The following is a 114,345-nucleotide window of genomic DNA, read 5'->3' as shown; positions in this document are numbered from 1 at the left end:
GCGGCGGCCGGCACCGTCAGGTTCACGAGGACGGCGGCCAGGGTGAACGCCAGGACCTTTCTCATGCCTGGTACGCCTTCCACTCGAGCACGCCGGTGGAGAGCCCGGTCCGCGACGTGATGGACAGTCGCAGCCGGGTGGTGCTGACCGGGCCGAACGTCGTCACGTTCTCGGTGTTGCCGGCCACCCCGCAGGACGACTGATTCGGTACGGGCACATAGGCGCTGCCGTTCCAGTACTGCACCTGACACGAGGCGGGCAGGTCGATGCCCTGGTCGTCGTCGAACCAGTAGGTGGCGGTCCGGCTGATCGACCGAGCCGTGGGCCACGTGTACTCGACCCACTGGGTGCCCTGCTGCGGCCAGTTGCCGTAGGCGAGGTTCGAGCGGTCGGCCGAGTTCGCCGGGACGCCCCCGTTGTTGATCGCGGCGAGGGATTCCCACGAGGAGACGTACGAGGTGGAGGCCGTCGCGGACGTCGCGAGGTTGCCGTCGCCACCGCCGGTCGTCGGGGTGACCCGCTGGATCGTCCCGTCGGCGTTGAAGAACAGCTTGTCCACGGCGACCGAGCGCCGGAAGGTGCCGCCGCCGGGGGCGTCCGCGGTGTGGTAGACGAGGTACGACTGGCCGTTGAAGTCGACGATGCCCGCGTGGTTCGTGGTCGACGACACCTGGCCGAGGACGATGCCGCGCTGGGTCCACGGCCCGAGCGGGTTCGTCGCGGTCGCGTAGCGCTGGCAGGCGTAGGCGGAATCGGTGACGCAGCCGTTCGTGTCGTTCGCGGCGTACATCAGGTAGTAGAGGCCGCTGCGCTTGAACATCCAGGGGGCCTCCCAGTAGTTCGTGAGGCCCTGCGGGGTGACGACCGCGCCGACGGTGTCGATCATGTTGGCGGCGAGCTTCACCGCGCGCGGTGACCAGTAACCGCCCCAGTACAGGTAGGCCTGGCCGTCGTCGTCGACGAACACGGTCGGGTCGATGTTGAGCCCCGCGGAGTTCGCGGTGCTGTCGCTGATCAGCGGCCCGCCCTTGGCGTCGGTGAACGGCCCGAGCGGGCTGTCGCCGACCGCGACGCCGATGTTCATCCAGCCGGGCCCGTTGCCGTTGACCGAGGTGTACCAGTAGTAGCGGCCGTTGCGGGGCTCGACCTCACCGGCCCACGCGTCCGCCCCCGCCCAGCCGAACGTCGCGATGGTCGCCTTGGCGCCGTTGTCGGTCCAGGTCGCCGCGTCGGTGGAAGACAGGACGTGCCACTCGCGCATCAGGAAGTTGCTGCTGCCGGTGGGGGCCTCGTCCCGCCCGGCGTAGATGTACATGGTGTTGCCGACGACCAGGGGAGCCGGGTCGGCGGTGTAGATGGCGGTGATGATCGGGTTGGCGGCGTGGGCCGGGGTGGCGAGCGCGGCGATCGCGGTCGTCACCACGGCCGCGGCGGCCAGCACCTTTCTTCCTGACATCCGTACCTCCATTGTGCAGTGACGAGGGTCACTCGATCGCCAGCGTTCCGTACGAAAACGTTTTCGGCAAGATGTTCGTCAGGTTACGGAAATGAGTCATGTGGACACTGCTCCGCTGCTGATACCGTCCGTTATCCCGGAAATCCGGCAACGAAAGGTTTTCGATGGGGCGTCGCAGATCGCAGGCGGTCACCCTCGCCGACGTGGCCAGGCTGGCCGGGGTCTCGGTCGCCACCGCGTCGAAGGCCATCAATGCCCGCGCCCAGGTGGCCGAGGCGACCCGCCAGCGCGTCCTGCTCGCCGCCAGTGAGCTGTCGTTCCGGCCGAACGCGCTCGCCCGCGGCCTGATCTCCGGCCGCACCCGGACCATCGGGCTGCTCACCGACGAGCTCGGCGGGCGCTTCTCCATCCCGGTCCTGCTCGGCGCCGAGAACGCGCTGGGCAACGAGCGGATGTCGGTGCTGCTCTGCGACGCCCGCGGCGACGCGATCCGGCGCCGGCACTACGTGAACACGCTGCTCGCCCAGCAGGTCGACGGGTTCATCGTGGTCGGCGACCGCAACGACGTGCGCCCGTCGCTGACCCGCGACATCCCGGTCCCGGTCGTCTACGTGTACGCCGAGTCCGACGACCCGGCCGACGTGTCGCTGGTCGCCGACGACGCGGGTGGGGCACGGCTGGCGGCCGAGCACCTGATCGCGCTCGGCCGGCGCCGCATCGCGCACGTCACCGGCCCGCACGGCTACCGCGCGGCCCGTGACCGGGTCACCGGGCTGCGCGCGGTGCTGGCCGAGCACGGCCTCGCCCTGTCCGGCGGCGAGCCGCTGTACGGCGAGTGGTCGCAGCGCTGGGGCCGGCACGCCGCGCACCTGCTGGTCGCCGCCGACCCGGGTCTCGACGCGATCTTCTGCGGCAACGACCAGATCGCCGCCGGGGTGGCCCAGAGCCTGCGCGACCTGGGTCGCTCCGTGCCCGGCGACGTCGCCGTCGTCGGTTACGACAACTGGCTGGAGCTCGCCGCCGACTGCCGGCCGCCGCTGACCACCATCGACCTCAACCTCGAACAGCTCGGCGCCGCCGCGGTCGCCCACCTGTCCGCGGCCCTCGACGGCCGGCCGTCGAGCGGACTTTTCCGGCAGCCGTGCCGCCTGATCGTCCGGGAATCGACAATAATCACTGGATGACCGTGCTGCGCAGTGACGAGTGGTACGCAGGACAGGACCGCAACGCCTACATCCACCGCGCCTGGATGCGCCGGGGCCTGCCCGACTCGGCGTTCGCCGGCCGGCCCCAGATCGCGATCGCGAACACCGCCTCCGACCTCACGCCCTGCAACAGCCACCTGGACGAGGTCGCCGAGCACGTCAAACGCGGCGTGTGGGAGGCCGGCGGGGTGCCGCTCAACCTGCCCGTGGTGTCGCTGGGCGAGACGCAGGTCCGGCCGACCGCGATGCTCTGGCGCAACATGGCCGCGATGGCGATCGAGGAGATGCTGCGCGCCAACCCGATCGACGGCGTCGTGCTGCTCGGCGGCTGCGACAAGACCATCCCGGCGCTGCTGATGGCCGCCGCCTCGGTGGACCTGCCCGCGGTGGTGCTGCCCGGCGGCCCGATGCTCACCGGCACGTTCCGGGGCACCCCGCTGGGCTGCGGCACCGACGTGTGGCGGCTCAGCGAGGAGGTTCGGGCGGGCACCCTCGGCGAGGCCGCGTTCCTCGACTCCGAGTCCTCGATGATCCGCAGCCGGGGCCACTGCAACACGATGGGCACCGCGTCCACGATGGGCCTGCTGGCCGAGGCGCTCGGCATGACCCTGCCGGGTACGGCCGGGATCCCGGCCGCGGACAGCCGTCTGCTGGCCCGCTCGCACGCCACCGGCCGGCTCGCCGTGGAGATGGTCGCCGCCGGCCGCCGGCCCAGCACGGTGCTCACCGCGGCGTCGTTCCACAACGCGATCGTCACCCTGGCGGCCCTCGGCGGCTCCACCAACGCCGTCGTGCACCTGCTGGCGATCGCCGGCCGGCTCGGCGTGCCGCTCACGCTGGACGACTTCGACCGGATCGGGGCCGGCGTGCCACTGCTGGTCAACCTGCAGCCGGCCGGGAAGTACCTCATGGAGGACCTGTACCGGGCCGGTGGCCTGCACGCGGTGCTGCGCGAGGTCGCGGACCTGCTCGACCCCACCGCGCCGACAGTGACCGGCACACCGCTGCTCGGGCACCTCGCGGACAGCCCGATCCTCGACACCGACGTGATCCGCCCGCGGACCGGCCCGCTGCTGCCGGACGCGGGTATCGCCGTGCTGCGCGGCAACCTGGCCCCGGCCGGCGCGATCATCAAACCGGCCGCGGCCAGCCCGCACCTGCTGCGGCACCGCGGCCGGGCGGTCGTGTTCGACTCGGTCGAGGACCTGCACGCCCGCCTCGACGACCCGGACCTCGACGTGGACGCCGACTCCGTCCTGGTCCTGCGCGGCTGCGGCCCCCGCGGCTACCCGGGCATGCCCGAGGTCGCGAACATGCCGCTCCCGGCCAAACTGCTCCAGCAGGGGGTACGCGACATGGTGCGCGTCTGCGACGGCCGGATGAGTGGCACGGCGTACGGAACGGTGGTCCTGCACGTCGCCCCGGAAGCCGCCGCGGGCGGTCCGCTCGACCGGATCCGCACCGGCGACATCATCGTCCTGGACGTCCCGGCCCGCACGATCTCGGTCGACGTCCCCGACGACGAGCTGGCGGCCCGGGCCCCGTCGGCGGTGCTGACCGACGCGTTCGCCCGCCCGGCCCGGGGCTGGACCAAGCTCTACGTCGACACCGTCCTCGGCGCGGACACCGGCGCCGACCTGGACTTCCTGCTCGGCTCCAGCGGCGACCGGGTGGCCCGCGAATCCCACTGAACCGCTGCGGGGGTACACGTTCCACCCCTACAAGCTCGGCCTGCCGGATCCGCTCCCGGACCGCTTGCATAGGGGCATGCGAGCAACCCTCATGTACGGCGCCGGCGACGTCCGCGTCGAGAACGTCCCCGACTCCGCCCTCGAACTGCCGACCGACGCCCTGGTCCGGGTCAGCGCCTCCTGCATCTGCGGGTCGGACCTGTGGCCGTACGCGTCCATGGCGCCCGGCGGCACCCCGGCGCGGATGGGCCACGAGTTCGTCGGGATCGTCGAGGAGACCGGGTCCGAGGTCACCTCGGTGCGCAAGGGCGACCTGGTCATCGCCCCGTGGCTGATCTCGGACGGCACCTGCGAGTTCTGCCGGGAGGGCCGGTACTCCTGCTGCGTGCACGTCGGGATGTGGGACCTCCTGCCCGGCGAGGGCGGCCAGGCCGAGGCGGTGCGGGTGCCGTTCGCCGATGGGACGCTGGTCAAGGTCCCGGGCGGGGCTGACCCGTCACTGCTGCCGTCACTGCTCACGCTCTCCGACGTGTTCGGCACCGGTCACCACGCCGCGGTGGCCGGCGGTGTCACGCCCGGCAGCACCGTCGCGGTGATCGGGGACGGGGCGGTCGGGCTGCTGGCGGCGCTGGCGGCCAAGCGGCTCGGCGCGGAGCGGATCGTGCTCATGGGCCGGCACCGGGCGCGTACCGATCTCGGCCGGGAGTTCGGCGTCACCGACGTGGTCGCCGCCCGCGGCCCGGACGGCATCGAGCAGGTGCGCGCCCTCACCGGTGGGCACGGCGCCCCGGTGGTCATCGAGGCGGTCGGCACCCGGGACGCGTACGACCAGGCCGTCGGCGTGGTCCGGGGCGGCGGCACGATCAGCCGGGTCGGCGTCCCGCAGTACGAGGACGCCCCGGTCGGCCTCGGCAGCCTGTTCTTCCGCAACATCACGCTCACCGGCGGGGCGGCACCCACCCGCGCCTACATCGGCGAGCTCCTGCCCGGGGTCCTGGACGGCACGCTGCAACCGGGGAAGGTGTTCGACGCCGTCACAGACCTGGACGGGGTGCCCGGCGGTTACCGGGACATGGCCGCCCGGACCAGCCTCAAGGTGCTCGTGACCTCGTAACAGGGGTAGAAACTCGACCCCCTCGGCCGGGATCCGGCGGCGTACCGTGGCGTCGTGAGCAACAGTGACAACCGGGCGGATGTGCGTGATTTCCTGGCCAGCCGCCGGGCCCGGCTGAGCCCGGCCCAGGTCGGGCTCCCGCCCGGCGGCCGGCGCCGGGTGCCCGGGCTGCGCCGCGAGGAGGTCGCGGTCCTGGCCGGGGTCAGCACCGAGTGGTACACCCGGCTGGAGAAGGGCCACATCGCCGGCGTCTCCGAGGACGTGCTGTACGCCGTCGCCCGCACGCTGCGGCTCGACGACGAGGAACGGACGTACCTGTTCGACCTGGCCCGGGCCGCGCGCCCGGCCGGGTGCGCCCCGGCCCGCCGGCGCGCGACGGAGCTGCCCCGCGAGGTCCAGTGGATGCTCGACGCGATGACGATGTCCGCCGCGATCGTCACGAACGGGCGCTGGGACGTGGTGGCGAGCAACGCGCTCGGCCGGGCGTTGTACTCGCCCGCGTTCACCGCCGGCAACCCCAACCTGGCCCGCTACCACTTCCTCGACCCCGGGGCCCGCGACTTCTACGCCGACTGGGACACCGCGGCCGGCATCGTGGTCGCCCTGCTGCGCACCGAGGCCGGCCGCCACCCCTGCGACCGGGACCTGCGCGACCTCGTCGGTGAGCTCTCCACCGTGAGCCCGGAGTTCCGCACCCGGTGGGCCACCCACGACATCCTGCTGCACAACCGGGGAGCCAAGACGTTCCAGCACCCGGACGCCGGCCCGATCGAGCTGGCCTACGCGTCGCTGGAGCTGCCCGGCCCGGCCGACGCGGGCCACCTGCTGACCGTCTACACCGCGGAGCCCGGCTCCCGGGCCCAGGAGAAACTGGCGTTCCTGGCCAGCTGGACGGCAGACGTTCTCAGTGCCCGGCCCCGGCGACATCGTGCACGTCGTGCAGGCCGACCCGGCGGTTGACCGCGGCGCCGGCCCGGGCCGCCCAGGTGCGCGGCACGAGACGGCCGATCCACGTGGTCACCCGGTTGAGGGGACGACCCGGGTACGAGGCCGCGCGGCCCCGGGCGAAGTCGTCGAGCGTCCGGGCGGCGACGCTGCGCGGGGTGTCGGTGAACCGCGGGTCCATCGTCGCCGTGGTGCCGTCGAAGAAACCGGTGGCGGTCGCGCCCGGGTGTGCCGCCATGACCCGGACCCCGGTGCCGCGCAACTCCTCGGCGAGGGCCTCGCTGAAGGAGAGCACGAACGCCTTCGTCGCGGCGTAACTCGCCTGATAGGCCAGCGGCTGGAACGCGGCGGTCGACGCGACGTTGATGACGCCGCCGGCTCCGCGGGCCACCATGTCCGCGCCCAGGAGATGGGTGAGCGCCATGAGACCGCTCACGTTCAGGTCGACCGACGCCTGCTGTGCGGCCAGCGGCCGGGTGAGGAACGAGCCGGCGGTGCCCATGCCCGCGTTGTTGAGCAGCACGTCGACGGTGATCCCGCGCTCGCGCAGCCGGGTGGTGACGTGCTCGGGTCCCTGGCGGCTGCCCAGGTCGGCGGCGATCACCTCGACCTCGGTCCGGTGCCGGTCGCGCAGCTCGGTGGCGAGGGCTTCGAGAGCCTCGGTGGACCGGGCGACGAGGACGAGGCGGGCTCCCCGGTGGGCGAGTTCGCGCGCGTACGCCGTACCGAGTCCCTTCGAAGCGCCGGTGACGAGGACGGTGGTGCCGCGGTATCCGTACATGCGGAACGCTCTTTTCTTTCGAGTCTCGAAGTTATTGGAGGCTAGCATAAACTTCGAGACTCGAAAGGTTTGTAGGCTGATGGCATGACAGCGTCACGGCTCACCGCGGTGGTCGCCGCCCATCACGAGATCTCAATGCTGGCCGGCGACCGGATCGCCCCCGTGCTGGCCGGGCACCGCTTGACGCCCGCGACCGCCCAGGCGCTGTGGGCGATCGACCCGGCCGAGGCGCCGCCGTCGATGAAGACGATGACCGAGCGGCTCTACTGCAACGCCCCGAACCTCACGTTCATCACCAACCAGCTCATCGACCGCGGCCTGGTGGAGCGCGGCGCGGATCCGTCCGACCGGCGGACCCGGGTGCTGATCCTGACCGAACGCGGTCGCAGGGTGCGCGCCGAGGTGCTCCACGCGATGCTCGAGCAGACCCCGTTCGCGGCACTGTCCGATGCGGATCTCAAGTTGCTGGAAGCGCTGCTGGCAAAGGCTCTGGGCGCCCGCCGATGACGGCGATCCGGGTGCCGCACGCCCGGGATGGCGCGGCCGTCATCGTCGTGCCGGCGCGGCCAGGCGGCGGGCGGCCTCGACGACGAAGGCCCGGCGCCGGGCCCGTTCGGCGAGGTCGTCTCCGCCGGCCCCGGTGATCATTTCGGCGAGCTGCGGGACGGTCTGCCACCAGGCCGCCAGCGCGATCAGGGCGAAGACCAGGTGGGCCGGGTCGAGGCCGCCGTCGAGCAGGCCGTCGCGCTGGGCCCGGGCGAAGCGTTCGACCTTGTCGCGGTAGCGCGCCGAGCGCTGGGCCGCCCGGGCCGCCGGGCCTCGGGTCAGGCCCTCCCACTGCAGCAGCCGGCCCAGCTCGGGGTGGGCCGCGTGGTAGTCGTAGGTCGCCCCGGCGAAGTCGCCGATGTCGTCGAGGCCGGTGCCGGTGACGGCCACCGCCGAGGCGAGCCGGTCGAGCTCGTCGGAGAGCACCACCTCCCAGAGCGCGTTCTTGTCGCCGTAGTAGCTGTAGAGGCGCTCCTTGTTGATGCCCGCGCGGGTGGCGATGCGCGTCATCGTCGTCCCGTCGAGGCCGCGCTCGGCGAACTCGGCCGTGGCGGCCTCCTTGAGGCGGCGCCGTGTTCCCTCGGTGTCCCAGGCCATCGGCCCACGATAGGCGATTCCAACGCGAGCGTTGCGGTTCCGCTATCTCCAACGCTACCGTTGGAGATGACGAAGGAGGCACCATGCACGTACTTGTCACCGGCGCGAACAGCGGTATCGGCAAGGAGATCACCCGGCAGCTCGTCACCGCGGGCCACACCGTCTGGGCCGCGGCCCGCGACCCGGAGCGCGGCCGGGCCGCGGCCGCCGAGACCGGGGCCCGGCCGCTCGTGCTCGACGTGACCGACGAGCGGTCCATCGCCGCGGCCGTCGAGCGGGTCGCCGAGCTGGACGTGCTCGTCAACAACGCGGGGATCGGCGACCGCGGTGAGCAGCCCGCCGACCTGGACACGGACACCCTGCGCCGGGTCTACGAGACGAACGTGTTCGGCGTCGTCGCGGTCACCAACGCGTTCCTGCCCACCCTGCGCCGGTCGGCCCGGCCCCGGATCGTCAACATCTCCAGCGGCACGGGCTCGCTGGGCTGGAGCACCGGCCCCAACCCGCAGTTCGACCATCGGACCGGGGGTGCCGCCGCGGCATACCGTTCCTCGAAGACGGCGTTGAACGCGCTCACCGTCCATTACGGTCAGATGCTCGCCGCCGAGGGTTTCAAGGTCAATGCGCTGGCGCCCGGCCTGCGCGCCACGAACCTGAACGCCCGCGCCGCCGAGCTCGGCGGAGTCCCCGGTGAGGCGGCCGCCGCAGCCGTACGGCTCGCGCAGCTCGCGCCGGACGGGCCGACCGCCGGTTTCTTCTCCTGGGACGGCACCGTCGCACCCTGGTGACCCGCGGGGCTGCGCCCGGTGGCCGGTCGGTGTCATGCTCGACCGAGGACACCGAGGCTCGGGAGGTCTCTCGTGACGGGCATGGAACTCCAGACGGTGATCGAGTCCGCGGCGCTCGCGCTGGCCGCCGCGGCCGGCACCAGCGCGTGGGCCGACGCCCGCAAAGGCGTGGTGGCGTTGTTCGGCCGGTTCGGCCGCGACCCGCAGCAGCAGCTCGACGCCGATGCCGGGATCATCGCCGAGGCGGTCGGGACGCAGGGCGAGGCGGCGGCCCGGGCGAAGGTGAGCCGGGCCTGGCAGGAGCGACTCACGGAGCTGGCGGCCGGGACGCCGGACGCGGCCGAGGGGATCCGGGCGCTGGGGGAGCGGATCACCGGGCCGAACGTCCAGCACATCACCGCCTCGGCGCCGAACGCCACCGCGCAGGGCGTGATGTTCGGCAGCATCGTCAACCACCAGGCGCCGCCCCCGCCGCGATGACGGAACAGCACGTCAGCGCGACCGGCGGATTCGCGTACGGCGTGGTCGGTGGCGATCTGCACACCGTGCCCGGAGGAGCGCCGCTCTACGTGCTGCGCGGATACACCGGCCCGGCGGCCGCCGACCCGGCCGGCCTGCGGGCAATGCCCAGCCGGATGCTGAACGCCGCCACGGAGGTGGTCACGTTCACCGGCCGGACCGACGAGCTCGAGGAGCTGCACACGTGGCTCACGACGGGCACCCGCTTCCGGGTCCGCTGGATGCACGCACCCGGCGGGCAGGGCAAGTCCCGGCTCGCCGCGCGTATCGCCGCGCAGGCCGCCGCCGCGGGCTGGAAGGTCCTGGTCGCCGACCAGGGCGCGGGCCCGGTCCTGGACCAGCCCGGCAGCCAGAACCTGGACGCCACGGGCAGCAGCGGCGTACTGCTGCTCGTGGACTACGCCGACCGCTGGCCGCAGACGACGCTGACCTGGATGTTCAGCAACGTGTTGCTGTACCGGCCCGGGGTGCCCACCCGGGTGCTGCTCGTCGCCCGTACGGACTGGGGCTGGCATGCCCTGCGCTCGTCGCTCGGCGACCCGGCGAAGGCGATCGACACGTCCGTACGCGAGTTGCCCCCGCTGGGTGACGGACGGGCCGAGCGGGAGCGCATGTTCGTGGCGGCCCGGGACAGTTTCGCCGCGGTGTACGGCGTCACCGACCCGGCCGGGATCGAGCCGCCGGCGGCGCTCGGGCACCCGGATTTTGCGTTGATCCTGACCCTGCACGTGGCGGCCCTGGTCGCGGTCGACGCCCGGGTGAACGGCCGGGCCGTCCCGGACGACCCGGCGGAACTGACCCGCTATCTGATCGACCGCGAGCGGGGCCACTGGGCGCAACTGTACGAGCGGGGCCGCCGGGACGGTCTCGACTTCCTGACCTCGCCGGGCGTGCTGGGCGGCGTGGTCTTCACCGCCGCCCTCACCGGCCCGCGGGACTGGGACGCCGGGGTCGCCGCGGTGCGGGCACCCGATCCGGAGCAGGTGCTGCGCGACCACACGAAGTGCTACCCACCGGCCGTCCCGGACCGCGCGACCGTGCTGGAGCCGCTGTATCCCGACCGGCTCGCCGAGGACTACCTGGCGCTCTGCCTCACCGGCGAGGGCACCGCCGAGCATCCGGCCCTGCTGGAGCGCGTGCTGTCGGCCGAGGACACCGTACGGGCGATGACGTTCCTCATCGCAGCGGCGGTGCGGTGGCCGGTTCTCGGGCCCCGGCACCTGTTCCCGCGGGTCCTCGCCCGGCCGCACCAGGTGCTGGACGCGGGCAGCGCGGCGGTTGCCACCCTGACCGCGGTCCCGGAGGTCGGCACGGACGTGCTCGAGGCGGTCGAGGCACTGCTGCCGCCCGGTCCGCACGTCGACCTCGACGTCGGCGCCGCGGCGCTGAGCACCACGCTCACCGCCCGGCGCCGGGAGACCGTCGCCGACCCGGTCGACCTGGCCCGCGTGCTGGTCGTGCACGCCGCGCGGCTCGCCAACGCCGGCCGGTTCGCCGAGAGCGCTGCGGTGGCCGACGAGGCCGGTCGGACCCTGTACCGGGCCGTCGAGGCCGGTGACCTCGATCAGGTGCCGCACCTGGCGAGCGCTCTGTCCGGGCTGTCGTTCTACCGGTCGCGGGGCGGCCGGCACGAGGAGGCGCTCGCCCCCGCCGAGGCCGCGGTCCGCCTGGGGCGGCAACTGGCCGGGGTCGCACCGGAGGTGTTCCAGCCGTTCCTCGCGGGCAGCCTGAGCATGCTCGGGACCGTCCTGTCGGACCTGGGCCGGCCGCAGGAGGCGGTCGCGCCGACCGGCGAGGCCGTCGTGATCTTCCACGGTCTCACCGGTGACCGGCACCGCCCCGATCTGGCCCGGGCGCTGACGAACCTGGGGAAGGTGCTGGCCGAGGTGGGCCGCCCCGTGGACGGGCGCGGGCCGGCGCAGGACGGCGTCCGGCTCAGCCGCGACCTGGCGGCCGCGGACCCGGCGGCCCACCTGCCCGATCTCGCCCTGGCACTGACGAACCTGGCCCGGCTGCTGCACCTGCTCGGCGACCACCCGGCGGCCCTCGCGGCGGCCGAGGAGGGCCGCGACCGCTACCGGGACCTGGCCGAGGGCAACCCCCGCACCTACCTGCCGCCCTACACCCGGGCGCTGCACAACGTCAGCGCCGTCCTCGCCGACCTGGGCCGCGACGAGGAAGGGCTGGCGCAGGCCGTCGAGGCGGTCGCGCTGCGGCGGGAGCTGGCCCGGGCGGACCCGGTCGCGCACCGGCCGGGCCTCGCGTCATCGCTGATCAGCGTGAGCGCGCTGCTCGCCGCGCTCGGCCGCCTCGAGGAGGCCCGGGCCCCGTCCGGTGAGGCCATGGACCTCATGAGCGAGCTCGCCGACACGAACACCGCCGCGTACGGCCCCCTGTACGCGCTGGCTCTGAACAACATGGGCTCGGTGCTGGCCCGGCTCGGCGACCAGGCGGCGGCCCTGGACCTCGCCACCCGGGCGCTGGAGCTGCGGCAGTGGCTGACCGAGCACGACACGGCCGCGTACCACCGGGCGGTCCTCGAGCTGGAGGCGTCCGGCCCGGCCGTTGCGATCGAGGCCGGACCCGGCGTGCCCCGCCCGCCGGCCGAGGCGGTGACCGCCCACCGGGCGAACCTGGGCATGTCGCTGTACAACGTCGGCTACCTGCTGTCGGAGACGGGCCGCCCCGAGGAGGCGCTGGTCAAGGTCGGCGACGCGCTCGACGCGTTCCGGCAGGCGGCCGTGCACAACCCCGGCGGGCAGGCGGCCCCACTGGCCCGGTCGTTGAACCTGGTCAGCATGCTGCTGTTCGACCAGGGCCGCCGCCCGGAGGCGATCGACCGGGCCCGGGAATGCGTCGCGGTGACCCGTGAGCTGGCCCTTGCCAACCCCGGGTCGTACCGGTCCCAGCTCGCCGTCGCACTGAACAACCTGAGCGGATGGTTGTGGAACGAGGGACAGCGCGACGAGGCCCTCGCTGCGGCGGAGGAGGCCCGCGACATCTACGCGGTGACACCCGAGCCGGACCCCGGTGATTACGCGATGCTGTGCGGCACGCTGGGCCGGATCCTCGCCGGACACGGCCGGGCACCGGAAGGTCTGCGGTATTCCGGCGAGGCGGTGGACCGCTTCCGGGTCCTCGCCGCGGACGACCCGCGGGAATACCGGGGGCAGTTCGCGATGTCCGTGAACAACCTCGCCAGCCAGGTCCACGACACCGACGTCCGCCGGGCTCGCGCCCTGGCCGACGAGGCCGTCACGGTGTACCGGCAGCTGGCCGATGAGGAACCCGGCCAGCTGCACCACCTCGCGATGGCACTGACCAACGCCGGCCGGGCGCGCTCCGGCCTGGGAGAGCACCGGACCGCCCTGCTGATCGCCCAGGAGGCGGCCACCATCATGCGGGGACTCGTCGCGGAGAACCCGGCGGCGCACCTGCCACAGTACGGCGTGACGCTGCACAACCTGGCCGGTGCGTTGAACAAGCTGGCCCGCTGGCCGGAAGCGTTCGCGGCGGTGTCCGAGGCGATCCGGGTCCGGCACGGCCTGACCGCCCAGAACCCGGAGGCCCACGCGCCGTCGCTGGCCAACTCCCTTTTCCTGTACGCGCTGACGGGAGCCGAGAGCCGCACCCGCCTGCCCGAGTCGAGAGCGGCCGCCCAGGAGTCCCTGCGCGTCTTCCGCCTCCTCGCCACCGCGTATCCGGCCGTGTTCGGCCCCCAGGTGGCCGAGGCGTCCCAGGTCGTCACCTACCTCGGTGGCCGTCCGTGACCAGGCTGCCGGCCGCGTTGCTACTGCTCGTCGTCCTCGTCGCCGGCTGCGCCCGGGCCGAGGACCGGGGCGGGCGCCCGATCGCCACCCCGCCGACGGCCTCGGTGTCGCCGCCGGTCACCTGCGGTCCGGCGGGACTCCGGATGGAACTCGGCGATGCCGACGCGGCGATGGGCCTGCGGGTGCTGGGCCTCACCCTGATCACCTGCGGCCATCGGCCGTACGAGGTGAACGGTCGCCCGTCCGTGCGAACGCTGGACGAGCACCGGTCCACCCTGGACATCACGATCCTGGACGGCGTCAGCGAGATCACCGGGGCGCTCGACACCATCGACGGCGCGCCCCGGCGTTTCACCCTGCGGCCGGGGGAGCAGGCCGTGGCGACGCTCGCCTGGCGTAACACCTACGACGACATCCGCGAGCCGCCGGTCACCGTCGCCACCATCGAGGTGGCACCGGCCGCGGGTGGGCCCGCCCAGCTGCTCACCCCGGACGGCGGCCTCGATCTCGGCAGCACCGGCAGACTCGGCGTCAGCGCCTGGCGCGTCACATCCGGGCGTACTGCTCAGCCAGGATCTTCTCGGTGACGTCGGCGCTCTGCGGCTCGGCGCTGTCGAGGAGCACGAACACCGTCACGTCGCCGGCGGGCGCCGCACTCGTGGTGGTGTTCGACCCTTCGACGGGCGTCCCGCCGACGAGGGACCGGGCCCCGGGGATCCCCGGCACCTCGTCGTCACGCAGGGCCTTGTCCCACATTTTGTTGAGGTCGAGGTTGTCCCTCATGTAGTGAGCGGCGTTCTCGTCGCCCTCGAACCTGATCAACCGGACGGTGATCTGCGACCCGTCCACCTGGAGCCAGCTGCGTTCGTAGCCCCTGGTGAACTTGTACCGGTTCAGGTAGTCCGACTCGCGTGGACGATGCCGCCGATGATCGCGGCGACCACCAGCACCCCGCCCGCCACGAGGGCGATCTTCCGGCGGCGCGTTCCGCGGAGTTCCTCCGGCGATGTCTGTTCCCGGTCCTGCGCCCAGAGGTAACCGCCGCGACCGTCGTTCTGATCAATACTCACTGCGGCCATTGTGCTGATCGGACCGCTGCTTCGCGACCCCGTTCGGCGGCCGGCCCGGGCTGGTCGGCGAGTTCGTCGAGGAGCAGGAGGTCGTGGCGGACCTGGCGGGCCCGGTAGCCGGCCCGGCCGACCATGTGCGCCGCCACCGGGGCGGTGCCCAGCTGGAAGACCGCGACCAGCAGCAGGGTGGTGATGTCGACGGTGTCGCGCAGGCGCAGGCCGCAGCCGAGCAGGACCAGTAGCAGGCCGAGGACCTGGGGTTTCGTCGCCGCGTGCATGCGCGACAGCAGGTCCGGGAAGCGGACGAGGGCGACCCCGGCCGCGAGGCTCAGCAGGGCCCCGGCGAGCAGGCAGACCGCCGCGGCGACGTCGAGCGCGGCGTTCACCGGGAGCCTTCCTCAAGGGAGTGGCCGGCCTCGGGAGCGGAATCGGCGGCGCCGGCCTGGCGGGTGGCGAAGCGGGCCACGCTGACCGAGCCGGTGAAGCCGAGGATGGACAGGACCGCGAGGATCGGCAGGGCGGTCGCGTCCCGGCTGAACGCCGCGACGCAGGCGACGGCCACGACGACGATGGCGAGCAGGACGTCCGTGGCGACGATGCGGTCCAGGACGGACGGTCCACGCAGGATCCTGATCATGGTCAGGGCCGTACCGGCCGCGAGCAGGACGGTGACGACGACAGCGACGACGGTCATGGGGAGACCTCCTCGGGGATCGGACGGCGGGTGGTGGACGCGGCGAGCAGGTCGCGGTCGGCGGTGGAGCCGAAGGCGTGCACGATGCGGGCTTCGAGGTCGAGCACGCTCTGCCGGAAACCGGCCGCCTCGGCCGGGTCGTGCAGGCCGAGGACGTGGACGTACAGGACGCCCTCGGCCCGGTCGACCTCGACGATGAGGCTGCCCGGCACCAGTGACAGCGCCTGCGCGGTCAGGGTGATGCCGAGGTCGGACGGCGCCCGCAGCCGTACGGCGATGACCGCGCTGCGCGGCACGTGGCCGAAGCGGAACGCCAGCAGTGCGATCTGGACGCTGGCCACGACGAGGTCGATCAGGAAGCGCCCGGCCAGGCGCAGCAGCCCGGGCAGGTTGACCCGCCCGGCGAGGGTGACCGGGGGCAGCGGGAAGACGGTCAGGATCGCGCCGGAGACGAGCAGCCCGCCGACGATGTTGACGGCGGTCGGCCGGCCCCAGAGCAGGACCCAGATGACGGTCAGCCCGGTCGCGGCGATCAGTTTGCGGATCATGGGGTCTCCTCGCCGAGGACGGCGTCGACGTAGCCGCTGCGTTCCATGAGGAAGCCGGCGGCCTGGTCGCTGATCTCGAACAGCGGGCCGGCCACCAGCGTGAGGCCCATGCCCAGGACGACGAGCGCCAGCGTCGGCGCCACCATCAGCTTGGGCAGCAGGGCACCGGACCGGTCGGGCATGGCCGGGTCGGGGGCGCGCCAGAACGCCAGGTTCCACACCCGGGCGATCGCGTACAGCGTGAGCAGGCTGGTCAGCACCCCGCCCCCGACCAGTGCCCAGGCCAGCACGCCGCCGTCGCCGGCGCCGGCCTGCAGCAGGCCGACCTTGCCGATGAAGCCGGAGAACGGCGGGATCCCGGCGAGGTTCAGCGCGGGGATGAGGAACAGCCCGGCGAGCACCGGGGACAGCCGGGCCAGGCCACCGAGTTTGTCCAGGCCGGTGCTGCCCCCGCGGCGTTCGATCAGCCCGGCGGCCAGGAACAGCGTGGTCTGGATCGTGATGTGGTGCACGACGTAGAAGATCGCGCTGGACAGGCCCAGCCGGGTGGCGAGCCCGACGCCGAACAGCAGATAGCCGATGTGGCTGATCAGGGTGAACGACAGCAACCGCTTGATGTCGGACTGCGCCACCGCGCCGAGGATGCCGACCACCATCGTGAGCAGGGCGACGACCAGCAACAGCGCGGCCGCCCGGCCACCGGGGAACAGCAGCGTCTCGGTGCGGATGATCGCGTACACGCCGACCTTGGTCAGCAGGCCGGCGAAGACGGCCGTGACCGGCGCCGGTGCGGTGGGATAGCTGTCCGGCAGCCAGGCCGAGAGCGGGAAGACGGCCGCCTTGATGCCGAACGCGAGCAGCAGCATGCCCTGCAGGATCAGGCGCAGGTCGTCGGGCAGCGCGTCGAGCCGTTCGGCGAGCTGGGCCAGGTTGAGCGTGCCGGTGGCGGCATAGACCAGCCCCAGCGCGGTCAGGAAGATCAACGACGAGACCAGGCTGACCACCACGTACGTCGTACCGGCGCGGATCCTGTTCTCCGTGCCGCCGAGCGTGAGCAGGACGTAGCTCGCGACCAGCAGGATCTCGAAGCCGACGTACAGGTTGAACAGGTCGCCGGACAGGAACGCGTTGGTGACACCGGCGGTGAGGATGAGGTACGTCGGGTGGTAGATGGACAGCGGTGTCTCCTCGTCGCCGTCGGCCATGCCCTGGCCGATGGAGTACACGAGGACGCACAGCGTGACCGCGGAGGACACCACCAGCATGAGCGCGGCGAGCTGGTCGGCGACGAGCGCGATGCCCACCGGCGCCAGCCACCCGCCGACGGCCACGACCAGCGGGCCGTCCGTGGTGGACAGGATGAGCAGCGCGATCGAGACGAGCAGTGTGCTGGTCAGCACGCTGAGGCTGACGGTGCGCTGGGCCCGGGGCTTGCCGGCCATCATCAGCGTGAGGGCGGCGCCGAGCAGCGGCATCACCACGGGCAGGGGGACGAGGAAGGTCATCGTACGGTCCCGGTGTCGTCGTGGTCGGCGGTGCCGGGACCCTCGTCCAGCTCGGCGAGCTGCATGATCCGGCGGTCCTCGACGTCGTCCTGCACCTCGTCGTGGCCGGACAGGGCCCAGCTGCGGTAGGCGAGGGCGAGCAGGAACGCGGTCATGCCCAGCGTGATGACGATGGCGGTGAGGATCATGATCTGCGGCAGCGGGTCGCTCATCGCGGCCTCGTCGGTGGTGCCCACGATCGGGGCGCCACCGGCCGTGCCGCCGAGCAGGATCAGCAGGTTGGCGCCGTTGCCGAGCAGGATCACGCCCATCACGATCCGGGTGAGGCTGCGTTCGAGCAGCATCGAGATCCCGGTCGCGAACAGCACACCCACGACGATCACGTACAGCAGGTTCGGGGTCATGAGGACACCTCGCTCTCGTACTGACGGTCCAGCTCCGCGCCGAGACTGCGGAGGATCTCCAGCACCAGGGCCACCACGATCAGGTAGACGCCGATGTCGAAGAACGTCGACGTGGCGAAGTGGACGTGCCCCAGCAGGGGCAGATGGAAGTCGAGCAGGGCGCTCTGCAGGATCTGGCCGCCGAACATCATCGAGACGGCGCCGCTGCCGACCGAGACGAGCAGGCCGGTGCCGAGCACCAGGCCGGCGTCGACCGGCGCGGCGGCGTTCAGTTCGAGGCGGCCGCCCGCGAGGTAGCGCACGGTCAGGGCGAGCCCGGCGACCAGGCCGCCGGCGAATCCGCCACCGATCGCGTTGTGCCCGGAGAACAGCAGGTAGATCGAGAACAGCACGATGGTGTGGAACATCATCCGGGCCACCACCTGCAGGATGATCGACTGCCGGCGGGCCTCGGGGTTGCCGGCCGCGGCGAGCCAGCCGTCCGTACCCGTCATGGTGGTCCGGCCGTTGCCCTGTTCGGCGCTGCGCCGGCGCAGGTTGCCGGAGCGGCGGAAGATCAGGCTGGCCACGCCGGTCGCGGCGACCACCAGCACGGAGATCTCGCCCATCGTGTCCCAGGCGCGGATGTCGACCAGGGCGACGTTGACGATGTTGTGCCCGCCGCCGTAGGAGACCGCGAGGTCCGCGAACTCCGTGGAGATCGGGATCGCCTGCCGCCCGCTGACCGCCGCGTACGCCATCGCCGCGGTGACGCCCCCGACCGCGACGGCGAGCACGTTGCGGATGCGCCGGCTGGCGGCCAGCGGGCGTGCGGAGAAATGCTCGGGCAGCCGGCGCAGGACCAGCACGAACATGACGATGGTGACGGTCTCGACGAGGAACTGGGTCAGTGCCAGGTCGGGGGCGCCGTGCAGGATGAACAGCACCGCGATGCCATAGCCGGAGACGCCGACCAGGATCATCGCGGTCATCCGGCGGCGGGCCCGGGCGGCGCACAGCGCGGCCACGACGATCGCGATCCCGGGTACGAGCTGGGTGGGCTCGTCCCACCACCGGATCCCGGCGGGCCATGGCGCGCCGGCCACCAGCACGGTGCCGCCGATGGCCACCAGCACCGCGAGGATCACCCCGACGTAGAACGGCAATGAACCCCGCTGGGTCGCACCGGTGACCTCCACCGCGAGCCGGTCGACACCGGTCATGACCGCCGAGTACGCGGACCGGCGCGCTTTTCTCTCCTTCGGCGCGCGGGGGAGCAGCCAGAACAGCAGCACCCCGCCGCCGACCGCCACCGCGGACAGCAGCAACGGCAGGCCGAACCCGTGCCACAACGCGAGGTGGTACGGGTGTTCCACGGCCGGATAGCCGTCGGCGTAGGAGCTGAGGACGGGGTCGAACAACGGCGCGGTGAATCCGGCCACCGCCAACAGAGCGGCGGGAACGACGAAAGCCCAACCCGGTCGCTTGAACGAGGTGCCTTCAACGCCGCGTTTAACCCAGAACGCGCCCCAGACGAAGCGCAGGCTGTAGGCGACGGTCAGGGCGGAGCCGGCCACGACCGCGACCAGGACGAACGGGTTGTCGAGCGACGCGAAGATCGCTTCCTTGCCGACGAAACCGGCCAGCGGCGGCAGCCCGGCCATCGACGCGGCGGCCAGCGTGCCGATCACCGCCACCGCCGGCGTCCGGGTGCCCAGCCCGCTGAGCTCGCGCAGGTCCCGGGTGCCGGTGGTGTGGTCGATGATGCCGACGACGAGGAACAGCGTGGCCTTGAACAGCGCGTGCGCGAGCAGCATCGCCGTCCCGGCCAGTGCCGTGTTGCGGGTGCCCGACCCGAGCACCACCGCGAGCAGGCCGAGCTGGCTCACCGTGCCGTACGCGAGCAGCAGCTTCAGATCGTGCTGGCGCAACGCCGCCCACGCGCCGGACAGCAGCGTGATCAGGCCGCCGACGACCAGCACCGGCTGCCACGGCAGCACGGTCGCGAACGCCGGGCCGAGCATCGCGACGAGGAAGATCCCGGCCTTCACCATCGACGCGGCGTGCAGGTAGGCCGACACCGGGGTCGGCGCGGTCATCGCGGCCGGCAGCCAGAAGCTGAACGGGAAGATGGCCGACTTGGACAGCGCGCCGAGCAGGATCAGTGCCACCGCCGTACCCAGATAGCCCGCGGACGGCGCCTCCATGGCGGCGATCTCCGACCAGCGGTACGTGCCGGCGTGCCGGCCGAGCATCACGAAGCCGACCAGCATGGCCAGCCCGCCCAGTGTGGTGACCAGCAGCGCCTGCATGGCGGCGCGGCGGCTCGGGCCGCTCTCCGGGTCGTTGCCGATCAGCAGGTACGAGAAGACGGTGGTGAGCTCCCAGAACACGTACAGCAGCAGCAGGTCGTCGCTGACCACGAGGCCGAACATGGCCCCGGCGAACGCGAGGAACACCGCGGCGAACCGGCCCAGCCCGCGGCTGCCCTCGGCGAAGTAGCGGGCGCTGTAGGCCAGCACGACCGCGCCGATGCCACCGACGATGACGACCATCAGCCAGCCCAGCGCGGACAGCCGCAGGGCCAGTTCGGCGCCGAGTTGCGGCACCCACGGGTACGTCTCGGCGGGCGGGCGCCCGTCGAGCACGCGCGGGGTCTGGGCGATGGCCCACGCGCAGCCGGCGGCGGGCACCAGCGCGAGGGCGTACAGGGCACGCCGCCCCCACGCGCGGACCAGCCCCGGTGCGAGCACCGCGGCCAGGGCATGGGTCATCAGTACGACAAGCAAAAGCGTGGGACCTTCCGGTGGATCAGGGCTCGATGAGCCCGGCGCGGATCGCGTATCGGGTGAGCTCCAGCCGGTCCCGCAGGCCCAGTTTCTGGAGGATGTTCGAGCGATGCCGTTCGACGGTCTTGTGGCTGATGTACAGCAGTTCGGCGATCTCCCGGGTGGAGTGGCCCTCGGCGACGAGCTTGAGGACCTCCTCCTCCCGGTCGGTGACCGCGCGGGCCGGGATGTCGGCGCCGTCGCGGGCCCGGGCCAGGTAGTCGCGCACCAGCGTGGTGACCGCCCCCGGGTACAGGAACGGTTCGTCGCGCATCGCCGCGTGGCAGGCCTCGACGAGGTCGCGGTCGGCGGCCGACTTGAGCACGTACCCGGCGGCGCCGACGCGCAGCGCCTCGAAGAAGTACTGCTCGTTGTCGTACATGGTCAGGAACAGGATGCGCAGGTCCGGGTGGCGGCGCGACAGTTCCCGGGCGGCCTGCAGGCCGGTCATCCGGGGCATGGCGATGTCGAGGATGGCGAGGTCGGGCGGGTCCACCCGGGCCAGCTGGACCGCCTCGGCGCCGTCGGCGGCCTCGGCGATCACGCTCAGGTCGGGCTCGTTGTCGAGGATCAGCCGTACGCCGCGGCGCACCAGGGCGTGATCGTCGGCGAGCAGGATGCGGGTGGTCATACGGCCCTCCCCGGGGACGTCACGCGCAGGTGGACCTGGGTCCCACCCTGGGGGCCAGGCCCGACCGTGAGGGTGGCGCCGACCAGCAGTGCGCGTTCGCGCATGCCGCGCAGTCCGGCACCGTCGGCGGCGCCGCCGATCCCGCGGCCGTCGTCGCGGATGAACAGCTCCACCGCGTCGCCGTCGCGGCGCAGCTCCAGCTCGGCGTTGCGCGCACCGGAGTGCCGCGCGACGTTGGTCAGGCCCTCCTGGGCGACCCGGTACAGCACCAGCTCGACGTCCACGTGGATGTCCGGCAGGTCCGGGGCGAGCTGCTTGCGCACGGCCAGGCCGGCGGTGGAGAACTCGCTGGTCAGCGCGCGCAGGGCACTGGCCAGCCCGAGCTCCTCGAGGACCCCGGGACGCAGCCGCCGGGCGATCCGCCGGATCTCGTCGAGGCTGTTGCGGGTGGTCTCCTGCACCTGGCGCAACTCGTCGCGTACCGGATCGGGGGCCTTGTCGGCGACGCGCTTGAGTTCCAGCAGCACCGCGGTGAGCGTCTGCCCGATCTCGTCGTGCAGCTCCTGGGCGACCCGGCGGCGTTCGGCCTCCTGCGCGGACAGCGCCCGGCCGGCGCTGGTGGCGCGCTCGGCCTCGAGCCGGTCCAGCATCGCGTTGAACGTGCTGATCAGCTCCGCGATCCCGGCCCGGCCGGTGACCTGCAGCCGGGTGCCGGGCCGCAGCAGATCGACGGTCGCCATGGTACGGGTGACCCGGGCCAGCGGGGCGAGCCCGAAGCGCAGCAGGGCGGCGTTGGCCACCAGCATCGCGATCAGCCCGGAACCCAGCACGAGGGCCTCGGTCAGGACGAAGTTCGTGGACACGGTCACCGGGCCGAGCAGCAGCCCCGCGGTCGCCACCAGCAGCACCGCGGCGTTCAGCGAGAAGATCCGCCAGAACAGCGTCACCCGTTGTCCCCTTTCGTCGGCCCGTCTGTCGTCGCCTACGAGCCTGCCCGGCCGGTGGACGAACGTCCATCCGTGCTGACCCCCATGTTGACGTGCCGTTATGGGGGTCGGCACGGATGGTGACCGGCGCCGCGCCGGGCCAACCTGGAAACATGACCATCGAGCGCACGGCCCTGCCGGGGGTCGGTATCAGCCATCTTGTCCGCACCCAGGCCCAGGAACGCATCGGGGTGATCAGTCACCTGACCGGGCACCGCGACCTGGTCGTCTACGACCCGGAGGACCCCGACCGGGCGCTGCGCACCATCGCTCTGGCCGACGACGAGGCCCGCGAGCTGGCCACCCTGCTGCGCGGCACCGGCACCGAGCTGATCGCGGACTGACCATGCTGCTCGTGACGCTGCTCAAGATCCTCGCCATCGGCCTGACCGTGGGCGCGGCCGGCCATCTGTTCGTCGCCCGCCACCAGCAGGTCCCCTGGTGGTCCACCGCGTTGTTCGGCATCGGCGCCGCGTTCCTCGGCACGGTCGTCGCCTCCGCGCTCGGGGTCCCCGACGACCACCCGTTCCACGGGGTCCGGGTAGCCCTCCAGGCGGTCTGCGCCGTGCTGGGCGTGGCGCTGGCGATCCTGCTCAGCCGGCGAGGGGGCCGAGCACGACCAGGGGGTCTCCGGGGGCGACCTGGGCGCCGGGCCGGCCGGGCACCGCGGTGACCACGCCGGCGGCCGGGGCGACGAGGCTGGTCTCCATCTTCATGGCTTCCAGGGCGACCAGCGGCTGACCGGCCTCGACCCGGTCGCCGACCGCGACCTCGACCTTCCAGACGTTGGCCACGAACGGGGCGTCGACGCGGACGCCGCCGTCGGGGACCTCGACCTCGACGGTCCCGGTGATGACGGTGGAGGCCGCCGCCTCGGCCCGGTCGAACTCGCCGGCGGCCTCCCAGCGGGACCGTTCGGCCTGGAACGCCTCGGCCTGGGTGTGCCGGAACGCCGCGATCGAGTCGGCGTTCGTGGCGAGGAACGCCTCGTGCTCGGCCAGCGCGAACGTGCCCTCGGTGATGTCGAGCGTGGTGCGGCCGGCGGCCAGGTCGGCGCGCAGGTCGAGGAGTTCCTCGGGGGAGACCGGGTACCAGCTGATCCGGTCGAAGAAGTCCAGCAGCCAGGGGTTCTGGCCGGGCGCCGGGTAGGGGCGCCAGACCTGGGTGGTGCGGCCGACGAACTGGTAGCCGCCGGGGCCCTCCATGCCGTACACGCACAGGTACGCGCCGCCGATGCCGACCGAGTTCTCCGCCGTCCACGTACGGGCCGGGTTGTACTTGGTGGTCACCAGGCGGTGGCGCGGGTCGAGCGGGGTGGCGACCGGGGCGCCGAGGTAGACGTCACCGAGGCCGAGGACGAGGTATTCCGCGTCGAACACCGTGCGGTACACGTCGTCGACGCCGGGCAGGCCGTTGATCCGGCGGATGAACTCGATGTTCCACGGGCACCAGGGGGCGTCGTCGCGGACCCCGGCCATGTAGCGCTCGATCGCCTCGCGGGTGGCGGGGTCGTCCCAGCTCAGCGGCAGCCGTACCCGCCGGCTCGGCACGGTCAGGGCGGACACCGCCGGCAGTTCGTCCTCGATCTCGGTGAGCAGGCCGAGCAACCGGGGGACCGGCAGGGCCCGCGGGTCGACGTGCACCTGCAGGCTGCGGATGCCGGGGGTGAGGTCGATGACGCCGGGGGTGTCGCGGTCGGTCAGCGCCTGGTGCAGGGCGTGGACCCGGGCGCGCAGGCCGAGGTCGAGCACGATGTCGCCGTACTCGATGAGCACGTTGTCGTCGCCGCTGCGGCGGTAGGTCACCGAGGGACGGCCGTCGCCGGGGTCGCGGCGCAGCAGCACGCCGTCCTCGTCCGGCGCGGACCAGCCACGCGGAGGGACCGGACGAACAACCGCGACGGGTACGAACGACAGCGTGTCCCCGGGCCGCAACTGCCCCAGCTTCCACCGGTCGCCGGTGACCACCGTGACCGGGCAGACGAACCCGCCCAGCGACGGTCCGTCCGGCCCGAGCAGGATCGGGGTGTCGCCGGTGAAGTCCAGCGCGCCGATCGAGTACGCGTTGTCGTGGATGTTCGACGGGTGCAGGCCGGCCTCGCCGCCGTCGCGCCGCGCCCACACCGGTTTCGGGCCGATCAGGCGCACCCCGGTCCGCGCCGAGTTGAAGTGCACCTCGAAGCGGGCGGCCAGGATCTCCTTCATGTCGGCGGGCGTGAAGAAGTCCGGCGCGCCGTGCGGCCCGATCGCGACCGTCAGCTCCCAGTGCGTCCCGAACTCCGGCGCCGCGATGGGCGCCGCGATGGGCGCCGCGATGAGCGCCGCCCCGGAGGCCTCGGAGACCCCGGTCCGCAGCACGTCGCCGGGCCGCAGCGCCCGCCCGCCGTGCCCGCCGAAGCCGCCGAGCGTGAACGTCGCCGCCGAGCCCAGGTACAACGGCACGTCCAGACCACCCGCGAACGTCACGTACGTGCGCAGCCCGGCACTGGCCGCACCGATGTCCAGCGTCGATCCGGCCGGCACCGTCAGGCGGGTCCACATAGGTACCTCGACGCCGGCGACGGTCACCGGGGCGGGCGCGCCGGTGACGCAGACGACCGTGTCGTGGGTGACGGTCAGGGCCGGGCCGGTGGCCGTACATTCCAATCCGGGTGCGTTGTCGTCGTTGCCCAGCAACCGGTTGCCGGCGCGCAGCGACCGGTCGTCCATTGCCCCGCTCGGCGGCACGCCGACCTGCCACAGCCCGAGCCGCCCGTCGGCGTCCTGCACGGTCGTCATCAGGCCGGGCCGGGTCACCGTGATGCGCGGTGACGGGTCGCCGACCTCGTCGAGCGTGGTCGTGTGGTGGGTGACGGCGGCGAACGACGGCAGCGCGGTGACCGCCCGCAGCAGGCCGAGGTTCACCTCGATGCCGTCGAACCGGGTGTCGCCGAGCGCGGTGCCGAGCCGGGCGATCGCGGCGTCCCGGTCCGCGGCGTGCACGACCACCTTGGCCAGCAGCGGGTCGTAGTGCGTGGAGACCTCGGTGCCGGTCTCCACCCAGCCGTCGACCCGCACGTCCGGGCCGGACGGCAGCTGGACCCGGGTGAGCCGGCCGGCGCTGGGCCGGAACCCGGCGGCGGGGTCCTCCGCGTACACCCGGGCCTCGATCGCGTGACCGCGCACCGGGATCGCGCCCGCCTCGAACAGGCCCGTTTCACCGGCGGCCAGCCGCAGCATCCAGGCGACCAGGTCGACGGCGGTGACCGCCTCGGTGACCGGGTGCTCGACCTGCAACCGCGCGTTGACCTCCAGGAACGACGCCTCCTCGCGGGCCGCGTCGTAGACGAACTCGACGGTGCCGGCCGAGCGGTACGACACCGACGCCGCCAGGTCCCGGGCCGCCGCGTGCAGCCGCTCGCGGACGCCGTCGGGCAGGCCGGGGGCGGGGGCCTCCTCGACGACCTTCTGGTGCCGCCGTTGCAGGGAACAGTCGCGGTCGCCGAGCGAGACCACGGTGCCCGCACCGTCGCCGAAGACCTGGACCTCGATGTGCCGGGCGTGCTCGACGTAGCGCTCGGCGAACACGCCGGTGGCGCCGAAACTCCGGGCGGCGAGGCGGGTGACCCGGTCGTACCCGGCGCGCAGTTCGCTCTCGTCGCGGCAGACGGTCATGCCGATACCGCCGCCCCCGCCGGTGGCCTTGAGCATCACCGGGTAACCGATCGCGGCGACCTCGGCCACCGCGTCGTCGGCGCAGGCGAGCAGGCCGGTGCCGGGGAACACCGGGACACCCGCCGCGAGCGCCGCCGCGCGGGCGGTGTGCTTCTGGCCGAAGACGCGCAGCTGCTCCGGGGTGGGCCCGGCGAACGCGAGCCCGGCGGCCTCGACCGCCGCGGCGAACGCGGCGTCCTCGGACAGGAATCCGTAACCCGGGTGCACCGCGTCGGCGCCGGTGCGGCGCGCGGCCTCGAGCACCGCGGGCACCGACAGGTAGCTCGCGGACGGGGCCGCCGGGCCGATCAGCACCGCCTCGTCGGCCAGGCGGGTGTGCGCGGCGCCGCGGTCGGCCTCGGCGAAGACCGCGACCGTGCGCAGGCCGAGCTCGCGCGCGGATCGGATGATCCGGCAGGCGATCTCGCCACGGTTGGCGACGAGCAATGTTCTCATCAGGCCCCGACTTTCGATTGACTGATAGAAAGTCAATGAGCTGGGCGTTGACGTCGCGTCTCCGGGGCGTTAAGTCGGTGTAACGCGAGTGCGGTAGTTTCCCGGGCATGGCAACACTGGGACGGCCGCGCGCCAAGGGGCCGTCGAGGTCGGGGCTGAGCACCGAGCAGGACATCCTCGTCGCCGCCGCCCGGCTGTTCTGCGAGGCCGGCTACAGCGGTGCCAGTACCCACCGGATCGCCGCCGAGGCCGGCATCAGCCAGGCGACGATGTACCACTACTTCGCCGGTAAGCAGGACATCCTGCTCCGGTTGCTGCTCGCCACGGTGCGGCCCTCCGTCACGTACGCGCTCGGGCTGGCCGGCCGCGACGAGCCCGCCGACGCGCGGTTGTGGGCCCTGTGCGCGTACGACGTACGCCTGCTGCTCGCCGGCCGCGACAACATCGGGTCGCTGTACCTGATCCCCGAGGTCGCCGGCGACGCGTTCGCGGAGTTCCGCGCCGAGCACGCGCGGCTCTACGCGGTGTACCACGATCTGGTCGCCGCGGTCCTCGGGGTGCCCGACGCCGCCGCCACCGGTCTCGTCTTCGGGCTCGTCGAGTCGGTCATCCTGCGCCGCCGGGCCGAGGGTGAGATGGACGCCGATGTGGTCGCCCCCGCCATCGCCGACGCGGTGCTGCGCGTGCTGCGGGTCGCTGACCAGCGGCTCGCTGCCATTCGAGCTTTTTAACATGATCGGCCCCGGGGCCGTAGTAAACCTGTAACAAGCCGGGCGCTCAATGGGCCGACCGAATATCTGTCGGTCGATCGAAAGTAACGTCCACCCGGACGAGGAGCCCACATGACAGGTCCCCGTACAGCCGATAAGAATCCCCGGTCCCGTCGGCGCGTCCTCGCTGCCGGGCTCCTCGCCGCCGCCTTCACGCTCGCCGCCTGCGGCAGCGGCGAGGGCAAGGCCGCCACCACCGGACCCACCGACCAGCTGCGCCTCGCGGTCTCCAGCGACCTGCCCACGCTCGACCCGTCGACGGTGTACCAGTACGAGGGCAACCAGGTCCTCACCGCCGTGTACGAGGGCCTGCTCAGCTACTCGCCGACCTCCAGCGAGGAGATCGTGCCGCAGCTGGCCGCGAAGTACACGGTGTCGCCGGACGGGCTGACCTATACGTTCACGCTGCGCGACGACGTCACGTTCACCGGCGGCCGGACGATGACCTCGAAGGACGCGAAGGCCAGCTTCGAACGGCTCGCCGACGAGAAGGTCGCGTCGCAGATGTCGTACATGGTCATGGGGGTCAAGAGTTACGCGACGCCCGACGACCAGACGTTCGTGGTCACGCTCTCCGCGCCGAGCAGCTCGTTCCTGTCGCTGGTCGCCAGCCCGTTCGGCCCGAAGATCATCGACTCGGACGTGCTGACGAAGAACGCCGCCGACAGCGCCACCACGTACCTCAAGGACCACACCGCCGGCACCGGGCCGTACGAGCTGGCCGGTATGACCAAGGGGCAGGGCTACGAGCTCACCGCCCGCGCCGGCTACTGGGGTGGCACACCCGGCTTCGCCAAGGTCTCGGTGAAGGTCATCGGCGACGCCGCCACCCAGCTGCTCCAGCTGCAGGGCGGTGACCTCGACATCGTCACCGGCCAGCCGGTCGCCACGCTCGACCAGTTCGCCAGGAACGACGCCTACCAGGTCGTGGAGTACCCGACGCTGCAGAAGGCCCAGCTGCACCTCAAGGTCACCGGCTCCCTGGCCGACGTCAAGCTGCGCGAGGCCCTGCGCGCCGCGATCGACCGCGCCGCCTTCACCAAGCAGATCTTCGGTACGCACGCCACGGTGTCGACGCAGATGTACCCGGTCAAGAACGTCCCGGCGGAGACCGCCACCGACGCGTGGACCACCGACCCGAGCGCCCTGTCCGCCCTCGCCGCGGGCAAGACACTCACCCTCGGCTACGTCTCCGGGCACGCCCGCGACAAGCAGGCCTCGGAAGCGCTCCAGGCCACCTGGGCGGCGGCCGGTGCCAAGGTGGAACTCGTCGCGGTCCAGGGCAGTGACATCTACGGACTGAGCAGCAACCTCGGCTCCGCACCGGACATGATCTACGAGACGGCGTACCCGGACTCCACGCACCCGGACACCTGGTCGCGGCTCTTCTGGTACTCCGACACGGCAAAGGGCAACGGCGCGCTGAACTACCTGGTCGGCGGCACCCCGGAAGCCGACACGGCGATCGACGCGGGGGCCGCGGCGACCGAACAGGCCACCATCGACAGCGACTACGCCAAGGCCGGTGACCTCGTGCACGCCCAGGCGTCGTACATCACGCTCGCCGACATGAACGACTCGTTCATCATGCGCGCCGACCTGACCGGTGGCGGGCACTGGCTGCCCGCGCCACTGGCACTCGACCTGCGCACGCTCAAGCGGGCCACCAACTGATGACGCCGGGAGCGATGGCGGGACCACCCACGCGGCGGTGGCGGGTCGTACCCATGCGGGTCCGCGGCGGAACTGCCGAGCAGGTCTGTCTCTGGGTGGTGGTGGCCCTGACGGTGCTGCTGCCGATCGCGAGCCGGCTCATGCCGGCCGGCGAGACCGAGATCGTGGGCGTCCCGTTCACCGCTCCCGGCGCCGGGCACCTGCTCGGCACCGACGACCAGGGCCGCGACGTGCTGTCCCGGGTCGTCATCGGCCTCTCCACCAGCTGGTGGGGAGCGATCGCGGTCATCGCCAGCGGCGTGCTGATCGGGGCGGTGGTCGGCACGGTCGCCGGGATGTCCGGCCGCGTCGTCGACACCGTGCTCATGCGGCTCACCGACGCGTTCCTGGCGCTGCCCGGCCCGCTGGTCGCGCTGCTGGTGGTGGCGGCACTGGGCCCGAGCTTCCGCAACGTGCTCATCGCGGTCATCGTCACCTGGTGGCCCTGGTACGCCCGGATTGTCCGCGGCCAGGTGCGCGTGCTGCGCCGCCTCCCGCACGTCGACGCGGCCCGCTCCGCCGGGTTCTCCCCGCTGCGGGTGGTCACCCGGCACGTCTTCCCCGGCGTGCTGCGCTCGGTGGTCGTGGTCGCCTCGATGGACGTCGGCGCGGTGCTGCTGGTCCTCGCCGGACTGTCGTTCGTCGGGCTGGGCGCACCGCCGCCGGCCGCCGAGATCGGCAGCATGGCGTCGGCCGGGTTCACGTACGTGTTCAGCGCCCCCTGGGTGGCCCTGGCCCCGGCCGGCGTGCTGTTCGCGGTGGCCATGATCTCCAACTTCGCCGGTGACGCCGTCCAGGAACGGATGGGCTGATGGCTTTCCTGCGACAACTCGCGGCCCGGGTCGCCTCCATGCTCGGCGTCCTCGTCGTGCTCACGTTCGCGGTCTACTTCATCCAGCGCCAGCTGCCGTCCGACCCGGCCCGGGTGCTCGCCGGCCGGACCGCCTCCCCGGAGGCCCTGGCCGCGGCCCGCGAACAGCTCGGCCTGGACCGGCCGTTCCTCATCGAGTACGTCCACTACCTCGGCCGCCTGCTGCACGGCGACCTGGGCATCTCGGTCACCTCCCGCAACGCGGTGAGCAGCGACATCGCGGCATACCTGCCGGCGACGCTGGAACTGGTGTTCGTGGCCGGTGTGCTGGCGCTGCTCGGCGGCCTGCTGCTGGGCGTCGTCGGCGCCCGCGACGGCTGGCTCTCCGGTGCCGTCCGGGTGATCAGCGTGGCCGGCGCGTCGGCCCCCACGTTCCTCGTCGCGATCCTGCTGCTGCTCGTGTTCTACCGCGATCTCGGCTGGCTGCCCGCCGGCGGCCGCGGCGACACCCTCGTGGTGAGCGAACCGACCGGGCTGCGCTTGATCGACGCGTTCGTGCACGTCGACACCGCCGCGCTCGCCGACACCGTCAACCACCTCGTGCTGCCCGCCTTCGTGCTGGCGCTGTCGCCCGCGATGGCGATCGGGCGGGTGCTGCGCAGCTCGCTGCGGGCGACGCTGGCCACCGACTTCGTCCGTTCCGCGAGCGCCAAGGGCGGCAGCTGGCCCGCCGTCGTGTGGCGCCACGGGCTGCGCAACGCGCTCGGCCCGGCCCTGTCCATCGCCGGCGTGCAGGTCAGCGTCATGCTCGGTGGCTCGGTGATCATCGAGATGCTGTTCTCCTGGCCCGGCCTGGGCAACTACCTGTCCGACGCCATCGCCAACTCCGACCTGTCGGCCATCGCCGGCGTCGTCATCGTGCTCGGCGTCGCGTACGTGCTCATCACGTTCGTCGTGGACACGCTGCAGATCCTGATCGACCCGAGGCTGAGGGAGCCGGCATGAGCGTCGCCCGCGTCGAAGACCTGGTCGTCGAGTTCGACCGGTCCGGCACGCCGTTCCAGGCGCTCAAGGGCGTCAGCCTCGAGATCGCACCCGGCGAGATCGTCGCGCTGGTCGGCGAGTCCGGGTCCGGCAAGACCGTGCTCGGCAACTGCCTGCTCGGCCTCGTGCCCGGCGGGCACCGGACCCGGATCACCGGTCGGGTCGAGGTCGGCGGGACCGACATGGTGGGCGGTCCGGAGAAGGACAAGCGCCGGGTACGCCGCCACGAGCTCGGTGCCGTCTTCCAGGACCCGCTCACCTCGCTGGACCCGACCATGCGGGTCGGCCGGCAGATCCGTGAACGGGGTGCCTCCGCGGCCCGCGCGCTGGAGGCGCTGACCGAGTGCGGCGTGCCCGAACCCGAGCAGCGCATCGGTTACTGGCCGCACCAGCTCTCCGGCGGCCTGCGGCAACGGGTCAGCATCGCCGGTGCCATCACCGCGGCCGAACCCGGTGGCGTCCCCGCGCTCATCGTCGCCGACGAGCCGACCACCGCGCTCGACGTGCGGGTGCAGGACCAGATCATCAAGTTGTTCGCCCGCCTGCGCGACGACCACGGCTGCTCGATCCTGCTCATCACCCATGACCTCGGGGTCGCCGCGCAGATCGCCGACCGCATCGTGGTGATGAGCGAGGGCGAGATCCGCGAGCACGGTCCGGCCGCCCGGGTGCTGACCGCGCCCGAACACGCGTACACCAAGAAGTTGCTTGCCTCCCGGCTCGATATCGCCGGTCCGCTGCCGCCGGCCTCGGTCATCGCCGAGGGTGAGCCGGTCCTGACGCTTTCCGGCGTGGTCAAGGACTTCCCGGCCCCGCACAAGCGCGGCGCGAAGCGGCGGGTGCTGCACGGTGTCGACGTGCGCCTCGACGCCGGCGAATCGCTGGTGCTGGTGGGGGAGAGCGGCTGCGGCAAGTCGACCCTGCTGCGGATCGCCGCCGGGCTGGAGACCCCGACGAGCGGCCGCGCCGACGTCCCACCGGCGGCCGGACGACCACAACTGATCTTCCAGGACGCCCGGTCGTCGCTGACCCCGTGGCTGAGCGTCAGCAGCCAGCTCTCCGAACGCCTCGCCGCGTCCGGTGTGCCTCGTGGGGACCGGGCCGCCCGGGTCGCCGAGCTGCTCGGCCAGGTCGGCCTCGACGCCCGGATGGCGGCGTCGAAACCCCGGCAGCTCTCCGGCGGGCAGTGCCAGCGCGCCGCGATCGCCCGGGCGCTCGCATCGTCGCCGGGCATCCTGCTCTGCGACGAGCCGGTCAGCGCGCTCGACGCCACGCTCGCCGCGCAGGTCGTCGACCTGCTCGACGACCTGCGCCGGTCCACCGGGGTGTCCCTGCTGCTGGTCACCCACGACCTTGCCGTCGCCAAACGCATCGCCACCCGGATCGCCGTCATGACCGACGGCCGGATCGTCGAGGAAGGTCCCGTGGAACGCATCTTCGCCGCACCCGAGCACCCGTACACGAAACAGCTGCTCGCCGCCTCGCCCAGCCTCGCGGCGGTGACCCCGTGACGTTCGCCGTCACCGGCCGCCCGCTGCGGCTGCACCCGATGGTCGTGGGTTACGAGCCGATCGCCGAGTCCATCTCGGTGCTCGGCGGCGACCCGGCCCGCTTCCTGCTCGAACCGGTCACCGTCGCCGCGGTGGTCTACGCGGACGGCTGGGTGCTGCTGGACACCGGTTTCAACGTCGAGATCGTCCGCGACCCGGCCCGGCGCGGCCACCACTTCAACTACGACAGCTACACCGCCGTGGTGCCGCCCGGCGACCCGCTCGCCGACCAGCTCGGCGCGCTCGGTCTGCCGTGGTCGTCGCTGCGCGGTTGCGCCATCTCGCACACCCACGTGGACCACACCGGCGGGTTGCGGCACGTCCCGGCCGGGGTGCCGGTCGTGTTCCAGCGCGCCGAGTACGAGTACGCGGCCGCGCTCACCCCGGCCGAGGCATTCGCCCGGACCGTCGTGCAGAGCGATTTCCTGCGCACCGGCCTCGCCATCGAGCTGCTCGACGGCGACACCGAACTGGCCCCCGGCCTGACCGCACTGGACACCTCCGGCCACACCCCGGGCCACCAGTCGTTCGCGGTCGAGCTGCCCACCAGGACCATCGTGCTGGCGTGCGACGCGGCGGACCTGCGGATCCAGATCGTCGACGCGATCGCGTGCGGCACCACCATGCGACCGTCGGACGCCCCTGCTGCCGAGGCTGCCGCACGCCGGTTGCGGGACCTGGATCGCGTCGCGGGAACCGAGGTCTGGCCCGGTCACGACCCCGACTGGTCCTACACCGTCCGCGAAGGAGAAGACCATGGCCACTGACTCGGTGCTCTCGGCGCGCGACGACGCCCGCGCCCGGGCCGGCGAGACCGCCGAGGCGATGCCCTACGTCCCGGCGTCCAGCAGCCCCTTCTGCCCGCCCGGTGTCGCACCGGAGGACCTGCTGTGGGCCGAGACGGTGGCCGGCGGCGGATACACCCACCGGTTACTGCCCCGCGGCGCCCGGATCCGTTTCGAGGACCCGCTCGGTGACGCGTGCGCCCACGTACTGCTCTACAACGCCCGTGAGCCCGCTGAACGCCTCAACGTCGCCGACACCCAGAAGATCCCCTGGCAGGCGTACCTGGGTCCGGGCCACCCGCTGCTCAGCGGCGACGGCCGGGTCCTGGCGACCGTGACCGAGGACGACTCCGCCCAGCACGACGCGTTCTGCGGCACCAGCAGCCCGGAACTCGCCAAGGAGAAATACGGGACCTGGCTTCCCGAATCGGCCACCCCGGCCGGCCGGGAGCTGTTCCTGCTGGCGGCCCTCAAGCACGGCCTGTCCGAACGGGACCTGCCGCCGAGCGTCTCGTTCTTCCAGGGCGTACGCGTGGAGGCGGACGGGGCACTCACGTTCCAGGGCTCCGCGGGCCCCGGCAAGCACGTGGACCTGGTCGCCGAGATGCCGCTGCTCGTGCTCGTCGCCAACGTGCCGCACCCGCTCGACCCCCGTCTCGGTTACCCCGTCACCCCGTTGCGGGTGCACGCGTGGAGATCCGACGGCGCCCACCCGTTCCGCGACGCCTCCCCGGAACGTGAGCGCGCCTACCTGAACACCCTCGACTACCTCACCTCGATGGGACAGATGTGACGAACGATCTGGTCGCCGAACGCGCCGCCTGGTCCGGTGTGATCCGGGCGGGCGAGGTCCTGACCATCGTGGACGTCGGCGGGAACCAGTCCGCCGACACGCTCATCTACGACGCCGCCGACACGTCCGAGCGCTACGACGCCCAGCAGACCATCCTGTTCCAGGCCAACGCGTACGTGCGCACGGGCACGGTGCTGCGCGCCGGGTCCGGCCGCCCGCTGATGACCGTGGTGGAGAACGAGGTCGACCGGCAGGACACCATCGGCGGGGCGTGCAGCAAGGAGAGCAACACCCTGCGCTACGGCCACCACACCCACCACCAGCACGCCTGCCGGGAGAACTTCCTGCGCGAGGGCGCCCGGCACGGTCTCGGCGCCCGGGACCTGGTCTCCAACCTCAACTTCTTCATGAACGTCCCGGTCGAGGCGGACGGCGCCCTCGGCATCGTCGACGGCATGAGCGCCCCCGGCAAGCGGGTGGCCCTGCGCGCCGACCGTGACGTCCTCGTGGTGGTCTCCAACTGCCCGCAGATGAACAACCCCTGCAACGACTTCAACCCCACCCCGCTGCGCATGATCGTCACCGCCCCGGTGCCCGCGTGAGCGCCCACGACCGGGTCGCCGCCGCCCACGACCGGGTCGCCGCCGCCCACGACCGGGTCGCCGCCGCCCACGACCGGGTCCTCGCCGCCCTGGCCGCGATCGAGGCCGCGGACCGCCCGGAGATCTGGATCAGCCTGCGCCCGCCCGCGGACCTGCTCGCCGAGGCCGCCACGATCGACAGCGCCGCTGTCAGGGGCGGCCTGCCGCTAGCCGGGATCCTGCTCGCGGTGAAGGACAACATCGACGTGGCCGGCCTGCCGACCACCGCCGGTGCACCCGGTTACGCCTACCTCCCCACGGCCGACGCCCCGGCGGTCGCCCGGCTGCGCGCCGCCGGGGCGATCGTGCTCGGCAAGACCAACCTCGACCAGTTCGCCACCGGCCTCGTCGGGACCCGCAGTCCGTACGGTGCGGTGCGCAACGCCTGGGATCCCACCCGCATCTCCGGCGGCTCCAGCTCGGGCTCGGCCGTCGCGGTCGCCCTGGGCCTCGCCGACCTGGCCCTGGGCACGGACACCGCGGGCAGCGGCCGGGTCCCCGCCGCGCTGAACGGCATCTGGGGTTTCAAGCCCACCCGCGGCCGCGTCCCGGCGACCGGCGTCGTCCCGGCCTGCCGCAGCATCGACTGCGTCACCGTCTTCAGCCGCGAACCGGAACTCGGCCGCCACGCCGTGGCCCTGATGTCCGGCCCGGACACCGGCGACTCCCTGAGCCGAGAGTTCGCCCCCCTGCCGAAACCGCCGGTGCGCCGCGTCGCCGTGCCGCCGCCGGCCGAGCTCGGCCCCCTCGCACCGGGCTGGTCGCAGGCTTTCCAGGCGGCACTCACCACGCTGGCCGGTCTCGGCGTCACCGTCGAGGAGGTCAGCATCGCCCCGCTGCTCGACGCGGCGAAGCTGTTGTACGGCGGCGCGTTCGTCGCCGAGCGGTACGCCGCCGTGGGCGAGTACATCGCGGCCCACCCCGGCCTCGTCGGCGGCGACCTCGACCCGACCGTAGCGGGCATCATCCTGGCCGGCCGCGACCCGTCGGCGGCGGCGCTCTTCGACGACCTCGAACGTCTCGACGCCGCCCGTGTGGCCGCCCGTGACCTGCTCGCCGGTTACGACGCCGTCCTCACCCCGACCACCACCGGCCACCCCACCCTCGCCGAGGTGGCCGCCGACCCGATCGGCGCCAACGCGGCACTCGGCCGGTTCACCAATTACGCCAACCTGCTCGACATGAGCGCGGTCGCGCTGCCCGCCGGTCACGTCGCCGGCCTGCCGTTCGGCCTCATGCTCACCGGCGCGGCCTTCGACGACGAACGCCTGGCCGACGTCGCCACCCTGATCTCCACCGCCCTGCGCCACCCCCCGGTCGACCTGGCCGTCTTCGGTGCCCACCTCACCGGCCAGCCCCTCAACCACCAGCTGACCGGAGCCGGCGGCCGGTTGGTGCGCCCGGTGCGTACGTCCGATCGGTATCGCATGTTCGCCCTGCCCACCACGCCGCCCAAACCCGGTCTGGTCCGCGTCGCCGACGACGGCGCCTCCCTGGCGGGGGAGCTGTGGCGCCTGCCGGCCGCGGCCTTCGGCGCGTTCGTCGCCGCCCTGCCGTCCCCCATGGCCATCGGCACGGTGGAACTCGCCGACGGCACCCCCGTCACCGGTTTTCTCTGCGAGGCGATCGCCACCGAAGGCGCCACCGACATCACCTCCTGGGGGAGCTGGCCTGCGTACCTCGAAAGGTAACGACGCGGGCCACCGAGATGCTGGCGGAAATCAGACGTCGTTATCGTGGAGCATCTCCATCCCCGAGGACGGTGCCAGTGCCGACCGCCGGTCTGATCGTGAGCGCGACACTTCTCGTGGCCGCGTTGTTCCTCCTGATGAGTCCCCGGTCCAGGACCGCCGCCGCGGTGTGCCGCAAGGCCTTCGTCGAACCGTGGTTGGTGGCCGGTCCGTCGGCCCTGCTCGGGATCACGGGGCTGGTCAACACCGCCGACCTCGAGTGGTTCCCCAGCCGGCCCGCGCTGTCGGCCCTGGCCGTCGGGCTGCTCATCGTCTCGACGGTCGTCGTCGGCATCCTGGTCGCGGTGGCGATGAGCCGCAAGGCCGCCGCCGGCCGCGCGGATGCCGCCGGAACCCCGGTGGACGACCTGCTCCGCTGACCAGCCGCCGCCGGCCCGGTTCAACCTGTCGGTGGCCTGGCCGGTTCAACCCGGCCGGTGGTCCGGCCGGCTTGAACCGGTGATGGTCCTGCCGGCGTCAAGCGGTGGTGGTCCGATCGGCTCATCGGTCGCGGTCCAGGCGGCGGCCGAGGACGGTGGCCAGGGTCGCGGTGGCGACCACGGCCAGCGCCGGGGCGAGCACCAGGTGCGGGGAGCCGAACAGATACGGGCGGCCCTCCGCCACCATCGCGCCCCATTCCGGGGTGGGCGGCTGGACGCCGAGGCCCAGGAACGACAGGCCGGAGACGGTCAGCAGCGTGCCCGCGAAGCGTACGCACGCGTGGGCGACCAGCGGCCCGGCGATGGTGGGGACGATGTGCCGGGCGAGCACCCGGGCCGGCCGCGCACCCAGCGCCCGGGCCGCGTCGACGTGGTCCTGGGCTGATTCGCGCACGGTCAGGTGGTAGGCCTGCCGGGCGAACGGCGTCCACCCCACCAGGCAGACCGCGATGAGTACGGACGTCAGCCCCGGCCCCAGGATGACGGTGGCGAGCAGTCCCAGCAGAATCGTGGGCAGCGACGCGACCAGGTCGGCGAGCCGGGGCAGCGCACGGGCGACCCGCCCGGCCCGGTATCCCGCGATCAGCCCGACCACGGTGCCGGCGATCCCGGTCAGCAGCACCGTGACAATGGTGACCCCGAGCGTGAGCCGGGCCCCGGCCAGCAGCCGCGCGGCGACGTCCCGGCCGAGCTGGTCGGTGCCGAGCGGATGCCCCCACGACGGTGGCACGAGAATCGACCCGAAGTCCGCCGCGACCGGGTCGGGCAGCAGCAGCGGCAACCCGCCCAGCAGCACCCCACCGGCCACGGCCGCCGCCATCAGCCGCCACCGGACCCGCCGCATGGTGCTCATCGGGGGCCGGCCGGTCGGCGGGTCTGCGGGTCCAGGGCGAGTTGCAGCAGCTCGGCGGCGATGCCGGCCAGCAGCGCGACCGCCACCACCGACAGCGTCGCCGCCTGGACCATCGGCAGGTCCTGGGCCAGCACGGCGTCGTAGAGCAGGCGGCCCAGTCCCGGGATGCCGAACACGACCTCGACCACCACCGATCCGCCCAGCAGACCGGTCACGAACATGCCGGACAGCGACAGCACCGACGTGGTCGCGTTGCGGGCCGCGTGCCGCCACAGCACCCGGCCGGGCGACAGGCCCTTGGCCCGGGCCGTGCGCACGTAGGGCCGGGCCAGCACCGCGACCGTCTCCGCGCGGACCAGCTGGGCGGCGAGCGCGGCCGGGTAGGTGGCGAGGGTGAGGACCGGCAGGACCAGGTGCCGCGGCCCGCCCCAGCCCACGGCCGGGAGCACCCCGGCCCAGACCGCGAACACCAGCATCAGGACGGGGGCCAGCACGTATTCCGGCACCGAGACGCCCACGACGCCGGCGGCGGTCAGGGCCCGGTCGAGCGGGCCGCCGGGGCGCCGGGCGGCGTACACCCCGGCGCTGCCGCCCGCCACCGCGGCCAGGGTGAGGGCGAGGACCGCGAGCAGACCGGAGACCAGCAGGGCGTCGCCGACCGCCGCCGCGACCGGGGTGCGGGTGACGAACGACAGGCCCAGGTCGCCGCGCAGGGCGGCGGTCAGCCAGTGCCAGTACTGCCCGGCCGCCGAGCCGTGCAGCCCGAACTCGGCGGCGACCCGGGCCTCGGTGGCCGGGTCGGGGACCTCCGCGGCGACCCGGGTCCGCAGCACCGCGCGGACGGTGTCGATGCCGGTCAGCCGGGGCAGCGTGAAGACCAGCACCGATGCTGCCAGCAGCACCGGCGGCACCGCCAGCAGCCGCCGCGGCAGCGGGTTCACCCGGCCGGTGTGAGCTGCGGCAGGACCGGTCGGACGCTGAGCGGGTCGGGGACGAAGCCCCGCGTGCCGTTCTCGCCGGCGGTGTTGTGCGGGTGCACGATCATCACGCCGACCGCGTCGTCGGTGAGCATCGTGGCGGCCCGGGTGAAGACTTTCTGCCGTTCGGTGACGTCGCTGATACCGGCGAGGGTGCCGACCAGCTCGTCGAACTCCGCCGAGCAGTAGTGGTCGATGTTGTAGCTGCCCTTGCACGTGTAGTCCGAGGTCAGCACGCTCGTCGCGTCCGCGAAGTCGGAGAGGTAGCTGCGCGAGTTGAGGAACATGTCGAACTCGCCCGCGAGGACCTTGGGCTCCTGCGCGGAGTACTCACCGACGGTGATCTTCACGGTGATCCCGGCCTGGGCCAGCATCGCCTGGATCGCGGTAGCCAGCAGCGGCATCTCCGGCCGGTTCGGGAACGTCCAGAGCCGTACGGTCAGCGGGCTCGACGGTCCGTACCCGGCGGCGGTCAGCAGTTGCCTGGCCCGGTCCGGGTCGGCACCGGCCGCAGCGGTGGCCGAGCCCCACGGCACCGCTGAGCCGAACAGGTCGGCGGCCGGGGTGGCGGCACCGCCGAGGACCCGCGCGGCGAGGGCGGGCCGGTCGATCGCCGCGGTCACCGCCTGGCGCACCCGCAGGTCGGAGAACGGTTTCGCGGCCTGGTTGAGCAGCAGCTCGACGGTACGCGCGGCGGGGTAACCGGTCACCCGCGCACCCGCCGACCGCAGTTGCGCCACCGACGCGTCCGGCAGGCCCTCGGCGAACTGCACGTCACCGGACTGCAGCGCGAGGGCCCGGCTCTGCGGGTCGGTCACATAACGGATCGTCACCGTACGGGCGCCGGGTCGCGTGCCCCAGTAGGTGTCGTTGCGTTCGAGGACGGCCGAGTCGGCGCCGTTGACGGTGGTCAGCGCGTAGGGCCCGGTGCCGGTCCGGACCACGTTCGGCTGCCCGCCGCCGGCGTACGCGGCCGGGGCGAGGATGCCCAGGTTGCCGCTGCTCATCCTCAACGGCAGCACCGGATCGGGAGCGGACGTGCCGATGAGTACGGCGAGCGGGCCGTCCGCCACCGCCGTGAACCCGATGTCGCGGACCGCCCGGGGCGGGGCGCTGACCGACGAGATGTAGCTCAGCGCGGTGACCACGGCGTCGGCCGTCAGCGGCGTACCGTCATGGAACGTCACGCCGTCGCGCAGCGTGAACCGCCAGGTCCGGGCGTCCGGGGTCTGTTCCCACGCGGTGGCGAGCGACGGCGCGGGCCGTGCCTCGGCGTCCACCGTGGTCAGTGTCTCGGCGACGCCGAGGGTCATCAGCAGGGCACCGTCGTCGGCGTCGAACGCGTACGCGGACCGCGGCGGGAACTGCATCGCGACGCTGAGCGTGTCGCCGGTGGCCGCACCCCCGGAGCCACCGCAGCCGGCGAGGGCGAGCAGCAGGGCGGGCACGAGCAGCAGACGTGCGGAAACCGTCACGAGAAAACCTTCCTGGGAACATCGCGTCCCGCGGTCAGGTGTGTCGTGACAGCGCCGGGTCTGACTCCCACCCGGGTGCGGGTGGTAACAGTGGCGCGACCGTGCCGGGCTTGCACCGGCTTCCGTCGCTGTCACCTTGCGCGTGGAGCCTAAACGCAAGCCCGCCCCGCGGGTGCGGCGCTGGGACGTTGATCACTCGGTACGCTCAGCGGATGGCCAGGAGCGAAAACATGATCAACCGGACCGCGGACGTCGACGCTTTCATGGCCACGCTCGAGCACCCTTTCAAGGACGGGGTGGAGCTGATCCGGGCGGGCATCAAGGCGAGCAATGCCGAGATCGTGGAGCAGGTGAAATGGAAAGCGCCGTCGTTCTCCTACCGCGGCCATTATCTGACCACGTTCAATCTTTTCTCCCGGCCGCGGGTTTTCCTCGTGTTCCACCACGCACATGTGGTGACCATCGATGATGCTCGGCTCGAAGGCGATTATCCGACCCGCCGGCTGCTGTTCTTCGACGATCTCGCGGACGCCGAGGCGAAGAAACCGTTCGTGCGTGACGTGCTCACCGAGCTCATCAGGGTCAGCGATAACTGATCGGCGGGCCGCGTGGTGACTGTCAAATAGCGGACGCTTTCACGCAGCGCTCACGACGCCGGTGGCACCGCCGGGACCGGCAACTCCCTGTCATTTCTCCGTTACAGTTCGGGGCACGCGGGTCCGTATCCGGGAGGCTGCCTTGTACTGCACGATCATTGTCTGGGACCTGTCCCGCTCCGATCGCACCGTTGCCGCACTGCGCGAACGAACCGCCGGCGCGGGCGCATCGATTCCGGGGCTGAGACAGCAGATGTGGATCTCGTCGGCCGGTGCCTGGGGCGCGATCTGCCTGTGGGACGACGAGGAGGCGGCCGGTTCCCATCCCTCGGTCGCCGGACAGGTCGGACCGCTGATCGGCTACGGGCCGACCAGCATCCAGCAGTTCGCGGTGGAGACGCCCACCACGGAGATCGACGACCTCGGCGCGATCATGGCGGGTCTCGGCATGGCACGCCGCAGCCCGGGCCGGGACGGCGCCGCGCTCATTCCCCTCGCTCGCCTGAGCCCCGAGGGCTGAGGCTGCGACGTCCCGAGGGGCGGGCTGCGACACTGGGCCGATGAGTGATCGACAAGTTGCCCTGGTGACCGGCACGTCCGGCGGCATCGGCCTGCACACCGCGGTCGGGCTCGCCGCGGCCGGCCTGCGGGTGGTGGCGACCATGCGCGACCCGGGCCGGGCGGACGAGCTGCGGGCCGCGGCCGGCGAGGCGGGCGTGACCCTCGAGGTACGGGCCCTGGACGTCACCGACGAGGCGCAGGCCACCGCGCTCGTGGGTGAGCTGGGCCGGGTGGACGTGCTGGTGAACAACGCCGGCCGGGGCTCGGTCGCGACCCTGGAACAGCTCAGCACCGACGACCTGCGGGCGCAGCTGGAGGTGAACTACGTCGGCGTCGCCGTGCTGACCCGGCTCGTGCTGCCCGGCATGCGTGCCGCCGGCCGTGGCCGGATCGTCACGGTCACCAGCGTCGGCGGGGCGGTCGGGCAGCCGTTCGCCGACGCCTACTGCGGGGCGAAGTTCGCCGTCGAGGGCCTGATGCAGTCCCTGGCCCCGGTGGTGGCGCGCTTCGGCATCGACGTCAGCATCGTCGAACCCGGCGCGGTGGCCAGCGAGTTCGTCAGCAACGTGGCGGGCGACCCGGCCGGCCGCGGCCCGGACGATCCCTACGCCGAGCTGCTGGCCGCGTACCTGCGCCGGGCCGCGGGCAGCTTCGCGAACGCCCAGCCGGCACCGGACGCCGCCCGTACCGTGGTCGAAGCGGCGGTGACCGCGACCCCGCGCTTCCGCTGGCAGACCTCGGACGGCGCCCAGGCCTTCGCCGGTCTGTCACTGGCCGATCTGGACGGTTCGCGCGTCCTCGGCGCGACCACCACCTGGCTCGCGTGAGGGCTTAGCATCGGCATGTGACGCACATCGCGATCCTGGGAGCGGGGCCCACCGGGCTGTTCATGGCGATCGCGCTGGCCCGGCGGGGGCACCGGGTCACGGTCGTGGACCGGGATCCCGGGCCGGCGCCGGACGGCGGCTGGGACCGTCGTGGGGTGCCGCAGTTCCACCACCCGCACGGGCTGCGCCAGCCGATCATGGCCGTGCTCGACGACGTCCTGCCCGACTTCCCGGCCGCGTTGTTCGCGGCCGGCGCCGAGGCCATCGACGTGAAAGGTCATCCGGCCGGGATCCGGTCCCGCCGACTCACGTTCGAACGGGTGCTGCGGGCGACGGCGGTCACCGAGCCCGGCGTCACGATGGTGACCGGGCACGCCGGCGACGTGCTGCGCCGTGGTGGCCGGGCCGCCGGGCTGCTGGTCGACGGCGCCGAGCTGGCGGCGGACCTGGTCGTCGACGCGTCCGGGCGGGCCGGGCGGCTCGGCGACGACCTGCGGGCCCCCGAGTCCGGTGGGGACTGCGGGGTGTCCTACGTGTCCCGGCAGTACCGGCTCCGGCCCGGCGCGGCGCCCGGGCCGGTCAGTTCGGCGGTCGGCCTGATCAGCCGCTTCGACGGCTATCTCGGGGTGGTCTTCGTGCAGGACGCCGGCACCGTGTCGGTGTCGCTCACCCATCGCAGCACCGACGACGCGTTCGCCGCCCTGCGCTTCCCGGCGGTCTTCGAGGCGGTGACCCGGGTGGTGCCGGGGCTCGCGGAGTGGACCGAGCCCGGGCGCAGCGAGCCGATCACCCGGGTCCTGCCCGGCGTCCACCTGCGCAACACGTACCGGGGCCAGCTCGACGAGCGGGGCCGGGTCGCGTTGCCCGGGCTCGTGCACGCCGGTGACGCGGTGTGCACCACCAACCCGACCGCGGGCCGGGGCATCGCCACCTCGCTGGCGCAGGCGCGGGCCCTGGTGCGGTTGCTCGGCGAGCACCCCGGCGACGTCGAGGCGGCGACCCTGGCGTTCGACGACCACTGCACCCGGTGGATCAGGCCGTGGTTCGAGGACCACCTTGCCGGGGACCCGGAGGTCGTACGCCAGCTGGCGGGGGAGGACCTCGACCTGAGCCGGCCGCTGGCGTCCGTGCACATCACCGCCGCGGCCGACGCGGACCCGGCGCTCAAGCCGCTGGTCGGCCCGTACCTGGGGATGCTCGCCCTGCCGTCCTCGCTCGCGGCGGCCGAGCCCGGCGCCCGCCGGCTGTACGAGAGCGGCTGGCGACCGTCCCCGGTCCCGGGCCCGTCCCGGGCCGCTCTCGTGGAACTCATCGGTCGAACAGGATCTGCCGCAGCACGCGGGTGAGATGGCCGGTCAGCTCGTCCGGTGACATCCGCGCCAGGGGGCCGGTCGCCGCGATGTAGCGGGTGAACGTCACGCCGACGAGCTGGGCGCCGAGCAGGGCGACCCGGGCCGGGGCGTCGTCGCCGTCGAGCATCCCGGAATACGCCGCGACGCTGTTGGTCTCCATGGCGTCGAACAGTGCGGCGGCGGCCTTCTCGTTGGACGCCGCGCCGCGCAGCACGGCCACGAGCGGGTCCCCGGCGGCACCGGTCTCCATCCGTTCGACGAATCCCCGGGCGACGCGTTCCGGCAGCCCGGCCCGGTCGCCGGCGAGCACCTCGCCGAGGTCGCGGTGGCCCGGCACGGCCGCGAGGAACAGCTGCTCCTTGGACGTGAACTGGTGCAGCACCAGACCGTGGGTGACGCCGGCCCGGGCGGCGATGCCGCGGACGGTGGTGCGCGTGTAGCCGAGTTCGCCGAAACAGGCCTGCGCCGCCTCGAGGATGGCCTGCCGGTGGCCCTCGGGATCACGGCGGCGGGGCCGGCGGGCGGGGGAGGTGGTCACGACCCGACTGTACGGGCTACAGTCGCTATTGACCACTTGGCCAATAGCGAGAGGGGCCGTCATGGGCAGCACTGTGATCATCGGGGGCACCGGCGGGCTGGGGCGCTTCATCGCCGGGCGCGCGGCCGCCCGGGGCGAGCACGTCGTCATCGCCGGGCGCGACGCCGGCCGGGCCGCCGCGGTGGCCGGGGAGATCGGCGACGAGGCGGTCGGGCTGGGCGTCGACCTCGCCCGACCGCGGACCATCGAGGCGGCGCTGGCCGGGGTGGGACCGGTCGACCACCTCGTCATCACCGCCAGCCACCAGCGGCCCAACACGCTCGACGCGTTCGACCTGGACGACGCGATCGTCGCGGTCACCACGAAGCTCGTCGGGTATGCCGAGGCCGTCCGGGTGCTGCGGGGCCGGTTCACCCCGGAGGCGTCCGTGGTGCTGTTCGGCGGGCTCGCCAAGGAGCGCCCGCACCCCGGGTCCACCGTCATCACCACCCACAACAGCGCGCTCACCGGCCTGGTCAAGACGCTCGCGCTGGAGATCGCCCCGCACCGGGTGAACGCGGTGCACCCGGCCATGGTCGGGGACAGCCCGCGGTGGCGCGACGCCGACCTCGGCGCCCACGTGACCCGTACCCCCATCGGGCGGCTCGTGACCATGGACGAGATCGCCGGCGCCGTGGAGTTCCTGCTGGACAACGGCGCGATGAACGCCTCCGAACTGTTCGTCGACGGGGGCTTCCTCGCCCAGTAGTCCGAGGTCATGGCACCATGGATCTTGATGACGTCGCGGATGGACCCGCTCCGGCCTTCGGATCCCCTGTCGCTGGGCCCGTACACGCTGGTGGGACTGCTGGGCCAGGGCGGGATGGGCACTGTCTATCTGGCCGAGCGCGACGGACGCTACGTGGCCGTCAAGATGCTGCGCGTCGACATAAGCGCCGACCCGGAATTCCGGGGGCGGTTCCGCTCCGAGGTCAACCGGGCCCGTGAGGTGCCCTCGTCGTGCACCGCCGAGGTCCTCGACGCCGACCCCGACCACGAGAACCCCTACCTGGTCACCGAGTACGTCGACGGGCCCAGCGTCGCCGACGTGGTGTTCTTCGAGGGCCCGATGGACGGCCCCGCGCTGCACGGGCTGGCCGCCGGGGTCGCGACGGCGCTGGTCGCGATCCACGGCGCCGGGGTGATCCACCGGGATCTCAAGCCGGAGAACGTGCTGCTGCCCGACGGCGGCATCAAGGTCATCGACTTCGGTATCGCCCGGGCGATGGAGCCCACCAGCCGGCACACCCGTACCGATCAGTTGGTCGGCACCGTCGACTACATGGCGCCGGAACGCTTCGACGACTCGGTCGGCGAGATCAGCACGGCGGCGGACGTCTTCGCGTGGGGTGCCGTCGTCGCGTTCGCCGGGCTCGGCCGCACCCCGTTCGCCGCGGACTCGCCGGGGGCCACCGCCGCGCGGATCCTCACCCAGCCGCCGCGGATCGACGACCTGCCGCTCCCGCTGCGCGACGTCGTGGCCCGGTCGCTGGCCAAGAACCCGGCCGACCGGCCCACCGCCGCCGAGCTGCTCGCCATGGTGAACGGCGAGACACCGGTCCCGCCGGCCGCGCGGCAGACCCGGCCGCGCCGGTTGGTCCCGTTGCTCGCCGCCGTGGCGGTGCTCCTGCTGATCGCGGGGGGCCTCGCGGCGGTCTTCTTCGACCGGGGCGCCGGAGCCGCGGGGAGCGCGCTGACCGGCTGGGGGTACGACGGGCGGCCGTACATCACCCCGCACCAGGTCGGCACCGCGACGGACTGGGACCCGGCGACGGTGGCCACCGGCAGCGCGCACGTCTGTGCCGTCCGTGCCGACCGCGGCCTGTGGTGCTGGGGCACGAGCTCCCGCGGCGAGCTCGGCATGGACCAGCGGGGCGACGAGATGTACGCGCCGCGCCGGATCGGCGACGCGTCCTGGGCGAGCGTGGCCGCGGGCCGCAACACCACCTGCGGCATCCGGTCGGACGGCTCGCTGTGGTGCTGGGGCGTGTCCCTCGCCGGGGACCTCGACCTTCCGGTACGGGTCGGCGGCGACACCGACTGGGCGTCCGTGTCCACCGGCGCAGGGTCGACGTGCGGGATCCGTACCGATCAGAGCCTCTGGTGCTGGGGCCGCAACGAGGCCGGTCAGCTCGGCCAGGGTGACCAGCAGACCCGCCCCGGCCCGGTACGGGTGGGCACGGAGCAGTGGCGCTCGGTCTCGATCCGGACCACCAGCACCTGCGGCGTACGCACCTCCGGCAGCCTGTGGTGCTGGGGTCTCAGCGACAAGGGCCAGACCGGGCAGGGCGTGGTGCCCGACGTGCTGAGCCCGGCCCGGGTCGGCGACGCCACGTCATGGACCGACGTGCGAGCCGGTGACCGGTACTCGTGCGGCCTGCAGGACACCGGATCGCTGTGGTGCTGGGGCTTCAACCGGTCCGGCCGGCTCGGCACCGGCGACACCACGGACCGGCTCGAACCCACCCGGGCCGGCGACCAGGACGGCTGGCGGGCGCTGTCCACCGGCACCGACCTCGCGTGCGGCGTCCGCGCGGACACCACGCTGCTGTGCTGGGGTGAGAACACCCGTGGTGACCTCGGCAGCGGCGACCGGGCCAGCCGCTCCACCCCGACGCCGGTCAGCGGGCCGCCGGGCTGGGCCGGGGTCTCCACCGGCGACGTCAGCACCTGCGGGGTCCGCACCGACGGCACGCTGTGGTGCTGGGGTTACAACATCGACCAGCAGCTCGGGGCGGTCCTGCTCACGCCCGCGGCACTGGACCCGGGCACGTCCTGGACCGGGGTGGGCGTGGGCCGGATGAGCGTCTGCGCGGTCCGTGACGACGCGACCCTGTGGTGCGGCTTCGCCAACGGGCAGGGCCAGCTCGGCCTCGGCGACGTGGAGCCGCGTGCCACCCTGACCCGGGTCGGCTCGGCCTCCGACTGGGCCACGGTCACGCTCGGGCGCTACAACGCGTGCGGGCTGCGTACCCGGGGAAGTCTGTGGTGCTGGGGTGACAACGACTCCGGGGTGCTGGGCCTGGGGGACACCCGCGACCGGGCCGAACCCGCCCGGGTGGGGGCCGGCACCACCTGGACACAGGTCAGCACCGCGACCGGTCACACCTGCGCGGTCCGCACCGACGCCACGCTGTGGTGCTGGGGGATCAACGACGCGGGCCAGCTCGGCACCGGCACCACCACCGGCACGTCGACCCCGCAACAGGTGGCCGGCGCGGGCGGCTGGGCGAGCGTCTCGGTCAAGGGCGACCGCTCGTGCGGGGTCCGCACCGACGCGACGCTCTGGTGCTGGGGCGAGGGCGGGCCGGACCGCCCCGAACAGGTCGGCGCGGACGCCAACTGGCGCTCCGTCGCGCTCGGCTCCCAGTACGCGTGCGGGATCCGGACCGCCGGCACGCTGTGGTGCTGGGGCGAGAACGGTCACGGCCAGCTGGGCCTGGGCGACCGGGACAGCCGGGCGCTGCCGCAGCGGGTCGGCACCGGGACCGGCTGGACGTCGGTGACCTCCGGGTCGGCGCACAGCTGTGGCACCCGTACCGATGGATCGGTGTTCTGCTGGGGTTTCAACGGCGACGGCCAGCTCGGCGTCGGCGACACCGAGGACCGCGCCACCCCGGCCGAGGTGCCGGGGGTGCGCGGCCGGCAGGTGACCGCGGGCTGGTTCACCACGGTCACCCTCGGCTGACGCTCAGAACAGCGTCGAGTACGCGTTCAGGGCCGGCTGCCCACCCAGATGCGCATACAGCACGGTGGCGTCGCGGGGGATCTCGGCCCGCGCGACCAGGTCGATGAGGCCGGCCATCGACTTGCCCTCGTACACCGGGTCGGTGATCATGCCCTCGGTGCGGGCCGCCAGGCGCATCGCGTCGAGGGTGGACTCGTCCGGGACGCCATAGATCCCGGCGTGGTACCGCTCGTCCAGGATGATCTCGTCGTCGGTCAGCTCGCGGGCGCCGATCAGCGCGGCCGTGTTCCGGGCGATCCGGGCCACCTGCGCGTGGGTCTCCGCGGGCTTGGCGGAACCGTCGATGCCGATCACCCGGCGCGGGCGCCCACCGGCCGCGGCGAACCCGGCGATCATGCCGGCCTGGGTGCTGCCGGTGACCGAGCAGACCACGATGGTGTCGAAGAAGACCCCCAGCTCGCGCTCCTGGTCGATGACCTCCTGCGCCCAGGTGGCAAAACCGAGACCGCCCAGGCGGTGGTCCGAGGCGCCGGCCGGGATCGGGTACGGCGTCCCGCCGCCCGCCACCACGTCCGCGACCGCCTGGTCCCAGCTCTGCTTGAACCCGATCCCGAACCCGGCCCGCACCAGCCGCACGTCGGCTCCGGCGAGCCGGCTGAGCTGGATGTTGCCTACCTTGTCGTATCCGGGGTCGGTCCAGTCCACCCAGCTCTCCTGGATCAGTACGGCCTTGAGCCCCACGTGCGCGGCGACCGCGGCGACCTGCCGGGTGTGGTTGGACTGCACGCCACCGATGGAGACGAGCGTGTCGGCGCCGGTCGCGAGCGCGTCGGCGACCAGATACTCCAGCTTGCGGGTCTTGTTCCCGCCGTACGCGATGCCGGAGTTGACGTCCTCGCGCTTGGCCCAGACCGCCGCGCCGCCGAGGTGGGCGGTGAGCCGGTCGAGGCGGTGCACGGGGGAGCGGCCGAACAGCAGCGGGTGGCGGGGAAAGTCGGCAAGCGGCATGGTGGAGCTCCTACTCGAGGTCGACGCTGTGATGCAGGTGCCCCCAGATGGCCGAGTTGATCTCGGTGGCGCGGGCCTCGTCGCGCGCGGCCAGGGCGGTGATCAGGTCGTCGTGCAGCCGCACCGAGCGCGCGGCCTGCGGTGACGTGAAGAGCAGTCGTTCGGCCCGGCGCACCAGCGGGGTGTACCGCTCGACCGTGCCGGTCGCGGCGGCGTTGCCGTAGGCGGCCAGCGGCACCGCGTGCAGGTCGTCGTCGGCGGTCAGCGCGGCGTCGACGTCCCCGGCGGCCACGGCGGCGGCGAAGCGGACGTTCGCCTCGCGCATCCGAGCGATGAGCGCGGCGGAGAGCCCGCCACCGGCTGCGGCGCCCGCTGAGGTGGGCCCGCCCGCCACCGCGGCGACGGCGAGTGCGTGCATGGCCCCGAGCACGGCGGCGGCGTCCTCGACGTCCTTCGTGACCACCGGCGTGACCCGGGTGTAGCTCTGCGGCTTCGTCTCGACCAGGCCCTCGCCGGTCAGCCGCGCGATCGCGTCGCGGATCGGCGCCCTGGACAACCCGAGGCGTTCGGCCAGGTCGTCGGCGCGCAACGCGGCACCGGGCGCGAGCGTGCCGTCGATGATCGCGTCACGCAGCCGGCCGTACGCCGCGTCGCGCAGCAGGTGCCGTCCGATGCTTTCCACAACTGAAATGTTAGATGTCAACCAGCCTCGGCGCAAGGAATCGAGCCGTCGCACTGCCCTTGACCTGCGCCACCTCGGCGGGCGTACCGGCCGCGACGACCGTGCCACCCGCGTCCCCGCCACCCGGCCCGAGGTCGATCACCCAGTCCGCGGTGGCGATCGTGTCCAGGTCGTGCTCGACCAGCACCACCGTGTTGCCCGCGTCGACCAGCCGGTGCAACTGTCGTAGCAACAGTGCGATGTCCGCCGGATGCAGCCCCGCGGTCGGCTCGTCCAGCAGGTACAGGGCATGCCCGCGCCGGATCCGCTGCAACTCGGTGGCCAGCTTGATGCGCTGGGCCTCACCACCGCTGAGCTCCGTCGCCGGCTGACCCAGCCGCAGGTACCCCAGCCCCACCTCACGCAGCGTCGCCAGGCCGCGCGCCGCGGCCGGGACATCGGTGAGGAACCCGGCGGCCTCGTCGACGCTCATCGCCAGGACGTCCGCGATGCTCCGCCCCCGGTACCTCACATCCAGCGTCTCGGGGTTGTAGCGCGAGCCGTGGCAGGCCGGGCACGGCGCGTACATCCCGGGCAGGAACAACAGCTCGACCGCGACGAACCCCTCGCCCTGACAGGTCTCGCACCGGCCCTCGGCGACGTTGAACGAGAACCGTCCGGCGCTGTACCCGGACTCCGCCGCGTACACCTTGCGCACCGCGTCGAACATCCCGGTGTACGTGGCAAGGTTCGACCGTGGCGTCCGCCCGATAGGTTGCTGGTCGACGACCACCAGCCGGTCGAACTCCCCCGACAGCGCGGCGATCTCCGTGAGCAGCGTCGACTTCCCGGAGCCGGACACCCCGGTCACCGCGGTCAGCACACCGCGCGGGAGGTCCACGGAGACGTCCCGCAGATTGTGCCGGGAGACGCCGCCCAGATGCAGCCACCCCTGCGGGGCCCGGGTGGCATGCTCGAACCGCGCCGCCCGCCCGAACAGGTGGTGCCCCGTCGCCGACTCCGCCACCTGCTCGAGGCCCGCGACCGGACCGCTGTACACCACCCGGCCACCGGCCTCACCCGCGCCGGGGCCGATGTCGACGATCCAGTCCGCACGGCGTACCACGTCCATGTCATGCTCCACCACGAACAGCGAGTTGCCCGCCGCCTTGAGCCGGTCCAGCACCTCCAGCAGCGGTTCCGCGTCGGCCGGGTGCAGCCCCGCGGACGGTTCGTCGAGCACGTAGACGACACCGAACAGCCCCGAGCGCAGCTGCGTCGCGATCCGCAGCCGCTGCGCCTCACCGGGCGACAACGTCGTCGAGCTCCGGCCCGTGCTCAGATACCCCAGACCGAGCTCGAGCAGCACCTCGATCCGCGCGACCAGGTCGGCGCACAGGCGTACCGCTGCCTCGGAAGCACCGGCAACCGGTTGCAGCAGCGTGACCAGCTCGGTGAACGACATGCTGTTGACCTCGGCCAGCGACCGCCCGTTGAACGTGACCGCGAGCGCCTCCGGGCGCAGGCCACTGCCCCGGCAATCGGGACACGGCACGCTGCGCACGAACCGCAGCGCCCGGTCCCGCATCCGCTCGCTCTTCGAGTCGGCGAGCGTGTGCATGACATGCTTGCGGGCGCTCCAGAACATGCCCATGTACCCGTAGTCGATCCGGTCCCGCTCCGGCTTGATCAGCACCGACGGCTGCTCATCGGTGTACAGCAGCCAGTCCCGCTTCTTGCGCGACAGCTTGTGCCACGGTTTGTCGATGTCGATACCCAGGCCGGTCACGATGCTGCGCAGGTTCGCGCCCTGCCACGCTCCCGGCCACGCCGCGATCGCCCCGTCCCGGATACTCAGCGACGGATCCGGCACGAGCAGGTCCTCGGCGACGTCGTGCACCACCCCCAGGCCGTGACAGTGCGGGCAGGCCCCGGCCGGTGTGTTGGGTGAGAACGCCTCGGCCTCCAGCCGCTGCGCCCCCGGCGGATACGTCCCGGCCCGCGAATACAACATCCGCATCAGGTTCGACAGCGTGGTCAGGGTCCCGACGGTCGAGCGCGAGCTGGGCGCGCCCCGGCGTTGCTGCAGCGCCACCGCGGGCGGCAGGCCGGAGATCTCCCGTACGCGCGGAGCGCCGACCTGCTGCAGCAACCGCCGGGCATACGGCGCCACCGACTCGAAGTACCGTCGCTGCGCCTCGGCATACAGTGTGCCGAACGCGAGCGACGACTTCCCCGACCCGGAAACCCCGGTGAACGCGACCATCGCGTCCCGGGGCAGGTCCACGTCGACGTCCCGCAGGTTGTGCTCACCCGCGCCACGCACGCGCACGAAGTTGTCCATCCGCCCTGCATACCCGCAACCGGCCCGGTTATGGCAGGCGCGGGGGCCCGCCCACCATGACCTGGAACCCACCATCGACCGGGATGAGCGCCCCGGTGAGCGCGGCGGTGCGCTCATCGAGCAGCAACCCGATCACGGCAGCCACATCCTCCGGCTCGACCATCCGCCCCAGCACCGAATGCCCGGCCAGATGCTCACCCATCGCCGCCGGCATGAACGCCGCACCGGCCTCGGTCCGCACCGCCCCCGGAGCAACGGTGTTGACACTGATCCCGTACGCCCCGACATCGGCCGCCACCTGCTCAGCGAAAGAGTTCAACGCAGCCTTGGAGACAGCGTGGGCAAGCTGCTGCTTACCGGTCCACCCGGCCGACATGCTGGACACGTACACAATCCGCCCCCGGCCCGCCGCCCGCATGATCGGCAGGACCGCGCGGGTGATGTGGAAAGCCCCACCGAGCTCGTCGGCAACCTTACCGGCAAGCTCGTCCCAGCTGGTCTGCTCCAACGAGGCCCGAACCGGCTGCCGGACATTGGCGTTGCAGACAAGAGCATCAACGCGGTCCAGCCCGCCGACCAGCTCCCCGATCTGCCCCGGCTCCCGAACATCAGCCCGGGCGGCGACCGCGGACCCACCCGCACGCTCGATGCGGGCAACCACAGCGGCTGCGGTGTCCACATCCTGAAGATAATTGACAACCACGTGATACCCCCGCTGCCCGAGCAGCAATGCGGTCGCGGCCCCGATGCCCCGCCCCGCACCCGTCACCACGGCAACCGGTCTCTCCGCCATCCTGAAAATCTACAGTGGACCCCACGTTCCCGGGCCGCCCACCACCCCGCCACCGCTCCGCACCAACGTCGATCGGCCCCGCACCCAAGCCGGCCCGGCCACCCACCGGGTCGCCCACTCACCCCGCCCAGCTCCCCGCCGAGACTTCCCCACCACCCTGGGTCCGTGCTCAGCCTGGGTCCGTGCTCAGCCTGGGTCCGTGCTCAGCCTGGGTCCGTGCTCAGCCTGGGTCCGTGCTCAGCCTGAGTCCGCGCCCACCCTGAGTCCCTACCAGCCCGACCCTCTGCCCACCGTCTTGCCGGCCACGTTCCCTGTCGGCCACGTTCCCTGTCGGCCCAGCCTCCTGCCTGCCCAGCCTCGCCGCCCGGCCCAGGTCCCTGCCGGCCCAAGCTCCCCGCCCAGGTTCCCGTCGGTTCGACTCTCCCGCGGCGCAACTTGTTGCCGGTCCAGCCTGCGCTGCCCCGACTGCTCTCCTGCTCAGCTCCCGGTGGCCCAGCTTCCTGTCGTTCCAGTGTTCCGGCGACCCAGCTTTCCCGGGGTCCCGGCGGTCCGTCATGGAATTCGGAGCGAGCATGACGGAATCCGACCGCGGTGGGCCGGTGCTCTTACTTCTGCCGGCGCCCATTCCTTTGTCGACTATCTGCTCAGGTCACATCACGGAACGTCGCGAACGCCGGGGGTGTAGGTAATGTTCCCGGGCTCGATATTGCGCCGCGGCCTGTCCAGGCGACCAGAAGTTGCTAAATCCCGGCGCAATGTCCGTCCAGTGCGGAGTTCGGCTCTGCCCTTGCGAAACCCTGACCTGCGGCGGAGCAATCCGCAGGAGGGCGGTCTAGCCCCGGACTTCGCACATGGGTGTGGACTGTGGTTAGAGCCAGCGGGGTCGGGTGGGGTCGACGTTGAGTAGGGCGAGGAGTTGGGCTTGTAGCCAGCCTGGGGTGGGGATTTTGGGTGGTTGGTGGTCGTGGGCGGGGATGAGTCGTAGGTCGTTCAGGGCGTGCAGGATGAGTCGGGCGGTGGGTCTGACGGCTCGGTTGTCGAAGGCGTAGAACCCGGTCATGTCGTGGCGGTGTTGTTCGGCGAGGCGCTGGCGGACTTCGCGTTCGATGAGGCTGAAGATGAGTAGGGCCAGGCAGATCACGGTGATCAGGGCGGTGATCCGGCGGTTGGTTTGCAGGAATATTGGTGCGACGGCGAGGGGTCCTTTGACCGTTGCGTAGCGTTGTTCGACGGCGGTTTGGCCTTTGTAGCGGCGTAGGACTTCGGCGGGGTCGGCGTCGGCGGGATCGAGGTTGGTCAGTAGGGCGTACCAGCCGTCGGTAGCGGTTTCGGCGTCGATCGCGTCCTGGTCGAAGTGCCAGGCGAAGACGGGCTTGCCGGTGTCCGGGTCCGTGGTGATGGTGGTGCGCAGGTAGGCGCCGACACGCCGTTTTTTGCTGATCTGGTCGGCTTTCGCGGTCACGGCGGCGGTGTCGGGGTGATACCGGGTGCCGGCAGTCCGTGCGAGGGTGTCCAGGTCGGTGCGGGCTTTGCCGAGTTTCAGCTGCCGGGCGGTGTGGGCGGCGTTCTGGTTGGCGCTGGAGTGGACCAGGATCCGGCGGACCGCGTGCACCCGGTCGGTTTTGCGGGGCCCGGGAAGGTGCATGACGTCTTCGGTGACCCGGTAGACGCAACGTTGTTCGGCGGATTTTGCGGCGTCTCGCTGGGCGATGTAATCCACCGCCACGGTCGCGGCGGGGTCGATACCGGCGAACAGGCCGGCCGGGACCCGGGATGCTGCGAGGGGGGCGAGGAACCAGACTGCGGTATCGGTCATCGCGCTGAGGTTGCCATACGAGATCAGTTTCGAGTCCCCGACCATCAAGAATCCGGGCGTGTCGGCCAGATCTTGCAGGGCGTGCATGGCGTCGACGACCTGCGCGATCTCGCCCGCGCCGCCGTCGTAGACCTGATGGAACACCGGGACCGCCCCGTCAGCGGACACCGCGATCCCGGCCTGGATCTGTTTCAAGTCCGGGCGCCGGTCTTTCGGATGCCCCCACCCGGGCTGCGGATAGTCCGGATCGTTCTGCGAGTAGGCGCCGAACAGCGAGATCGAGGTCATGTCCCAGTGCAGCCGGGTCACGTTGATGCCGAACACCTCGATCGCCGAAGCGCCGACCGTCCCGACGATGGTGTCGACGTTGTCGGCTACCGCGTCCAGGGCCCTGCCGAGCCGGTCGTCGCCCAACGACGAGGCGGCGATCCCATAGACCTCACCGACCGCCCACGCCCGCGCCCAGTCGCAGATCCCGGTCATCGCGGACGGCTGCGTCAACCGGTTCGCGATCAGGATCTCGATGACCTGGCCATGCGTGGCCAGGGCGACGTCGCGGATCGGGCACAACCTGTCGATGATCCCGGCGATATCGATCCGTCGGCAGAAATCCGCGATCACCGGCAGCGATCCGAGACGTTTCTCCAGCACAACACCCTCGACCAACTCGGCCCGAGGACGCACAGCACTACGACGAGGCACACCCATACTCGACCAACACATCGATCTTGATCAGAGTGACGGGCATTCACTCCAAAGCATGTGCGAAGTCCGGGTCTAGCGCAAAGGGCCATGATGTGCCGGACCTCAAGCTCCGCAGGCACGGTCCGACGGATTGCCGGCGACCCGGTCCCCGCGCGGCGGCCTTTCCTCGACCGCCGCGCAATTCACGTGGCGTGAAGGGACGGTCTACCCGCCTCCGGGATCGAGCAAGGATGAAGTCCGATTTCCGCCAGCACCCCGCGGTCGTCCGGTGAGACGCTGGGTTTCGAAGCAAGCTGGCCGGTGTGCGATCGGCTGGCGCGTGACCGGGCTGGGCGGGGCCAGTTCGGGTGGGACTGCTTGAGCGCGACCGGGTGGGGTGGGGGTGGGGCTGGCTCGGATGTGGGTGGGCTTGGCGGGTTTGCGATGGCTCGGCGGACGACTGGGGGGATCAGGGCTCCGGTCAGGGCGGAGGCGATGCCCAGGATGATCCAGCCAGTGGCGGCGGCCCGCACCCGGATCGGTTCCGGTTCCGGTTCCGATAGGAGAGGCAAGCCGACATCTGAACAGTGCGCACGTCCTGTTTGCAAAGGAGTTTGACGGGTATCACCGGGTCCTGTTCGCCCGAGACCCCGGCGGCGGTTCTTGTATCCGTCGGTGTTCGGTTGGAGCAGATCGTGCAGACTTTGCGAGGCAGTGAGTACGCCGAACTGTCCCGGCAGATCAAGGCGTCCGGCCTGCTGGACGCGCGTCCGGGCTACTACGCGCTGCAGATCTCGGTCGTCCTTGCCCTCTGCGCGGGTGGTGCGGTCGTCTTCCTGCTGGCCGGCGACTCGTGGTGGCAGCTCCTGGTGGCGGTCGCCTTCGCGGTGCTCTCCACCCAGGTCGGTTTCCTCAGCCATGACGCCGGGCACCGGCAGATCTTCCGGACCGCGCGGGCGAACCGGCTGGCCGGGCTCGTGTTCACGAACCTCGGCGTCGGGTTCAGCTACGGCTGGTGGGTGGACAAGCACAGCCGCCACCACGCCCACCCGAACGACGAGGACAAGGACCCGGACGTCGAAGCCGGTGCGCTCGTGTTCACCAGCGGGCAGGCCCGGGCGGCGCGTGGACCCGCCCGGATGTTCTACCGCTACCAGGCGTGGGCGTTCTTCCCGTTGCTGACGCTGGAAGCACTCAACCTGCGGGTGTCCAGTGTGCGGTATCTGCTCGGGGACCGGACCCGGCCGCGGGTCCGGGAGGGTCTGCTGATCCTCGCGCACGTGGTCGCGTACCTGACGGCGGTCTTCCTGGTTCTGTCACCCGGCAAGGCGGTGCTGTTCGTCGTGGTCCACCAGGGGTTGTTCGGGGTCTACCTGGGGTGCTCGTTCGCGCCGAACCACAAGGGCATGCCCCCGCTCAGCGCCGCCGACGACGCGAACTATCTGCGCCGGCAGGTGCTCACCTCGCGCAACATTCGCGGGCACTGGCTCACCGATCTCACCCTCGGCGGCCTCAACTACCAGATCGAGCATCACCTGTTCCCGTCGATGCCCCGGGTCAACCTGCGCCACGCGCAGCCCCTTGTGCGGGCCTTCTGCGCCGGGCGGGGCGTGTCCTATCTGGAGACCGGACTGATTCCCTCGTACGCGATGGTGCTGCGCCACCTCGACACCGTCGGCAACCTTCAACCCGCTGGGAGCACCACTCGATGACCAACACCTGGACCGACCTCGACCGCCGGGCGGTCGATACCGCCCGGCTGCTGGCCGCCGATGCCGTGCAGAAAGTCGGCAACGGCCATCCCGGCACCGCGATGAGCCTGGCACCGCTGGCGTACCTGCTGTTCCAGGACGTGATGCGGCACGACCCGAACGACGACCAGTGGCTCGGCCGGGACCGGTTCGTGCTGTCCTGCGGGCATGCCAGCCTCACCCTGTACGTGCAGCTTTACCTCGCCGGGTACGGCCTGGAGCTCGACGACCTGAAAGCGTTGCGGACGTGGGGTTCCGCGACGCCCGGGCATCCGGAGTACCGGCACACCCGCGGCGTGGAGATCACCACCGGGCCGCTCGGGCAGGGGCTGGCCAGCGCGGTCGGGATGGCGATGGCCGCCCGCCGGGAGCGGGGGCTGCTGGACCCGGACGCCGCGCCGGGGCAGAGCCCGTTCGACCACCATGTGTACGTGGTGGCGTCCGACGGCGACCTGATGGAGGGTGTCACCGCGGAGGCGAGTTCGCTGGCCGGGCACCAGGAGCTCGGCAACCTCGTGGTGTTCTACGACGCGAACCACATCAGCATCGAGGACGACACCGACATCTCGTTCAGCGAGGATGTCGCCGCCCGGTACGCCGCGTACGGCTGGCACGTGCAGACCGTCGACTGGACCCGGACCGGCGAGTACGTCGAGGATGTCGACGCGTTGCGGGACGCCACCGAGGCCGCCCGGGAGGAGACCGGGCGTCCGTCGATCATCGTGCTGCGGACGGTCATCGGCTGGCCCGCGCCGACGAAGCGGAACACCGGCAAGGCGCACGGTTCGGCGCTGGGCGACGAGGAGATCGCCGCCACCAAGGTGCTGCTCGGGTTCGATCCCGCGGAGACGTTCGCGGTGTCCGGGGAGGTGCTCGCGCACACCCGGGCCGCCGGCGACCGTGGTGCCCGCGTACACCGTCAGTGGTTGCCGGGTTTCGAGGCCTGGCGTGCCGCGAACCCGCAGCGGGCCGGCCTGCTGGACCGGCTGATGAAGCGCGAGTTGCCGGTCGGCTGGACCGACGCGCTGCCGGTGTTCGCCCCCGATCCGAACGGGATGGCCACCCGCAAGGCGTCCGGGGAGGTGCTGAGCGCGCTCGCGCCGGTGCTGCCGGAGTTGTGGGGCGGCTCGGCCGATCTCGCGGAGAGCAACAACACGACCATGGCGGGCGAGCCGTCGTTCATCCCGGTGGGAAAACAGACCGCGAACTGGAGCGGCGGACCGTACGGCCGGACCCTGCACTTCGGGATCCGGGAGCACGCCATGGGCTCGATCCTGAACGGCATGACGCTGCAGAGCCTGACCCGCCCGTACGGTGGCACGTTCCTGGTGTTCAGTGACTACATGCGGCCGGCCGTGCGGCTGGCCGCCCTGATGCGCCTGCCGGCCACGTACGTCTGGACCCACGACTCGATCGGGCTGGGCGAGGACGGGCCGACGCACCAGCCGGTCGAGCACCTCGCCGCGCTGCGGGCCATCCCCGGGCTCGACGTCGTGCGGCCGGGGGACGCGAACGAGACGTCGGTGTGCTGGCGAACCGTGCTGGAGCACACCGACCGGCCGGCCGGGATGATCCTGACCCGGCAGAACCTGCCGGTGCTGGACCGGGGCCCGGACGGGTACGCGGCGGCGGACGGCGCGGCCCGCGGTGGTTACGTGCTGGCCGGTGGTGCCGAGGTGCCGGACGTCATCCTGGTCGCGACCGGCTCCGAGGTGCAGATCGCGCTGGATGCCCGGACGTCTCTGGTCGCGGAGGGCCTGGCGGTACGGGTGGTCTCCATGCCGTGCCGGGAGTGGTTCACGACGCAGCCGCTGTCCTACCGGGACGAGGTGCTGCCGCCGTCGGTCCGCGCCCGGGTCAGTGTGGAGGCCGGGATCGGTCAGGGCTGGCGGGAGATCGTCGGCGACGCCGGTCAGATCGTCAGCCTCGAGCATTTCGGTGCCTCGGCCGACTACGAGCGGCTGTATGAGGAGTTCGGCATCACGGCCGGGCACGTGGCGGACGCGGCCCGGCTCAGCGTGCACGACGCCGCGGGGCAGTCCCGTCCCGGCGGCACCCAGCAGACCGCGACCCCGGCGACCGGCGGCACGGGCCGTTAGAACAGCGGACCGGGACGGCGGCCGAGGGGGACGCCGTCCCGGTCCACGAGGGCCTACGCGTACGGGTCGAAGGGGATCGCCGCGGGCTTGCTCGCGTTGAGCAGGTACTCGAACGCGCCATCCTTGATCTTCAGCGAGGCGGAGCCGAAGTTCGCGGCCATCAGGGTGTCCCGCAGGGCGGTGCTGGGGTATCCGTTCCAGTCGACCAGGGGCGGGTAGCGCCAGTTGTGGTAGTGGTTCTCCGGGGGTTCGTCGCCGGTGCCGGCCAGCCGGAAGAAGTGCGTGGACAGGCCGTCCTTGTGGTACACGGTCTTGGGGTGGGTGCCGTCGAAGCGGACCTGCGACCGGGGGTACGTCACCTGGCTGCTGTGCTGGGTCGTGGTCACGTAGTCGACCTGGTTGCTGCTCTGGTTGACCCACGAGATGACGTGTTCCCAGTCGTGCCGGTGACCGCCGAGGCTGCTGCCCGCGACTGCCTGGTCCTTCTCGAAGTAGCTGGCGTACACCACGGCGCACCAGCCGTTGTTGCACTTCGAGCGGGCGTACGTCTGGGAGTTGTCGAGATCGGACTGGTCCCGGCAGTTGCCGTTGACCGCGCCGGTGGGGTTCAGCCCACCGTTGAGGGTGCCGTCCGGGCCGATGGCCGGGGTGGCGTAGCAGCCGTCGGTGTCGTAGTCGTACGCCGGGGAGAACGTGGATTCGTAGCCACCCGCGTTCTGCGGCAGGCCGGCCGGCGGGGCGGCGAACGCGGGTGATGCGGCCAGGGCGAGCAGGAGGGTGGCGAGCCCTGCTGTCACGCCGGTGCGGCCCAGGGTGCGAGGCGCTGTCATGCGGCGAATCCTGACTTGCTGAATAGATATCAGTCAATAGTCAGTTTCGGTAACTCAGGGTGAACAACATTGCGGGCCCGTTACGGACGATCGTGGCCGATGAACTCCTGGTAACAACACCGGGAGCGCTTCCATTGCCCGGACGGTCGCCACCACGTACCGCTAAATGGGTCTTGAACAGTGCTAATGCTGTCAGCACTTTTCTACAGAGGACCTTTACTTTCGTCGATGCGATGCATAAGTTGCTGTCATCCGACAAAAGTTCGCGATAACCCTGCGCAACCGTGAACGGAGACGCATGGACGCTGACAACGTTGACAACCCGCGCCCGGGGTTCTCCCGGCGCTCCCTGATCGCCACCGGCGCGCTCGGGCTGGCTGTGCCCATTGCCGCTACCCAAGCCTGGACCGACGGTCGGCGGAGCGGTGTAGCCGCCGCCGCGCTGACCGGCGGGCAGCCCGCCCGGGCCGACGGCGCGATCAAGAAGGTCACCATCTACGCCGAGGCGCTGCCCGGCGGGCTCTACGGGTACGGCTACGCGCCGGGCACCGCCACCGTGCCCGGGCCCACGCTCGAGATGTACGAGGGCGACACCCTCGAGATCACCCTCGTCAACGCCACCGACCAGCGGCTGTCGATCCACCCGCACGGCGTGGACTACAGCACCGATTCCGACGGCGCGCCGTTCAACAACTCGTTCAACGCGCCCGGGCAGACCCGCACCTATGTCTGGCGTTCGCACGAGATGACCGCCGTCGCGGGCCGTCGTTTCATGCCTGGCAGCGCCGGCTACTGGCACTACCACGACCACGCGATGGGCACCGACCACGGTTCTCTGGGGGTCGCCCGCGGACTGTACGGCGCGCTGATCGTGCGCCGCCGCGGCGACATCCTGCCGGAGAAGCGGTTCGTCGCGGTCTTCCACGACATGTCGATCAACAACAGGGCGGCGCCGAACACCCCGATGTTCGAGGCGAACCTGGGCCAGCGCGTCGAGTGGGTCGCGGTCGGCCACGGCAACTCGCTGCACACGTTCCACCTGCACGCGCACCGGTGGGTGGACAACCGTACCGGGATGCTCGAGGGTCCGGCCGATCCGAGCGCGTCGGTCGACAACAAGGATCTGAACCCGGGCAGCTCGTTCGGGTTCCAGGTGCTCGCCGGCGAGGGTGTGGGCCCCGGCGCCTGGATGTACCACTGCCACGTGCAGAGCCACTCCGACGGCGGCATGGCCGGCATCTTCCTGGTCCGTAACGCCGACGGCAGCATGCCGCCCGGCGCGCAGGAGGCCATCGACCGCTTCCAGGGCCACGTCCACACCACCTCTCATGAAGGGCATGTGGAATGAGACGAATGTCCGCAGTGGTAACACTGTCGCTGGTGCTGAGCCTGATATCGGCGCCGGCGCCGACGCTCGCCGACGAAGCAGAAGGTCCAGGAGTACTGGTCTTCCACGGCGCGGCCGCCCAGCAGGAGGACCCGGTCGCGGTCGCCGCCGACACCGTCGAGGAGCTCGGCGCGGCGGCCGGCGTCACGGTCACCACGTCCAGTGACCCGGCGGTGTTCACGCCCGCGACGCTGGCTGCGTACCGTGCGGTGGTCTTCCTCTCCTCGGCCGGCACCGCGCTCAGCCGTGAGCAGGAGGCGGCGCTGCAGAGTTATGTGAAGGCCGGCAACGGTTTTGTCGGCATCGGCGACGCCGCGAAGGCGCAGCTCGACTCGGCGTGGTTCACCGGCCTGATCGGCACCCGGCCGGTCGGTGCGATCCCGAACTCGGAGCCGGTCGCCCGGGTCACCGCGAGCGGCGAGAACCCGCCGAACGAGATCGCGACGAAGCTGACCGACGGCGATCCGGGCACCAAGTGGCTGGTCCGTACGACGACCGGCTGGGTCACCTACGAGCTGGCCGCCGCGAAGGCCATCACCGCGTACGCGCTCACCTCGGCCAACGACTTCGTCGGGCGCGACCCGAGAGACTGGACCCTGCAGGGGTCCGCGGACGGGCAGAGCTGGACCGATCTCGACCGGCGCACCGCGCAGACGTTCCCGGAACGGCTGCAGACCCGGCGCTTCGACCTGGCCGCGGCCGCCACCTGGAAGTTCTTCCGGCTGACCATCACCGCGAACAGCGGCGAGCCGCTCATCCAGCTCGCCGACCTGCGGCTGTTCACCGGCGCCACCACCACACCGCCGTCGCCGGGCGTCAACCGGGCCGTCGTCGACGTGCTCGACCGGCAGCACCCGGCGACCGAGGACCTGCCGCTGACCGTCACCCGGTCGGACCGCTGGTACAACTGGGACCCGAACCCGATCGGTACGGTGCACACCGTCGCGCAGGTCGAGGAGCGCCACTACAACCCGGGGCTCGGCGCGAACGGGCCGTTCCACCCGGTGTCCTGGTGCCGGGACTACGACGGCGGGCGGTCCTTCTACACCGGCATGGGCCACACCGCCGGCAGCTACGCCGAGGACGCGTTCCGCAAGCACCTGTCCGGTGCCCTGGGCTGGGCCGCCGGCCTGGTCCGCGGGGACTGCCAGGCCACCATCGCGGCCAACTACACCACCGAGCGGCTGACCGCGGCCAACCAGACCGGGCAGCTCGACCAGATCGGCGAGCCGCACGGGCTGACCGTGGCACCGGGCGGCACGATCTTCTACGTCGGCAAGGCGGCGTGCCCGGGTGGCCCGATCGTCGAGTGGTCGGATCCGAACGTGGGCAAGGGCTGCGGCACCATCCACTCGTACGATCCGGCGACCAAGCGGGTGAAGCTGCTGACCACGCTCGAGGTGATGGGCAACCGGGGCAGCGGTTCCGAGCTGGTCAAGAACGAGGAGGGCCTGCTCGGCATCGTCGCGGACCCGGCGTTCACCACGAACGGCTGGATCTACGTGTACTGGATGCCGCACAACTCCATCGACCGGGAGAAGCGGATCGGTCAGCGCACGATCAGCCGGTTCACGTATGCCGGCGGCACCATCGATCAGGGCACACGCAAGGATCTGCTGCGGTTCCCGGTGCAGATCCACAGCTGCTGCCACGCCGGCGGTGGCATGGCGTTCGACGACGACGGCAACCTGTACGTGGGTTCCGGCGACAACAACTCCTCCGAGGGCTCCTCGGGATACTCCGGCAACAACTGGACCGCCGAGTACGCGGGCATCTCGTTCCAGGACGCGCGGCGCACGTCCGGCAACACCAACGACCTCGCGGGCAAGATCATCAGGATCCACCCCGAGGCTGACGGTACGTACTCCGTCCCGCCGGGCAACCTCTTCCCGCCGGGCACCGCGAAGACCCGGCCGGAGATCTACGTGATGGGCGTGCGCAACATCGCCCGGCTGCAGATCGACGAGGAACGCCAGTGGCTGACCGCCGGCTGGGTCGGCCCGGACGCCACCTCACCGAGCCCGACGCTCGGCCCGGCCAAGTACGAGACGGCCACCATCCTCACCTCCGCCGGCAACCAGGGCTGGCCGTACTGCATGGGCAACCGGCAGCCGTACCGCGACCGCAGCAGCACCGACGCGACCGTGCTGACCGGCTGGTACCAGTGCGGCAACCTGAAGAACGAATCCCCGCGCAACACCGGCCTGACCGACATCCCGCCGGCCCGCGACAACATGATCTGGTACGCGCCGGACGGCGGCGGCCCGGTCTTCCCGCCGCGCGCCGACGGCAGTGGCGTCCCGACGTACGTCGCGGCCGACGCCACGTACACGCAGCCCTATCTCAAGGGTGGTGGTCAGGCGGTCATGTCCGGCCCGACCTACCACCGCGACCGGGCGGACACCACCAGCGGGGTGGCCTGGCCGCAGTACTGGGACGACAAGTGGTTCCTCGGTGACCAGTCCAACGCCGCCAACCGGGTGGCCGTCACCGTCGACCCGGCCGGCGTCGCGGCGCAGTCCCCGCCGCCGTTCGCCGAGTCGCTGCGCGCCATCCTCCCGGGCGGTACCGGCGACACCCGCCTGCAGTCCTGGATGGACGCCAAGTTCGGCGCCGACGGAGCGCTGTACCTGCTCGACTACGGCGGCGGTTTCTTCAGCCTCAGCCCGGCCCAGAAGCTGCTCAAGGTCAGCTACAAGGGCGGCCCGGCCACCCCGGCACCGGCCGCGACCTCGGTCGCGGTCCAGAACAAGCCGTTGACGTACGCGTTCACCGGCTCCCGCTCCGGCGGCGTCAGCTACCGCTGGGACCTCGGTGACGGTGCGACCTCGACCGAGGCGAACCCCCGCCACACGTACGCCCGGACCGGCACCTACACCGCGAAGCTGACCGTGACCTACGCCGACGGCGAGCAGGTCACCGTGACGACGACGGTGGCCGTCGGCTGTGCCGTCCCGGACTCCCGGGCGACCGTCCACCTCGGCGACACCGACACCGGGGTGCCCAACCCGGCCACCGGTGGGGGCTGCACGCTCAACGACCTCATCGACGACGAGAGCACCTGGCCCGACCACGACAGCTTCGTCCGGCACGTCACCAAGGTCGCTTCCTCTTCCGCCCTGACCCCGCGGCAGATCGGCACCCTGACCCGGGCGGCGGCGGCGTCCCCGATCGGGACGGCCGGATATCAGGGCTACGAGCCGCTGTACGACGGCACCGACGCCTCGCTGCTCGGCTGGGAGCAGGCCCCCTCGGGATCGTTCAGCATCCAGCCCGACGGTTCCCTGCGCTCCGCCGGCGGCCTGGGCATGCTCTGGCACACCCGGGAGCTCGCGGACTTCTCCCTGAAGCTGCAGTTCCGCGACATCGCCCCGGGCACCGGCCGGGCCAACACCGGGGTGTTCATCCGCTTCCCGGACCCCCGGACCCCGCTGGAGCAGCGCCCGCCGGACAGCTGCGGCACGGTCGGCTCGGCCCGCACGTCGCAGGCCTGGGTGGCCATCTACTGCGGCCACGAGATCCAGATCTACGACGGGGACACCGGTGAGCCCCAGAAGACCGGCTCGGTCTACAACTTCGACCCGCAACCGCTGTCCGCGGCCGGGGTCACCCCGAAGAACGTGTGGAACGACTACGAGATCAAGGCCGTCGGCCAGCACTACACGATCATCCGCAACGGCGTCGTGATCAACGAGTTCGACAACACCCCGGGCAAGCAGTCGTCGCGGGCCGGCGATCCGCCGACCGACCTGCGGCAGTTCCTGCGCGGGCACATCGGGCTGCAGAACCACGGCGACGCCGACCTGGCCGAGTTCCGCAACGTCCGGGCCCGGGAGCTGTCATGAGATCACTTCGCGCCGCGCTCGGTGTGGTCCTGCTGGTGCTCCTGTTCGCCGTGACGCCCTCCCCGGCGTCCGCCGCGCAGACGCTGACCTGGACCGCCGACGACGACATCACCCGCTACAAGTCCGTGCCCGGCACGGCGGTCGCGGGCGAGACCACCATCGTCTGGGAGAACAGCGCGGCCACCGGCAACACCACCGGGATGCCGCACACACTCACCTTCGACACCACCACGGCCGGATACAACCACGACGTCACCGTCAACATCCTGGCCAGCCCGTTCGACACGAACAACGGCCGGCACACGGCGACCGTCACGCTCAGCCCGGGGACGTACCGCTACTACTGCACCATCCCCGGGCACAGCGGCATGGTCGGCGAGCTGGTCGTGACCGGCGGGGAGCCGGCCCCGGACACCACCGCGCCCACGGTCTCGGCCACGGTGGCCGGGGGAGTCGGCTCGGCCACCGTCACGGTCACCGCCACCGACGCCGGGTCGGGGGTCGACACCGTCGAGTACCAGGTGGACGACACGAGCTGGAGTCCGTACACGGCACCGGTCGTGGTGACGGCGATCGGCTCGCACGCGGTGCAGTTCCGGGCCACGGACCGGGCCGGCAACGTCTCGCAGACCGGCTCGGTGCAGTTCACGGTCACCGAGCCCGATGACGAGGACAGCACGCCACCCACGGTCACCTCCGCGGTGACCGGTGGCGTGGGTTCGGCGACCGTCACGCTCACCGCCACCGACGACGACTCCGGGGTGGCCCGCATCGAGTACCAGGTGGACGGCGGGGCCTGGACGGCGTACACCCAGCCGATCGTGCTGACCACGGCCGGCATGCACATGGTCCACTTCCGGGCCACCGACAACGCCGGCAACACGTCGGCCGAGCAGATGGCCCACGTGACCGTGGAACCCGCGCCGAACCCGGACACCACCCCGCCCACGGTCACCGCGGCCGTGACCGGCGGCGTGGGCTCGGCGACCGTCACCCTCACCGCCACCGACGCGGACTCCGGCGTCGCGACCGTGGAGTACGCCCTCGACGCCGGAGCCTGGACCCGTTACACCGCACCGGTCGTGGTCACCGCACCCGGCGCGCACACCGTCCGCTTCCGGGCGACCGACAACGCCGGGAACGCCTCCACCGCCCAGTCCTCGGCCTTCACGGTCACCGCGGACGGCACCGACGACTGTCCCGCCTCCGACACCCGGCCCACGGTGGTGATCGGCGCCGACGACACCGGCGTCGCCAACACCGACACCGGCAACGGTTGCACGATCAACGACCTGATCGACGAGCACGCCGACTACCCGACCCACGCCGCGTTCGTCCGGCACGTCCAGGGCGTCACCGACGGCCTGGTTGCGGCCGGCACCCTCACCTCCCGGCAGGCCGGGACGATCGTCCGGGCCGCGGCCCGGCACTCTTCTTCTGGACAGGAGCACGCATGAGACGTTCAGTCGCCCTCGCCGTCGCCACCACCGCGGCCGTCACCTCCGCCGTGCTGGGCAACGCGCCCAGCGCCAGCGCCGACCTGGTCACCTACTGCATCGGTACGGGCGGAGCGGTGACCGTCCCCAACGACCTGTACGTCCCGGCCGGCGAGTCCTGCGCGCTCACCGGCACCATCATCACCGGCAACGTCAGCGTGGCCGCCGGCGCCAACCTCGTCGTCACCGGCGGCCGCGTCGACGGCCAGGTCAGCATCGCGTCCAACGGTTACCTCGACGCCAAGCGGAGCACGGTCCGCGGCGAGATCACCGTCGCCTCCGGCGGTTACGGCGTCTACCTGCAGACCGCGGAGAGCGGGTCCGTCACGGTACGGGCGAAGGGCTCGGCCACCATCGACAGTTTCCTGTTCGCCGAGGACGCGAGCATCACCGGCTCGGTCAACGCGCAGGCCGGTGAGGTCCGCCTGGACGCCGGCACCGAGCTGACCGGCTCGCTGTCCACCACCGGCACCTATTACACCGACCTGCACGACTCGTTCGTGGACGGCACCCTGTCGGTGCTCAACAGCTCGACCGGCAGCGTGATCTGCGGCAGCGCGGTCCGCGGCCGGTCCACGTTCGCCGGCAACCTCGGCGGCGTCCAGCTCGGCCCGGACGGCGCCCTCGACACCTGCGCCTCGGGCGGCTATTTCGGCGCGGACGTCAGCATCACCAACACCACCGGCACGGTGACGGTCGGCGACAGCATCATCGACGGCAAACTGACCGTGCAGCGCAACACGCCGGTGGCCCGGGTGGCGGCCACCAACCGCATCCGCGGCGGCGTGGTCGGCGATCCCGCCCCGGCCGCGGCCCGCTCTTCCGCTCCGGCCGCGGCCCCGCGCGGGGAACGCGGCGAGGACCGGGCCGAGGACCGCCGCGCCTCGGCGGTCTCCGAAGCGGTCGCCGCGGGGGACGCCGGCTTGTGAGTTCGGCGGGTGGTGGGCTGGGCCTCGTCGGCCGGCTCACCACCCGGACGTCACCACGACCTTCCTGCCGGCTGCCTTCACCGGGTAGCACCTGGTCTCATGGGTCCACGGATTGGTGACGTAGACGCGTACCCCGCCCCTGATGTCCTTGATCTTGACGATCGTCATCCCGATGCCGGCGTTGTACCGCCTGGCCGTGGTGCGAAGCTGCGTGCGGAGGCGGGGCACCTTGATCGCTCTGCCCTTGGCGGCCTCGCGGGTCGCGGCCGCCCCGGTGTCGGCCACGACCTTGGCGTGCTCGGCGGTGCGTGACATCTTCAGGTACGCGTTGCCGAGCCAGTACTCGGCCCGGGTGATCGCCTGTGCCGCGGGCGGCGGCGTGACGCTCTGCCTGCCGTACGTGTAGGTGGTCGATGTGCTGACCTCCGGGGAAACCCCGTCAATGCCGGTCAGCACGCCCGCGGCCGAGACGTGGAAGGTGAACGTCATGCTGTGCTCGGCGACGGCGACCCGGTAGTCGGTCGTGCCGTCCGGCCGGGTGATCCTGGTGCCCGCCTCGTGCGCGTTCGCGCCGGCTCTGCCGGGGGCGGGGACCGGGGTCTCCTCCAGGAACGACGCGACGGTGAGCGTCCTGCCGGGCGTGAACAGGTAACCGGTCCCGGTGCGGCCGGTCATCCGCACGATGGCCCGGGACCTCCGGTCGAAAAGACCCTCGTACAGTCCCGTGCCCGCACGGGCATACGTGACAGCGGTGGTGGTCCCGTTGGTGGAACGGTCGACGACAGTGCCGGTGCCGGTGTCGACCAGGATCTCCTCGGTGAAACCGCTCGGGCCGGCGGTGAAGGCGTAGGTGCCCCGCCATCCGTGATCGGCCGCGGCGGCGGAGTCAGCCGCCACCTGCGTCAGGGCCACCGCCATCTCGGCCCTGGTCAGAGCCGTCGCCGGGTCGGCGGCGAGGGCGGGGGCACACGTGCCGGGAACCGCGAGCGAGAGGGTCACCAGCAGCAGGGCGGGCCGGTACGCACGACGCATGCCCGGCTCATCGACGCCGAGGTCAGCGACGTGAGGGTTTCCGGTGCCGTACGAAAGCGTCACCGCTGAGGCTGAGCCCGAGGCTCCCGCCATGAGATTGAGACGGTGTCAGGTGCAGGCCACCAGCGGCGAGAGGAAGAAACAGGAGCCGGTGAGGCACAGCAGGACCGCGGCACCCGCGCGGATGGCGCCGGCCAGTTTGCCGCGGCCCCGCCACGTGATGGACAGGACTTGTTCCATGACGACGAGCAGGAGCCAGCCGAGGACCAGCAGCGGCACGATCACATCCCAGGACGGATCCCGGAAGCTGCTGTGGCTGCCGCTGCCACTGCTGCCGCAGGGCCCGGACGGCGGTTCCACCACCCACATGCTGAGCAACGTCAGCAGCAACCCGCCGGCGAGTACGGCCCACAGCCCGCTGAGCAGCACGGGTCGCTCGTTGTCGTCGGTCACCGGCGCAGCGTAGGAGCCGGGCGCCACCCCAGCTGACGGTCATGGTGACCGTCACCTATGTGTGCGTGACCCTGTGCACCATCGCGTGCATCTATAGTGCCGTCATGGTTTCTCCCGCGCGGATCAGACCGCCGGCGTTGCGTTCAGGTGACCTGGTGGCGTTGGTCGCGACGTCCGCGTGGGTGACAACGCCCTGCGCCGCCATTTCCCTCTGGCCGGCTGTGGTGCGAGGCGGGCTGGCGACGGTCCACGGTCCCGCGGCGCCGTATGCGGTCCAGGACGCCGCCGGTTCGACGGCTGACGGCGTTCGGCGGGCGTTGATGACAAGCGACCCGGTGCTCGGCGGTCTGCCGTACGGCCACGGTGACCTCGACGCCGGCGCCGGAACCTTGACGATCCAGCCGGTCGGCCGGTGAACCGACGAGATGGGGCAGCCGATGGACGATCCGATGACCCGGCCGGAAACGGTGGCCCGCCGACTGGGCCGCCGGGCCGCTGAGATCCAGGAAACGCTGAACGCCTCCGGGGCCGGCGACCCTCCCCCGGGGCCCGAGCGTGCGACCGTCGACGTGCTCACCGACGCGTTCCGGGCGTGGGATCCCGAGGGCAGCCGGCTGGAGACGGTCGACCCGTCGGAGCCGGCCCTCGGGCTGCCGATCGGCGGTGATCTCGACCGGCATCGCTACTCGGGCGGGATATGGTTCGTGGCCGGAACCCTGCCCTCCCCGGCCGCGGCCCAGATGCTTCTGGTCCGGCCGAACGAGACGATGGTGGCGCTGTCGCGCCGGGCATCACCCGAGCACATCGCCGAGGCTGTAATCCAGCTCCGCGATCCCGTCGCAGCGTGGACCCAACCCGGCAGCGGTGCCGCTTTCCCGGCCGGGTGGAGCGGGCATCGCTTCGCCGAGCGGTCCGACTACCTCCGGCACCCGCCGCGGTGGAACGTGACACCGACCGGCCCGCCGCTCATCGACATGTCGATGGCAACCGTGCTCACCCTGCACGAGCCGGTCGTCAATCCCTTCGTCTTCGAGGAGTGGATGACCTTCCTGGGCACCGTTCCCGAACAGGCCACGCCCGCGTCGCTGCGGAACACGTTCACCCTGCGGCTCACCGAGGCGTGGGCCTGGGCGGCCGTGGACGCACTCATCGACAGCATCGGTGCCATGGCGGCCCGGTTCGAGGAGGAGCCCGGGATCGGCGGGCAGATCCACGAGCGGCATCGCACCGCATCCGCGCGATGGGGTTCCCCGCGGGAACGGGCGCTGCGCCCGCTCCGGGAACGCCTCGACGTCCTCGTGGCCGGCGTCGAGGAACAGGACACCCTGCTCATCGACACCGACCCGCGCCTGAGGGTGGAACTCCTCCCCGCCTACCATCCCGTCGGGGGCCCGCCCGCGCGGTCCCGGGTCACCCGCCATCGGAACGGGATCCAGATGGAGATCGAGGTCGACGTGACCGCCGGCCCGGCCGAGATCGAGGCGGAGGTGCGGAACTGCTTCGCCCTGGCTCGCGCCGATACGTCGCCCTTCCAGTTCCGGAGCCCCAGCGATCTGCTGCGCCTGGCCGCACCGGCGGACGATCACGCGGCGCTGACCCGCCTCGCCGGCCTCGACAACCGCCTGACGCAGGTGGCCGCGTTCGCGGACTGGGTCCTGGCCGTCCGTAACGGCCAGGACCCGGGGCTGTGACACGATCTGCTCGGTGACCGATCGCGAGTTCCGGCCGGCCGGCGTCCGCACCGGAGATGTCCTGGGCAGCTGCACCGGCAGCTGAAGGGTCAGCCGGTCAGGAGGGCAGCAGGAGGTGCGGGATCGGCCATTGCGTGGGTGGCCATCCGGGCACCGGGAGCTTGTGCCCGACCGCGGCGACCGACGTCTCGCTTCCACTGTGGCCGGCCGCGCTGTGGCGGACCAGGAAGCGGAATTCCGCCTTCGACTGCCCGGCCACGGTCACCATCTCCAGGTACGCACCGACGGGCCGCGCCGCGACGACCGCCCCGGTGTGCACGAGCGGCAGGTGCTCGTCGCGCCAGGCCTGACACTGCCGGTCCACCATGTAGCGGAAACCGTTCTCCTCCGAGGCGGGAGCGGACAGCCGGGCCGCGTGCTCGTCGTCGTTCTCGCGCCCGATCGAGATGAGATAGTGCTGCGCGACGGTCAGCCGGAATTCGCCGGTGAGAGCCGCCCACAATGCGTCGTTACCGGTGCCGAGGTGCAGCACCCGGATCCAGCGCATAATCGTGTCCGGTGCGTTTCCCGGACTTGAGATGACCACCCGGTTCATCGGTGATACCCGCCTCGGAGTGCATTCGCCACGGGCGCCGCCGGGGCGGTGAATCGGAATCGCTGGGCGTTCGCGGCCGGCACCCGCCGCAGGCCGATGAGGCCGCCGTCCGCGATCAGGTAATGATCCGGGAAGTTCGCCGACCGCAGCACCGTCGTGCCACCGGTGTCCTGCCGGCAGAATGTCGCGTCGGCCGCGAACGTGGCACCCCGGTCCGGTCGGCGCAGCACCAGGGCGAAATTCTGGTGCCGGACGAACAGGCCGGGATAGTTCACCGCCTCGAGGGACAGGCACCGGCTGTCGGCGAGGCCGCGCCGCAGCACGAACGTCGCGTCGGCCCGGCTCAGGTCGTCGCCGACGGGGTCGAGGCGGAGCCGGAAGTCGCGGTGCCGCAGCAGCAGGCCCGCGGTGCCGTCGGCGACCAGGCTGACCCGGTCGCCCGGGGAGGGCGCCGGGGTCCGGGACGGGGTGGGGGCGGGCGGTGCGGGGGAGGAGGGCGGTGCGACGGTGGCCCGGCGCGACGTCCGTGCGGCCGCCGTCGTGGTCAGGGTCGCGACCGGCTCCCTCGACGGGGCCTCGTCGGTGAAGATCGGCACCGGGACCGCCGGGGTGCCCGGGGTCCACGGTGCCGCCCACGAACCGGCGGAATCGTCACCGGCCGGTCGCTTGTCGTCCGTTGTCGCGGAGACCAGGCCGGCCATCGTCAGAATCGCGGCGAACAATCCACCCGCGATGATGGCCGCACTACCGAGATGCGGCCGGATCTCTGCGCGTAAGACGCCGAGACGGGACATAAACTTTCCCATTCCCCCACACCGAGAGCCGCCGCCACGACTGCACCCAACGTGCTGCCCGGCAATATTCGAGGAAATGTCGACGGAAAGCAAGGGGGTGGTGACGGATCGACCAGACATTCACTTGCGACGATGTGTCTGATGTGGAGCCCGGGTTCACGTACCCGGAAGTTTCAGTAGTGGCCGTTGTTCTGGAAGTAGGACCACGCGCCGCACGGCGTCTTGTAACGGCCCTTGATGTAGCCGAGGCCCCACTTGATCTGGGTGGCGGCATTCGTCTTCCAGTCGCTGGCGACCGTGCCCATCTTGCTGCCCGGCAGTGCCTGGGGGATGCCGTACGCGCCGCTGCTGCGGTTCTCGGCGCGGGCGTTCCAGCCGCTTTCCTTGTTCCACAGATTCTTCAGGCACGGGAACTGGTCGATCCCGAAACCGGCTTCGAGCATCAGCGCGCAGCCGGTGGCCTGGTTGCCGGAGAACTCCTTGCAGGAGGACGGGATCGGCCCGTCGTACGGCACCAGCGCGTTGGCCTTGCGGGCCTTCTCGGCCTTCTCCTCGGCCTTGCGGGTGATGCGCGACTTCTCCAGGTCGCGGGCCTTGGTCGCGGCGGTCTTGGCGTCGGCGGACGCCCGCTCGGCGGCCACACCCTCGGCCGCCCGCTGCCACGACCGGGCCGCGGCGTGCTGGTTCTGCCGGGCCTTGAGCAGCATGATCTCGTTCGCGTCGGCCTGGGCGACGAGCTGGGTCTCGACGCCGGCCACCTGGACATCTCGGACTTGTCCGACATAGACGCCGCCGATCGCACCGACGACGAGGAGTCCGACAGAGGTGGTGCGAACGCCCACCCGTTTCCAGAGCCCGGCCACGAAACATCCCTCCGTAGGGTGTGCTGACGCAGCACCCTAACCGGTCCGGCCCCGATCACCGAACTCGGACGTGCTGGAAAACAGCGGAACCACGGAAAGAATCAAGACCGAACATTCCCGACGGGTACGCGTCGCCGGTCGCGCGGTCCTTTTCGGGGGCGGCGTCCTGCGGCGCCGCCCCCGGCCGGGTCACTTGTACGTGATGCTGCTGGTGGAGTACTTGCAGTAGGTGCCGTCCGGGCCGGTGCCGGTCTTCGGCGGCTCCGCGCCGGTGCTGTTGCCGGTGAAGCGGTCGCAGATCGCCATCTTCTTCGAGCTGTCGCCCACGATGGTGATGCCGCTCAGCGTGGCGGTGTCGCCGTAGTTGGTGTTGATACCGACCACGGACTTGCCCGGCGCGGTGAGCACGACGTTCTGCACCACGACCGCGCGCTTGTTCTGCTTGGAGCAGTTGCCGCACGAGCGGTACAGCTTGCCGAAGTCGGAGACCTGGAAGTTCTTGATGGTCAGCGTGCCGCCGCCGTTGTGCTGGAACACCTTGTCGGAGGCCAGTTTCGCGCCGCCGCCGTCGACGGTGTAGGTCGCCGACGTGCCGCCGAGGAACGTCGCGGCGTCCTCGCCCACGTCGAGCCACCACACGTTGCGCAGGGTGCAGGAGCCCAGGCAGTGCACGCCGTCGGCGGCCGGGGCGCCGATGATGACGTTGGCGAGCGTCGCGCCGTCGGCGAGTTCGAAGATCGGGTCCTGGCCCTCCTCCTGGCCGCCGCCGGAGGCGTAGTAGCGCTTGTTGCCGCCGTCGAGGCCGGCCTTCGGGACGCTGATGACGGAGCTGACCTTCTGGCTGCCGGTCTCCTTCGGCCACGCCGCGGTCGGGCTGGTGCCGGTGCTGCCACCGCTGCCCGTACCCGTGTCACCGCTGCCGACCTTGACCAGCTGCCACTGCTGGCTGGCGACCTTGCTGTCACCGGTGACCTGCACGACGGCCGCGCCGTCCGACGTCGAGGCGCCGGCCACGTTCACCACCTTGCCGCTGTTGCGGTTCTTGAGGCGGTAATACCCGCTGCCCATGTCCAGCAGCTCGAACTGCTGGCTGGTGGCCTTGCTGTCGCCGGTCGACTGGACCAGTCCGGCGTTCTCGGCCTTCGACGCGCTCGCCACGTTGAGGACCCGGCCGCTGTGCTTGGCCTTGAGCCGGTAGTAGCCGCTGCCCATGTCGAGGAACTGGAACTGCTGCCAGTCGCCGTTGTTCTGGGACCACTGGTCGATCTTCGCGCCGTCGGCCTTCGAGTACTCGTACACGTCGAGGACCTTGCCGCTGTTGCGGTTCTTGAGCACGTAGTAGGCGCTCGTGTCGACGGTGGCGGCGCTCGCCTGCTGGGTGAGCGCGAGACCGGCCGTGCCGAGCACGGCCGCTGCCACGGCGGAGGCGGTCAGGGCGATCAGTCGCCGCTTTCTGCTGGCCATCGCGGGGCGTTCCCTTCGCTGCGGGGTGGGGTGGGCGGAACTCACCTCCAGGTGTGCGTCGATGCATTCTCCGTTGCGCGATGTGACCGCCTTCACTCCCTGGGGGCCTAATTCCCGGCATAGACCAACAAATCGCCCGGGTGGCCGCTAACGTCGGCCGCGGAGGTGGGGGAATGACGAGCCAGAAGCTGGGTTCGCTGCCGGTGGTCCTGATCGTCGAGGACGACCCGGACGTACGCGACGTCATGACCTTCTCGCTGCAGAAGCGCGGCTTCGAGGTGCTGTCCGCGGCCGACAAGGACACCGCCGTGGAGATCTTCAAGGAGCGGCGGGGCAAGATCGACGTGCTGCTCGCCGACCTGTCGCTGCCCGGCGACACCAGCGGTGGCCTGGCCCGCTGGGTCGCCTCGGTCTACCCGGCGGTCAAGACGGTGTACGTGAGCGGCATCCCGCGGCACGTGGCGCTGAGCTCCGGCATCGTGCGCTCCGAGGTGCCGTACCTCGAGAAGCCGGTCAACCCGGACGTGCTGGCCAGCACCATTCAGAGCCTGCTGCCCCGGCTCGACTCCAGCGGCGAGGCATGGTAGGCGTTCGCGACGGCATCCAGGCCCGCCTCGACGAGATCTGCGATCCGGAGCCGTCCGAACCGGAGCGCCGGCTGCTGGTGCGGCTGCTGACCTCGTACGTGACGAAGACCCCGCCGGCGATCGACCGGCTGGCCGAGGCGCTGGCGTCCGGTGCCGCCGACGAGGTCCGCGACCAGGCCCACGCGCTCAAGGGCTCGGCCACCAACCTCGGCGTCACCGTGCTCAGCGAGCTGTTCGGCGCGCTCGAGGACAGCGCCCGGGCCGGCGTCCTGCCCGACCCGGAGCCCACCCTGGCCCGGATCCGCGAGACCTACCGCGACGTCGAACCGGTCTGCACCGCGCTCGCCGGAGAGCTGGACGTCACAGGGACTGACTAGTATCGATCTCCTCTACCCGGGACAGTGGGGGAAGTCGATGAAGAAGACCTCGTTAGTGCTCGCGTCAGCGCTGATCACCGGCCTGGCCGTGGCGGCCGCCGGGCCCGCAGGGGCCGCCCCGCCCAGCGACCTGCTCCCGGTGCGGACCCGGCAGTCGCTGCTCGGCACCCACGTCTGGTATCAGCAGACCTACCAGGGGATCCCCGTGTTCGGCGGCTACTACGCCACCCACACCGACGCCGCCGGGACCCGGGAGGTCGCCGACGGCCGCAAGAAGATCACCGGGTTCGACGGGGCCGCCGCCGAGGTCAGCGAGCAGCGCGCCCGGTCCACGGTGGCCGGCCGCCTCGGCGCGCAGCCGGACGGTTCACGGCTGGTCATCGTGCCGGGGGAGACCGCCACGCTCGCCTGGGAGACGCTGACCGGCACCCCGGCCGGCACGATCCGGTCCCTGCTCGACGCGGACAGCGGCGCCGTGCTGAGCGAGGAGAACACCGTCCGCGAGGCCACCGGCACCGGGCAGGTGTTCGACCCCAACCCGGTCGTCGCGCTGCAGGACGAGTCGCTCACCGACCAGGACGACGCCGATCACCCGGCGCTCGGCGCGGCGTACCGTACGGTCCGGCTGCGCCAGCTCGACGCCGGCACGGACACGTTGCAGGGGAAGTATGCGAACAACCGCAGCGAGCCGGCCGTCACCTCCGCCACCCGCGACTACTCGTTCCGGCGCGACGAGGCCGGCTTCGAGCAGGTCATGGCGTATCACAGCATGACCTCGGCGGAGGAGTACATCCACCGGCTCGGGTTCACCGACGTCAACAACGAGCCGCAGGACTACTACACGACCGGCTTCGAGGACGACAACTCGTACTACGACCCCTCGGTGGACGCGATCACGTTCGGCACCGGCGGCGTCGACGACGCCGAGGACAACGAGGTCATCTGGCACGAGTACGGTCACGCGATCCAGGACGACCAGGTCCCCGGCTTCGGCGTGACCGACGAGTCCGGCGCGATCGGCGAGGGCTTCGGCGACTACTGGGCGGTGACCATGTCCCAGGCCACCAGCCCGGACACCGCGGTCACCCCGTGGGCCTGCGTCATGGACTGGGACTCCACGTCGTACACCGACGAGGTCCCGCACTGCCTGCGCCGCACCGACACCGCCAAGGTCTACCCCGACGACCTGACCGGCTCGGTGCACGGCGACGGCGAGATCTGGTCGCACGCCCTCTGGGACGTCAACAAGGCGCTCGGCCGCCGGGTGGCCAACCGCGTGATCCTCGAGGCCCAGTTCCGCTTCACCCCGGACGTGACCATGCCCCGGGCCGCCGAGGCGACCGTCGCCACCGCCGGCCTCCTGCACGGCCGCCGGGCCGCCACCGCGACCCGCAAGGCGTTCCAGGACCGCGGCATCCTGCGATAGACGATCCGTACAACCTCTAGGAACCGATCACCTGCCAGTCCTGCACGTCGATCTGGCTGCCGCCGTAACGCGGGGCGAAAATGCTCAGCACCCCGAGCGTACGGAGACGCTCGTGATCGATCAGCGGGTCGGAATAGTAGACGGCGCCGGACGTGTAACGGATGGTCCAGTCGGTCCACCCGGACGCTTTCGACGCCGTTTCGATGTGCAACTTCCTCGTGGACGAGTCACCACTCGCGACGTACAGATTGTCGTTCGCGTCCACCGCGATGTCGCCCCGCGCCGACCGTTCCAGGAACGGTGTGTACGTCTGATGCCACACCTTGGAAGCCTTGTCCCGCCAATAGTGGACGAGAACCGCCTGCTCCCGGGCCGCGGTGAAGTTCGTGGTGTCCGCGGCCGCCGCGGGCAGGTGCGAGGCGAGGACGTGCACGATCCCGGCCTTGTCGACGACCTGCGACTCCTGGTTGATCAGCCCCCGGTTCTGCCCGATGCCCCACACCCGCAACCCGGCCGAGTCCGCGGCCAGCGGGGAACTGCCCGTGGTGGCCACGACGGTGCCCGCATTGTTGCGCCAGGTCCGCCCCTTGTCCCTGCTGTACGCGTAGTAGAGGTCATGATTGGTGCTGGCGTCCGGCGTCTCCCGCACCGTCCACGTGGCGTGCAACAGACTCGTCGAGTCGTACTCGATACCGAACAGGTACGCGTTGTCGTCCCCGGTCGTGCCGTTGATGAACTCGCCGACGTAGGTCCACGCGCTGTTCGCGTACTCATAGAGCACTTCGTTCCCGGCCCCGCTCAACCCGGTCCGGAGCGCGAGCTGCAGCGTCTTGTCCGGAGCGCTCAGGAACTGCGGGTACGTCATCTGGCTCATCGTCGTCCCGGCCAGGCCGGTGACCACCCCGGCGAAACTCGACGCCGCCCACGTCGCACTCCCCGGCGAGGTGGCGACCCCGACCACCGACCGCCGGTACCGCAACTGACTCGAATGCATGTCGAACGCCAGATGGATCGACCCGTCCTGGGCGCTGATGCCGATGCTGATCGTGTTGTGCGAGTCGGTCGAGGTGGTCTGATAATCGGTCAGGCGGACGTTCTGCCAGGATCCGCCGGGCAGTTGCCGCCGGGAAAGATTGACGTATCCGCTCTGGTCCCAGAAAGCGGAATACTGCCACCCGCCGAACGTGACGATCCCGTCCTGCTGAAACGACTCCCCGTTCATGTACCCGGTGTACGTCAGCGCGGTCCGGCCGGTCGTGGTGAGAACCGTGGTCGAGAGCTGGCTGACCGTCGGAGCGGCGGCCAGTGCCGGCTCGGGGATCAGTAGCAGGACAAGCGTCGCGGCAAGCGCGGTGAACCGTTTCATCCCCGTATCGTATCGATGAACATCAGTCTCAGGTCAGTGGTGGCGCTGTTCTCGAAGCAGGTCGAGCTGGTGCCGGGTGGCTCGGACGTGGGGGTGTTCCGGGCCCAGCACGCGGAGCTGGTCGGCGAGGAGGTCCTCGGTGGCCGTGGCGGCGCCGGCAGGATCCCCGGCGACTCCCTGCCACCAGGCAATGTCGGTCCGGGTTCTGAGCGTGTGCGGATGCTCGCGGCCCAGTATCCGAAGTGGGACAGCAGCAGTCGCGGGGTGGTGTGGTTGGCGGCGGCCAGCCGCCGGGCGTAGGAGAACAAGAACTCGCGCGGTAGTGGTGACAGGGGTGTGGGCAGCGCTCGGGCGGGTTGCTGCCAGGGACCGGAGAGGCTTTGAGCGTCCGGGCGGATCATGCGGGTCGGGCGGCCGACTGGCGGCGGCGTGGCCGTGGTGGGGTTTGGTGCTCGGCGGTGTGGTCGAGAGTGACCTGGTCGAGGCTGGTCTGGGTGAAGCGCTCGGTGCCGTCGTAGATGGTCTCGATTGCAGCTTCGCGCAGCAGATGGGAGAGGCTGCCGATCATGCCGTTGGTGCGTTCGTAGAGGTAGGTGGCTAGCCGGGGCAGGCTGCCGGGGTGGTGCCGGTGTAGTCGCAGGGCGGTTTCGAATGCGGCGATCGAGGCCGCCCACTGGTCACGTTGGCTACGGCTGCCGTAGGTGAAGGGTGTGCTGGCGATGCTGATGAAGCGGCCGGCGATCTGGCGGCCACGGACACCGGTGAACAGGCCGACGTGTTCGACGTCGATTCCGGCGTAGACGAAGGTGGCCGGGATGCGTTCGGCGAGGTATTTGAGCTGGTCGGAGCTTTCGGCGCCGCCGCGGGTGGCGAGGTTGAGGTTATGGATCTCGTCAACGAGCACGAGGTCAGTGCGTAGCTGGAAGAGCAGGTCGCAGACGGCGTTGGTGATGTTGACCTGGTTGAGGTGCCGCGGTAGCGGCAGGCCGAGGAACCGGGCGAACTCGGCGGCGAGGACCTTCGGGGTCGCTGCGGGTGGGACGGTGACGTAGACGACCGGCAGGAACGGGCCAGGGGCGGTGCGGCGGCGCCGGGCGAGCAGTTCGTGGTGTTTGCCCAGTTGTTTAATCGCGGTGGTCTTGCCGGTGCTGGATTCGCCGGTAACAACCAGTCCCCGGCGGGCGGTGTCTTGGCCGCGGTTGAGCACGACGGGTGCAGGCTGGTGGTTGACGAAGGCCGCCCAGCCCTCCTTGGTGGTGGCCGGGCTTTCGAGCTCGGCCTCCGGGTCAGCCTTCTGGCTGGTCATCGGGAGCGTCGCTCATCTCCTGCCTCGAAGGCGCGCAGCGGAATCACCTTTGCGGTAGGGACCTCATCGTCCTCGTCTGCCAGGCTGTCGGTGCGCGTCGCGGGAAGGTCCGGCCGGGGAGCGGGTGGGGCTGCTGCCGTGCGAGCGCGGGCCCGGCGCGCGTGGGCGTCTGGTGCGGCGGGTGGTCCGGCGGCGCGGTTGAGCAGGTCATGCAGGGCGCGTGCCACCTCGCTCTGCTGCGAGGTGTCGCCGCCTTGGCTGGCCACGATCTGTTGGGCGGCGCGCCAGGTGAAGTCGGCGAATGGCGCTGCCACCATGGGCTGGTGGGTCCAGGTAGCGGTGATCCACCGCTGTCCGCGCAGGTCGCGGACGAAGACCTGGGACAGATCGTAGGGGTCGTAGTGAATCTCCCAGCGCCGATTCTTGCCGGCCACGCCGGACGCGGAGTGCCGGCAGGCGTTGAGCTGCGGGCTGTCGTAATGCCGGTGACCGATTTGAATGCCGTGGTCGCCGATGGTGCGCCAGCAGACCGGCAGCAGCTCAAGGTAGTCGTCGCCGGTCAGCGGCAGGCTCAGATAGCCCGCTGCGGTGATCGCCGCTGCGAACATCTCGTTGGGCGACAGGGGCCGCATCCCGCAAGCCGGTGAGCGCAGACCTTCGTGCGGGCGCGGCTGCCAGCCGGCGACGATCCATTCGTCGAGCAGCTCCTGCAGCTGCGGGACCAACCAGTGGGCCGCGGTGGCCTCCGTGCCTCCGCGGCGGGTGACATCGGAGCCGAGGTAGCCCGCAACGTGCTGGCTGAACAAAGTGTTGATCGAGCGGAATGACCGCTCGACGATGCCCTTGTCGGTTGGCGTACGCGGCCGCGCTGTCTGGATCGAGATCCCGAGCCGGGCGCACGCGTTGACGAAGGTCTGGGAAAGGAACACCGAGCCGCGGTCGGTCACGACGGTCTCGGGCACGATCACCGGCCGCGCTGCGGCGTGCTCGAGTCGCTCATCCAGCGCTAGCAGCCGGCTGTGCGGGATGCTGGAGCGAGCCATGCGCAGCGCCTCGGGCCAGCCGGGCCGCGTTGGTTCGGGCACCAGCATTCGGGCCGGCAGCAGCGCCGCATCCACCGCTTTAGTGCCGCTCGGGCGTATGACAGCGGCGCAGATCGAGCGGGTCGCGACGTCCAGCACGATGGTCAGCTCGACCCGTCCGGGCACGCCGTCGTCGAGCAGAGCGACAACGTCCAGCGGTGTCGTGTCGATCTGCACCAGCTCACCCGGCCGCTGGGCGAGTGTCGGGGTGAACGGGCGTTCCGGCCGGTTCGCCTGGGTGCGGCGGGTGGTCGCCTGTCCGAAGGTGTGCCGGCTTCCGTCCATGGCCGCGCAAAGCCGGTAGAACGTCGCCCGTGACGGCATGTGCAGGTCTTGGTCGCCGTATTCGGTTGCGATCTGCTGCTCGACGCGCCCGTGCCGGGCGACCGGCCGGGTGCCACGGTGGTCGACCAGAGCCCAGAGGCCGCCGGCGCGGTGGCGCAGGCGCATCCGTTTGTACGGTTGCGGCGCTGACGTGCTCGCCGGCGGCGCTCAGTTCGGCGGCTTTCGCGGCATCACGCTGGGCCAGGGTGTGCGTGGCGGGGTCGAACGAGACGCGGGCAGGTGTGCCGGCCGGGGCGTCGGGCGGTAGCCCTGTCTCGACCTCGACGACATGCCGCTCCCAGCTGCATGCCCGCTGCACCGCTGAAGGGGGCAAGGCGTCCAGCAGCCCGATCGGGTCGAGACTCGGGCCGCAGGACTTGCTCCGAGGAGCCGGAAGCCCGGGCTGGCCAGCAGATAGCCGACCAGTAACAATTGCGCGCGGCCGGTGTGGCCGGACAGCCGCACGCGGGTGCCGTCGAGCCCGGTGACAACCCACTCGTCGTCCTCGAAACGCACCCGATCGCCGACGCGTAGCACCTGGTTGCGGCTCACGGTCATCGGCGGGCCGTTGTGACGGGCGAGGTGGCGGACAGGGCGATGGTCAGGTCGGTGCGTAACCGGCCGCACCAGAGCAGGTGGTAGATCACCGGCAGGCTCGCCAGTGGATCATCGAGCAGCGTCGCGATCTCCATCAAGGGCATCGGCGTTGCAGCCATACTTTCCGCCGCAAGCTGCAGGTCGTGCGGCGCGCAGCGGGGGTGCCGGTAGCCGGCTAGCCAGCGCACGTTCGTGGTCATGGTCGCATCGGGCTCGTGCAGCAGCCGATACGGCCAGCCCACCAGTGCGCAGGCGCGGCCGGTCGCGGCGAACGCCGCCGCGTCGGCCGGTTTCACGCGGGCGACAGGCCGCACGTCGATGACCACACCGGTGCCGTCGGTGAGCCGGGCGAAAAAGTCCGGCACATGCCGGCGTGCACGGCCGCCGTCGTCGTCGTGCAACCGGAACGGCTGCGACGCGATCGCGGCCACCATCGGATCGAAGTCGAGGAGCATCAGATGATCGCGTTCCAGCCAGGACTCGAACCCCACATGCCCGCCGGTCGAAGACGATCACCATAGCCCGGTATTACTGCGCTGGCCGCGATAGCGGACGAACGACCGCACCGGCGGCACCGCCTCAAACGCCACCGACAGCGCCTCCGGTAAACCAACCGTGCGTTCCACGCCGTCCGGCCCTGCATATCCGATCGCATACCGCCGGGCGGTGACCTGACGTGCGGCTGCGGACGCCGCACCTGCCGCTATCGCCGCCTCGGCCATGACCCTCCCACCGCCCGCACCCCTGTTACTCGAGGCTATGGCCGACGAGCCCAACCTCCCATCACCGAGAAGAGCGACACAGCGCTGACGAATCAGGCTCGCCGAGACTGGGCTGTAACCCGAGCGTGTAGATCGACGGCAGGCTCTCTGCCCGCGCGAACGAGGTGCGGGTTCCAACCGATGCCGGTCGCCTATAGCTCGCTGCTCACGGTGCGTTGTCCGCGTACGAGAGTCGACGCCCGGATCGCGGCAGATCCGGATGACGCTCCGGAGCCGTCGCGCCGGCTCATCCGACCTGAACCGGTGTGCAGACTTCGGTGTCCCGCTCGACGGGATAACCCAGACGACCCCGGGTGGCGACGAGCAGGATTACGGACAGGACGCCGTACGCGACGATGCTCGCGGCCAGGATCATGGGGCCGGGAAGCGTGGGAAAGAAGGCCGGCCATAGTACGGACAACGCGTTGTTGTTGCTGATGTGCACGAGCGCAGACAATGGCATGCTCTCGTGCGTGCGGTTGAAAACCCAGGTCATCACGATGCTGAGCAGGATACCGACCACTGTGAACTGCACGAGCGTCAGTAGGTCTCGCCCGATTGCCCAGCCGGTGAGAAACAGCGGCAGGTGCCAGCCTGACCACAGCAGACCCAGCAGCAGCGTGCCGGGGAGTGGGCCGAGGCGGCGCTGCATGCGGGGTAGTGCAAAGTCACGCCAGCCAGGCTCCTCGGCCAGGCCAGTGGTGAACATCTGGATGACGAGCATCGGCAGATAAAGCAGGAACGGAGTCATCGACGGCATCGTCAGGTCCGCGACTGCGCCGGGCAGGAGAAGGGTCGCGGCGAGGAGGCTTGCCGGAACAACTATCAGGGTGAAGGCGTACCAGCGCACAGGTACGCGCCAATGGGTCAGGCGCTTGAGCCAGCGGTGTATCCCGGCGCGGCCCGAAACTTGCCACGTGACCAGGAACGCTGCTCCGAGCGGTCCGAGATAGGCGCCGGGCAGAAGTCCGCCCAGTTCGTTCCAGTGAAACGGTAACAGGCCGATGCCGCCTTCGGACAGGACATACGGGGTCCACAGCAACCAGCTGAACCCGTACGCGAGAGCGAAGAACGTGAGCAGCGGTGAACGGTTGATCATGAACGCACCGCTTCCTCGATTGCGTCCACCCGGGCGGTCAGCGCGTCCAGACGTGCCCGCACGAGCGGGATTGCATCGTCGGGTACGACCACGCTTGGGTGAACGCCGCGGCGCATCCGAATCGCCAGAGCCAGATGAAAAGCAAGCATGAGGGTGACACCAGTCCAGGCGGCTTTGGGCGCGACGGACGTGGCCGGCCCGCTGAATACGGCGCCCGTGCCGATGACCAGCGCAACGAGGAGAGCAGCGGCGGCCACCAGCACACGGATCCACCGTCGAGACAGGAGGCCATAGCCAATCGCGACCAGAAGGAGAATCAACAAGACCAGTTTGACAGCAACAGGAATCGCGCTCAGGTTCCCCGTCGCGGCAGCGCCCGCGACGACCAGACAAGCCAGCGTGAATGCCGGCCATTCCCATCCGCGCCGGTCCATCGTCAGTCCACGCTGCGCAGTAGCGATTCGACCGCTGCGACGCGCCGTGTCAGCTCGGCCAGCTCCTCGGCGACCGCCTGCTCCGACGCTGCCGCCCGCTCGGCGACCTCGCGATACTTCTGTGCTTGCTCGCCCGAGGCCCTGGCCGTCACGACCCGCCCCCGAGTGATCACCACCGCGGTGACCATCAGACCTACGACGGCAACGACCGTGATGTACGTCGCGGCCAGCCATGCGTCACTCATCCCGCTGCTCCTTCTGGTGCTGTCGTGCCCAATCGTGGGCGGCGGCGACCGTCGCCGGTGTCAGGTGCAGGTCGAATGACTGCAGCTCATAGAACTTCATCGCCTTGCCGTCAGCGCCCAGCTCGAGTGAGCTGACGACCAGGCCTGCCTTCTCCAGCCGCTCGAGATGCATGTAGAGCAGTGGCCGGCTGATCTGCAGCTGCCGGGCCAGGGCGCTGACATACTGCCTGCCATCGCCCAGAGTCGCGACGATCGCCAGCCGGAGCGGATGGTCCAGCGCGGCAACGATCGACGGCAACCGCTCCGCCTCTCGCAAGACATCACCTCGTCCTTCTACCTGTAAGTTAGAAATTACACGTGAAGGTCCATCCTGACTAGAGCAGTGGGACGACGAGATCGACGTGCACGATCGCCGTCGGCATGCCGACCGGCACATGACAGGGGCAACGCGAAAACGGTCCGTAACGCGGACGGCTGAACACTGAGCGGCTTTGCCGCACCAACACACTGTCATCGGCAGATCCGAACGGCACCAAGGGTCCGGAAGAACTACCCTCGGTGGTCAATCTTGTACTGGCTTCGGACCGGCCATCAGCTGGCCGGCGCGCATGCGGATCCTCCGATGGCCGCGGCGTACTTGGTTGCGTACGCGGCTCCGAGCCACCGCTCGTACGCCGACAGGAGGAGATCCAGTGGCGGTGGATCAGTTGCAATGAGACTGGATCAGATTCGTTGAGAACTCACACTCCGGGCCGGGTTCTTGCCCGGCTGGAACGGGTCCTCGCTACCCTTGTCCAGGTTGCGGACCACGTCGACCCGGCTGCCGTCGGCCTGCAGCATGTACGAGTGGGCGATGTGCTCGTCGGTGAGCCACCGCGGCCGGGTGTAGAACCCCGAACCGGTCATCCCGGCGCGCGCGAAGATGTGTTTCTCCACGTAGTCCCAGTACGTCATGCCGGTCACCGCCTCCACGATCTGCGCGGGGATCGCGAAGTCCGCCCCGGAGTGCCCGTCGCTGCTCGTCCCCGGCGCGGCCACGAGCGTCGCCTGCCGGGTCCACCGCTCGTGGTATTCGTGCACCTCGTCGCGGCTGGTGAAGATGCGCTGCGGGTCCTGCGCCGGGCTGCTCAACCCGGCGGTGCTGGTGAGCATGTGGTGGATGGTCACCCGCTCGGCGATCTCGTCGGCGAACCCGGTCAGGTGGGTGCCCACCGTGTCGGTCAGCTTCACCCGGCCCTGCTGCACGAGCTGCAGGATCGCCACCGCGCAGAACGGTTTGCCCGCGGAGCTGATGCTGACCGCGATGCCCGGGTGGTTCCGGATCCCCTTCTCCCGGTCGGCCAGGCCGTAAGCGCGCGAAAGCACGGTCCGGCCCCGGTGCGACAGCAGAACCACCCCGGAGAACTCACCCTTGGCGGCGAGCTCGGCCAGATACCTGTCGTACGCTCCGCCGGGCCCCGTTTCCGGTGGCAGGCCGGAGAACGAATCGGGTCGTCCGAGTTGAGCACCGGCCAGCGGCGCACCGGCCGCGGCCAGCCCACCCCACCCGAGCAGTCGCCGCCGGCCGATACCACGTACGGAGTCGAGGTTCATGCCTCCACTGAAGACCCGCGCATGTTGTGGTGGCGTATCCGCTTTTCGATACGCCAGCTGAATCTGGCGGTGGTCACCACGACCGGGCCGGCTACACCCTCGATGGTGATGGGCTCTGTCTGCACGACGACGATCGTAAGGCCGTCGTCAGGATTGCCGACATGGCGACACGGCTGGTGCAGATCGCCATGAAGGCTCGCGACGATGCCGCGCTCGGCGGTTTCTGGGCGGAGGCACTCGGCTGGGAGATCTCCAGCGAAGCACCCGGCGTGACCAACCTGGAGCCCGAGGTCATCGTCTCCCCCGACCCGGTCGCCGTCTGCGTGGATCTCGTTGTTTCCCCGGAGCCCAAGACCGTGAAGAACCGCGTGCACGTCGAGCTTGCCACCACCTCGCCCGCTCAACAGGCCGAGACGGTCGCGCGCCTGACGGAGCTCGGCGTCCTGGCCCCGGGCTGATCGTCAGGCCCGTTCCCGGTTCGCCCGGTGCGGGCCGGCGAGCCAGTCCTGCTCGAGCCGCGCGTCGACCGGGTCCTCGCCCAGCCGCAGCGCGTCGATGTAGGCCCGGTCGGCGGCGAGGCGGGCTGGTATCCCACGGCCCTCGGCGACGGCCCCGTGGCCGGGGATCAGGACGTCGACCTGCCGGGCGGCGGCATCCAGCCGGTCGAGTGCCGTGCGGTAGGCGTCCACCTGACCGGGCCGGCGCGGGTCGAGGAGCGGGATCAGCACGTCGGAGAGCATGTCCCCGGCGATCAGGACGCCCCGGTCCGCGAGCAGCAGCGCGGCGTGCCCGACCGCGTGCGCCTCGTGCTCGATGATCTCGCCCGGCAGGGCCCCTCCGTCCTCGGGCAGCGGGGTGAGCAGCCCGATCAGCTCGAGCGGGATGCCCGGCGCGCTCTGCTCCGCCATCGCCCGCGCCCGCTCCCGGGCCTCACCGGCAACCTGAGCGCAGCCGGGGGTGGCGTACCGGGGCACATCGCCGAACCGGGAGTGCCAGAGCAGGTGGTCCCAGTGCGGATGGGTGGAGAACCCGGCCACCACCGGGACACCGAGCCGCTCCACGTCGTCGGCGAGCTGGTCGAGATCGGCGCCGTCGATGCCGGGATCGACCAGGACCAGCCCGTCCTCGCCGCGCACCACGACGGCATTGCTCCAGACCCACTCGCTCTGCCGGACCCAGACCCCGTCAGCCACCTGCTTCAACATCGGTCCACTGTGTCATCTGTCCCCACCCGATGCGCATGGTCACACGCCGGTGAGTCGCTGGATCGTCGCGGCGATCGATCTCGGCAGCTGAGCGTGACGTGTCAGGCCGGCCCGGGAGGTGTCACACCCGGCGCAGGACCGAGACCACCTTGCCGAGGATGACCGCCCGATCACCGTCGATGTCGTCGTAGGCCGGGTTGCGCGCCTCGAGGACCACGTGGCCGGCCCGCCGGCGGTAGACCTTGACCGTGGCCTCCTCGTCGATCATCGCCGCCACGATGTCGCCGTTGTACGCCTCGTGCTGCTGCCGGACCACCACGATGTCACCGTCGCAGATGGCGGCGTCGACCATGGAGTCACCCCGGACCGTGAGGCTGAACAGCGTCCCGCGCCCGACGAGATCGCGGGGGAGTTCGAGCATCTCCTCGGCGTGTTCCTCGGCGAGGATCGGGCTTCCGGCCGCGATCACGCCGACCAGCGGCACGCCGACGGTATTCCGGTCGCGCTGCGCGGGGATGGCCGGTTCGAGGAACATGCGTACGTCGATCGGGCGGGTCACCGTTCGTCCGCGGCTGAGGAATCCGGCCTCCTCGAGCGCGCGCAGGTGGCGGCTGACCGAGGACGTGGAGGCGAGGCCCACCGCGTCGCCGATCTCGCGGGTGGAGGGGGAGTAGCCGTACCTGATCGCCCATCTCTGGATGACCAGCAGGATCTCCCGTTGGCGAGCGGGCAGCCGGGACGTGTCGAGATCCTCAGTCGGTGGCACCGCTGGATTCTGCCTCATCGGCGCCGGTTGCCTGGTGAGGCGCGCCGCAGACCTCGACGCGGACCCCGGCGCCGGTGAGGTGGGCGATCAGGTCGGCGGGGGCGGTGGGGTCGGTGACGAGGACGTCGATCTCCTCGAGTCGGCAGACCAGGGCCATGGCGCTGCGGGTGAACTTGGCACCCTCGGCGATGAGGACCGTGCGTGCCGCGGACGCCCGGATGGCCTGTTTGACCGCGGCCTCGGCCGGGTCGTAGGCGGTGACGCCGACCGCGGGTGCGGCGGCGCAGCAGGTCAGGACCGCGGTGTCGAAGCGCAGCCCGGCGAGGGTCCGTTCGGCGAGGGGGCCGACGATGGTGCCTTCGCGCATGCTGACCGAGCCGCCGGGCAGGATCAGGTTGACGCTCGGGCTGCCGGCGAGGGCGGCGATGGCCTGCACCGAGAACGGCATGGCGGTGATCCGGCGCCGGGCCAGGGCGGTCGCGGCGGCGGCTCCGGTGGTGCCGCCGTCGATGGCGACCGCCTCGCCGTCGGCGATCAGGCCGTCGACCACCGCGGCCATCCGTTGTTTGAGGGCGATGTCGTCGACGGCCCGGGCGGTGAACGGGAGGCCTTCGCCACGCAGGACGGTGGTGACCGCGCCGCCGCGGACCCGGCGGAGTGCCCCGGCGGCGGCGAGCTGGTCGAGGTCGCGGCGGATGGTGATCGGGGAGATGCCGAGCCGTTCCGCGAGCTCCGGGACCTCCACCCGGCCGTCGCGGTGCAGCGCGTCGAGGATTTCTTTCTGGCGCAGCTGATTGCCCATGGCCACACTTTACCTTACGGTGATCAAACGATCGTTCTCGACGATCAAACGATCAGATCATCTGGGGGTACGGGTGTCCGAGCCGCAAGTGCTGACCGACCGGCGGGAGCTCGCCCGCTGGCGCAACGCCATCATCATCGCGTTCGCCATCGGTGGTCTCGCGCTGGCCACCTGGGGACCACGCCTGCCCGACCTGCGTGCCGACCTGGACCTGAGCACCGGGTCCATCGGCGTGCTGCTGGCCGGCGTGACCGTCGGGTCGGTCGCCGGGCTGCTCGCCTCCACGCCGCTGCTCGGCCGGCTCGGGGCCCGCCGGGCGATCACCGGTGCCGTTCTGCTCATCGCGGTGGCGGTCACCGTCATCGGCGCCGGTGCGGCAATGCTGCACTCGATCCCGGTCGTGGGCGCCGGGTTCGTGGTGGTCGGCTTCGCGATCGGCTGCCTGGACGTCATGATCAACGTCGAGGGGGCGGCGATCGAGAAGGCGGCCGGCCGTACCCTCATGCCTCTCATGCACGCCGCCTGGCCGGCGGGCGCGGCCGCCGGATCGGGCATCGGCGCCGCGTGCGCCTGGCTGGGGATCAGCCCGGCCTGGCAGTTCGCGGGAACGGCGATCCTGATGGCCGGCACCGCCCTGGTGATGGCGGGCGCCATCCCGCTGGGCGCCCGCGACGGCGAGGAGGCCTCGGACGAGAAGATCCCGGTCGCCGAGAGCCTGCGCCGCTGGCTGCGCGGCTGGACGGACTGGCGCCTGCTGCTGATCGGCCTGCTCGTGCTCGGCGCCGAACTCGGTGAGGGCTCCGCCAACAACTGGCTCACGCTCGCGGCCAAGGACGGCCACGGCCAGGCGTCCGCGGTCGCCGCGCTCTTCTTCACGGTCTTCGCGGTCGGCGAGACGCTGGCCCGCGTCGCCGGCGGCCCGCTGGTCGACCGGCTGGGCCGGGTGCGCACGGTACGGATCACCTCGGCGCTCGGCGTTCTCGGCGTGGCCCTGTTCATCCTGGCCGGACACCCGGCACTGCTGCTGATCGGTGTCGTGCTGTGGGCGATCGGGGTGTCCATGGGCTTCCCGCTGGGCATGTCCGCGGCGGCCGACAGCGGCCCCAACGCGGCCGCCCGGGTCAGCGTGGTGGCGACGATCGGCTACTTCGCGAGCCTGGCCGGGCCGCCCGCGATCGGCTTCCTCGCCGAGGGGACCAGCCTGCTGACCGCGCTGTGGCTGGTGGCGCTGCTGCTGGCGTTCGCCTCCGTCGGCGCCGGCGTCATGCGGCCCCGGACCGCGCGGTAGCGGACACCCACCCGGGTTTGAGTACCCGCACTCATCCCGGGTGCGGTGGCGGCGACAAGACTCATCGGCATGACTGAACACGCCAGCCCTCTTCGCGCCGACCTGACCACGTTCCCCCGCACGCTCGGCTGGGTGGCCGGCCTCGCGGTGCTCTCCGGCGGTGCCTACTGGGCGCTGCTCGGCTGGGACTCCGAAAAGGACTTCCACCCGGACACCAACTCGTACACCGGTCCCTGGTCGGCCTGGCAGGTGCTCGGGCTCGCCGCGATCGTCGGCCTGCTCGCGTTCGCCGCGGGCCGCGCCGGCCGCCCGGGCCTGGCCACCGCGGTCATCCCGGTGGCGATCACCACGGGCTTCGTCGTCACCGCGTCCACCGACCCCCAGGGTGACGGTCTCTGGCCGATCGGCGCCGCGCTGGTGGCGCTCGGTACGGTGGCCGGCGTGGTCCTGGTCGCCTACGTGACCCGCGCGCTGTCCCAGCTCCGCCGGCCGTCCGCCGCTTCCTAGGGGCCGACGCTCCACAGTGGCCTCGGGTGGCGGAGATGGAACGCGGCGCGGTCACCCGGCCCGGAACGGCTCCCGTGCCGCAGCGGCCGGGTTCGCGGACGTGAGCGGCACCGGCAGCCGGGGCCGGGTCCCGGCGGGCACGCTGTCGAGCAGTTCGCCGACCTCGTCCGGGGTCAGCGGGTACGCGAAATGGTGCCCCTGAGCGGTCCGGCAGCCGAGCAGCGTCAACTCGGCGGCCTGGGCGGCGTTCTCGACCCCCTCGGCGACCGTGTCCAGGTGCAGCAGGTGGCCGAGCCGGACGACCGCCTCCGCGACCGCCGAGCCGCCACCCGTCCCGTCGAGGTCCGCCACGTACCGGCGGTCGAGCTTGAGCGCGTCCACCGGCCGGTTCGTGAGCTGGTGCAGCGAGGAGTTCCCGGAGCCGAAATCGTCCAGGGCGACGCGGACGCCGAGGTCGCGCAGCACGCCCAGGCGCGGGGTGGCCGCGCCCGCGGTCTCGGCCACGTCGAGCGTCAGGTCGCCGGGGTCGAACCCGGTCTCGCGCAGGGCGGCGAGCACGTCCGCCACTGTGCCGTCGTGCTCGAGCTGGCGTGGTGACAGGTTGACCGACAGGCTGAGCCGGCCCGCCGCACTCATCCGGCGCTGCCAGCGGCGGACCTGACGGCACGCGCGGTTCAGCACCCGGCGGCCGATCTCGTCGATGAGCCCGGATTCCTCGGCGAGCCGCAGGAAGCGTTCCGGCGGCAGCAGCCCGTGCGTGGGGTGGTCCCAGCGCACCAGCGCCTCGACGCCGACCAGCTCGCCGGTCTCCAGCGCCACCACCGGCTGGTACAGCAGGTGCAGCTGGTCGCGCTCGACCGCGTCGCGCAGGTCGTCCTCCAGCGTCGCCGCCGCGTTGTCCGGGTCGTGCAGGCCGTCGACGTACAGCCGCCAGTTCGCCGTCCGGTCCCGCTTCGCGTGGTACATGGCGGTGTCCGCCCGGTGCAGCAGCGCGTCCGTGCCCACCGCCTCGCCGATCGCCAAGGCGATGCCGATGCTGGCCCGCGGCTGCAGGTCCCGGCCGTTCACCTCGACCGGGAGGGCGAGCTCGGCCAGGATGCGGGTGGCCACCGCGACGGCGTCGTCGACCGTGGTGATCCGGGTCAGCACCACCGCGAACTCGTCGCCGCCGAGCCGGCCGACGGTGTCCGACCCCAGCACACAGCGGTGCAGGGCGCGGCCGACGGCGACCAGGAGCGCGTCGCCGGCCTCGTGCCCGTACGTGTCGTTGACCTTCTTGAAGCCGTCCAGGTCGAGATAGAGCACGGCCAGGTCGTCCCCGAGGGTCAACCGCGCGGCCAGCGTACGGATCAGCTCGCCCCGATTGACCAGCCCGGTCAGCGCGTCGTGGGTGGCCTCGTGCTGCAGCTGGTCCTGGAACGCCCGGCGCTCGGTGACGTCCCGGTGGTTGATCACCAGTCCGGCCACCGCGGGCCGGTCGGTGAGGTCACGGACGGCCAGGTCGTGCCAGTGCCAGGTGTTGTCGGCGTGCCGCAGCCGGACCTCGGCCCGGTAGTCGTCGGGATCGCCGTCGCGGTAGCGGTGCCGGTCGTCGGGGTGGATGAGGTCCGGGTACCGGGTGCCGGTCAGGTCGTCCGGCCGGAATCCCATGATCCGTTCCACGGCGGCGCTGACCGACACGACCCGGCCGGCCCGGTCGACCACCGTGACGATGTCCGAGCCGTCCTGCACCAGCGACTCGTAACGTTCCGCACCGGCGCGCAGGGCCCGTTCCGCCGCGCCGCGGACCGCGTCGGTCTCGGCCTGCGCGCGGGCCGCGAACCGCCAGTACACGATCTGGACGGCACAGCAGCCCAGTACGAACCCGGCGTGCAGTGCGGCGAGCTGGATCCACTCCTGGTCCGCGCCGTGGTCGGAGTACAACATCGACGGGTCGAGCATGCCCATGACGAGGTGGTGGGCGATCACCAGGACCACCGCCAGCGCCAGCGGCAGCCCGTCCTGATAGAGGCTGATCAGGCCCACCATCAGGAAGAACGCGAAGTGCAGATCGGTACGCCCGCCACCGACCTCGGTCAGCGCCGCCGCGGACAGCAGCAGGCCCAGCGACACGGTGACCGCGGCGGCGCGGCGGTTCCGGATGATCAGGCTGCCCAGCGCGCAGACGACCAGCACCGCCTGGACGATCCGGGCCGCCAGCTCGGCGGCCGGCGCGGCGTCCATGTGCGGGCCGTGCCACCACGCCACCAGCGCGAGAATCGGGAACTGGGCCCACAACACCACGCGCAGCGCGTTGTGGCGGGAACGGAACGCCTCGTCCGACAGCCGGACACCCACCGCGCCTCCTGGGGGAACTCACGGGTGGTGACACGCCACCCGTGAGCCCCATCGGCAGGTCCGCCGGTTTGCTGAGGTCACGCCGTGCGGACCCGCAGGGCGGTCCGGGCCGGCCGGATCCGCGTGGCGGTGGCGTCGAGCACCTTCCAGGCCGCGGTGGTGGTCGTCGCGGCGGTGGCCCGCTGGGTGTGCAGGTCGGCGCGGACCGTGCGGGCCAGGTGCAGGTCGTGCCAGGCACGCTGCTCCTCGGCGACCGCCCGGCGGTAGCCCGCGCCGCGGTGCGCGACCGCGGCCCGCAGCACGGCGAGCTCCTGGTCGAACGGGTCGAGCCGGGCGTCCCAGCCACGGCCCGCGTACGCGTCGGCGACCGCGGACACCGGCAGGTCGCCCCGGTCCGCGGCGGCGCTGACGGCCCGGTGCAGGTAGCGCTCCCGGCCGGCGTACTCGGTGGGGGTGGGCACGCTGAACGGCTTGCGGAACGCGGTCGCGGTCAGCACCCGGTCGAGCCGGTCCTGGGCGTCCTGCCACGCCTGCCAGCCGGTCTCCACCGCGGCCTCGGTGTCCGTCCAGCGGGTCTGCCACAGCTCGGCGGCGCGTTCGGCGCGGCGGGCGGCGACGTCGAGCTCACCGGCCCAGCGCACGGTGGCCGCGGCCTCGGCCCGCCGCCGCCGGCGTTCCGTGCACATCCGGTGGATCGCCCCGACCGTGTGCCGGAACGCCCGCCACGGGTGCCCGGGACCGTCCGGGCCGGCCAGCACGACGAGCGCGGGCAGCGTGAGCACCCACAACATGCCCCAGATCATCGCGGGGGCGGGCTGGTTCAGGAAGATCTCGGCGACATAGTTGGACATGGTGCAGCTCCGTTCGTCGGTCACGTGGGAGCCGGGCGGGGCCGGCGGGGGAACTCACACGTGGACGGACGGCGGTGCACGGGATCCGGGGACCCCGGTGGAGAACTGAGCGGTGAGGACGCCCGGTCGCACGACGACGGCCTCGCCCCGGACCTCGGCCGGGGGAGCGAGGCAGACCCCGGGCGGCGCGGCGGCGTCCGCCTCCACCAGCGGTGCGGCCGTGGACGTGGTGGCCTGGGCCGTGGTCGCGGCGGCGGCCTGCGCGGCGGGCGCGTTCCCGGTGGGAGGGCCGGCGGCGAGGTGGGGCGCGGCGACGGCCGAGAGGGCCAGCGCGAGGAAGGTGGACAGCACGCGCCGGAGGAAGCCCCGGGCGAGATCCGTCACCATGTGGCCACCCTACGCTGTCGCGTGGGGTGGAGCTGCGAGGGCGAGGGCCACAACCGTCCACACGTCAGCCTTTGGGGGTCCTCGCCGGGGGAACGTCCCCGCCGGCCGCTATGCCGCGGGCTTGGGTGACGGGCGCCCGTCGAGGGCCACGAAGTGCAGGCCGCGGGCCTTCAACTGGGGGATGACCGCCTTCAGGGCCGCGTACGTCTGGGAGCGGTCGCCGCCGCCGTCGTGGCAGAGCAGAATCTGGCCGGGCCTCGCGGTCAGCATGCGGTGGGTGATCGCATCGGTGCCGGGGCGGGTCCAGTCGCGGGGGTCGTTGTTCCAGTCGAGCGGCACGAGCTGGTGCGCGGCGGCACTTTTCAGCAACGATGTGCCCCAGTCGCCGCCGGGGGAGCGGAACAGCGTCGGTGTCTGCCCGGTGGTGTCGTGGATCGTCTCCTGCCCGCGGGTCAGCTCCCGGTCCAGCGTGCGGTGCGACTTCTTGGACAGCCGCAGCGGGTGGCTCCACGTGTGGTTGGCGATGTGGTGGCCGTCGCGCACCACGTCCCGGGCGGTCGCCTCGTGGCCGCGGATCTGATTGCCGATCATGCAGAACAGCGCGGGTACGTGGTGCTTCTCCAGCAGTCGCAGGATCTTCGGTGTCCACACCGGGTGCGGCCCGTCGTCGATGGTCAGCGCGACGGCGTGACCCGGGAACGCGGGGCCGGTGACGACCTTGCGGTAGTCGGTGAGGGTGAAGACCGGGCGGTTCAGCGTCGGCAGCGGCCTGGGCTTCGGTTTCGGCTTGTGCGAGGCGCCCGCCGGGCCGGCCGGTCGTGGGAACGCCGAGGCCACCGTCCTGCGTGGCCCTGGCGGGGACGCGGATGCCCCGAGCGCCAGCGCCCCGGCGACGATCGACCCGGCGGTGCCCAGCAGGCGACGGCGAGTGACGGGATCGGAGGGAAGGTGGCCGATGTTCACGACTCGGCAACATAGCAACGTGGATCAAGTTCACGAAATCGGGCACTCCGCGTGGTGTTTTGTCACCGACAGTAACGTCATGGCCGGTTCCGTGGGGGTGTCGGGAATGCCCGACGGCTTTTGTAGGTTTCCTACAAACCTGCGGCTCTGGCACGCTGGCGTGCGGCATTGGTTACCGGTCGGTAGTCGAGCACAGTGCAGGTAGTCAGCGTGCAGGTATCTGGGAGGCTCAGCCGGTGTTCAGTCGTGTCGCCATCGTCAACCGTGGTGAGGCCGCGATGCGGCTCATCCATGCTGTCCGGGATCTTTCGGCGGAAACCGGGACGCGGATGGAGACGGTCGCTCTCTACACCGACGCCGACCGCAACGCGACGTTCGTCCGGGAAGCCGACATCGCCTACCCGCTCGGCCCGGCCGCGGCCCGGCCCTATCTCGACCTCGCGGTCCTGGAACGCGCGCTGCTGGCCACCGGTGCCGACGCCGCCTGGGTCGGCTGGGGCTTCGTCGCCGAGGACCCCGCGTTCGCGGAGCTGTGCGACCGGATCGGCGTCACCTTCGTCGGCCCGAGCGCGGACGCCATGCGCAAGCTCGGCGACAAGATCGGCGCGAAGCTGATCGCCGAGGAGGTCGGGGTCCCGGTCGCGCCGTGGAGCCGCGGTGAGGTCGCCACGCTCGAGGACGCTCTCGCGGCCGGTGACCGGATCGGTTACCCGCTGATGCTCAAGGCCACCGCGGGCGGTGGCGGGCGCGGCATCCGGATGGTCGCCTCCGGCGCTGACCTCGCCGACGCCTACGAGCGCACCAGCCAGGAGGCCCTGCGGGCGTTCGGCTCCGGTGTCGTCTTCCTGGAGCGCCTGGTCACCGGTGCCCGGCACGTCGAGGTCCAGGTCATCGCGGACGGTCAGGGCACCGCCTGGGCCCTGGGTGTACGGGACTGTTCGATCCAGCGCCGCAATCAGAAGATCATCGAGGAGTCCGCCTCCCCGATCCTCGGCCCGGAGCAGACCGCCGAGGTCAAGGCGTCCGCCGAGCGTCTCGCCATCACGGTCGGCTACCGCGGCGCCTGCACGGTGGAGTTCCTCTATCACCCCGGTGAGAAGCTGTTCGCGTTCCTCGAGGTCAACACGCGGCTGCAGGTCGAGCACCCGATCACCGAGATCACCACCGGCACCGACCTGGTGCGGTTGCAGTTGCACGTCGCGGCCGGTGGCAAGCTGGAGGGTGAGAAGCCGGTCGAGTTCGGGCACGCGGTCGAGGCGCGGCTCAACGCCGAGGACCCGGATCGTGACTTCGCGCCGTCGCCGGGCCGGATCGCCCGTCTCGCGCTGCCCGCCGGCCCCGGCATCCGGGTCGACACGGGGGTCAGCGAGGGCGACACCATCCCCGGTGACTTCGACTCCATGATCGCCAAGATCATCGCGTACGGGCGCGACCGCAACGAGGCGCTGGGCCGGTTGCGGCGGGCCATGGCCGAGACGACGGTCATCATCGAGGGCGGCACGACCAACAAGAGCTTCGTGCTGGATCTGCTCGACCAGCCCGAGGTCATCGACGCGAGTGCCGACACCGGCTGGATCGACCGGGTACGCGCCGAGGGCCGCCTGGTCAGCCACAAGCACTCCGCGATCGCCCTCGCGGCGGCCGCGATCGAGGCCTACCAGGACGAGGAGGAGATCAGCCGGCAGCGGCTGCTCGTCACCGCGCATGGCGGCCGCCCGCAGGTGCAGCACGACAGCGGCCGCCCGCTGGACCTCAAACTCCGCGGTGCCGGCTACCGGGTGAGCGTGGCCCGGGTCGGTCAGAAGCGCTTCCGGGTCGGCATCTCCGGTGGCGGCGACCCGCACCGCGCCGACGTCGAGATCGACCGCTACGACGCGCACAGCGGCCAGATCCACGTCAACGGGCGGCGCTTCCGCTTCGTGTCGGCCACCCACGGCCCGATCCACCTGGTCGAGGTCGACGGCACCACCCACCGGATCAGCCGCGACGAGGGCGGCGTGGTCCGCTCGCCGGCCCCCGCGCTCGTGGTCGCGACCCCGCTGGCCGTCGGCGACGAGGTCGAGTCCGGCGCGCCGATCCTGGTGCTCGAGAGCATGAAGATGGAGACGGTGCTGCGCGCGCCGTTCCGCGCCCGGGTCCGCGAATGCCCGGTCTCGGTGGGCAGCCAGGTCGAGACCGGCACCCCGCTGATGCGCCTGGAGCCGCTCGCCGACGAGGGCGCCGAGGAGGAGAAGGTCTCCGGCGAGACCGTCGAGATCGACCTGCCCGCGGCGCCCGCCGTGGCCTCCGCCGCCGAGCGTGCCGTCCGGGGCCTGCAGGACCTGCGCAGCCTGCTGCTGGGCTTCGACGTCGACCCGGAGGACCGCCGCCTGCTGCTCACCGGCTTCCTGGACGCGCGGGCCGGGTCCGGTGGCCGGCTGGTCCCCGCCGAGCTGGACCTGCTGACCGTGTTCGCCGATCTCTCCGAGCTGAGCCGCAACAAGCCCGCCGGTGGCATCGAGGTCGAGCCGGGCAGCCCGGTGCACAGCCCTCGCGAGTATTTCCACAGCTACCTGCAGAGCCTCGACGCCGAGCGCGCCGGGCTCCCCGACGCGTTCCAGGCCAAGCTCAAGCGCGTCCTGGCGCACTACGGCGTCACCGAGCTCGACCGCACGCCCGAGCTCGAGGCCGCGGTCTTCCGGATCTTCCTGGCCCAGCAGCGGATGCCGGCCGACGCGACGGTCGTCTCCGAGCTGCTGCGCCAGTGGCTCGCGGGGTCGCCGCCGCTCGGCGAACTCGGCGAACGCGCCGGGCTCGCCCTGGAACACCTCATCGAGGCCACCCAGGTGCGCTTCCCCGCGGTGTCCGACCTGGCCCGCGGTGTGGTGTTCCGCTGGTTCGCCCAGCCGCTGCTGCGCCGCAACCGGGCCACCGTGTACGCCGCGGTCCGCGCCGACCTGCGCCACCTCGACCAGAACCCGGACGCCCCGGACCGCGCCGAGCGGATCCAGTCCATGGTGGCCGGTGCCGAGCCGCTCGTCCGCCTCGTCGGCCAGCGGATCGGCCGCCCCGGCCGCGACCACGCGCCGCTGCTGGAGGTCCTCACCCGCCGCTACTACGGCAACCGGTGGCTGTCCGACGTGACCGCGAGCCAGGTCGGCGGCTGCCAGTTCGTCACCGCCCAGCACACCGGACCGGCCCGGGTGACCCGGGTGGTCACCACCGCCGTCGACATCGCCGCCCTGCCCGACGCGATCGGCGCCGTCGGCACGCTCGCCGCCGGCGTGCCCGAGCGCGGTCTCGTCGCCGACCTGTACGTCACGTGGGAGGACCAGCCCGACGCCGACACGATGGCGGTCCGGCTCGGCGCGCTGATCGCCGGGCAGGGACTGCCCGCCGGGGTGCGCCGGGTCACCGCGACCGTCGCCGGTTCCAGCGGCGCGATGCACCACCACTTCACGTTCCGGCCCGGCGCTTCCTCGTCGTCCGCCTCGTCCTTCGAGGAGGACCGGCTCATCCGGGGCCTGCACCCGCAGATCGCCGGCCGCCTGCAGCTGCACCGGCTGCGCGAGTTCGACCTCACCCGGCTGCCCTCGGCCGACGAGGAGGTCTATCTGTTCAAGGCCGTCGCCAAGAGCAACCCGGCCGACGAACGGCTCATCGCGCTGGGCCAGGTCCGTGACCTCACCCCGCTGCGCGAGACCGACGGCCGGCTGGTCGCGCTGCCCGCGCTGGAGGACATGGTCTCCGGCTGTGTCGACGCCATCCGGGCCATCCAGGCGCAGCGCCCGCAGAACAAGCGCTTCGACACCAACCGCATCATGATGTACGTCTGGCCGCCCACCGAGCTCACCCCCGACGAGCTCAACACGCTGGTCCAGCGGATCCTGCCGACCACCGCGGGCGCCGGGCTGGAGGAGGTCCAGTTCCTGGCCCGCCAGCGCAAGGAGTCCGGTGAGCTGACCGAGGCCGCGGTCCGGATCACCCTCGAACCGGGCAACGGCGCGCAGCTCGACGTCGGCGCGCCCTCGACCGAGCCGATCCAGCCGCTCGACGACTACCGCCAGAAGGTGCTGCGGGCGGCGCGGCGGGGCAACGTCTACCCGTACGAGCTGACCGGTCTGCTCGGCAGTTTCGTGGAGCACGACCTCGACGCGGACGGCGTGCTCGTGCCCGTCGACCGTCCGAAGGGCCGCAACAGCGCGGCGCTCGTGGCGGGCGTCGTCACCACCGTCACCGCACGGCATCCCGAGGGCATCACCCGGGTCCTGCTGCTCGGCGACCCGACCAAGGCCCTCGGCGCCCTCTCCGAGCCGGAATGCGCCCGGGTGATCGCCGCGCTCGACCTCGCCGAGCGGATGCGGGTGCCGCTGGAATGGTTCGCGCTGTCCGCCGGCGCCCGGATCTCCATGTCCTCCGGCACCGAGAACATGGACTGGGTCGCCGCGGCGCTCAAGCGGATCGTCACGTTCACCCAGGCCGGCGGTGAGATCAACATCGTGGTCGCGGGCATCAACGTCGGCGCCCAGCCGTACTGGAACGCCGAGGCGACGATGCTCATGCACACCAAGGGCATCCTGATCATGACGCCGGACTCGGCGATGGTGCTGACCGGCAAGCAGTCCCTCGACTTCTCCGGTGGCGTGTCGGCCGAGGACAACTTCGGCATCGGTGGCTACGACCGGGTCATGGGCCCGAACGGCCAGGCCCAGTACTGGGCCCCCGACCTCGCCGGCGCCCGCACCGTGCTGATGTCCCACTACGACCACACCTACGTGGTCCCCGGTGAGACCGCACCCCGCAAGGCCACCACGACCGACCCGGCCGACCGCAGCGTCACCGAGTTCCCGCACACGATCGCCGGCAGCGACTTCACCACGGTCGGCCAGATCTTCTCCACGACCCACAACCCCGACCGCAAGAAGCCCTTCGACATCCGTACGGTGATGCGCGCACTGTCCGACCAGGACCACCCGGTCCTGGAACGATGGGCGGGCATGGCCGACGCGGACACGTCCGTGGTGCAGGACGTGCACCTCGGCGGCTGGCCGGTCTGCCTCATCGGCATCGAGTCCCGCTCGGTCCCGCGCCGGGGCTTCCCGCCCACCGACGGCCCGGACACGTACACCGCGGGCACGCTGTTCCCCCGCTCGTCCAAGAAGACGGCCCGGGCGATCAACGCGGCCTCGGGCAACCGCCCCCTGGTCGTGCTGGCCAACCTGTCCGGCTTCGACGGCTCCCCGGAATCCATGCGCAAGCTCCAGCTCGAATACGGAGCCGAGATCGGCCGGGCCATCGTCAACTTCGACGGCCCGATCGTCTTCTGCGTGATCTCCCGCTATCACGGCGGAGCGTTCGTGGTCTTCTCCAAGGCCCTCAACCCGTCCATGACGGTGCTGGCCCTGGAAGGCTCGTTCGCCTCGGTCCTCGGCGGCGCCCCCGCGGCGGCGGTGGTGTTCTCCGGCGAGGTCAACAACCGCACCGCGACCGACCCCCGGGTCAAGGACCTCCAGGCCCAGCTCTCGGCACTCAGCGGAGCAGCCCGCGCCGCCCTCACCGCACAACTGGCCGAGGTCCAGTCCGCGGTCCGAGCCGAAAAACTGGGCGAGGTGGCCGCCGAATTCGACCGCGTCCACAGCATCCAGCGAGCGGTCGAGGTCGGCTCGGTCGACGCCATCATCAGCGCCGCCGAACTCCGTCCCAGCATCATCGAGGCCATCAGCAAGGCAATGACCAGCTGACCGGCAGCCCAGCCCCCGACGACCGACACGGCCGTTCGGGGGCTGGCGCCCGTCCGCGATACTTGTCGTTCGCCCGGATCCCCCGGGCCGGGGGGAGACCGAGGAATGACACAGCCGGCACACCCGGACCAGCCGGCCGAAAACTCAGCCTCGGCGCCGCCCATCCCGGACAAATCACCCAAGCCCGCCCCCGCAGGCGGTCCCAGCGACACCTCCCCAGGTGGTCCTCCCGGTCCTCCCGAGGGCGGTCCCGGCAGCGCGCCCGCAGGTGGTCCCGCTGGCCCTCCCACGAGTGGCCCCGGTGGCGCTCCCGTGGGTGGTCATTCTGGTGCTCCCGCTAGTGGCCATGACGGTGGTCCCCGGGGTAATTCCCCAGGTGGCACTGGCGGCGGTGCCTCCTCAGCTTCCGGCTCAGCCCCCGGTGCTCCTGCCGGTTCCCCCAGCAGCGGTTTCGCCGGTGACTCAGCAGCTTCCGGCTCATCCGGCGTCCCCGGTTCACCCGGCACGCCGGGAGGCGCCGCGGGCCGGGCATCGGTCGGTTCGGCAAGGGTGAACACCCCGCCGGCACCGACGCACCCCACCCCGTCGGCGGCCCCGGCACGTGGCGGCCCGCCGGTCCCGTCGCAACCCGATCCCACACGTGGTCCGGCACCGGCCACCCCGGTCCCGCCTTCGCCCCGCTCACCGGTGGTCCCGGTGCAGGGCAGCCGACCCACTGACCTGTCGCAGGCCCGCCCCGCGGCCGGTTCCGTGCAGGGCAGCCCGGCGGCTGGTTCTGTGCAGGGCAGCCCGGCGGCTGGTTCTGTGCAGGGCAGCCCGGCGGCTGGTTCTGTGCAGGGCAGCCCGGCGGCTGGTTCTGTGCACGGAAGTCCGGCCGCCGGCTCCGCGCAGGCTCGCCCGGCTTCTGGTTCGGTGCACGGAAGTCCCGCTGCAGCTCCGGGGCAGGCTCGCCCCGCTGCAGCTCCGGGGCAGGCTCGCCCCGCTGCAGCTCCGGGGCAGGCTCGCCCCGCTGCAGCTCCGGCGCGGGCCCGCGATGCTGCTGGTGCCGTGCAGGGCAGCCCGGCCGCAGGTTCTGCGCAGGTTCGCCCGGTCTCCGGTTCCGGGCAGGCCCGTCCGCCCGTCGACCAGTCCGGGGGTTCGGTCGCGCCGGCCGGTGTGGAGCGGGGCAGCACGCCGGCCAATCCGCCGCGAGCGGCCGGTTCTGCGCAGATCGCGCTGCCGGCCGGGGGCTTCGCGCGACCGGATCGCCCGGCACCGGCTGCGGCCCCCGCGGGTCATCCAGCCGCGGGTCCTGGCCAGGAGGGTCGCCCGGCCGACGGTTCCGTGCAAGCGGGTGGTCCGCCGGCGGGTTCCGGTCAGGCGAGTCGTCCGGCATCCGGGTCGGCGCAGGCCCGGCCGGCTGGTCCCGGGTCTGTTCAACCGGGTCAGCCGGCTGCTGGAGTGGCACAATCGGGGCGCCCGGCGTCCGGATCGGCGCAGGTTGCCCCGCAGTCCGGGCCACCCCAGCCCGGGCAGTTCGGGTCCGCGCGGGCGAGCCAGCCCGGGCAATCTGGGTCCGCGCAGGTGGGTCAGGGCGAGCAGACCGGGCAGGTGGGTCAGGGCGGGCAGTTCGGGTCTGGGCAGGTGCGTCAGGGCGGGCAGTTCGGGTCGGCGCAGGCCGGCCGGCCGGGGCAGTCCGGGTCGGCGCAGGTGGGCCAGTCCGGGTCGGCGCAGGTGGGCCAGTCCGGGTCGGCGCAGGTGGGCCGGGCTGGGTCGGCGCACGTGGGCCAGGCTGGGTCGGCGCACGTGGGGCAGGCCGGGTCGGGGCAGGTCGGTCGAGCCGGGGTGGCGCAGGTGGGTGCCGGGTCTGCTCAGGTGGTGGGGCCGGCTGCTCGGGCTCCGGAGGTTGCTCCGGTTCTTCCTGTTCAGCGGAGCGGGGCCCGGCCGCCGCAGAATGCGCCGGTCAGTCCGGGGCGTCCTGCCGGGGCCGGGACGGTGTTCGGGTCCGGGTCCGGGTCAGGGTCAGGGTCCGGGCTAGGGGCAGGTGCGGGGTCCGGATCGTCCAACCCGGACGGTGCCGGGGTCTATCGTTCACAGCCGCGGGATGCGAAGGTCGCTCCCGGTAAGAAGCGTAAGGGCCTGCTGCCTGCCCTCGTGCTCGCCGTGCTGCTCGTCGCCGGGCTCGGGGCCGGGTCCGCGGTGCAGCTCAACCGGTCGTTGCCGGCCGCCACGCTGACCGCGTCGGTCGCCGAGACGTTGAAGATTCCGGGGAAGGCTCCTTCGCTGCCGTGGCCGGAGGCCGGGTCCGCCGAGATCATGATCCAGGGGCTGGGCAGTCTGGGCCGGTCCGGGGCGTCGGAGCCGGCCGCTATCGGCAGTGTCGCCAAGGTGATGACCGCGTACGTGATTTTGAAGGAGCACCCGCTCGAGGGTGACGAGGAGGGCCCGGACCTCACGGTCAGTGCCGCCGACGTCGCGGATTATCAGGCTCGGATCCCGATGGGGCAGTCGCTGGTGCCGGTCACCGTGGGTGAGGTGATGACCGAGCGGGATGCTCTCGAGGCGCTGATGCTGCCGTCGGCGAACAATGTCGCGCACATGCTGGGTGTGTGGGACGCGGGCAGTCAGGACGCGTTCCTGGTGAAGATGAACGCGGCCGCCGACGACCTGGGGATGGACGACACCGAGTACACCGACCCGAGCGGGTTCCTGCCCAGCACCATCAGCACCGCCGCCGACCAGGTGAAACTGGGGCAGGCCGCGTTGCAGCTGCCGTCGTTCGCGGAGATCGTCGCGCTGCCGTCGGCCAGTATCCCGGTGGCCGGGACGATCCAGAACTACAACGACCTGCTCGGCGAGAACGGGGTCTTCGGCATCAAGACCGGCTCCACCGACGAGGCGGGCGGCAACCTGCTCTTCTCCGCATACCTTACTGTCGGTGGCCGGAAGCTGACCATTGTCGGCGCGGTCTTCAACCAGCCGGGTGCGAACACGCCGGAGCAGCTCGCCGAGGTCAACAAGGTGGTCCGCAAGCTGCTCAAGGCGGTCGCCACGACGGTCAAGGAGTATCCGCTGCTGGCCGCGGACCCGGTCGGTGAGGTGCGTACCGCGTGGGGTGCGACCACGACGGTGAGCCCGGCGTCGGCGGTCAAGGTGGTCGGCTGGCCCGGCCTGAGTGTGCCGGTCACGGTCACGACGACGGCTCCGGGTCCGACGGTCACCGCCGGCACGGTGGTCGGTGCGGTCGAGGCGGGGCAGAGCGATCCGCGGGTACGGGTGGAGCTGCGCTCGGACGGCGTCACTCCCGAGCCGTCGGTGTGGTGGCGGTTGACACGTACGGGCGGGTGAACATCCGCACTAGGGTGCAGGGGTGATCGAGGAAAATCTGTGGTTGCGTCAGATCGCGGAGCACCCTGGGCATTCCCAGCGGTACATCCAGCGGTTCCGGGATCTGGCCGCGGCCGGTGCCGACCTGGCCGGGGAGGCGCGCCTGGTGGACGCCATGGTGCCGCGTGGGTCGCGGATCCTGGACGCCGGCTGCGGCACCGGCCGGGTGGGCGGGTTCCTGGCCGCGGCCGGGCACCGGGTGACCGGGGTCGACCTGGACCCGGAGCTGATCGCGGAGGCGCGGGCCGCGCATCCCGGTTCGTCCTGGACCGTCGGGGACCTCGCTGAGCTCGAGCTCCCCGGGCCCGGTTTCGACGTGCTGGTCTGCGGCGGCAACGTGATGACGTTCGTGGCTCCGGCGACCCGGGTGGCGGTGCTGCGCCGGTTCGCCGCGCACCTGGCCGAGGGCGGCCGGGCGGTGGTCGGGTTCGGCGCCGGCCGGGGTTACGAGGTCGACGACTTCCTGGTCGACGTGGAGACCGCCGGGCTGACCCCGGATCTGTTGCTCGCCACGTGGGACCTGCGGCCGTACACGCCGGGGTCCGATTTTGTGGTTGCCGTGCTGCGGCCCTGACCGCCGGTGCCGGTCAGGGCCGTCCCACACGGTGCTGCTCAGCGCTGGAACGCCAGGTCGAACTGGGTGTCCGTCCACGCGCCGGCCGAGGTGCGGCAGAGCACCCGGACGCCGGCGCTGCCCCACGAGCCGACGGTGCAGCGTTGCGCCTTCGGGCCGTACGCGGTCACGTGCACCGTGCCGTTGCCGAGCGGCTGGTGCGGCAGCGCGACCAGGTAGTTGCCGGTGCTGATCCGGCGCACCGAGTTGGTGAGGCCGCTGGAGTTGAAGCGGTAGTTCGCCGCCGGGTAGTACTGGGCGGACGTGGGGGAGTTGGCCCACACGTACGCCGACGAGTCGCTGGACAGCAGCCCGCTGTGGTCCACGTACGTCAGGGTGTACCGGTTGTCGGTCAGCACCCCGGCGGCGTTGCGGCAGTTGACCCGGATCAGCTGGGTGCTCCCGCTCGGTCCCCAGCTGACGACCTTGCAGCGGGCGGCGCTCCTGCCGTACGCGGTCACCTGCACGTGCCCGCCGGTCGTGCCGAGACCGGGCAGCCGCACCACGTAGCTGCCGGGTCCCTGACGTTGCACGGTGTTGGTGCCGCCGGCCGAGTTCCACTGGTACGTGGGGCTCGGTGTGTACGACGCGGCGGACGGCTGGTCGGCCCACAGGTATCCGGTCGTGGTCGACGCCGGTTCGTTGGTGAAGCTGGCGGTGAACCGGTTGTCCAGCAGCGCGCCGGTGCCGCGGTTGCACTGGACGTACAGGTCGATCCGGGTGCCCGCGACGTACCACTGGTTGACCTGGCAGGTCGCGTCCGTGCTGCCGTACGCGGTGGCGTGGGCGACGCCGCCGAACGTGCCCAGGTTGGGCATCCGCACTATGTAGCGTCCGGTGCCCAGCCGGCTGACGGTGTTGACGCCGCCGGTGGAGTTGGCGCTGTACGCCGCGGCCGGGACGTACGAGCCCGTGGTCGGCTGGTTGGCCCACACGTAGGCGTACCCCGAGGTGACCGGCATGGCCGCGGGCGCGGCGGTGGCGGTGGTGGCGGTGGCCGGGATGACGGCGGCGGCCATCAGCAGGCTGGTGGTGAGTGCGCTGATCCGGTGCATGACGAACTCCTTCTGGAGTGGTTGGTGGACCCGAAAAGCGTCGCAGTGCGGCCGGAAAGATCACCGGAAGTTCCGGATCCCCGAGCGTCGGCAATCGGACACATACGCCAGGCCTTTGATGTCGGTAAATGTCTGACGCGTTAAATCCGCACCTTGACGGAGATCGATGGATGCCTCTACCTTGCGATAGCCGACCGTAATGTTTCCGAAACTTACGAAGGAACAAGGGGGCGTCGATGTCCGGACCGCTGGCCATGCTGATGGTGGTCGCCCTGGCCGTGGTGCCACCGGCCGCGTCGCCGTCGCCGGTGGCGGCGGCGCCCCCGCCGGGCAGCGGCGGCTACGTCGCGTTCGAGCCCGGCCCCGGCCGGTTCCCGCTGGCCGGTGCGCCGGTCGTGGTCAGCACCGACGACCACGCCGGCGTGATCCGGGTCGCCGACGACCTGCGCGACGACCTCCACGAGGTCACCGGGGCGGTGGAACGCGCGGGACAGGCCCCGATCATCATCGGCACGCTCGGCAAGAGCCCGCTCGTCGACCGGATCGTGGCCCGCGGCAAGCTCGACGTCCGCGGGGTTCGCGGCGCGTGGGAGACCACCGTCGAACAGGTCGTCACCGACCCGCTGCCCGGCGTCCGCAAGGCTTTCGTCATTGCCGGCAGCGACCAGCGCGGCACCATCTACGGCGCGTACGACCTGTCGAAGCGCATCGGGATCTCGCCGTGGGCGTTCTGGGACGACGTGCCGGCGCAGCACCACGCCGCCGTCTACGTCACGCCGGGCCGGCACACCCAGGGCACGCCCGCAGTGAAGTACCGGGGGCTGTTCATCAACGACGAGAACCCCGCGACGGGTACGTGGGCCCCCCGTTATTTCGGCCCCGGCAAAGCACCCGGATACCCGGGCGGGCTCAACGCCGCCTACTACGGTCAGGTCTTCGAGACGCTGCTGCGGCTGAAGGGCAACTACCTGTGGCCGGCCGTGTGGGGCCGCGCGTTCGCCGAGGACGACCCGCTCAACCATGCCACCGCCACTCTGTACGGCGTAGTCATGGGCACCTCGCACGAAGCGCCGATGATGCGGGGCATCGAGGAGTGGAACCGGCACCCGGCCGGCACCGGCCAGTGGAGCTTCGTCAAGAACCCGGACGCGATCAAGGCGTACTGGCGCGACGGCGCGCAACGGATGGCCGACCAGGACATCGAGGGCGTCATCACGCTCGGCATGCGCGGCAACGGTGACACCAGCCTGCCCGACGGCGACGGCATCGACCTGATGCGCTCCATCATCGACGGCCAGCGCGAGATCCTGCGCGACACCGGGCTCGTCGACCGGCCCCAGGTGCAGACCCTCTACAAAGAGGTGCAGCGCTACTGGGAACAGGGATACCGCCCGCCCGACGACGTCACCGTGGTGTTCTGCGACGACAACTGGGGCAACATGCGCAAGCTCCCCGATCCGTCTATGCCGGCCCGCTCCGGTGGTTACGGGATGTATTACCACTTCGACTACGTCGGTGTCGGGCGCAATTACAAGTGGGCCGACACCGCCAATCTGACGAACACGTGGGAGCAGCTGAACCGCGCGTACATCTCGGGGGTCGACCGGTTGTGGGTCGCCAATGTGGGCGACCTGAAGAACGAGGAGCTGCCGGCCCAGTTCTTCCTCGACTACGCCTGGGACCCGTCGATCGGGCCGGACGCCTGGCTGCGCGGTTATGCCGCGCAGAATTTCGGTCCCGCTCTCGCGCCGGGGATCGCCGCACTGCTCGACGAGTACGGCCGCCTGCAGTCCCGCCGCAAGCCGGAGCTGCTCAACCGCCGGATCACGCTCGACCCGGCCACGAACGCCGTGGTCTACGACGACGAGGAGAATCCGTTCAGCCTCACCGCGTACCGGGAGATGGACCGGGTCGTCGCCGACTGGGAGCGCCTCGCCCGGCGTTCCGACCGCATGCGCCGCGCCGTTCCCGCGGCCGCCCGGGACGCCTATTACCAACTCGTCCATTACGCGATCAAGGACACCGCCGTCGTGTACGCGTTGCGGCGCGCCCAATTCACCAACATCATGTACGCGGAACAGGGCCGGGCCGCCACGAACAAACTCGCCGACCGGGCCGAACAGTTCTTCGCCGAGGACCAGGACATGAGCCGCTACTACAACACGGTCCTCGCCGGCGGAAAATGGAACGGTTGGCAGACCCAGCCCAAAATCGGGTACGGCGACGTGGAACGCTACGGCCCGAACGCCCCGTGGCAGCAGCCCGAACTCAACAACGTGGCGCTGCCGGACGCGGTATATCCGCACCTCAAACGGATCGAGGTGCCGCCAGCCGCCGCGCTGGGCGTCGCCCTCGACGGTGGTGACCCGGTCACGCTGCCCGAGTTCAGCCCCTGGCAGGCCCAGCCGGCGCAGTATCTCGAGGTCTACAACAAGGGCACCGCACCGTTCGGATACCGGATCACCGCCGGCCGGCCCTGGGTGCACGTGACGCCCGCGACCGGACGGGTCACCGACCAGATCCGCGCCACCGTCACGGTCGACTGGCGCCGCGCCCCGGCCGGCACCACCACGGTGCCGATCACCGTCACCGGTGCCGGATCGACGATCACGATCCAGGCCCCGATCCGCAACGTACGCGAACCCGGCGCCGGCTTCCTCGAAGCGAACGGCTACGTCGCGATGGAGGCCGACCACTACACCAGCAGGTCCGGTGACTGGCGGCTGCTGTCCGGCATCGGCCGCACCGGCAACGGCCTGACCAGCCCCACCGCGGGCACCCTCGGTTACACGATGACCCTGACCGCCGCCGGCCCGGTGACGGTGGCGGCCTACCTGTCACCGCGCAACCGCACCGGCGCCCCGCTGCGCTACGAGGTGTCCCTGGACGGTGCGCCGCCCCAGGTCGTCGACATCATCGCGGCCACCGGCTCCGACGACGGCACGATGAACACCGCCTGGGCCCGCAACACCTCGGACAACATCAACGTGACGACCACCCGGCACACCGTGCGGCGGCCCGGCGTCCACACCCTCACGTTCCGCCCCCTCGACCCGACGATCGTCGTCCAGCGCCTGGTGGTCCGGACCACCCCGCTGCCCTACAGCTACCTCGGCCCGCCCGAGAGCCGCCGGGCCACCCACGGAGGTCACTGACATGCGCAGGCGTTCTGTCCTCGGCCTCGCCGGAGCGGCCGTCCCGGCCACCCTGCTCACCGACCCGGCGGCCGCCGGAGCCGGTCCTCCCGGGCGGCGGGCGCGGCGGGTGCGCTGGGTGCATTCGTGGGTCGCGATGCCGCAGCTCACCGAGCCGGGCAACCTGCCACCGGCGCCGTTCACCGGGCCGGGGAGCCTGCTCGCCGGCACCACGCTGCGCCAGACCGTGCACCTCACGCTCGGTGGCGGCCAGGTGCGGGTACGGTTCTCCAACGCGTTCGGCACCACCGACCTGCCGATCACCGCCGCCGCGGTGGCCGAGCCCGCCGGAGGGCGTGCCGGCTCGCCCGCGATCGAGGCGGGCACCAGCCGCGACCTTACGTTCTCCGGCCGCCCGTCCGCGGTGGTGCCGCCCGGGGCGCAGGTCGTCTCCGACCCGGTGCCCCTGCCGGTGCGCCCCGGAACCGAGCTCACGATCACCGCCTACCTGGCGACCGGCCAGGCAGGCAGCGCCCTGACCTCCCACCCCGGCTCCCGCACCACCTCCCACCTCATCCTCGGCGACCACCACACCGCCCCCGACCTCCCCGGCGCGACCCCCGTGGACCACTGGTACCTGATCAGCGGCGTGGAGGTGGCCCCCGCGCACATCGCGCGGGCGCTGGTGATCGTGGGGGATTCGCTCACCGACGGGCGGGGGTCGACCACCAACGGCAACGATCGATGGCCGGATCAGCTCGCGGCCCGGCTGCGGGCCCGGCCCCGGACGGCCGGCGTCGCGGTGCTCAACCAGGCCGCCGGTGGCAACCGGTTGCTCAACGACGGGCTGGGGCCCAGTGTGCTGGCGCGGCTCGACCGGGACGTGCTGACGATCGGCTCGGCGCGGTGGCTGCTGTTGTTCGAGGGCGTCAACGACATCGGCACCACCGCCGCCACGGAGGAGGCCCAGCAGCGGGTGGTCGCCGACGTGCTCAGCGCGTACATCCAGATCGGTCTTCGGGTTCAGGCCCTTGACCTGGAATTTCAGGTGGCGACATTGACACCGTTCGGCGGGCACGAAGGCTATGACGACCCCGGGGGGCTGCGGGCGCGGTCCCGGCAGGCGGTCAACGCCTGGATCCGGAGCAGCGATCTGGTGGACACGGTGGTCGACTTCGACGCCGCCGTGCGGGACCCGGCCGTTCCCACCCGGTTGGCCGCCGCCTACGACGTCGGCGACCACCTGCATCTCAATCCCACCGGGTACGCCGCCCTGGCCGCCGCCTACTCCCTGGGGTAGGCGGGTGACGGACGGCGGGGGCCGTGGATCTCGCGGTGCAGGCCCTCCATGCGCTGGTCCAGGCGGGCGGCGTCCTCGGCCGCGGCGGCGAGCTCGGCGCGCAGGGCGGCGGAGATCTCCGTCGCGTCGTGCTTGTAGTAGATCTTGTGTTCGAGGCTGGCCCAGAAGTCCATCGCGACGGTGCGCAGCTGGACCTCGACCGGCACCGCCACCACCTGGTCGGACAGGAACACCGGGATCTCCACGATCAGGTGCAGGCTGCGGTATCCGTTGGCCTTGGGCTTCGCGATGTAGTCCTTGGTGACGACCAGGTTGACGTCCGGCTGGCGGGTCAGCATCTCCGCGACGGTGTAGACGTCGGAGACGAAGCTGCAGACGATCCGGATGCCGGCTATGTCGCGGATCCGGCCGCGCAGGTCGTCGAACGTGAGCGGGCAGCCGATCCGCTGGGCCTTGGCGGTGATGCTCGCCGGGGTCTTCAGGCGCGGGTTGACGTGCTCGATGGGGTTGCCGCTGCCGCGGTGGGCAAGCTCTTCCGCCAGGATGTCGATCTTGGTACGGATCTCGGCGAGCCCGAACTTGTAGACCATCATGAACGTGGTCAGCTCCCGGAACGCCTCCGGTTCGGGAATGGCTCGCCGCACCACCTGGCCCTCGTGAGCAGGCCCGTCTTGAGCAGGCTCAGGTAGTTCTCCAGCTGCCGAGGTCACCGTCCTACCGTAGGCGCTCGCCTCCACCGCCGATCACACAGCCCGGACCTGATGGCATAGCGTCCCCGGCGTGATGAATGCATTCTCCGGGTTCGCGCTCATCGGCGCCATCGTGCTGGTCGGGTGGGGGCTGCGCCGCTGGTCGACGCTGCCGGAGAACGCCGAGGCGGTGCTGGGCCGGGTGGTCTACCTCGTGCTGGCGCCCTGCCTGCTGTTCACCGGGGTGGCCGGCGCCGACCTGCACCTGCTGTTCAGTGAGCCGCTGCTGGTGTCGGGTGCGGCGGCCGTGCTCTGTTTCGCGCTCTTCGCGCTGTTCTTCCGGCGCCGGGACCGGGGCACCAGGATCCTGGGGGCGCTGGCGGGCGGGTACACGAACGCCAACTACATCGGCCTCCCGGTCGCGACGTACGTGCTCGGCGACGCGACTCTCGTCGTACCCATCGTGTTCCTGCAGCTCTTGATCATCACCCCGCTGGCGCTCTCGCTGCTGGAGATCGGCACCACCGGTCGCGCCTCCTGGCGGTCGATGGTGCTCGGCCCGCTGCGCAACCCGATGATCATCGCGGTGCTGCTCGGCGCGGTGGCCGCGGTGACCGGCCTCGACCTGCCCGGCGTGCTCGCCGACCCGGTCCACGCGCTGGGCCAGGCCGCGGTGCCGGTGGTGCTGATCGCGTTCGGGATGTCACTGGTCGGGCGCCGGGTGCTCGCCCCCGGCCCGGACCGCGCGCCCACGATCGCGGCGGTCGCGCTCAAGACCGCCGGCATGCCGGCCATCGCGTTCCTGCTGGCCACCGCGGTGGGTCTGGACCACGACGCCACGTACGCGGTGACGGTGCTGGCCGCGCTGCCCACCGCGCAGAACGTCTTCCTGTACGCCCAGCGCTTCGGGACCGGCCTGGTGCTGATCCGGGACTCGATCTTCCTGTCCAGCATCTGCTGCGTGCCCGTGCTGCTGCTCATCGCGGTGCTGTTCACCCGCTGAGACCGCTGTCGGGCACTGGACAGTACGGTCGGCAGGCGCGCTACCTCGCCTTTCTCCCACTGTGACGGAGATCCCACAGATTCGTACGTCCCGGCCTCGTCCGGCCGGGTCAGGCTGTCCGTATCTGCTTCTGGCGGTTCCGGCATGACGTGGTGCGGGAGGTAATGTGCTCAGTTCCTACGACCGGCGGCGGTTCAACGAGATCGTCTCGGGTCTGCTCGAGGAGGACCCGGGTTTCGCCGACAGGCCGGAGACCCGGGAGCCGCCCCGCCGTCCCGGGCTCGCGTTGCTGCTGTGGCTCAGCATGCCGTTCCTCGCGGCCACCGGGGGCGGCACCGGCCTGCTGATCGCGGTCATCGCCGGGCTGTGGGGTCTGCGCCTCTGGTTCCGGCCCGACCGGCCCTGAACCGCTTTTCCGGGTGACCCCGTAGGCTGACCTGCGTGGATCAAGAAGAACGCATCGCCATGTTCCTCGACTACGAGAATCTCGCGATCAGTGCGCGCGAGCACCTCGGTGGCATGCCCTTCGATCTGCGGCCGGTGACCGACGCCCTCGCCGAGCGGGGGCGGGTCGTGGTGCGCCGGGCCTACGCCGACTGGTCGTACTTCGACGAGGACCGCCGGATGCTGACCCGTTCGCACGTCGAGCTCATCGACATGCCGCAGCGGATGGGCGCGTCACGCAAGAACGCCGCCGACATCAAGATGGTCGTCGACGCGCTCGAGATCGCGTTCGAGCGCGACTACATCTCCACGTTCGTGCTGTGCACCGGCGACAGCGACTTCACCCCGCTGGTCCACAAGCTGCGCGAGCTGAACAAGCGGGTCATCGGCGTGGGCGTCGAGCGGTCGACGTCGGCGCTGCTGCCCCCGGCCTGCGACGAGTTCCTCTTCTACGACCGGCTCGAGGGCGTCGAGGTCCCGCCGGCCCGGCCCCGCCGCGGCCGCCCGAACAACTCCTCCGACCAGGCCGCGCCGTCGGCCGCCGCCTCGGCGCCGGCCGTCAAGACCCCGCCGGTCACCGACGCCGCCCCGTCGGCTGCCGAGGTCCCGGCTGCCGAGGTCCCGGCCCCCGAGGCCCCCGTGGTGGAGAGCCCGGTCGCGCCTCCCGGGGTTCCGGCCGCCGAGTTCCGGGCCGCCGAGTTCCGAGCCGATCAGTTCCGCGCCGAGGAGTTCCGGGCCGATCAGTTCCGGGCCGATCAGTTCCGGGGCAAGGGTGCCGTGGTCGCCGACGCCCCGGTCGCCGGCAGCCCGGCCCGCGATGTCGACAGCCTGGACGCGCTGGTCGCCCAGACGGTGTCCGGCCTGCAGCGCAGCGCGAGCGGGGCGGTGACCGCGTCCACCCTCAAGCGCACGCTGCTGCGCAAGGACCCGACGTTCAACGAGGCGGACTACGGCTTCCGCGCGTTCGGCGAGCTGCTGCGGCACCTGGCCGGCAAGAACGTCGTCGAGCTGCTCGACGGCTCGGCCAAGGGCGACCCGGAGGTCACCCTCCCCGAGCACGGTGACCGCGAGGCGGCGTTCGCCCTGCTGCACTCCGTGGTCCTGGACCTGACCGGCGGCGACGGCACCGGTTCGGTGGCCCTGTCCGGCCTCAAGAACCAGGTCCGCAAGGTCCGGCCCGACTTCAGCGAGAAGAAGCTGGGTTACCGCAGCTTCCTGCAGTTCTGCAAGGCGGCGGCGACCAGCGGCACGGTCCAGCTCCAGTGGAGCCCCGACGCCGACGACTACCTGCTCACGACCGGCGGCTGACACCCGGACTCAGCACCAGGTCAGCGTCGAGTTCACCCGGGTGACGTTGCTGATCGTGTTGTTGGTGCCGGTGCACGGGCTCCAGCGGATGGCCGTGTTGCTGACCGTCAGGTTCTGCAACCGGACGTCCGACGACGGCGCGAACTCGGTCCGGGACGAGATGCGGACCTCACCGCCGCCGCTGATCGTCCCGGACGTCCCGGCCAGCACGACGTTGTAGCAGTTCTCCACCAGCACCGCGTTGTTGCCGGTGTTCGCGATGTCGACCCGGTCGATCAGCGCGCCGCCGCTCTCCGAGACGCAGAAGACACCCCGGCCGCCACCGCGGGCCTTGACCAGGCCCACCCTGATGTTCGTCGGGTACGCGCCGCCGACCCGGCCGTTGCGGTTGGCCATCCGGAACGCCGCGTACCCGGTGCCGGTGCCGGCGTTCTCCGCGTCGACGGTGCCGACCGTGGCGTTGATCGTCTGGTTGAGCAGCAGACCCGACTCCCCGACGTTGCGGGCGGTCACGGTGCCGATGGTGATGCCGTCGACGCCGTACGTCTCGACCGCGTGCGAGCTCGCGCCGGAGACGTACACGTTGTCGATCCTGATGTTCCTGGCCATGACGCCGGTGTCGCCGTAGTTGTCGATCCGGACCCCGAGCCCGCCGCTGAGCCGCATGTCGATCTGCCCGAGGATCAGGTTGGACACGCTGCGCATGAAGATGCCGTACAACGGGGCGCCGGCCAGGTTCAGGTGGGCGACCTCGACGTCGTGCGTGCCGCGGGAGTAGACCGGTGCCTGGTCACCGCTGCCGCTCCCGGTGACGGTGATCGTGCCGCAGACGTCCAGCAGGGTGTAGCTGGGCAGCGAGATGCGGGAGTTCGCGCTCACCGTGCCGGAGCCGCGCACCAGCACGTTCTGCTTGGCCGTCCGTCCCGCGGGCAGGCTGCTGACCGCGGCCTGGACGGCGGCACGCATGTCGGTGCCGGTGTACACCGTGGTGCCGGCATGCCGCGCGGTCCACGTGCTGCCGCTGAGGGTCGCATCGGCCTGGTAGGACAGCGCCCCGCAGTCCGCGGCCGCGGCCGGTGCCGCGCCCACGCCGACGGTGGCCACCACCGTCGCGGCAATGGTCAGCAAACGCATCATCATGGCGGCTCCCGCAGATCGGTGTCCAATATGTTTCGAAAATGTTAACGGTCACCGATGCAGAGTCAAGGGATTACCCGCATTGACATCAATCAATGCAAAATGCCAACCTACCGGCAGGTGAAAGATCCTCGTCCTGCGGAAGGGACCACATTCATGCGCGTACGACGCGTCCTGGCACTCGGCGTCGCCGCCCTCGCGGCGGCCGGCGGAGCCCTGTTCGGACCGGCCCCGGCGCAGGCGGTGAACGCCGTCAGCCTCGGATCGACCATCGCCCTGAGCAACTGCTCGGCCTCGCTGGTGCGCTACCCGACCTCGGTCAGCACCGACCGGGCCCTGATGCTCACCAA

101 protein-coding genes, 1 pseudogene and 1 riboswitch (2 of these 103 running past the window's edge) are annotated in these 114,345 nt (G+C 71.5%); of the genes and pseudogenes, 51 read left to right on the top strand and 51 right to left on the bottom strand.

The annotated features are described in order from the left end of the window. Window positions 1–65, bottom strand: partial view of a discoidin domain-containing protein gene (locus ACIA6A_RS35075; RefSeq protein ID WP_396102297.1) — the beginning only. It extends 3,190 nt beyond the left edge of the window; only the first 65 of its 3,255 coding nucleotides appear in the window; the start codon lies at window positions 63–65; the stop codon falls past the left edge of the window. Next, complete coding sequence (locus ACIA6A_RS35070) at window positions 62–1,456, bottom strand: family 43 glycosylhydrolase (RefSeq protein ID WP_396102296.1); 1,395 nt, start codon at window positions 1,454–1,456, stop codon at window positions 62–64. The genes ACIA6A_RS35075 and ACIA6A_RS35070 overlap by 4 nt, the downstream gene beginning before the upstream one ends. Window positions 1,457–1,620: 164 nt before the next feature. Between ACIA6A_RS35070 and ACIA6A_RS35065 the strand changes: the two genes are divergently transcribed. From ACIA6A_RS35065 to ACIA6A_RS35050, 4 genes are all read left to right on the top strand, one after another. Further along, entirely contained in the window at window positions 1,621–2,640 is a 1,020-nt protein-coding gene (locus ACIA6A_RS35065; protein WP_396102295.1) for a LacI family DNA-binding transcriptional regulator, read from the top strand. After that, window positions 2,637–4,352, top strand: a complete 1,716-nt coding sequence (locus tag ACIA6A_RS35060) for an IlvD/Edd family dehydratase (RefSeq protein WP_396102294.1) — start codon at window positions 2,637–2,639, stop codon at window positions 4,350–4,352. Before ACIA6A_RS35065 ends, ACIA6A_RS35060 begins: the two co-directional genes overlap by 4 nt. Window positions 4,353–4,428: 76 nt before the next feature. Then, window positions 4,429–5,466: an alcohol dehydrogenase catalytic domain-containing protein gene (locus tag ACIA6A_RS35055; RefSeq protein WP_396102293.1), complete on the top strand. Its 1,038-nt coding sequence runs from the start codon at window positions 4,429–4,431 to the stop codon at window positions 5,464–5,466. A 54-nt stretch (window positions 5,467–5,520) separates the two neighbouring features. Beyond that, complete coding sequence (locus tag ACIA6A_RS35050; protein WP_396102292.1) at window positions 5,521–6,426, top strand: helix-turn-helix transcriptional regulator; 906 nt, start codon at window positions 5,521–5,523, stop codon at window positions 6,424–6,426. Here the strand turns inward: ACIA6A_RS35050 and ACIA6A_RS35045 are convergent. Next, on the bottom strand, window positions 6,371–7,192 hold the full coding sequence (locus ACIA6A_RS35045; RefSeq protein WP_396102291.1) for an SDR family NAD(P)-dependent oxidoreductase: 822 nt from the start codon (window positions 7,190–7,192) through the stop codon (window positions 6,371–6,373). The genes ACIA6A_RS35050 and ACIA6A_RS35045 overlap by 56 nt on opposite strands. A gap of 84 nt (window positions 7,193–7,276) precedes the next feature. Between ACIA6A_RS35045 and ACIA6A_RS35040 the strand changes: the two genes are divergently transcribed. Continuing rightward, window positions 7,277–7,699 (top strand): MarR family winged helix-turn-helix transcriptional regulator, encoded by a 423-nt coding sequence (locus tag ACIA6A_RS35040; RefSeq protein WP_396102290.1) that lies wholly within the window; start codon window positions 7,277–7,279, stop codon window positions 7,697–7,699. 39 nt (window positions 7,700–7,738) lie between these two features. On the opposite strand, the gene ACIA6A_RS35035 is transcribed toward ACIA6A_RS35040, so the two are convergent. Beyond that, entirely contained in the window at window positions 7,739–8,335 is a 597-nt protein-coding gene (locus tag ACIA6A_RS35035) for a TetR family transcriptional regulator (protein WP_396102289.1), read from the bottom strand. An 83-nt stretch (window positions 8,336–8,418) separates the two neighbouring features. Between ACIA6A_RS35035 and ACIA6A_RS35030 the strand changes: the two genes are divergently transcribed. From ACIA6A_RS35030 to ACIA6A_RS35015, 4 genes are all read left to right on the top strand, one after another. Next, the gene (locus ACIA6A_RS35030) at window positions 8,419–9,123 is read left to right on the top strand and encodes an SDR family NAD(P)-dependent oxidoreductase (protein ID WP_396102288.1); all 705 of its coding nucleotides are present in this window, start codon (window positions 8,419–8,421) and stop codon (window positions 9,121–9,123) included. Window positions 9,124–9,204: 81 nt separating this feature from the next. Next, entirely contained in the window at window positions 9,205–9,603 is a 399-nt protein-coding gene (locus ACIA6A_RS35025) for a hypothetical protein (RefSeq protein ID WP_396102287.1), read from the top strand. Beyond that, on the top strand, window positions 9,600–13,412 hold the full coding sequence (locus ACIA6A_RS35020; protein ID WP_396102286.1) for a tetratricopeptide repeat protein: 3,813 nt from the start codon (window positions 9,600–9,602) through the stop codon (window positions 13,410–13,412). Before ACIA6A_RS35025 ends, ACIA6A_RS35020 begins: the two co-directional genes overlap by 4 nt. After that, the gene (locus ACIA6A_RS35015; RefSeq protein WP_396102285.1) at window positions 13,409–13,999 is read left to right on the top strand and encodes a DUF4232 domain-containing protein; all 591 of its coding nucleotides are present in this window, start codon (window positions 13,409–13,411) and stop codon (window positions 13,997–13,999) included. Before ACIA6A_RS35020 ends, ACIA6A_RS35015 begins: the two co-directional genes overlap by 4 nt. On the opposite strand, the gene ACIA6A_RS35010 is transcribed toward ACIA6A_RS35015, so the two are convergent. From ACIA6A_RS35010 to ACIA6A_RS34965, 10 genes are read right to left on the bottom strand one after another with little or no spacing between them, the layout of a single operon-like run. Next, window positions 13,959–14,261: a hypothetical protein gene (locus ACIA6A_RS35010; RefSeq protein WP_396102284.1), complete on the bottom strand. Its 303-nt coding sequence runs from the start codon at window positions 14,259–14,261 to the stop codon at window positions 13,959–13,961. The two genes, ACIA6A_RS35015 and ACIA6A_RS35010, sit on opposite strands and share 41 nt — an antisense overlap. A gap of 44 nt (window positions 14,262–14,305) precedes the next feature. Further along, on the bottom strand, window positions 14,306–14,482 hold the full coding sequence (locus tag ACIA6A_RS35005; RefSeq protein ID WP_396102283.1) for a hypothetical protein: 177 nt from the start codon (window positions 14,480–14,482) through the stop codon (window positions 14,306–14,308). Beyond that, entirely contained in the window at window positions 14,479–14,868 is a 390-nt protein-coding gene (mnhG, locus tag ACIA6A_RS35000) for a monovalent cation/H(+) antiporter subunit G (RefSeq protein ID WP_396102282.1), read from the bottom strand. The genes ACIA6A_RS35005 and mnhG overlap by 4 nt, the downstream gene beginning before the upstream one ends. Then, on the bottom strand, window positions 14,865–15,176 hold the full coding sequence (locus ACIA6A_RS34995; RefSeq protein WP_396102281.1) for a monovalent cation/H+ antiporter complex subunit F: 312 nt from the start codon (window positions 15,174–15,176) through the stop codon (window positions 14,865–14,867). The genes mnhG and ACIA6A_RS34995 overlap by 4 nt, the downstream gene beginning before the upstream one ends. Next, window positions 15,173–15,724, bottom strand: coding sequence for a Na+/H+ antiporter subunit E (locus ACIA6A_RS34990; protein WP_396102280.1), 552 nt, complete (start codon window positions 15,722–15,724; stop codon window positions 15,173–15,175). Before ACIA6A_RS34990 ends, ACIA6A_RS34995 begins: the two co-directional genes overlap by 4 nt. Further along, window positions 15,721–17,229, bottom strand: a complete 1,509-nt coding sequence (locus ACIA6A_RS34985) for a Na+/H+ antiporter subunit D (protein ID WP_396102278.1) — start codon at window positions 17,227–17,229, stop codon at window positions 15,721–15,723. The genes ACIA6A_RS34990 and ACIA6A_RS34985 overlap by 4 nt, the downstream gene beginning before the upstream one ends. Next, entirely contained in the window at window positions 17,226–17,633 is a 408-nt protein-coding gene (locus ACIA6A_RS34980; protein ID WP_396102277.1) for a Na(+)/H(+) antiporter subunit C, read from the bottom strand. Before ACIA6A_RS34980 ends, ACIA6A_RS34985 begins: the two co-directional genes overlap by 4 nt. Next, a complete protein-coding gene (locus ACIA6A_RS34975) occupies window positions 17,630–20,401 on the bottom strand; it encodes a Na+/H+ antiporter subunit A (protein WP_396102276.1) in 2,772 nt (923 codons plus the stop codon). The genes ACIA6A_RS34980 and ACIA6A_RS34975 overlap by 4 nt, the downstream gene beginning before the upstream one ends. 22 nt (window positions 20,402–20,423) lie before the next feature. Then, entirely contained in the window at window positions 20,424–21,071 is a 648-nt protein-coding gene (locus ACIA6A_RS34970; RefSeq protein WP_396102275.1) for a response regulator, read from the bottom strand. Further along, window positions 21,068–22,018 (bottom strand): sensor histidine kinase, encoded by a 951-nt coding sequence (locus ACIA6A_RS34965; RefSeq protein ID WP_396102274.1) that lies wholly within the window; start codon window positions 22,016–22,018, stop codon window positions 21,068–21,070. Before ACIA6A_RS34965 ends, ACIA6A_RS34970 begins: the two co-directional genes overlap by 4 nt. 152 nt (window positions 22,019–22,170) lie before the next feature. Here ACIA6A_RS34965 and ACIA6A_RS34960 point away from each other — a divergent pair, with 152 nt between their 5' ends. Both ACIA6A_RS34960 and ACIA6A_RS34955 read left to right on the top strand, forming a co-directional pair. Beyond that, window positions 22,171–22,401: a potassium transporter TrkA gene (locus ACIA6A_RS34960; protein WP_396102273.1), complete on the top strand. Its 231-nt coding sequence runs from the start codon at window positions 22,171–22,173 to the stop codon at window positions 22,399–22,401. 2 nt (window positions 22,402–22,403) lie between these two features. Beyond that, window positions 22,404–22,730, top strand: coding sequence for a GlsB/YeaQ/YmgE family stress response membrane protein (locus ACIA6A_RS34955; protein WP_396102272.1), 327 nt, complete (start codon window positions 22,404–22,406; stop codon window positions 22,728–22,730). Here ACIA6A_RS34955 and ACIA6A_RS34950 read toward each other — a convergent pair. Then, the gene (locus ACIA6A_RS34950) at window positions 22,651–26,205 is read right to left on the bottom strand and encodes a 5-oxoprolinase/urea amidolyase family protein (protein ID WP_396102271.1); all 3,555 of its coding nucleotides are present in this window, start codon (window positions 26,203–26,205) and stop codon (window positions 22,651–22,653) included. The two genes, ACIA6A_RS34955 and ACIA6A_RS34950, sit on opposite strands and share 80 nt — an antisense overlap. A gap of 107 nt (window positions 26,206–26,312) precedes the next feature. Between ACIA6A_RS34950 and ACIA6A_RS34945 the strand changes: the two genes are divergently transcribed. From ACIA6A_RS34945 to ACIA6A_RS34900, 10 genes are all read left to right on the top strand, one after another. Beyond that, complete coding sequence (locus tag ACIA6A_RS34945) at window positions 26,313–26,936, top strand: TetR/AcrR family transcriptional regulator (RefSeq protein ID WP_396102270.1); 624 nt, start codon at window positions 26,313–26,315, stop codon at window positions 26,934–26,936. A gap of 111 nt (window positions 26,937–27,047) precedes the next feature. Next, complete coding sequence (locus tag ACIA6A_RS34940) at window positions 27,048–28,649, top strand: ABC transporter substrate-binding protein (protein WP_396102269.1); 1,602 nt, start codon at window positions 27,048–27,050, stop codon at window positions 28,647–28,649. Between the two features lie 53 nt (window positions 28,650–28,702). Then, window positions 28,703–29,500 carry an ABC transporter permease gene (locus tag ACIA6A_RS34935; RefSeq protein ID WP_396102268.1) on the top strand — a complete coding sequence of 266 codons (798 nt, stop codon included), beginning with the start codon at window positions 28,703–28,705 and terminating at the stop codon, window positions 29,498–29,500. Next, entirely contained in the window at window positions 29,500–30,504 is a 1,005-nt protein-coding gene (locus tag ACIA6A_RS34930; protein WP_396102267.1) for an ABC transporter permease, read from the top strand. Before ACIA6A_RS34935 ends, ACIA6A_RS34930 begins: the two co-directional genes overlap by 1 nt. Then, window positions 30,501–32,054, top strand: coding sequence for an ATP-binding cassette domain-containing protein (locus ACIA6A_RS34925; protein ID WP_396102266.1), 1,554 nt, complete (start codon window positions 30,501–30,503; stop codon window positions 32,052–32,054). The genes ACIA6A_RS34930 and ACIA6A_RS34925 overlap by 4 nt, the downstream gene beginning before the upstream one ends. Continuing rightward, a complete protein-coding gene (locus ACIA6A_RS34920; RefSeq protein WP_396102265.1) occupies window positions 32,051–32,860 on the top strand; it encodes an N-acyl homoserine lactonase family protein in 810 nt (269 codons plus the stop codon). Before ACIA6A_RS34925 ends, ACIA6A_RS34920 begins: the two co-directional genes overlap by 4 nt. Further along, window positions 32,850–33,671 (top strand): urea amidolyase associated protein UAAP1, encoded by an 822-nt coding sequence (locus ACIA6A_RS34915; RefSeq protein WP_396102264.1) that lies wholly within the window; start codon window positions 32,850–32,852, stop codon window positions 33,669–33,671. Before ACIA6A_RS34920 ends, ACIA6A_RS34915 begins: the two co-directional genes overlap by 11 nt. After that, window positions 33,668–34,273 carry an urea amidolyase associated protein UAAP2 gene (locus tag ACIA6A_RS34910; RefSeq protein ID WP_396102262.1) on the top strand — a complete coding sequence of 202 codons (606 nt, stop codon included), beginning with the start codon at window positions 33,668–33,670 and terminating at the stop codon, window positions 34,271–34,273. Before ACIA6A_RS34915 ends, ACIA6A_RS34910 begins: the two co-directional genes overlap by 4 nt. Next, window positions 34,270–36,003, top strand: coding sequence for an allophanate hydrolase (gene atzF, locus ACIA6A_RS34905; RefSeq protein ID WP_396102261.1), 1,734 nt, complete (start codon window positions 34,270–34,272; stop codon window positions 36,001–36,003). The genes ACIA6A_RS34910 and atzF overlap by 4 nt, the downstream gene beginning before the upstream one ends. A 77-nt stretch (window positions 36,004–36,080) precedes the next feature. Next, the gene (locus ACIA6A_RS34900; RefSeq protein ID WP_396102260.1) at window positions 36,081–36,422 is read left to right on the top strand and encodes a hypothetical protein; all 342 of its coding nucleotides are present in this window, start codon (window positions 36,081–36,083) and stop codon (window positions 36,420–36,422) included. 121 nt (window positions 36,423–36,543) lie between these two features. Here the strand turns inward: ACIA6A_RS34900 and ACIA6A_RS34895 are convergent, their stop codons facing one another. Genes ACIA6A_RS34895 through ACIA6A_RS34885 form a run of 3 tightly spaced genes read right to left on the bottom strand, consistent with a single transcriptional unit; the run spans window position 36,544 to window position 39,787 of the window. Beyond that, a complete protein-coding gene (locus tag ACIA6A_RS34895) occupies window positions 36,544–37,335 on the bottom strand; it encodes an ABC transporter permease (RefSeq protein WP_396102259.1) in 792 nt (263 codons plus the stop codon). Further along, window positions 37,332–38,276, bottom strand: a complete 945-nt coding sequence (locus tag ACIA6A_RS34890) for an ABC transporter permease (protein ID WP_396102258.1) — start codon at window positions 38,274–38,276, stop codon at window positions 37,332–37,334. Before ACIA6A_RS34890 ends, ACIA6A_RS34895 begins: the two co-directional genes overlap by 4 nt. After that, window positions 38,273–39,787, bottom strand: coding sequence for an ABC transporter substrate-binding protein (locus ACIA6A_RS34885; protein ID WP_396102257.1), 1,515 nt, complete (start codon window positions 39,785–39,787; stop codon window positions 38,273–38,275). Before ACIA6A_RS34885 ends, ACIA6A_RS34890 begins: the two co-directional genes overlap by 4 nt. A 58-nt stretch (window positions 39,788–39,845) precedes the next feature. After that, a riboswitch (cobalamin riboswitch) is annotated at window positions 39,846–39,911 on the bottom strand. A 106-nt stretch (window positions 39,912–40,017) separates the two neighbouring features. Between ACIA6A_RS34885 and ACIA6A_RS34880 the strand changes: the two genes are divergently transcribed. The 4 genes from ACIA6A_RS34880 (at window position 40,018) to ACIA6A_RS34865 (ending at window position 43,117) form a co-directional block, all read left to right on the top strand. Continuing rightward, on the top strand, window positions 40,018–40,383 hold the full coding sequence (locus tag ACIA6A_RS34880; RefSeq protein ID WP_396102256.1) for a DUF1801 domain-containing protein: 366 nt from the start codon (window positions 40,018–40,020) through the stop codon (window positions 40,381–40,383). 253 nt (window positions 40,384–40,636) lie between these two features. After that, window positions 40,637–40,903, top strand: coding sequence for a hypothetical protein (locus tag ACIA6A_RS34875; protein ID WP_396102255.1), 267 nt, complete (start codon window positions 40,637–40,639; stop codon window positions 40,901–40,903). 40 nt (window positions 40,904–40,943) lie between these two features. Then, a complete protein-coding gene (locus tag ACIA6A_RS34870) occupies window positions 40,944–41,771 on the top strand; it encodes an SDR family oxidoreductase (RefSeq protein ID WP_396102253.1) in 828 nt (275 codons plus the stop codon). Window positions 41,772–41,788: 17 nt separating this feature from the next. Next, window positions 41,789–43,117, top strand: a complete 1,329-nt coding sequence (locus ACIA6A_RS34865; RefSeq protein WP_396102252.1) for an FAD-dependent oxidoreductase — start codon at window positions 41,789–41,791, stop codon at window positions 43,115–43,117. Here the strand turns inward: ACIA6A_RS34865 and ACIA6A_RS34860 are convergent. Continuing rightward, window positions 43,080–43,661, bottom strand: a complete 582-nt coding sequence (locus ACIA6A_RS34860; RefSeq protein ID WP_396102251.1) for a TetR family transcriptional regulator — start codon at window positions 43,659–43,661, stop codon at window positions 43,080–43,082. The two genes, ACIA6A_RS34865 and ACIA6A_RS34860, sit on opposite strands and share 38 nt — an antisense overlap. Before the next feature lie 61 nt (window positions 43,662–43,722). On the opposite strand from ACIA6A_RS34860, the gene ACIA6A_RS34855 reads away from it, so the two are divergent. Further along, window positions 43,723–44,409 (top strand): SDR family oxidoreductase, encoded by a 687-nt coding sequence (locus ACIA6A_RS34855; RefSeq protein ID WP_396102250.1) that lies wholly within the window; start codon window positions 43,723–43,725, stop codon window positions 44,407–44,409. 27 nt (window positions 44,410–44,436) lie between these two features. Continuing rightward, a complete protein-coding gene (locus ACIA6A_RS34850) occupies window positions 44,437–47,388 on the top strand; it encodes a protein kinase (RefSeq protein WP_396102249.1) in 2,952 nt (983 codons plus the stop codon). Between the two features lie 3 nt (window positions 47,389–47,391). On the opposite strand, the gene ACIA6A_RS34845 is transcribed toward ACIA6A_RS34850, so the two are convergent. The 5 genes from ACIA6A_RS34845 to ACIA6A_RS34825 form a co-directional block, all read right to left on the bottom strand. After that, window positions 47,392–48,396, bottom strand: coding sequence for a 1-aminocyclopropane-1-carboxylate deaminase (locus tag ACIA6A_RS34845; protein WP_396102248.1), 1,005 nt, complete (start codon window positions 48,394–48,396; stop codon window positions 47,392–47,394). Window positions 48,397–48,406: 10 nt separating this feature from the next. Continuing rightward, window positions 48,407–49,078: a GntR family transcriptional regulator gene (locus ACIA6A_RS34840; protein ID WP_396102247.1), complete on the bottom strand. Its 672-nt coding sequence runs from the start codon at window positions 49,076–49,078 to the stop codon at window positions 48,407–48,409. Between the two features lie 10 nt (window positions 49,079–49,088). After that, window positions 49,089–51,401 (bottom strand): ATP-binding cassette domain-containing protein, encoded by a 2,313-nt coding sequence (locus tag ACIA6A_RS34835; protein ID WP_396102246.1) that lies wholly within the window; start codon window positions 51,399–51,401, stop codon window positions 49,089–49,091. Between the two features lie 28 nt (window positions 51,402–51,429). Continuing rightward, window positions 51,430–52,194 carry an SDR family oxidoreductase gene (locus ACIA6A_RS34830; RefSeq protein WP_396102245.1) on the bottom strand — a complete coding sequence of 255 codons (765 nt, stop codon included), beginning with the start codon at window positions 52,192–52,194 and terminating at the stop codon, window positions 51,430–51,432. An 868-nt stretch (window positions 52,195–53,062) separates the two neighbouring features. Continuing rightward, on the bottom strand, window positions 53,063–54,661 hold the full coding sequence (locus ACIA6A_RS34825; RefSeq protein WP_396102244.1) for an IS1634 family transposase: 1,599 nt from the start codon (window positions 54,659–54,661) through the stop codon (window positions 53,063–53,065). A 728-nt stretch (window positions 54,662–55,389) separates the two neighbouring features. Here ACIA6A_RS34825 and ACIA6A_RS34820 point away from each other — a divergent pair. Together ACIA6A_RS34820 and tkt are read left to right on the top strand one after the other, a co-directional pair. Beyond that, complete coding sequence (locus ACIA6A_RS34820) at window positions 55,390–56,406, top strand: fatty acid desaturase family protein (protein WP_396102243.1); 1,017 nt, start codon at window positions 55,390–55,392, stop codon at window positions 56,404–56,406. Beyond that, entirely contained in the window at window positions 56,403–58,544 is a 2,142-nt protein-coding gene (gene tkt, locus ACIA6A_RS34815; protein ID WP_396102242.1) for a transketolase, read from the top strand. The genes ACIA6A_RS34820 and tkt overlap by 4 nt, the downstream gene beginning before the upstream one ends. 53 nt (window positions 58,545–58,597) lie before the next feature. Here the strand turns inward: tkt and ACIA6A_RS34810 are convergent, their stop codons facing one another. Next, window positions 58,598–59,374 carry an NPP1 family protein gene (locus tag ACIA6A_RS34810; RefSeq protein WP_396102241.1) on the bottom strand — a complete coding sequence of 259 codons (777 nt, stop codon included), beginning with the start codon at window positions 59,372–59,374 and terminating at the stop codon, window positions 58,598–58,600. Window positions 59,375–59,672: 298 nt separating this feature from the next. On the opposite strand from ACIA6A_RS34810, the gene ACIA6A_RS34805 reads away from it, so the two are divergent. From ACIA6A_RS34805 to ACIA6A_RS34790, 4 genes are read left to right on the top strand one after another with little or no spacing between them, the layout of a single operon-like run. Beyond that, window positions 59,673–60,722, top strand: coding sequence for a multicopper oxidase domain-containing protein (locus ACIA6A_RS34805; RefSeq protein ID WP_396102240.1), 1,050 nt, complete (start codon window positions 59,673–59,675; stop codon window positions 60,720–60,722). Window positions 60,723–60,727: 5 nt separating this feature from the next. Continuing rightward, window positions 60,728–64,606: a ThuA domain-containing protein gene (locus ACIA6A_RS34800; protein ID WP_396102239.1), complete on the top strand. Its 3,879-nt coding sequence runs from the start codon at window positions 60,728–60,730 to the stop codon at window positions 64,604–64,606. Continuing rightward, on the top strand, window positions 64,603–66,063 hold the full coding sequence (locus ACIA6A_RS34795; protein ID WP_396102238.1) for an OmpL47-type beta-barrel domain-containing protein: 1,461 nt from the start codon (window positions 64,603–64,605) through the stop codon (window positions 66,061–66,063). The genes ACIA6A_RS34800 and ACIA6A_RS34795 overlap by 4 nt, the downstream gene beginning before the upstream one ends. Then, window positions 66,060–67,031, top strand: coding sequence for a hypothetical protein (locus ACIA6A_RS34790; RefSeq protein ID WP_396102237.1), 972 nt, complete (start codon window positions 66,060–66,062; stop codon window positions 67,029–67,031). The genes ACIA6A_RS34795 and ACIA6A_RS34790 overlap by 4 nt, the downstream gene beginning before the upstream one ends. Window positions 67,032–67,067: 36 nt before the next feature. Here ACIA6A_RS34790 and ACIA6A_RS34785 read toward each other — a convergent pair whose 3' ends face one another. Both ACIA6A_RS34785 and ACIA6A_RS34780 read right to left on the bottom strand, forming a co-directional pair. After that, a complete protein-coding gene (locus ACIA6A_RS34785) occupies window positions 67,068–68,063 on the bottom strand; it encodes a hypothetical protein (protein WP_396102236.1) in 996 nt (331 codons plus the stop codon). A 108-nt stretch (window positions 68,064–68,171) separates the two neighbouring features. Next, window positions 68,172–68,516 (bottom strand): hypothetical protein, encoded by a 345-nt coding sequence (locus ACIA6A_RS34780; protein ID WP_396102235.1) that lies wholly within the window; start codon window positions 68,514–68,516, stop codon window positions 68,172–68,174. A gap of 41 nt (window positions 68,517–68,557) precedes the next feature. On the opposite strand from ACIA6A_RS34780, the gene ACIA6A_RS34775 reads away from it, so the two are divergent. Beyond that, window positions 68,558–68,932, top strand: coding sequence for a hypothetical protein (locus ACIA6A_RS34775; RefSeq protein WP_396102234.1), 375 nt, complete (start codon window positions 68,558–68,560; stop codon window positions 68,930–68,932). 21 nt (window positions 68,933–68,953) lie between these two features. Next, window positions 68,954–70,207, top strand: a complete 1,254-nt coding sequence (locus tag ACIA6A_RS34770; protein WP_396102232.1) for a hypothetical protein — start codon at window positions 68,954–68,956, stop codon at window positions 70,205–70,207. 97 nt (window positions 70,208–70,304) lie between these two features. On the opposite strand, the gene ACIA6A_RS34765 is transcribed toward ACIA6A_RS34770, so the two are convergent. From ACIA6A_RS34765 to ACIA6A_RS34750, 4 genes are all read right to left on the bottom strand, one after another. Next, a complete protein-coding gene (locus ACIA6A_RS34765) occupies window positions 70,305–70,754 on the bottom strand; it encodes a hypothetical protein (protein ID WP_396102230.1) in 450 nt (149 codons plus the stop codon). 44 nt (window positions 70,755–70,798) lie between these two features. After that, window positions 70,799–71,524 carry an AbfB domain-containing protein gene (locus ACIA6A_RS34760; RefSeq protein ID WP_396102229.1) on the bottom strand — a complete coding sequence of 242 codons (726 nt, stop codon included), beginning with the start codon at window positions 71,522–71,524 and terminating at the stop codon, window positions 70,799–70,801. Window positions 71,525–71,769: 245 nt separating this feature from the next. Beyond that, complete coding sequence (locus ACIA6A_RS34755) at window positions 71,770–72,459, bottom strand: lytic transglycosylase domain-containing protein (RefSeq protein ID WP_396102228.1); 690 nt, start codon at window positions 72,457–72,459, stop codon at window positions 71,770–71,772. A 189-nt stretch (window positions 72,460–72,648) separates the two neighbouring features. Continuing rightward, a complete protein-coding gene (locus tag ACIA6A_RS34750; protein WP_396102227.1) occupies window positions 72,649–73,923 on the bottom strand; it encodes a pectate lyase in 1,275 nt (424 codons plus the stop codon). Between the two features lie 173 nt (window positions 73,924–74,096). Here ACIA6A_RS34750 and ACIA6A_RS34745 point away from each other — a divergent pair, with 173 nt between their 5' ends. From ACIA6A_RS34745 to ACIA6A_RS34735, 3 genes are read left to right on the top strand one after another with little or no spacing between them, the layout of a single operon-like run. Beyond that, on the top strand, window positions 74,097–74,510 hold the full coding sequence (locus ACIA6A_RS34745) for a response regulator (RefSeq protein WP_396102226.1): 414 nt from the start codon (window positions 74,097–74,099) through the stop codon (window positions 74,508–74,510). Further along, on the top strand, window positions 74,504–74,887 hold the full coding sequence (locus ACIA6A_RS34740; RefSeq protein ID WP_396102225.1) for an Hpt domain-containing protein: 384 nt from the start codon (window positions 74,504–74,506) through the stop codon (window positions 74,885–74,887). The genes ACIA6A_RS34745 and ACIA6A_RS34740 overlap by 7 nt, the downstream gene beginning before the upstream one ends. 37 nt (window positions 74,888–74,924) lie before the next feature. Further along, window positions 74,925–76,313: a M36 family metallopeptidase gene (locus ACIA6A_RS34735; RefSeq protein ID WP_396102224.1), complete on the top strand. Its 1,389-nt coding sequence runs from the start codon at window positions 74,925–74,927 to the stop codon at window positions 76,311–76,313. A gap of 16 nt (window positions 76,314–76,329) precedes the next feature. Here ACIA6A_RS34735 and ACIA6A_RS34730 read toward each other — a convergent pair whose 3' ends face one another. After that, entirely contained in the window at window positions 76,330–77,679 is a 1,350-nt protein-coding gene (locus ACIA6A_RS34730) for a BNR repeat-containing protein (RefSeq protein ID WP_396102223.1), read from the bottom strand. 15 nt (window positions 77,680–77,694) lie between these two features. Here ACIA6A_RS34730 and ACIA6A_RS34725 point away from each other — a divergent pair, with 15 nt between their 5' ends. Then, a complete protein-coding gene (locus tag ACIA6A_RS34725) occupies window positions 77,695–77,979 on the top strand; it encodes a hypothetical protein (protein WP_396102222.1) in 285 nt (94 codons plus the stop codon). A 97-nt stretch (window positions 77,980–78,076) separates the two neighbouring features. On the opposite strand, the gene ACIA6A_RS34720 is transcribed toward ACIA6A_RS34725, so the two are convergent. From ACIA6A_RS34720 to ACIA6A_RS34680, 9 genes and pseudogenes are all read right to left on the bottom strand, one after another. Continuing rightward, entirely contained in the window at window positions 78,077–78,985 is a 909-nt protein-coding gene (locus ACIA6A_RS34720) for a TniB family NTP-binding protein (protein WP_396102221.1), read from the bottom strand. Beyond that, window positions 78,982–80,517, bottom strand: coding sequence for a Mu transposase C-terminal domain-containing protein (locus ACIA6A_RS34715; RefSeq protein ID WP_396102219.1), 1,536 nt, complete (start codon window positions 80,515–80,517; stop codon window positions 78,982–78,984). Before ACIA6A_RS34715 ends, ACIA6A_RS34720 begins: the two co-directional genes overlap by 4 nt. Before the next feature lie 428 nt (window positions 80,518–80,945). Next, window positions 80,946–81,488, bottom strand: a pseudogene (locus ACIA6A_RS34710) (TnsA-like heteromeric transposase endonuclease subunit); the annotation flags it as partial. A 12-nt stretch (window positions 81,489–81,500) separates the two neighbouring features. Beyond that, the gene (locus ACIA6A_RS34705) at window positions 81,501–81,710 is read right to left on the bottom strand and encodes a hypothetical protein (protein WP_396102218.1); all 210 of its coding nucleotides are present in this window, start codon (window positions 81,708–81,710) and stop codon (window positions 81,501–81,503) included. Between the two features lie 286 nt (window positions 81,711–81,996). Next, window positions 81,997–82,848 (bottom strand): CPBP family intramembrane glutamic endopeptidase, encoded by an 852-nt coding sequence (locus ACIA6A_RS34700; RefSeq protein ID WP_396102217.1) that lies wholly within the window; start codon window positions 82,846–82,848, stop codon window positions 81,997–81,999. After that, window positions 82,845–83,282 (bottom strand): hypothetical protein, encoded by a 438-nt coding sequence (locus ACIA6A_RS34695; protein ID WP_396102216.1) that lies wholly within the window; start codon window positions 83,280–83,282, stop codon window positions 82,845–82,847. The genes ACIA6A_RS34700 and ACIA6A_RS34695 overlap by 4 nt, the downstream gene beginning before the upstream one ends. A gap of 2 nt (window positions 83,283–83,284) precedes the next feature. Continuing rightward, on the bottom strand, window positions 83,285–83,527 hold the full coding sequence (locus tag ACIA6A_RS34690; protein WP_396102215.1) for a hypothetical protein: 243 nt from the start codon (window positions 83,525–83,527) through the stop codon (window positions 83,285–83,287). Further along, a complete protein-coding gene (locus ACIA6A_RS34685) occupies window positions 83,520–83,843 on the bottom strand; it encodes an ArsR/SmtB family transcription factor (protein WP_396102214.1) in 324 nt (107 codons plus the stop codon). Before ACIA6A_RS34685 ends, ACIA6A_RS34690 begins: the two co-directional genes overlap by 8 nt. Window positions 83,844–84,250: 407 nt before the next feature. Further along, window positions 84,251–85,120 (bottom strand): serine hydrolase domain-containing protein, encoded by an 870-nt coding sequence (locus ACIA6A_RS34680; RefSeq protein ID WP_396102213.1) that lies wholly within the window; start codon window positions 85,118–85,120, stop codon window positions 84,251–84,253. A gap of 29 nt (window positions 85,121–85,149) precedes the next feature. On the opposite strand from ACIA6A_RS34680, the gene ACIA6A_RS34675 reads away from it, so the two are divergent. After that, entirely contained in the window at window positions 85,150–85,578 is a 429-nt protein-coding gene (locus tag ACIA6A_RS34675; RefSeq protein WP_396102211.1) for a VOC family protein, read from the top strand. A 3-nt stretch (window positions 85,579–85,581) separates the two neighbouring features. Here the strand turns inward: ACIA6A_RS34675 and ACIA6A_RS34670 are convergent, their stop codons facing one another. From ACIA6A_RS34670 to ACIA6A_RS34660, 3 genes are all read right to left on the bottom strand, one after another. Further along, window positions 85,582–86,325, bottom strand: coding sequence for an MBL fold metallo-hydrolase (locus ACIA6A_RS34670; RefSeq protein WP_396102210.1), 744 nt, complete (start codon window positions 86,323–86,325; stop codon window positions 85,582–85,584). 121 nt (window positions 86,326–86,446) lie between these two features. Continuing rightward, window positions 86,447–87,109, bottom strand: coding sequence for a transcriptional repressor LexA (lexA, locus tag ACIA6A_RS34665; protein WP_396102209.1), 663 nt, complete (start codon window positions 87,107–87,109; stop codon window positions 86,447–86,449). Then, window positions 87,078–87,893 (bottom strand): DeoR/GlpR family DNA-binding transcription regulator, encoded by an 816-nt coding sequence (locus ACIA6A_RS34660; protein ID WP_396102208.1) that lies wholly within the window; start codon window positions 87,891–87,893, stop codon window positions 87,078–87,080. Before ACIA6A_RS34660 ends, lexA begins: the two co-directional genes overlap by 32 nt. A gap of 73 nt (window positions 87,894–87,966) precedes the next feature. On the opposite strand from ACIA6A_RS34660, the gene ACIA6A_RS34655 reads away from it, so the two are divergent. Further along, window positions 87,967–89,181 carry an MFS transporter gene (locus ACIA6A_RS34655; protein WP_396102207.1) on the top strand — a complete coding sequence of 405 codons (1,215 nt, stop codon included), beginning with the start codon at window positions 87,967–87,969 and terminating at the stop codon, window positions 89,179–89,181. 69 nt (window positions 89,182–89,250) lie between these two features. Then, on the top strand, window positions 89,251–89,688 hold the full coding sequence (locus ACIA6A_RS34650) for a hypothetical protein (RefSeq protein ID WP_396102206.1): 438 nt from the start codon (window positions 89,251–89,253) through the stop codon (window positions 89,686–89,688). 51 nt (window positions 89,689–89,739) lie between these two features. Here ACIA6A_RS34650 and ACIA6A_RS34645 read toward each other — a convergent pair whose 3' ends face one another. From ACIA6A_RS34645 to ACIA6A_RS34630, 4 genes are all read right to left on the bottom strand, one after another. Further along, complete coding sequence (locus ACIA6A_RS34645) at window positions 89,740–92,025, bottom strand: putative bifunctional diguanylate cyclase/phosphodiesterase (RefSeq protein ID WP_396102204.1); 2,286 nt, start codon at window positions 92,023–92,025, stop codon at window positions 89,740–89,742. A gap of 77 nt (window positions 92,026–92,102) precedes the next feature. Continuing rightward, window positions 92,103–92,876, bottom strand: a complete 774-nt coding sequence (locus tag ACIA6A_RS34640) for a hypothetical protein (RefSeq protein ID WP_396102203.1) — start codon at window positions 92,874–92,876, stop codon at window positions 92,103–92,105. A 54-nt stretch (window positions 92,877–92,930) separates the two neighbouring features. Continuing rightward, a complete protein-coding gene (locus ACIA6A_RS34635) occupies window positions 92,931–93,263 on the bottom strand; it encodes a hypothetical protein (RefSeq protein WP_396102202.1) in 333 nt (110 codons plus the stop codon). A gap of 108 nt (window positions 93,264–93,371) precedes the next feature. Next, the gene (locus tag ACIA6A_RS34630; RefSeq protein WP_396102201.1) at window positions 93,372–94,226 is read right to left on the bottom strand and encodes a polysaccharide deacetylase family protein; all 855 of its coding nucleotides are present in this window, start codon (window positions 94,224–94,226) and stop codon (window positions 93,372–93,374) included. Between the two features lie 236 nt (window positions 94,227–94,462). Between ACIA6A_RS34630 and ACIA6A_RS34625 the strand changes: the two genes are divergently transcribed. The 3 genes from ACIA6A_RS34625 to ACIA6A_RS34615 all read left to right on the top strand — a co-directional run bounded on the left by ACIA6A_RS34625 (window position 94,463) and on the right by ACIA6A_RS34615 (window position 103,886). After that, window positions 94,463–99,946: a carboxyl transferase domain-containing protein gene (locus ACIA6A_RS34625; RefSeq protein ID WP_396102200.1), complete on the top strand. Its 5,484-nt coding sequence runs from the start codon at window positions 94,463–94,465 to the stop codon at window positions 99,944–99,946. 2,133 nt (window positions 99,947–102,079) lie between these two features. Next, the gene (locus tag ACIA6A_RS34620; RefSeq protein ID WP_396102199.1) at window positions 102,080–103,273 is read left to right on the top strand and encodes a D-alanyl-D-alanine carboxypeptidase family protein; all 1,194 of its coding nucleotides are present in this window, start codon (window positions 102,080–102,082) and stop codon (window positions 103,271–103,273) included. A gap of 22 nt (window positions 103,274–103,295) precedes the next feature. Beyond that, window positions 103,296–103,886 carry a class I SAM-dependent methyltransferase gene (locus ACIA6A_RS34615; protein ID WP_396102198.1) on the top strand — a complete coding sequence of 197 codons (591 nt, stop codon included), beginning with the start codon at window positions 103,296–103,298 and terminating at the stop codon, window positions 103,884–103,886. A 38-nt stretch (window positions 103,887–103,924) separates the two neighbouring features. Here ACIA6A_RS34615 and ACIA6A_RS34610 read toward each other — a convergent pair whose 3' ends face one another. Further along, window positions 103,925–104,980 (bottom strand): hypothetical protein, encoded by a 1,056-nt coding sequence (locus ACIA6A_RS34610; protein WP_396102197.1) that lies wholly within the window; start codon window positions 104,978–104,980, stop codon window positions 103,925–103,927. A 236-nt stretch (window positions 104,981–105,216) separates the two neighbouring features. Between ACIA6A_RS34610 and ACIA6A_RS34605 the strand changes: the two genes are divergently transcribed. Together ACIA6A_RS34605 and ACIA6A_RS34600 are read left to right on the top strand one after the other, a co-directional pair. After that, window positions 105,217–108,135: a glycosyl hydrolase 115 family protein gene (locus ACIA6A_RS34605; RefSeq protein WP_396102196.1), complete on the top strand. Its 2,919-nt coding sequence runs from the start codon at window positions 105,217–105,219 to the stop codon at window positions 108,133–108,135. Between the two features lies 1 nt (window position 108,136). After that, a complete protein-coding gene (locus ACIA6A_RS34600; RefSeq protein WP_396102195.1) occupies window positions 108,137–109,414 on the top strand; it encodes a GDSL-type esterase/lipase family protein in 1,278 nt (425 codons plus the stop codon). Here ACIA6A_RS34600 and ACIA6A_RS34595 read toward each other — a convergent pair. Continuing rightward, window positions 109,399–110,061 (bottom strand): GTP pyrophosphokinase family protein, encoded by a 663-nt coding sequence (locus ACIA6A_RS34595; RefSeq protein ID WP_396102194.1) that lies wholly within the window; start codon window positions 110,059–110,061, stop codon window positions 109,399–109,401. The genes ACIA6A_RS34600 and ACIA6A_RS34595 overlap by 16 nt on opposite strands. 136 nt (window positions 110,062–110,197) lie before the next feature. Here ACIA6A_RS34595 and ACIA6A_RS34590 point away from each other — a divergent pair, with 136 nt between their 5' ends. The 3 genes from ACIA6A_RS34590 to ACIA6A_RS34580 all read left to right on the top strand — a co-directional run bounded on the left by ACIA6A_RS34590 (window position 110,198) and on the right by ACIA6A_RS34580 (window position 112,858). Beyond that, entirely contained in the window at window positions 110,198–111,106 is a 909-nt protein-coding gene (locus tag ACIA6A_RS34590; RefSeq protein ID WP_396102399.1) for an AEC family transporter, read from the top strand. 166 nt (window positions 111,107–111,272) lie between these two features. After that, entirely contained in the window at window positions 111,273–111,512 is a 240-nt protein-coding gene (locus tag ACIA6A_RS34585) for a DUF3040 domain-containing protein (protein WP_396102193.1), read from the top strand. A 35-nt stretch (window positions 111,513–111,547) separates the two neighbouring features. Continuing rightward, window positions 111,548–112,858 carry an NYN domain-containing protein gene (locus tag ACIA6A_RS34580; RefSeq protein ID WP_396102192.1) on the top strand — a complete coding sequence of 437 codons (1,311 nt, stop codon included), beginning with the start codon at window positions 111,548–111,550 and terminating at the stop codon, window positions 112,856–112,858. A 9-nt stretch (window positions 112,859–112,867) separates the two neighbouring features. Here the strand turns inward: ACIA6A_RS34580 and ACIA6A_RS34575 are convergent, their stop codons facing one another. Further along, window positions 112,868–113,998, bottom strand: a complete 1,131-nt coding sequence (locus ACIA6A_RS34575) for a hypothetical protein (protein WP_396102191.1) — start codon at window positions 113,996–113,998, stop codon at window positions 112,868–112,870. 153 nt (window positions 113,999–114,151) lie between these two features. On the opposite strand from ACIA6A_RS34575, the gene ACIA6A_RS34570 reads away from it, so the two are divergent. Continuing rightward, on the top strand, window positions 114,152–114,345 hold the 5' portion of the coding sequence (locus tag ACIA6A_RS34570; RefSeq protein ID WP_396102190.1) for a serine protease. Its footprint extends 631 nt past the window's final position; the window shows 194 of its 825 coding nt (coding positions 1–194); it begins with the start codon at window positions 114,152–114,154; the stop codon falls past the right edge of the window.

The organism is Actinoplanes sp. NPDC051494 (assembly GCF_044454705.1).
GTDB lineage: Bacteria > Actinomycetota > Actinomycetes > Mycobacteriales > Micromonosporaceae > Actinoplanes.
This window is presented reverse-complemented; position numbering and strand designations above follow the sequence as displayed.

Bases quoted from the DNA above. Each gene is read 5' to 3' on its own strand.
- ACIA6A_RS35070 (WP_396102296.1), bottom strand. From the start codon at position 1,456: ATGTCAGGAAGAAAGGTGCTGGCCGCCGCGGCCGTGGTGACGACCGCG.
- ACIA6A_RS35065 (WP_396102295.1), top strand. From the start codon at position 1,621: ATGGGGCGTCGCAGATCGCAGGCGGTCACCCTCGCCGACGTGGCCAGG.
- ACIA6A_RS35060 (WP_396102294.1), top strand. From the start codon at position 2,637: ATGACCGTGCTGCGCAGTGACGAGTGGTACGCAGGACAGGACCGCAAC.
- ACIA6A_RS35055 (WP_396102293.1), top strand. From the start codon at position 4,429: ATGCGAGCAACCCTCATGTACGGCGCCGGCGACGTCCGCGTCGAGAAC.
- ACIA6A_RS35045 (WP_396102291.1), bottom strand. From the start codon at position 7,192: ATGTACGGATACCGCGGCACCACCGTCCTCGTCACCGGCGCTTCGAAG.
- ACIA6A_RS35040 (WP_396102290.1), top strand. From the start codon at position 7,277: ATGACAGCGTCACGGCTCACCGCGGTGGTCGCCGCCCATCACGAGATC.
- ACIA6A_RS35035 (WP_396102289.1), bottom strand. From the start codon at position 8,335: ATGGCCTGGGACACCGAGGGAACACGGCGCCGCCTCAAGGAGGCCGCC.
- ACIA6A_RS35030 (WP_396102288.1), top strand. From the start codon at position 8,419: ATGCACGTACTTGTCACCGGCGCGAACAGCGGTATCGGCAAGGAGATC.
- ACIA6A_RS35025 (WP_396102287.1), top strand. From the start codon at position 9,205: ATGGAACTCCAGACGGTGATCGAGTCCGCGGCGCTCGCGCTGGCCGCC.
- ACIA6A_RS35020 (WP_396102286.1), top strand. From the start codon at position 9,600: ATGACGGAACAGCACGTCAGCGCGACCGGCGGATTCGCGTACGGCGTG.
- ACIA6A_RS34995 (WP_396102281.1), bottom strand. From the start codon at position 15,176: ATGACCGTCGTCGCTGTCGTCGTCACCGTCCTGCTCGCGGCCGGTACG.
- ACIA6A_RS34990 (WP_396102280.1), bottom strand. From the start codon at position 15,724: ATGATCCGCAAACTGATCGCCGCGACCGGGCTGACCGTCATCTGGGTC.
- ACIA6A_RS34985 (WP_396102278.1), bottom strand. From the start codon at position 17,229: ATGACCTTCCTCGTCCCCCTGCCCGTGGTGATGCCGCTGCTCGGCGCC.
- ACIA6A_RS34980 (WP_396102277.1), bottom strand. From the start codon at position 17,633: ATGACCCCGAACCTGCTGTACGTGATCGTCGTGGGTGTGCTGTTCGCG.
- ACIA6A_RS34970 (WP_396102275.1), bottom strand. From the start codon at position 21,071: ATGACCACCCGCATCCTGCTCGCCGACGATCACGCCCTGGTGCGCCGC.
- ACIA6A_RS34960 (WP_396102273.1), top strand. From the start codon at position 22,171: ATGACCATCGAGCGCACGGCCCTGCCGGGGGTCGGTATCAGCCATCTT.
- ACIA6A_RS34955 (WP_396102272.1), top strand. From the start codon at position 22,404: ATGCTGCTCGTGACGCTGCTCAAGATCCTCGCCATCGGCCTGACCGTG.
- ACIA6A_RS34950 (WP_396102271.1), bottom strand. From the start codon at position 26,205: ATGAGAACATTGCTCGTCGCCAACCGTGGCGAGATCGCCTGCCGGATC.
- ACIA6A_RS34945 (WP_396102270.1), top strand. From the start codon at position 26,313: ATGGCAACACTGGGACGGCCGCGCGCCAAGGGGCCGTCGAGGTCGGGG.
- ACIA6A_RS34940 (WP_396102269.1), top strand. From the start codon at position 27,048: ATGACAGGTCCCCGTACAGCCGATAAGAATCCCCGGTCCCGTCGGCGC.
- ACIA6A_RS34935 (WP_396102268.1), top strand. From the start codon at position 28,703: ATGCGGGTCCGCGGCGGAACTGCCGAGCAGGTCTGTCTCTGGGTGGTG.
- ACIA6A_RS34930 (WP_396102267.1), top strand. From the start codon at position 29,500: ATGGCTTTCCTGCGACAACTCGCGGCCCGGGTCGCCTCCATGCTCGGC.
- ACIA6A_RS34925 (WP_396102266.1), top strand. From the start codon at position 30,501: ATGAGCGTCGCCCGCGTCGAAGACCTGGTCGTCGAGTTCGACCGGTCC.
- ACIA6A_RS34915 (WP_396102264.1), top strand. From the start codon at position 32,850: ATGGCCACTGACTCGGTGCTCTCGGCGCGCGACGACGCCCGCGCCCGG.
- ACIA6A_RS34895 (WP_396102259.1), bottom strand. From the start codon at position 37,335: ATGAGCACCATGCGGCGGGTCCGGTGGCGGCTGATGGCGGCGGCCGTG.
- ACIA6A_RS34880 (WP_396102256.1), top strand. From the start codon at position 40,018: ATGATCAACCGGACCGCGGACGTCGACGCTTTCATGGCCACGCTCGAG.
- ACIA6A_RS34875 (WP_396102255.1), top strand. From the start codon at position 40,637: ATGTGGATCTCGTCGGCCGGTGCCTGGGGCGCGATCTGCCTGTGGGAC.
- ACIA6A_RS34870 (WP_396102253.1), top strand. From the start codon at position 40,944: ATGAGTGATCGACAAGTTGCCCTGGTGACCGGCACGTCCGGCGGCATC.
- ACIA6A_RS34855 (WP_396102250.1), top strand. From the start codon at position 43,723: ATGGGCAGCACTGTGATCATCGGGGGCACCGGCGGGCTGGGGCGCTTC.
- ACIA6A_RS34850 (WP_396102249.1), top strand. From the start codon at position 44,437: ATGACGTCGCGGATGGACCCGCTCCGGCCTTCGGATCCCCTGTCGCTG.
- ACIA6A_RS34845 (WP_396102248.1), bottom strand. From the start codon at position 48,396: ATGCCGCTTGCCGACTTTCCCCGCCACCCGCTGCTGTTCGGCCGCTCC.
- ACIA6A_RS34835 (WP_396102246.1), bottom strand. From the start codon at position 51,401: ATGGACAACTTCGTGCGCGTGCGTGGCGCGGGTGAGCACAACCTGCGG.
- ACIA6A_RS34830 (WP_396102245.1), bottom strand. From the start codon at position 52,194: ATGGCGGAGAGACCGGTTGCCGTGGTGACGGGTGCGGGGCGGGGCATC.
- tkt (WP_396102242.1), top strand. From the start codon at position 56,403: ATGACCAACACCTGGACCGACCTCGACCGCCGGGCGGTCGATACCGCC.
- ACIA6A_RS34810 (WP_396102241.1), bottom strand. From the start codon at position 59,374: ATGACAGCGCCTCGCACCCTGGGCCGCACCGGCGTGACAGCAGGGCTC.
- ACIA6A_RS34805 (WP_396102240.1), top strand. From the start codon at position 59,673: ATGGACGCTGACAACGTTGACAACCCGCGCCCGGGGTTCTCCCGGCGC.
- ACIA6A_RS34800 (WP_396102239.1), top strand. From the start codon at position 60,728: ATGTCCGCAGTGGTAACACTGTCGCTGGTGCTGAGCCTGATATCGGCG.
- ACIA6A_RS34795 (WP_396102238.1), top strand. From the start codon at position 64,603: ATGAGATCACTTCGCGCCGCGCTCGGTGTGGTCCTGCTGGTGCTCCTG.
- ACIA6A_RS34790 (WP_396102237.1), top strand. From the start codon at position 66,060: ATGAGACGTTCAGTCGCCCTCGCCGTCGCCACCACCGCGGCCGTCACC.
- ACIA6A_RS34785 (WP_396102236.1), bottom strand. From the start codon at position 68,063: ATGCGTCGTGCGTACCGGCCCGCCCTGCTGCTGGTGACCCTCTCGCTC.
- ACIA6A_RS34775 (WP_396102234.1), top strand. From the start codon at position 68,558: ATGGTGACCGTCACCTATGTGTGCGTGACCCTGTGCACCATCGCGTGC.
- ACIA6A_RS34770 (WP_396102232.1), top strand. From the start codon at position 68,954: ATGGACGATCCGATGACCCGGCCGGAAACGGTGGCCCGCCGACTGGGC.
- ACIA6A_RS34765 (WP_396102230.1), bottom strand. From the start codon at position 70,754: ATGCGCTGGATCCGGGTGCTGCACCTCGGCACCGGTAACGACGCATTG.
- ACIA6A_RS34750 (WP_396102227.1), bottom strand. From the start codon at position 73,923: ATGGCCAGCAGAAAGCGGCGACTGATCGCCCTGACCGCCTCCGCCGTG.
- ACIA6A_RS34745 (WP_396102226.1), top strand. From the start codon at position 74,097: ATGACGAGCCAGAAGCTGGGTTCGCTGCCGGTGGTCCTGATCGTCGAG.
- ACIA6A_RS34740 (WP_396102225.1), top strand. From the start codon at position 74,504: ATGGTAGGCGTTCGCGACGGCATCCAGGCCCGCCTCGACGAGATCTGC.
- ACIA6A_RS34735 (WP_396102224.1), top strand. From the start codon at position 74,925: ATGAAGAAGACCTCGTTAGTGCTCGCGTCAGCGCTGATCACCGGCCTG.
- ACIA6A_RS34730 (WP_396102223.1), bottom strand. From the start codon at position 77,679: ATGAAACGGTTCACCGCGCTTGCCGCGACGCTTGTCCTGCTACTGATC.
- ACIA6A_RS34725 (WP_396102222.1), top strand. From the start codon at position 77,695: ATGAACATCAGTCTCAGGTCAGTGGTGGCGCTGTTCTCGAAGCAGGTC.
- ACIA6A_RS34720 (WP_396102221.1), bottom strand. From the start codon at position 78,985: ATGACCAGCCAGAAGGCTGACCCGGAGGCCGAGCTCGAAAGCCCGGCC.
- ACIA6A_RS34715 (WP_396102219.1), bottom strand. From the start codon at position 80,517: ATGCGCCTGCGCCACCGCGCCGGCGGCCTCTGGGCTCTGGTCGACCAC.
- ACIA6A_RS34705 (WP_396102218.1), bottom strand. From the start codon at position 81,710: ATGGCCGAGGCGGCGATAGCGGCAGGTGCGGCGTCCGCAGCCGCACGT.
- ACIA6A_RS34700 (WP_396102217.1), bottom strand. From the start codon at position 82,848: ATGATCAACCGTTCACCGCTGCTCACGTTCTTCGCTCTCGCGTACGGG.
- ACIA6A_RS34695 (WP_396102216.1), bottom strand. From the start codon at position 83,282: ATGGACCGGCGCGGATGGGAATGGCCGGCATTCACGCTGGCTTGTCTG.
- ACIA6A_RS34690 (WP_396102215.1), bottom strand. From the start codon at position 83,527: ATGAGTGACGCATGGCTGGCCGCGACGTACATCACGGTCGTTGCCGTC.
- ACIA6A_RS34680 (WP_396102213.1), bottom strand. From the start codon at position 85,120: ATGAACCTCGACTCCGTACGTGGTATCGGCCGGCGGCGACTGCTCGGG.
- ACIA6A_RS34670 (WP_396102210.1), bottom strand. From the start codon at position 86,325: ATGTTGAAGCAGGTGGCTGACGGGGTCTGGGTCCGGCAGAGCGAGTGG.
- lexA (WP_396102209.1), bottom strand. From the start codon at position 87,109: ATGAGGCAGAATCCAGCGGTGCCACCGACTGAGGATCTCGACACGTCC.
- ACIA6A_RS34660 (WP_396102208.1), bottom strand. From the start codon at position 87,893: ATGGGCAATCAGCTGCGCCAGAAAGAAATCCTCGACGCGCTGCACCGC.
- ACIA6A_RS34650 (WP_396102206.1), top strand. From the start codon at position 89,251: ATGACTGAACACGCCAGCCCTCTTCGCGCCGACCTGACCACGTTCCCC.
- ACIA6A_RS34640 (WP_396102203.1), bottom strand. From the start codon at position 92,876: ATGTCCAACTATGTCGCCGAGATCTTCCTGAACCAGCCCGCCCCCGCG.
- ACIA6A_RS34635 (WP_396102202.1), bottom strand. From the start codon at position 93,263: ATGGTGACGGATCTCGCCCGGGGCTTCCTCCGGCGCGTGCTGTCCACC.
- ACIA6A_RS34610 (WP_396102197.1), bottom strand. From the start codon at position 104,980: ATGCACCGGATCAGCGCACTCACCACCAGCCTGCTGATGGCCGCCGCC.
- ACIA6A_RS34605 (WP_396102196.1), top strand. From the start codon at position 105,217: ATGTCCGGACCGCTGGCCATGCTGATGGTGGTCGCCCTGGCCGTGGTG.
- ACIA6A_RS34600 (WP_396102195.1), top strand. From the start codon at position 108,137: ATGCGCAGGCGTTCTGTCCTCGGCCTCGCCGGAGCGGCCGTCCCGGCC.
- ACIA6A_RS34590 (WP_396102399.1), top strand. From the start codon at position 110,198: ATGAATGCATTCTCCGGGTTCGCGCTCATCGGCGCCATCGTGCTGGTC.
- ACIA6A_RS34575 (WP_396102191.1), bottom strand. From the start codon at position 113,998: ATGATGATGCGTTTGCTGACCATTGCCGCGACGGTGGTGGCCACCGTC.